Below are 115,343 nucleotides of genomic sequence, written 5' to 3'. Positions count from 1 at the left end.
TCCTCGGCATCCTGTTCGCGCTGGGCTTCTGGCTGCTGCAGCTGTTCTTCGGTCGCATGGCCGGCGCGTTGAAGTTCGATTACCGCATTGCCTATGCGTTGCCGCCGATCGTGATGCTGGCGATATCGGGATTGCTGTTCCGGCGCAAGTCGGGCTGATCATCGTTGTTGTAGAGCCGAAGGTAGCGGCAGGAGCCGCTGCCAACGTCGCTGGCGACGGCCTGAAGGGTGCCGGCCGGGACGGCAGGCATAGCCCACGCTCGGCTGCTTTGCGCGCACCGCCCGCCAACCGAGCTTCGGCTCGACTCTACACAAGCGCCGCGCAGGATCGGATTGAAAGGTGATGCGTTACCGCTTCGGCATGCGCAGCAGGCGGGTGCCGCTGGCGCGGTCGTGCCAGGTCAGCCGCTGGCGGTCAGCCCATGCCCACCAGAATCCCAGGCCGCCCAGCAGCAGCGACAGCGTGCCCACCACGAAGCGCAGCCAAAGCTGCGTGCGTCGCAGGGGCGCGCCATCACTCGATTCCAGCTTCAAGCGCCACGGCCGCATGCCCAGCGTCTGCCCACCGCGGCGCCAGCTGGCCGTGGCATACCACCCCGTGACCAGCCAGCACACCGCCCACAGCAGCCACTGCCAGGCGCTGAACGGTGCGATGTTCTCGCGCTGGGCGTGGCCGCTGAAGGTGTAGGCAAGGGTGAACAGGGTGCCGGCCAACATCCACAGCGCCAGCACCGGCAGCGCGTCGTAGACCATCGCCAGCACGCGCCACAGCAGCAATGCACGCGGGCGGGGCAGCTCGGTAGTGGCCGCAGGGGCCGTATCAATGGCGGGGCGGGACATGCGCCGAGCATACGCAATGCTGGCCGCATCCGCAGTGGCCCTCGTATCCTGCACGCATGGCCCTTGTTTCCACCCCCGCCGAACGCCGCCAGCTGGTCCAGCAACTGCCTGAACTGCGCGCCGACGACAGCATGCGCATCCAGCGCTTCCTCGATGCGATCTGGGCCGAGAACGGTCTGGCCCGCGCCACCCTCGACAGCTACCGGCGCGACCTGGAAGGGCTGGCTCGCTGGATGGATGGGCGCGATGGTGGCCTGGCCGGCATCGAGCGCCCGGGGTTGTTCGACTACCTGGCCTGGCGCACCCGTCATGGCTGGTCGCCGCGCAGCAATGCGCGGTTGCTGTCGGCGCTGCGGGCGTTCTTCGCCGATGGCGTGCGCCGTGGCGAGCGCGGCGAGGACCCCAGCGCGCTGCTGGATCCGCCCAAGCTGCCACGATTGCTGCCCAAGGCGCTGGCCGAAAGCCAGATCGACGCGCTGTTGGCAGCGCCGGATATCGACAGCCCGCTGGGCCTGCGCGACCGCGCCATGCTGGAGTTGATGTACGCCGCCGGCCTGCGCGTGAGCGAGCTGGTGCTGCTGCCGGCCACCGCGGTCAACCTGCGCCAGGGCGTGCTGCGGGTCACCGGCAAGGGCAGCAAGGAACGGCTGGTGCCGCTGGGTGAGGAATCGCAGCACTGGCTGGAGCGCTATCTACAGGCATCGCGCCCGCTGCTGGTCGGCAAGGGCAAGGTGCAGGCGCTGGCCGATGGGCAGACCCCGTTGTTTGTCGAGCCGATGCTGCATGCGCTGACCCGGCAGGCGTTCTGGCACCTGGTCAAGCGCCACGCGCAGGTGGCCGGCATCGACCCGGCGCGGATCAGCCCGCACGGCCTGCGCCACAGCTTCGCCACCCATCTGCTCAACCGCGGTGCCGACCTGCGCGCGCTGCAGATGCTGCTTGGCCACAGCTCGTTGTCGACCACCCAGATCTATACCCTGGTGGCGCGCGAGCACCTGCAGAAACTGCACGCCCGGCATCATCCGCGCGGCTGAGCCGTGTCCTGAACCCCGGCCCCGGGCGGTGCGCGGCGTCGCGGCCCGGTGCCGGTGGCTGTGTCAGAATCCGGGGTCTTCTTCTGTCGCGGACTGCTCCATGCTCCGATTTGCCATCGCCGCCGTGTTCGGTGCGCTCAGCCTGACTGCCTGCGCCCAGCCGGCCCCGCCAGCCGCCAAGGCGCCTGCCGCTGCTGCCAAGCCCGGCCCGGCCGCCAACGCGCCAGCCGACCAGGCCGTGCGCGCCGCGTTGACTGCCCTGAACCCCGGTTTCAAGGTGGACTACATCGGTGCCGCGCCGTTCCCCGGCTTCCGCGAGGTGGTCGTTTCCGGCCAGCTGCTGTACGTGTCCGACGACGGTCGCTACCTGTTCCAGTCGCAGCCTTACGACACCCGTGCCAAGGGCCCGGCCAACAGCGAAGGCCTGCTCGGCTACCGCCGCGATCTGCTGGCCAAGGCCAACCATGGCGACCGCATCGTGTTCGCCGCGCCGAATGCCAAGTACACCATCAGCGTGTTCACCGACATCGAGTGCGGCTATTGCCGCAAGCTGCACCAGGACATCGCCGAGCTCAACCGCAACGGTATCTCCGTCGAGTATCTGGCATTCCCGCGCATGGGCCTCGGCAGCAAGGACTACACCGACATGATCTCGGTCTGGTGTGCGGCCGATCGCCGCCAGGCACTGACCAACGCCAAGCGCGGTGGCAACGTGCCGGCAAAGAACTGCACCAACCCGGTGGCGATGCAGTACGCACTGGGCCAGCAGCTGGGCGTGAACGGCACGCCGGCGATCTTCGCGCCGGACGGCACCCAGCTGGGGGGCTACCTGCCGCCGGCGCAGCTGCGCGCGGCGCTGGAAAAACTGTCGGCCAAGCGCTGATCGGCGCCGACCTTTTCCTGTAGAGCCGGGGATGCGTGTCGCATCCCCGGCTTTTTTCTTACTTCAGGCCATCACTGACCGCCTTGGTCAGCGTGCCCTGCGCATCATCACCACTGAACTCCCAGACGAACGCGCCGCCCAGGCCCTGGGTCTTCACGTAACCCATCTTGCGGGTGATGTTGGCCGGGGTGTCGAAGCTCCACAGCGTGCTGCCGTTGTAGATCCAGGTGGCACCGGCGGTGTTGTCGGTGTAGCCCGGCCACGCCAGGTTCTTCAGCACCTTCCAGTCCTCGATGCCGGCTTCATACGTGCCCGGGGCAGCGCCGGTCGCGGTCTGGTACAGGCCGTTGTTGGCGTTGGCCACACCGGTCCAGCCACGCCCGTAGTAGCCGATGCCCAGGTTGAGCTTGGCGGCAGGCACGCCACGGCTGATGAAGGCCTCGATGGCGTCGTTGCTGTTGTACAGCTTCTGGTCGCCGGTGGACGGATCATTCGGCGAATCAAACAGCGCCGACTGGTGATTGGTCTTCGCATCCCACGCGCCGTGGAAGTCGTAGGTCATCACGTTGATGTAGTCCAGGTACGGGTGGTACGCGGCCGGGTCGGTGACGCGGATCTTGTCGATGCCGGCACCCACCGCCACCGTCAGCAGCAGGCCCGGACGCACTGCATCGAGCTGGCGGCGGAACTCGGCCATCAGCGCGGTGAAGTTGGCGTTGTCTTCCGGCTTGCCGCATTCGATGCCGCACGCAACCGGGTATTCCCAGTCGATGTCGATGCCGTCGAACACGCCCAGCGCGGCACCGGCACCACCGGCACCGTCGGTTACCGGTAGGTTGCCCTTGATGTAGGCATCGATGCACGAGGCGACGAAGGCCTGGCGGTTTTCCGGGCGCGCCGCGCTGGAGAAGCCGCGCGACCAGGTCCAGCCACCCAGCGAGATCAGCACCTTCATGCCGGGGTACTTGGCCTTGAGCTGCTTGAGCTGGTTCCAGTTGCCGCGCAGCGGCTGGTCCCAGGTATCGGCGCTGCCGCTGACACTCTCGGCGGCACTGAAGGCCTTGGTGTAGTCGGCGAAGGCATCACCACCGGCACCGCTGTTCGGATCCGATGGCTGTGTGACGCCCACTTCGCAGCGGTTGTTGCGCACGTTGCCGAAGGCGTAGTTGATGTGGGTCAGGCGCGCGGCCGAACCGCTGCTGTCGATGTTCTTGACCCGGTAGTTGCGGCCGTAGATGCCCCACTGGGTGAAGTAGCCGATGACCCGCTTGCCGTTGGTGCCGCCGTCGCCGGCCAGCGTGGTGGCGCTGATCTCGGTGCCCTGCGCGGACGCGTTGCCGGCGTTGTCGCGGGCACGCACACGGTAGCGGTAAGTGGTCGATGCAGTCAGGCCGCCATCGACGTAGCTGGCACTGGATGGTGAACCGACCAGGCTGCCATTGCGGTACACGTCATAGCCGGCCACGCCGCTGCCCCCGGTGTTGTCGGTGGACGGGCTCCAGCTGAGCGCGATGCTGTTGGCGGTACGCGTGCCGACCGCCAGTCCGCCCGGCACGCTCGGTGCGGTGGTATCGCCACCGGCGGCGTTGACGGTGATGGTGATGGTCGCGGTGCTGCTGGTGGCGTTGTTGTTGTCGGTGGCTACCGCGCGCAGGGTGTGGCTGCCGGCGCTGGCATTGGTCCAGCTGGCCGCATACGGCGCACTGGTGGCCACGCCCAGCGTGCTGCCATCGCGGAAGAACTCGACCTTGGCGACGCTGCCGTCCGGATCACTGGCGGTGGCGGTCACGTTGACCGTGCTGCCGGCGCTGAAGGTGGCGCCGTTGGCCGGCGAGGTCAGGCTGACCACCGGCGGCTGGTTGGCGCCGCCGCCATCACAGGCGCCGAGGTTGGTGTAGTAGGGCGCACCGGCCGGATGGTCCGGCGGTGCGTTCCAGATGTCCTGGTTCGCCCGATAGAGGACACCTCCTTTCTGCAGGGTATCGCCGGCCCGGTAGATCTTGGCCTGGTCCCACTGGGCCACGCCGGCACAGCTGGCGGCCTGCGCCAGGCCGGGCAGGGCAGCGGCACCGGCGGCCACGGCAAGCAGCCAGGCCAGGCGGCGGGGACGACAGCTTCGGGTCGCACGTTCGGCACTGCGCACAATCGGGTCGTACATGGGTAAGTCTCCGATCAAAGGGCGCGCGGGCCCCGATGGCGCCGCGCGTGACGCAGGTCCGGGCGTCGCCCGGGAAGGCGACGGGTGGGGCCGGACGGAGGTACCTGGGAGGCCGGGGAGAGAGTCCGGCGCCAGGTGGGGACAACGTTGTCATCAATCGCGTGGTCAATCCGTGAGCAAGCGCATGGTTCCGGGATCCGGATGGAGAGCGGCGCTGCGCGCGGTCGGCGGCCATCGGCGGAGCCCCTCGTGGCTGGTCGGGCGCGAATTCATGGGTTTGGCCGGGTGGGTGGGGTCAGGCGGGGACGCCGTGAACCCGTCCCTGGGGGCTTGGCCGCGGCATCCATGCCGCGGACACCCCGCCTGCCCCCACCCACCCGGCCTCTGACAGGTTCCTGCGCAGTCAGCCACGAAAGGCAGAACAAAAAATCAAAAGCAGAAGCCGGTCGCTGCGCTCTTAAATGCCTGACTTCCGACGTTCCCTTATTGCCGGCCAGCGGCCGGCACTACCGGGGAGCATCCACGCATGGCGTGGATCTACTGCAGATCGCGGAAATCTGTCGAAGGCGGGGGGGGGGGGCCGGTGGCCGGGGTGTCCGCGGCATGGATGCCGCGGCCAAGCCCCCAGGGGCGGGTTTACGGCGTCCCCCGCCACCGGACCCACCCCGCCATCCCACGGGAACCCCGCTTTTGCTTTGGCCGTTGCTGTTGCTGTTGCCCTGGCCTCGGCGGGTGCCGGGCGCCGCCCGGCCAAAGCCCTTCCCCCGCTTCCGGTACAATGTCGGGCCCGTTTCCCAACTACGGTTCCCCGGACATGATGGTCCTCGAGGGCGCGCCCGCCCTGTCGCCGTTCCGCCGCGAACGTCTTGAATCCCGCCTGCAGTCCATCGCTCCCTCCCTGCGCATCAGCGGTGCCTGGCACGTCTACTTCGTGCAGCCCGAAGGCAGCGCCGCTCCCGACCTCGCCACCCTGTGCCGCATCCTCGAAGCTGCGCCGCAGGCAGAAGCCGTGGCCGACGGCGCGGTCAGCCGCATCGTGGTGCCGCGCCTGGGTACGCTGTCGCCGTGGTCGAGCAAGGCCACCGAACTGGTGCGCGGTGCCGGCCAGCCGGTAAGCCGGGTCGAGCGGGGCCTGCGCATCGACGTGCAGGGCTGGCCGGCCGATGCCGACGTGCAGCAGGCGCTGGTCAAGGCACTGCACGACCCGATGACGCAGTCAGTGCTGGAGACCGTGAAGCAGGGCCAGGCGCTGTTCTCGGCGCCCGCCCGCGGCGAACTGGAACGCGTGCCGGTGGACCAGCTGGAGGCCGCCAACGAGCGCCTCGGACTGGCCATGGCCCAGGACGAGATCGATTACCTGCGCGAACGCTTCACCGCGCTGGGCCGCTCGCCGTCGGACGTCGAACTGATGATGTTCGCGCAGGCCAATTCCGAGCACTGCCGCCACAAGATCTTCAACGCCAGCTGGACCATCGACGGCCAGGAGCAGGACCGCTCGCTGTTCCGGATGATCAAGAACACCCACCAGCAGACCCCGCAGCACACGCTCAGCGCGTACAGCGACAACGCCGCGGTGATCGAAGGCCATCCGGCGTCGCGCTACCGCCCGGATCCGGCCAGCGGCGAGTACCGTCGTGAACCGCAGGTGCCCAGCGCGTTCCAGATCAAGGTGGAGACCCACAACCACCCGACCGCCATCGCACCGTTCCCGGGCGCCTCGACCGGCGCCGGTGGTGAAATCCGCGACGAAGGCGCGACCGGCCGCGGCGGCAAGCCGAAGGCCGGCCTGACCGGTTTCTCGGTCTCGCACCTGCGCATTCCCGAGCTGCCGCAGCCGTGGGAAGCGCCGCGCGCGCTGAACCCGCGCATGGCGCCCGCGCTGGAAATCATGACCGATGGTCCGCTCGGCGGCGCCGCGTTCAACAACGAGTTCGGCCGCCCGAACCTGCTCGGCTACTTCCGCAGCTTCGAGCTGCCTGAAGGCGCCGACCTGGTGCGCGCCTACGACAAGCCGATCATGCTGGCCGGCGGCCTCGGCGCCATCGACCGTACCCAGGTCGACAAGATCCAGCTGCAGGCGGGTGATGCGGTCATCGTGCTCGGTGGCCCGGCAATGCTGATCGGCCTGGGTGGCGGTGCCGCCAGTTCGGTGGCCTCCGGCGAAAGCGCCGAGGACCTGGATTTCGCCAGCGTGCAGCGCGACAACCCGGAAATGGAGCGCCGCTGCCAGGAGGTCATCGACCGCTGCGTGGCGATGGGCAGCAACAACCCGATCAAGTTCTTCCACGACGTCGGTGCCGGTGGCCTGTCCAATGCCATCCCCGAGCTGCTGCACGACTCCAAGGTCGGTGGCGTGATCGATCTGGGCAAGGTGCCCACCGATGATCCGTCGCTGTCGCCGATGCAGCTGTGGTGCAACGAATCGCAGGAACGCTACGTGCTCGGCGTCGCCCAGGAGCGCCTGACCGAGTTCGCCGCGCTGTGCGCCCGCGAGCGCTGCCCGTTCGCTGCGGTCGGCGTGGCCACCGCCGAGGAACACCTGGTGGTGGCCTATGGCGCCGTGCCGGGCCACACCCCGGCCGATGCGCCGATCGACCTGCCGATGGACGTGCTGTTCGGCAAGCCGCCGAAGATGCACCGCGATACCGCACACCCGCCGGCACCGCGCTGGCCGGCGCTGAAGACCGCGGGCCTGGACCTGCAGGAAGCGGGCCTGCGCGTGCTTGCGCACCCGACGGTGGCCTCGAAGAACTTCCTGGTCACCATCGGTGACCGCAGCGTCGGTGGTCTGACCGCACGCGAACAGATGGTCGGCCCGTGGCAGCTGCCGGTGGCCGATGTGGCCATCACCGTGGCCGACTTCGACGGCGTGGCCGGCGAGGCGATGTCGATCGGCGAGCGCACCCCGCTGGCCCTGCTCGATGCGGCGGCTTCGGCACGCATGGCCGTGGGCGAAGCGTTGACCAACCTGTGCGCGGCCCCGGTCGATGCGCTGGATGAGATCAAACTGTCGGCGAACTGGATGGCCGCGGCCGGCCACCCCGGCGAAGACGCGCTGCTGTACGACGCGGTGAAGGCCGTGGGCATGGAACTGTGCCCGCAGCTGGACATCAGCATTCCGGTGGGCAAGGACTCGCTGTCGATGCAGGCGCAGTGGCACGACCAGGGCCAAGCGCACAAGAGCGTGTCGCCGGTGTCGCTGGTGATCTCTGCGTTCGCACCGGTCGCCGATGTGCGCCAGCAGCTGACCCCGCTGCTCGACCGCGACGTGGAAAGCGAGCTGTGGCTGATTGGCCTTGGCGCCGGCAAGCAGCGCCTGGGCGGTTCCATCCTGGCCCAGGTGCATGCCGACCACGGTGACCTGCCGGCGTTCGCCGGCGCTGCCCCGGATCTGGACGACCCGCAGCGCCTGCGTGGCTTCTTCGAGCTGATCCGCGATGCGCGCCAGGCCGGCCTGCTGCTGGCTTACCACGACCGCAGCGACGGCGGTGCCTTCGCCGCGCTGTGCGAAATGGCCTTCACGTCGCGCCTGGGGCTGGACATCACCCTCGATGCCTGGGGCGACGATCCATTCCGCAGCCTGTTCAACGAAGAGCTGGGCGCGGTGGTGCAGATCGCACGCGAAGACCGCGCAGCGTTCGCCGACCTGGTCGAGCGCCATGCGCTGACCGAGTGCGCGCAGCGCATCGCCAAGCCGACCACCGCACCGGTGGTGCGCGTGTCGCTGGCTGGCGAGAACCTGGCTGAATGGCGCTGGGAGTCGCTGTTCGACGCATGGTGGTCGGTCACCCACGCGATGCAGAAGCGCCGCGACAACCCGGTCAACGCCGACGCCGAGCGTGAGATCGCCCGTGCCTTCAACGCACCGGGCCTGAAGCCCAAGCTCAGCTTCGACATCAATGAAGACGTGGCCGCCCCGTTCATCAGCACCGGTGCGCGTCCGCGCGTGGCCGTGCTGCGCGAGCAGGGCGTCAACGGCCAGATCGAAATGGCGAACATCTTCGAACGTGCCGGCTTCCGGCCCTTCGATGTGCACATGAGCGACCTGATCGAAGGCCGCGTCGCCCTGCAGGACTTCACCGGCCTGGTCGCCTGCGGCGGCTTCAGTTACGGCGACGTGCTTGGCGCTGGCCGTGGCTGGGCCACCTCGATCCTGGAGCGCAGCGCGCTGCGTGATGCCTTCGCCGCGTTCTTCGCGCGCGAGGACAGCTTCGCCCTGGGCGTGTGCAACGGCTGCCAGATGATGAGCCAGCTGAAGGACATCATTCCCGGTGCCGAACACTGGCCGCAGTTCCGCCGCAATGCCAGCGAGCAGTTCGAAGCCCGTACCGCGCTGCTGGAAGTGGTGGAGTCTCCGTCGATCCTGCTGCGTGGCATGGCCGGTTCGCGCCTGCAGGTGGCAGTGGCGCATGGCGAAGGCCAGGCGGTGTTCGACAACGCGGTCGACCAGGCCGCGGCCCGTGTTTCGCTGCGCTACATCGATGGCCACGGCAACGTCGCCAGCCAGTACCCGCTGAATCCGAACGGTTCGCCGGACGGCATCACCGGCCTGACCAGCAGCGACGGCCGCGTGACCATCATGATGCCGCACCCGGAACGCACCCCGCGCGCGCTCAACATGAGCTGGGCCCCGGCCGAGTGGCAGGGTGATTCGCCGTGGATGCGCATGTTCCGCAACGCGCGGGTGTGGTGCGGCTGATCGCACCACACCGCGCAGGCTTCAATGCCGTTGCGTATGGAAAAACCCGCCGTTGATCGGCGGGTTTTTTCTTTGCGCGTGTGAAAATCCTGATGTACCCGCGAGTTACATGGATTTTCAGGCGACAGGGTTGCGTCACGCGTCGCTAACAAAATCCTTTCATAAACAGGGAAAAGAGTGAACTGCTTCACGGCAATAGGATTTGTCGTGTCAAAGTCTTGACGATCTGCAAAGTTGCCGTTAACACTTGAACCCCGTTTCAGAATCATTCATTTCGCAGTAACCGGTTGGCGCACGCGCTCGGTTTTCTGTCGCTGCGCGCCGTTCGGCAATACCCCGCAGTAAATCACGCGAATAAACGCCCCCAGGGGACGTTGGGCCGGAAAGCCCAGCGGTGGCGTTGCTTTGCCCAAAACCAGTCCAATCAGGAGCCGTACCGATGAATCGGATTTATCGCAAGGTCTGGAACAAAGCATTGGGTCAGTTGGTGGTGGCCTCGGAACTGGCTTCCTCCGACAGCAGCAGCGGTGGGGTCGTCGACCAGCGCCGCGGTGCGACACAGGCCACGCCCGCACTGCTGGCGGTGGCACTGGGCCTGGTATTGGGATTGGGCATGAGTGGCTCTGCCACCGCACAGTCGGTGCAGATCGGCGGTAGCGCCACCTGCGTGGCATTCAGCGGCAAGCTGCTCGAAAAGTGCCTGATCGAAGGCTCGGCCACGGCCAAGGGCAGCAATGCGGTGGCGATCGGCAGCAACAGCAGTGCCAGTGCGGCCAACAGCGTGGCGCTGGGCGCCGGCTCCAAGGCCACGCGTGCCAACACCGTCTCCGTCGGCGATGCCGGCAAGGAACGGCAGGTCACCAATGTCGCCGCAGGCACGCAGGCGACCGACGCAGTGAACAAGGCGCAACTGGACGCGCAGGCGCGCGCCACGCAGGCCGCGCTGGCCGACGTGGCCGCCGACGGCAACCGGTACTTCAAGGCCGACGGCGCAGGCGATGACAGCGACGCGGCGAAGATCGAGGGCGAGGGCGCACTGGCCGCCGGTGCCGGTGCGCAGTCGCTGGCCAACGCCACCACTGCCATCGGTACCCAGGCCATTGCTGCAGGCATCGGCGCCAGCGCATTCGGCCAGGGCGCGCTGGCGATCGGCGATGCCAGCGTGGTGGTCGGGCAAAGCGCAGCAGCGTTCGGCCTTGGCGATACCGCCGTCGGTGCCAGCGCCTACGCCGCCAGCGAAAACGGTGCAGCAACGGCACTGGGTGCACTGTCCGAAGCCACCGCCGATGGCGCGACCGCCGTCGGTGGCGGTGCCGTAGCGATGGGCCCCGGCAGTACCGCATTGGGCCGCGGCGCCACGGCTGCCAACGAAGCCTCGATTGCAGTAGGTGCGTTCAGCACGGCCGTCGGTGAATACAGCACCGCGCTGGGCTCCAATTCGGCCGCGGTCGCTACCGGCAGCGTGGCGTTGGGCGCCGGTTCGCTGGCTGACCGTGTCGATACCGTGTCCGTCGGTGCCGCCGGATATGGCCTGACCCGCCAGATCACCAGCGTTGCCGCCGGCACCGAAGATACCGATGCGGTCAACGTTGGCCAGTTGAAGGATGTTGCCGCAGTGGCCGATGCCACCGCCAAGCGCTTCCAGGCCATCGGCAGCAGCAACAGCGATGCCGGTGCGCTGGCTGAAGGTGACGACGCGCTGGCCGCAGGCGAGGCCGCCAATGCCATCGGCACTGGCACCACGGCGGTCGGTGCCGGTGCCACTGCCGTTGCGCAGAACGCGACTGCGGTGGGCAACAACGCGCTGGCCTCGGGCCAGAACAGCGCAGCATTCGGCAACAACGCGCAGGCCAACGGACCGGGCAGCGTGGCCGTCGGTGGCGCTGCGGTGGATGCCAACGGCAACCCGCTGATCACCAGTGGTGGCGTGCCGGTGGTCACCGGCGCCACCAGTGCCGGCGTGGGTGGCACGGCCGTCGGCGCCAGTGCCGATGCCAGCGGTTTTGCCGCGTCGTCCTATGGCGTGGGGGCCTATGCGTCCGGCGCGCAGGCGTCGGCGTTCGGTGCGGTCTCCAATGCCATCGGTGATTACTCCACGGCATTGGGTACGCAGAGCAATGCCACGGGCACCAGCAGCGTCGCCATTGGTGGCCCGGCCGACCTGATTCCCGGCCTGGGCTTCTTCGTACAGACACAGGCCAGTGGTGAAGCCGCGACCGCGGTGGGTGCCGGCGCCATCGCCAGCGGCGACCGTGCCGTGGCCAACGGCAGCCTCAGCGAAGCCTCCGGCGCCGAAGCCACCGCGGTGGGCTACTTCGCCTATGCGCCGGGCGAGAACGCCAGCGCGCTTGGCGCGCAGACCTGGGCCAGTGGTGCGCAGAGCACCGCAGTGGGCTACTACGCTACGGCACGCGGCGCCAACAGCGTCGCGCTGGGCGCGAACTCCGAAGCGGTGCGTGCCAACAGCGTGGCCGTCGGCAGTGCCGGCAACGAGCGGCAGATCACCAGCGTTGCAGCCGGCAGTGAAGCCACCGATGCGGTGAACAAGGCGCAGCTGGATGCGGTGGCCAGCACTGCCGACAGCACCGCGCGCTTCTTCCAGGCACAGCCTGAAGCTGGCAGTGATGCCGGTGCGCTGGCGGAAGGCGAGGGTGCCATCGCGGCCGGTTCGTCGAGCAATGCGATCGGTGCCGGCGCGGTTGCACATGGCGCGGCCGCGTCGGCCATCGGCGATGACAGCGTGGCGGTGGGCCGCAACAGCACGGCCACCGGCAATGGCGGTGTCGCCATCGGTGGCCTGGGCCAGGCCTACGACGAGTTCAACCAACCCATCATCGGTGCAGATGGCAAGGCGCAGCAGGTGGGTACCACGGCCGTGGCCGATGCCACGGCGGTCGGCAGCGCTGCGCAGGCCAGCGGTGCAGCCAGCAGCGCCTTCGGCAATGCGGCCAAGGCCAGTGGTGACAACAGCTTCGCCGCCGGCGGCAAGTCGCGCGCCACCGGCGCGTATGCGGTGGCGGTGGGTGACAGTGCGTTTGCCAGCAGCGATGACAGTACCGCGGTGGGCGGCTACAGCTGGGCCACCGCCAGCGGCGCCAGCGCCTTTGGTTCCGGTGCGTGGGCGACCGCCACCAATGCCTCGGCGTTCGGCAACGCGGCGTGGGCCAGCGGCGCTGGCGCCACGTCGATCGGTTACAACAGCTGGGCCAACGGAACCAGCGCCACCGCAGTCGGCCGTGGTGCCTTCGGCTATGGCGACAACAGCGTGGCGCTGGGCTTCCAGGCGCTGGGCAACAGCATCAACAGCATCGCCATCGGCACCAACACGGTGGCCGGCGGCGAAAGTGCGATCGCGCTGGGTGCGGGCAGCAATGCCAGTGCCAGCAACGCCGTTGCACTCGGCGCAGGCTCGGTCGCCAACCGCGCACGCACGGTGTCGGTGGGCAGCAGTGGCAACGAGCGCCAGGTCACCAACGTCGCCGCCGGTACCCAGGCCACCGATGCGGTGAACAAGGCACAGCTGGACGCGGTGGCAAGCACCGCCACAACCACCAGCCGCTTCTTCCAGGCCAGCGGTAACGGCCACGATGTGGCGGGTGCGCTGGTGGAGGGCGACAACGCGCTGGCCGCAGGTGATGCGGCCAACGCCATCGGCAATGGCGCCACCGCGCTCGGCAGCGGTGCCAATGCGCTGGCCGGCAACGCGCAGGCGATCGGCTTCAACGCGCTGGCGACCGCCGTCAATGCCAGTGCCGTAGGCGCCAATGCACAGGCCACCGGCGAATACGCCACCGCGCAGGGTGCGGAAAGCGAAGCCAGCGGTGAGCAGAGTGCGGCGTTCGGCGCGGCCAGCATCGCCAGCGGCGCGGGCAGCACCGCCAGCGGTGCCTTGTCCGAAGCCTCCGGCGAAGAAGCCGTAGCCGTGGGCTACTTCAGCAACGCCAGTGGTAGTGGTGCCACCGCGGTCGGCAGCGAGAGTGTGGCCAGCGGCACGGCCGCGGCAGCATTCGGTATCGGTGCCGAAGCCACCGGTGGTTACAGCACCGCCATCGGCGGCTACGCACAGGCTTCGGCCTTCAATGCCACCGCCTTTGGCAACTTCGCCAACGCCTCGGGTTCCAACAGCGTGGCGCTGGGCGGTGATTCGCAAGCGTCCGGCGCCTACAGCACCGCCACCGGCCAGGGCAGCCTGGCCACCGGCACCAACAGCGTCGCCGTCGGCGGCTCGCTGTTCGGCGTGCTGGCTACCGAAGCCTCGGGCAACTACTCCACGGCGGTGGGCGGTGGCGCCTGGTCGGGGGGCATCAACAGCACCGCGCTGGGCAATGCGGCGGAATCGCGCGCGGCCAACAGCGTGGCGCTCGGTGCGGATTCGATTGCGGACCGCGACAACACCGTATCGGTGGGCGGCGGCGGCAACACCCGCCAGATCACCAACGTGGCCGATGGCACGCAGGGCAACGATGCGGTCAACAAGAACCAGCTCGATGCCGTAGCCGCCGCTGCGGAAAAGACCAGCAGGCAGTTCCAGGCCAGTGGCAATGCCGATGGTGAAACCGGCGCGCTGGTGGAGGGTGACAATGCGCTGGCAGCAGGTGATGCGGCCAACGCGATCGGCAACGGTGCCACTGCGCTCGGCAGTGGTGCCAATGCGCTGGCCGCCAACGCCACCGCCGTCGGCATCGATGCGCTGGCGACCGGCACCAACGCGGCGGCACTGGGCAACACCGCACAGGCCACCGGCGAGGACAGCCTGGCCCTGGGCAGCGGCGCCAGCGCCAGCGAAGTGGGGACAAGCGCGGCGGGCGCGCGTGCACAGGCAAGCGGTGTCTACAGCACCGCCAACGGTACCGAATCCAACGCCAGTGGCGCACAGTCCCTTGCCAGCGGCTTCCGCAGCGCGGCCTCCGCCGATGGCACCACAGCGGTGGGTGGCTATGCCGAAGCGACCGGTCGCCTTGGCACCGCACTCGGCTACGGCTCGGCTGCCAGCGGTGCCAACACCACGGCGGTGGGCTTCGGGGCCGCGGCGGCGGGCACCGGCGCGGTTGCGGTGGGTCAGTCGAGTGAAGCCAGCGGTGCGGAAAGCGTGGCGATCGGCGGCAGCACCTTCTTCGGCCTGATTCCGTCGCGCGCCAGTGGCACCGGTGCGGCAGCATTCGGTGCCGGTGCATGGGCCACCGAGGATTACGCTACCGCCATCGGCTGGAATGCCTGGTCGGCAGGCACCAACGCCACGGCGCTCGGTGCCAATGCCACCGCCAATGGCAGCAACAGCGTTGCGCTCGGTGCCGGTTCCAAGGCTGACCGCGACAACACGGTGGCCGTTGGCAAGGCCGGCAGCGAACGCCAGGTCACCCACGTTGCAGCCGGTACCGAAGCCACCGATGCGGTGAACAAGGGCCAGCTCGACGCCGTTGCCAGTGTCGCCGACAAGACCAGCCGGCAGTTCCAGGCCAGGGGCAATGCCGATGGCGAGGCCGGTGCACTGATCGATGGTGAAAATGCGCTGGCGGCCGGCAATGCGGCCAATGCGATTGGCAACGGCGCGACCGCGCTGGGCAGCGGCGCCAACGCCATGGCCACCAACGCCACGGCGGTTGGCTTCGATGCACTGGCCACCGGCAACAACGCTGCCGCACTGGGCAATGCTGCGCAGGCCAGTGGTGTCGACAGCGTTGCGCTGGGCAGCGGCGCCAGCGCCAGTGAAACCGGCGCCAGCGCCACTGGCGCCGGAGCCCAGGCCAAGGGCCCCTACAGCACGGCCAACGGTGCGCAGGCCACGGCTACCGGCACGCAGTCGCAGGCCAATGGTTTCCGCGCCAGTGCCTCGGCCGATGGCGCTTCGGCGCTGGGCAGCTATGCCGAAGCCAGCGGCCGCCTGGGTACTGCGGTCGGTTACGGCAGCAAGGCCACCGGTTTGAATGCCACGGCGGTGGGTGTCAGTGCCAACGCTTCGGCTGCCGGCAGTGTCGCACTGGGTGGAGGCTCGGTGGCCGATCGTGCCAATACCGTGTCCGTCGGCAGTGCCGTCAACAACCGGCAGGTCACCAATGTCGCCAACGGTACCGAAATCAATGACGCAGTGAATCGCGGGCAGCTGGACGCCGTTGCGTTCACCGCCAACACCACCAACCGATATTTCCGCGCCAATGGCACGGGAACCGCGAACGCCATCGGTACCGATTCGGTAGCGATGGGCTCGGTGGCCAATGCGGCGGGCGCACGCAGCATCGCGCTGGGTGCCAATGCCACGGTGTCTGCCTCCGGCGCACTGGCCGTTGGCGCCGGTGCGGGTGCGGCCGGCGTCAACTCGGTTGCAATCGGTGCTGGAGCGCGTGCGCTGGATGCCAATGTTGTGTCGGTGGGCAGTGGCAACCCCACCGATGGCCCGGCCACCCGCCGCATCGTCAACGTGGCTGATGGCCGCATCGCTGCCGGCAGCAGTGACGCGGTGACCGGTTCCCAGCTCAATGTCACCAACCAGCGCGTGGGCGCGGTGGAAACCCGCGTCGGTGATTTCGATTCGCGCATCGCCACGGTGGAGACCACGGCGGCCAGTGCGGTCGGCTACGACGACGCCAGTCGTGACCGCCTGACCCTGTCCGGCTTCCAGGGCACCACCATCGACAATGTCGGTGCCGGCAGCATCGCCGCTGGCAGCCGCCAGGCGATCAATGGCGGCCAGCTGTTCCAGTCGCTCAGCGATGCCGCCAGCTTCCTCGGCGGCGGTGCCAGCGTCGGCATGCAGGGCGTATTCGTGGCACCGAACTATGTGATCCAGGGCGCCACCTACAGCAACGTCGGCGATGCATTGGGTGCGCTGGACCGCAAGGTCAGTGAGATTGACCGCCGTACTGCAGGTGGCACGCGTGCAGGTGCTGCCAGCCTGCGCGCAATGAGTGCCTCCCTGGATGAAAGCGCACTGGCCAGCGTTGCCGAAGCACCGGCGGCGGCCGATGCAGCACCGGCCAGCAGCGCACGCGTGCAGGGCACGCCGACCGCTGCGGCGGCGGGCGCGGGCATCCCGGTGGGCACCCCGGCATCGGGCCTCAACGCGGTCGCCATGGGCGACGGCGCAGTGGCCAGCGGCGCCTCGTCCACCGCCATCGGCCAGGGTGCCAATGCCACCGCTGCGAACGCGGTGGCGCTGGGCCAGGGCTCGGTCGCTGATCGTGCCAACACGGTCTCGGTGGGCAGCGAAGGCAACGAACGCCAGGTCACCAACGTGGCAGCCGGTACCACCGCCACCGATGCGGTCAACAAGGGCCAGCTCGATCGTGGCATGGCTACCGCCAACAGCTACACCGACAGCCGCGTCCAGGCCGTCGCCGACAGCTTCGATGTGTTCAAGGGCGAGATCGACGGACGCCTGCGCCACATGGATCGCCGCATCGACCGCCAGGGCGCGATGAGCGCGGCGATGCTCAACATGGCCACCAGTGCTGCCGGCATCCGTACCCAGAACCGGGTCGGCGTCGGCATCGGCTTCCAGGGCGGTGAATCGGCACTGTCGCTGGGTTACCAGCGCGCGATCAGCGATCGCGCCACGGTGACGTTCGGCGGCGCCTTCAGCAGCGACGACAGCTCGGTCGGCGTCGGTGCCGGCTTCGGCTGGTAAGCCACTCCATCGCGCCGGCGGCCACCCACGCCGGCGCAGCACCTGCAACGAGGGCCTGGGGGGAGGTCACGGCAATCCCGGCTGGGCCGGCCGGGAGTCGTCAAGGAATGATGGCCGCAGTGTTGGTTCGATCCATGACCCAGAAGAGGAATTCGACGTGATCAAGAAGCAGAACCTTCGCATCAATGTGTTGGCAGCCGCCGTGCTGTCGCTGACCGGTGTTGGCCTGGCACAGGCCGCCGACCTGAAAGCAAATGCGCCGTTGTCCGGCCCGAAGACGCAGCAGGTTGATGGCATCATCGTGAAGTACCGCGCTGGCAGCGCCGCAGCTGCCGATGCGAACGCCAAGCTGGCCGTGGTCAACTCGGCCATCGCCCGCGCCGTGCCGGCAGGTACCAACGCGGCTGCGCGCAGTGCCGCGCTGCGCCCGCAGGTGGCCCGCAAGCTGGGCATCGGTGCCGATCTGATCCGCCTGCAGGGAGGGATCGCGCGCGCCGAACTGGACAAGGTGCTGGGCGAACTGAAGGCTGACCCGACCGTCGAATATGCGGTGGCCGACGCCATCATGTATCCGATCGATGCCGCGTCGTCGCCGCGTGCGGACGCCGTCGCGAAGTCCGATGCGTCGCCCAGCTTCGTGCCCAACGATCCGTACTACCAGAGCCACAACTGGCACTTCCACAACCCGGTCGGTGGCGTGAACGCACCGGCCGCATGGGACGTCTCGCAGGGCGAGGGCATCGTGGTGGCCGTGCTCGATACCGGCATCCTGCCCGAGCACCCGGATTTCGCCGCCGGCACCCTGCTGGAGGGCTACGACTTCATCAGCCAGGCCAGCCGCTCGCGTCGTGCCGCCGATGGCCGCGTGCCGGGTGCACTCGACTACGGTGACTGGATGCCCACCGCCAATGCCTGCTACGACGGTTCGCCGGTACGCGACAGCAGCTGGCACGGTACCCATGTGACCGGCACCATCGCCGAGGCCACCAACAACGGCCTGCATACCGCCGGCCTGGCCTACAAGGCCAAGGTGTTGCCGGTGCGCGTGCTCGGCTACTGCGGTGGCACCCTGTCGGACATCACCGACGCCATCACCTGGGCCTCGGGCGGGACCGTGGCCGGCATCCCTGCCAACCAGAATCCGGCCGAGATCATCAACATGAGCCTGGGCGGCTCCGGCAGCTGCGATCCGGCCTACCAGGCGGCCATCACCGGTGCCACCAACCGCGGTACCCTGGTGGTGGTGGCAGCCGGCAACGACTCGATGAATGTCGCCAACGCCCGCCCGGCCAACTGCGATGGCGTGGTCTCGGTCGGCGCGACCGGCATCACCGGCGCCATGGCCTACTACTCCAACTTCGGTACCCGCATCGATCTGTCCGGCCCGGGCGGTGGCGTCACCGACGGCAATCCGAACGGCTATGTCTGGCAGGCGGTGTCCAGCAGCAAGACGTCGCCGCCGGCAGCCGGTTCCACCGAGGGTTACACCCTTGGCGGCAAGGCCGGCACGTCGATGGCGGCACCGCATGTGGCTGCCGTCGCCGCGCTGGTGCAGAGCGCGTTGATCGCCGCCAACCGCGACCCGCTCGCACCGGCGGGCATGCGTACCCTGCTGAAGGAAACGGCGCGTCCGTTCCCGGTCAGCATTCCGTCCGCCACCCCGATCGGTACCGGCATCGTCGATGCCAAGGCCGCGCTGGACAAGGCCCTGGAAGAGCCGTGCACCGAGAACTGCGGGCCGGTGGCCAAGCCGCTGACCAACAAGGTGGCCATCGGCGGGTTGAGTGGTGCCGCCGGCAGCAGCGTGCTTTACAGCTTCGAAGCCGCGGCAGGCAAGCAGCTCAGCGTCATCACCTATGGTGGCACCGGCAACGTGTCGGTCTACCTGGCCAAGGGCCGCGAGCCGAGTGCCACCGACAACGATGCGCGCTCGACCCGTCCGGGCACCTCGGAAACGGTGCGGGTGACGGCACCGACTGCCGGCACCTACTACATCAAGGTGGTGGGCGAGGCGGCTTACAGCGGTGTGAGCATTCTCGCCACGCAGTAAGCGCGCAATGCGGTAGTTGAATGGCCGAAGCCCGTCACCCGCATGTGACGGGCTTCGTCTTTTTACGAAAGCGGGCGGCGGGGCGACGGAAATCACGACGTAACTGCTAAAGTCGAGCCGATTGACAGGAGAGTCACGTGAACGCCCTTGCTGCAACCGCTGCCGACGACGCCGAAGGCCGCATCCTGGATGCGTTGTTGGCGCGTGGCCGCCTCAAGGAGAGCGATCTTGCACGGGCACGGCCGCTGCACGCGGAGGCCGGCGGCAGCCTGCTTGGCCTGCTGGTGCGGCTGGGGCTGGTGTCCGAACGTGACCAGGCGCAGGCCAGCGCCGAGGTGCTGGGCCTGCCGCTGCTGGATGGCAAGCAGCTGCCGGATTCACCGCCCCAGGGTCTGGCCGAGGGCCTGCCGCTGTCCCTGCGTTTCCTCAAACAGTTCCATGTATGCCCGCTGGCGCTGGATGAACAGGGTGTACGGCTGTGGCTGGCCGATGCCCACGATCCCTATCCGCAGCAGGCTGTGCAGCTGGCACTTGGCGTACCGGTGACCCCGGTGCTGGGCATGCGTGCGGAGATCGATGATCTGGTCGAGCGCTGGTTCGGCCAGGGCCGCAGCGCGATGGGCGCGATTGTTGAAACCGCAGACGGCGAGGGCGGCGCGGTCGACGATATCGAGCACCTGCGCGACCTGGCCTCGGAAGCGCCGGTGATCCGCCTGGTCAACCTGGTGATCCAGCGTGCGGTGGAACTGCGCGCTTCGGACATCCATGTCGAACCGTTCGAGAGCCGGTTGAAGGTGCGTTACCGTGTCGATGGCGTACTGGTGGAGGGCGAAAGCCCGCCGGCCAACCTCACCGCAGCGGTGATCAGCCGCATCAAGATCATGGCCCGCCTCAACATCGCCGAGCGCCGCCTGCCGCAGGACGGCCGCATCATGCTGCGCGTGCAGGGCAAGGAGCTGGACCTGCGCGTAAGCACGGTGCCGACCGCGCACGGCGAAAGCGTGGTGATGCGCCTGCTCGACCGCGAAACGGTGGTGTTCGATTTCCATCGTCTCGGCTTTACCGATGCGTTCCTGCCGCAGTTCCGCAAAGTGCTGGAACAACCGCACGGCATCCTGCTGGTCACAGGCCCGACCGGTTCGGGCAAGACCACCACGCTGTACACCGCGCTGAGCCGGCTCAACACCGCCGACGTCAAGATCATCACGGTGGAAGATCCGGTCGAGTACCAGATCGAGGGCATCAACCAGATCCAGGCCAAGCCGCAGATCGGCCTGGACTTCGCCAACGCACTGCGCAGCATCGTGCGCCAGGACCCGGACATCATCATGATCGGCGAAATGCGCGACCTGGAAACCGCGCGCATCGCGATCCAGTCGGCGCTGACCGGCCACCTGGTGCTGTCCACCCTGCACACCAACAATGCGGCCGGCGGCATCACCCGCCTGCTCGACATGGGCGTGGAGGACTATCTCCTCACGTCCACCATCAACGGCATCCTGGCCCAGCGCCTGGTGCGTCGGCTGGAGCCGACCCACGCCGAGCGCTATGAAGCCTCGCCGGAGGAGATCGAGCGTTTCGAGCTGCGCCGCCTGCAGCCGGAAGGGCCGATCCATCTATACCGCCCGAAGCCTTCGGCACTGGCGCCGACTGGTTACCTGGGCCGCACCACCATCATGGAATTCCTGGTGATGAACGACGCGCTGCGGCGTGCGGTGATGCGCCGCGATGGCATGGGCGAGATCGAACGCATCGCCCGTGAAGCCGGCATGCGCACCATGTACGAGGATGGCCTGGCCAAAGCACTCAGCGGCCAGACCACCATCGAGGAAGTGCTGCGCGTGACCGAGGAAAGCTGATGCGCGCAGGACGCCGGGGCTGACATGCCGAACTACCGCTACAAAGCGCTCAATTCGCACGGCGAGATATTCGACGGGCAGATGGAAGCCGCCAGCGAGGCCGAACTGGTCGCGCGCCTGCAGGATCAGGGCCATCTGCCGATGGAGACCCAGCTGGCAGATGGCGGCGTGGTCGGCGGCAGCAGCTGGCGCACGCTGCTGCGCCAGCGCCCGTTGCAGGGCGCGGCGCTGCTGCAGTTCACCCAGCAGCTGGCGACCCTGCTTGGTGCGGGCCAGCCGCTGGACCGTGCACTGTCGATCCTGCTCGGGCTTCCGGAAGACGAACGCTCGCGGCGTGCGATCACCGACATCCGCGACGTGGTGCGCGGCGGTGCGCCGCTGTCGACCGCGCTGGAGCGCCAGCACGGCCTGTTCTCGCGCCTGTACGTGAACATGGTGCGTGCCGGCGAGGCGGGTGGCAGCCTGCACGAGACCCTGCAGCGGCTGGCCGACTACCTCGAACGCAGCCGCGCGCTGCAGGGCAAGGTGATCAACGCACTGGTCTATCCGGCCATCCTGCTGGTGGTGGTGGGCGGTGCGCTGCTGTTCCTGCTCGGTTACGTGGTGCCACAGTTCGCGCAGATGTACGAAAGCCTGGACGTGGCGCTGCCGTGGTTCACCAATGCGGTGCTGCAGCTGGGCCTGTTCGTGCGCGACTGGTGGGTGCTGCTGCTGGTAGTGCCCGCACTGCTGGCATTGTTCTTCGAACGCAAGGTACGGCAACCGGCGTTCCGGCTGGCGCTGGATGGATGGCTGCTGCAGCGTCGCGGCATCGGCCGCCTGCTGGGCGAACTGGAAACCGCGCGGCTGGCGCGCACGCTGGGCACCCTGCTGCGCAATGGCGTGCCGCTGCTCGGGGCGCTGGGCATCGCACGCAACGTGCTGGGCAACCGCGCGCTGGCCGCTGATGTGGAAGCGGCCGCCGACGAAGTGAAGAACGGTGCCGGCCTGTCGCTGGCACTGTCGCGCGGCAAGCGTTTCCCGCGCCTGGCCCTGCAGATGATCCAGGTCGGCGAGGAATCCGGTGCCCTCGATACCATGCTGCTGAAAGCTGCCGACACGTTTGAACAGGACAGCGCCCGTCGCATCGACCGCCTGTTGGCCGCGATGGTGCCGGCGATCACCCTGGTGCTGGCCTCGGTGGTCGGTGCGGTGATCGTCGCCGTGCTGGTGCCGTTGTACGACCTGACCAATGCCATCGGCTGATGATGGCTCCCTACGCAACCCCGACACTCCGCAACTGAAAGGACCGACCATGATTGCTTCCCGTCGACCGATCCGCCTTTCCTTCACTGCCGCGCGCAACCAGTCGGGCATGAGCCTGCTGGAGATCATCATCGTCATCGTGCTGATCGGCGCGGTGCTGACCCTGGTCGCCAGCCGCGTGCTGGGCGGTGCCGATCGTGGCAAGGCGAACATCGCCAAGGCCCAGGTGCAGACCGTTGCCTCCAAGGTCGACAACTACCAGATCGATACCGGCAAGCTGCCTGGCTCGCTCAACGATCTGGTGACCGCACCGGCAGGTGTCGGCGGCTGGCTGGGCCCGTACGCCAAGCCGGCCGACCTGAATGACCCGTGGGGCCACGCGCTGGAGTACCGCGCGCCGGGCGAAGGCCAGCCGTATGAACTGATCAGCCTGGGCAAGGACGGCAAGGCCGGCGGCAGCAGCGTCGACGCTGACATCCGCTACCAGCCGTAACCGGGCATGACGCATTTCCTGCCGCGCCGGCTGCCTCGCCCGCGCCTGCACGGCAGGCGCGCAGCGGGCCTGTCGCTGCTGGAAATGCTGCTGGTGATCGCGCTGATCGCCGCGATCGGCCTGATCACCGCTGCGGGTCTGTCGCGCGGCTTTGCCGGCATGCAGCTGCGCAGCGCCGGCAAGGACATCGCCAACCAGCTGCGCATGGTGCGCGCCCAGGCCATCGCGCGCGGTGAGCCGCAGCGCTTCGTGATCGAACCGGCGCGTCGCCGTTGGCAGGGGGCCAACCAGCGGCAGGGCGATGTGCCGACGCAGCTGCAGGTGCAGTTCGAAGGTGCCGCGCAGCTGGCCACCGCGCCGGGGCAGGGCGTGATCGAGTTCCATCCCGATGGTGGCTCCAGTGGTGGCCGCATCCGCCTGCAACGTGAGGGCGCCGAATGGCGCATCGATGTCGGCTGGCTGACCGGCGAGGTCCGCTCCGGCCCGTGGCAGGCGCCATGAAGCGGCAGGCGCGTGGTTTCACGTTGCTGGAAGTGATCATCGCCTTCGCCTTGCTGGGCCTGGCGCTGACGCTGCTGCTGGGCAGCCTGTCAGGTGGCGCGAAACAGGTCCGGGAGGCCGAGCTGCGCACGCGTGCGGTGCTGCATGCGCAGTCATTGCTGGCCGAAGCCGGTGTCGCCGCGCCATTGCAGGTGGGCAGCCAGCAGGGCGACTGGGAACAGGGCCGATACCATTGGGAGCTGCAGGTACAGCCATGGGTCGAGCCGCGTGCCGCCAACGCGGTACAGGCACAGGCGCAATCGCCGGGGGCTCCCTGGCTGGCCGAGCTGCAGCTTCAGGTGCGCTGGGGCGAAGGCGAACGCGAACAACTGCGCTGGCGCAGCCTGCGCCTGCTGCCGCCGGACCTGGAGAGCGCGCGATGAAGCGACGCGCCGCAGGATTTACCCTGGTGGAAGTGATGTTGGCCACGGTGCTGTTGGCCGGTGGCCTGGCGTTGGCCTTTGCCAGCGTGCGCTCGGCGATGGCGGTGAGCCAGCGTGGCGAGCAGATTGCCGCCGAGAGCGAACGCATGCGTGCGGTCGAGGCTCTGCTGCGGCGGCAGCTGGCCGGTGCGCTGCGCACGCCGCTGGAAGTGCCCGATCCCACCCGCGAACCGATCTTCTTCCAGGGCGAAGAGCAACGCATGCTGTTCGCGGCCGATCTACCGGGCTATCTGGGCCGTGGCGGTGCCTACCTGCACGCACTGCAGGTGGATGGCCGCAGCGGCCAGCAACGCCTCCTGCTCGACCTGGTGCTGCTGCAGGAGGGCGAGCGCATCGCCGAAACTCCGCCGCGCCCACCGGAGGTGCTGGTGGAGAACCTCAAGTCGGTGCAACTACGCTATCGCGGCATCGATGCCAGCACCGGGCAGGTGACTGATTGGACGCCGCGCTGGGATGACACCCGGCGCCTGCCGATGCTGGTGGAGATCCAGATCGTGCCCGCCAAGGGCGCTCCCTGGCCTGCACTGGTGGTCGCTCCGCGCGCGGGCGGCAGTGGAGGAGCGCGATGAGCCGGGCGCACGGCGCGGCGCTGGTACTGGTCCTGTGGCTGATCGCCCTGATGACGGCGCTGGTGGGCGCGTTCGCGTTGAGCGCGCGGGTCGAGCACCTGCAGCAGCGGGTGCTGGATGATGATGCGCGAGGCCAGGAGCGTGCACGGGCGGGACTTGAGTACGCGCTGACGCGCCTGTCCGCCGATCCGCAGCGGGCGCCCTGGCGCGCCGATGGCCGTGTCTATCGCTGGCAGTTCGATGACGCCAGCATCGAGATCAAGGTGCTGGACGAGAACGGCAAGATCAACCTGAACCTGGCCGACGTGGCTCTGCTGAGCGCCTTCCTCAAGGCGCTGGGTGAAGACGAAGCGCAGGCCCGCCAGCTGGCCGGCGCGATCGTCGACTGGCGCGACGAGGACAGCCTGCTGCAGCCCGGCGGCGGTGCCGAAGCGCCCGACTATGCCGCGGCAGGCCTGCCCTATGGCCCCCGCAACAAGCGTTTCGAGACGCTGGGCGAGCTGCAGCGGGTACTCGGCATGCGCGGCCCGCTGTACCAGACCATGCTGCCGCACCTGACCCTGTACAGCCGCCAGGCGCGCCCGGATCCCCAGTTTGCCAGCGCGCCGGTGCTGACCGCACTGGGCCTGGATGCGGATACCGTGCTGGCGCAGCGCGCACAGCAGGAGCGTGACGCAGATACCGCTGGCGGTGCGACAACGCTTGCCAGCAGCAGCGGCACCTATAGTATCGAGTCTCGTGCAACCGACGGCAGTGGACGCCGGTCGGTGTTGCAGGCAGTGGTACGCAATGGCTCGGGCGGGGTTCCCGGGCGGTCCTACACAGTGCTTCGCTGGGAGCAGGGAATGACAGCAAGATGACGGCATGGCAGGACAGTGTGCGGCAGGTACAGGGCCGGATCGGCCCTGGCGCCGGCCGTTTCCTGCGCTGGTGGCGGCAATCGCTGCTGGCCTGGGTGCCGGCACGTTGGCAGTGGGCACTGGGCTGGGCACAGGCGCGCCTGCTGCTGCAGCGCGAAGGCGACCACCTTCAGGTCTGGCGTGAGGCGGGGGAGCGCCGCGAACCGGTCGTACGGCTGCCGTGGCCGCTGTCCCCGGCCGAACTGGATCGCGTGCTGGAAGCCCGCCTGCGCAGCTTGCCGCGGGTGTGGCTGCTGCCGGCAAGCGATGTGCTGCGCCGGCAGCTGCGCCTGCCGGCGGCGGCGGCGGACCGTCTGCGTGCGGTGGTCGGTTTCGAGATCGACCGGCAGACGCCTTTCGAATCCAGCCAGGTCAGCTATGACGTGCGTGAACGTGGCGCGGCGGGCGAGGGCCAGCTGCAGGTCGAACTGGTGGCCTGGCCGTTGCGGCAGCTCGAGGCCTGGCGCAGCAACGTGGGCCAATGGGCCGATGCACTGTCCGGTGTCGATGCCATTGATGCGCAGGGCAACATTCTGCAGGTGAACCTGCTGCCGCCCGCGCAGCGTCAGCTGCAGGCCGACCCGATGCGGCGCTGGAACCTTCTGCTGGCCGTGGCCGCGGTGGTGATGCTGGTGCTGTCTGGCCTGCAGGTGCTGGACAATCGCCGCGCGGCAGCCGACGAACTGCGTGCCCAGGTGGAGCGCAGCGCGCGCAGTGCGCGTGGCGTGGCCAGCGAACGTGCCCAGCTGCAGGCGCTGATCGACGGTGCCGCGTTCCTTGAAAAGCAGCGCGGCCAGCGCGCGGGTACGGTGGAGATCTGGAACGAACTGACCCGGCGCCTGCCGGAGGGAACGTACCTGGAAAAACTGGCCATCGAGAACAACAACCTGCAGCTGATCGGCCTGAGCCGCGAGGCCTCGCAGCTGGTGCAGCTGCTGCAGGATGCGCCGCAGTGGCGCAAGGTCAACCTGACCGGCGTACTGCAGGCCGATGGCGCCGCCAGTGGCCGCGACCGCTTCACCATGACCGCTGAACTGCAGCCGTTGCCGGCGGCAGCCCCGAACCGGGAGGCGGCCGATGCCGATGCCAAGCGCACGCCGTGACCGCTGGCTGGCACTGGCACTGTTGCTGGCAGTGCTGGGCCTGGCCTACCTGCTGCTGGTGCACCCCTGGTTCACCCAGCCGCTGCGCGAAATCGATGCTGATGTCGCCGCCCTGCGCGAGCGCGAGCAGCGCGTGCAGGCGCAGCTGCAGCAGCAGCCGCAGATCGAACAGCGCCTGCGTGCCACCCGCGAGGCACTGCAGCAGCGGCCGGGCTTCCTGCGCGAGGCCACCGCCGAGGCTGCAGCCGCTGCGCTCGGCGCGAAGCTGCAGGATGCGGTGGCGATGGCCAGCCCGGGCAACCGCAGCTGCACCATCAGCAACCGCACGCCGCTCACCGACAACCGCCGCGACGCCGAGTTCGTGCGCGTCGCCATGCAGGTGCGCCTGCGCTGTGGCGTGGCCGAACTGGCCACGGTGCTGCACAGCCTGGAGACCGGCAGCCCGCGCCTGTTCGTCGACAACCTCAACCTGATCGCGCAGCGCTTCCAGCAGTCGCCGAATGAATCCGGGCTTGGCCTGGATGTGTCATTCGAACTGGCCGGTTACCTGCTGCCCGGTGCAGCAGCCGATGGCAGTGCGCCGACGCCTGCCGCCGAACCGGTGTCCGCGCCGCAGCCGCCTTCAGCGCCACCCGCCCCCGCACCGGCGGCGCCGGTCGAGGGACAGGAGGTCGCTGATGAAACTTGAGCAGATCAGCCTGCGCACCGGTTTCCTGCTGGCCCTGGCCGGTTGGGCTGCGGCGGTCTGGCTGGCCACCGGCTTCGGTCTGGGTAGCCAGTTGCCAGGTGCGGATGGCGATGCCGATGCGGTGCCTTCGCTGCCGGTGCTGCCGCCGTTGGCCGCAGAACGCATGCCCAGCGCCGACAGCTACAGCGCGATCGGCGAGCGACCGCTTTTCGCCGAGGACCGCAGGCCGAAGCCCTACCTGCTCGGTGGCAGCGAGCCGGCCGCCAGCGCCGCGCTGCGCCTGACCGGCGTGCTGTTGACCGGCGACTTCGGCATGGCCACCTTCACCACCGAACAGAACCGTTCGCTGCGGCTGCGCCTCAACGGCGAAGCGGTGGACGGTTGGCAACTTGTGGGGCTTGCGCCGCGCCAGGCCACGGTGATCGGCCCAAGCGGCAGCCAGGTGCTGGAACTGGCCGTGTTCAATGGCCAGGGCGGCGAGCCGCCCACCGTACTGCGGGGTGCCAATGGCGCGCCGCCGGCGGGTGCGGTCGTTGTGCCACCGCCGGCGGGTGCACCGCCGATGCCATCCCCACCTCCGGCTGCTGCAACCGCAACCGCAACCGCAACCGCGCAGCCGCAGCCCGCCAGCAGCGTGCCATCAGCCGCCGCCGCGGCACCTCCTGCCAACACCAATGGCCCCAGCGAAGCGCAGATGCAGGCCATCCGCGAACGCATCCAGGCCCGTCGCCGCCAGCTGCAGCAACAACAGCAGCAACAACCGTCGCCGCCCCCGGGCGATGGCACCAACCGATAGAGTGAATGCATGAGCCTGCGTTTTCTTCCCTGGTCCTTTGCCCTCGCGCTGCTGGTCGGCTGCAGCACCGTGTCCGCGCCGCATGTGCAGCGCAAGGGCAATCTGTCGCCCACTGCCGAGGCCGGCCAGGCAGCTGATGTCGCAGCAGATGCTGCCCGTGACGCCCAGGGCGCTCCGCAGGCGGTGATCCGCCGTGGCACCGGCACCATGATCAACCGCGAAGCAGCACGTGCACCGGCACCGGCGCTGCATGGCGCCAGCACCGGTGAAGCAACCTTCAATTTCGAAGGCGAGTCGGTGCACGCGGTAGTCAAGGCCATCCTGGGTGACATGCTGGGCCAGAACTACGTGATCGCACCGGGCGTGCAGGGCACGGTCACCCTGGCCACGCCCAAGCCGGTGTCGCCAGCGCAGGCGTTGAACCTGCTGGAGATGGTGCTGGGCTGGAACAATGCCCGCATGGTCTACAGCGGTGGCCGCTACAACATCGTCGCTGCCGACCAGGCGCTGGCCGGTACGGTTGCGCCGAGCACGGCGCCTGCAGCCAGTGCGCGTGGCTTCGAGGTACGGGTGATCCCGCTGCAGTTCATCTCCGCCACCGAGATGAAGAAGGTGCTGGAGCCGTATGCGCGGCCCAATGCCATCGTCAACGTCGACAGCGGCCGCAACGTGATCACCCTCGGTGGCACCCGCGCCGAGCTGGAAAACTACATGCGCACCGTCGAGATCTTCGACGTTGACTGGCTCTCGGGCATGTCGGTGGGCGTGTTCCCGATCCAGTCGGGCAAGGCCGAGCAGGTCGCTGCCGATCTGGAGAAGGTGTTCGGCGAGGAGAGCAAGACCCCCAGCGCCGGCATGTTCCGTTTCCTGCCGCTGGAAAACGCCAACGCCGTGCTGGTGATCACCCCGCAGGTGCGTTACCTGGACCAGATCCAGCAGTGGCTGGACCGTATCGATACCGCCGGTGGCAGCGCCCGTCTGTTCTCCTACGAGCTGCGCTACATCAAGGCGCGCGACCTGGCCGAGCGGCTGAGTGAAGCCTTCGCCAGCAGCGGCAACCGCGGCGGCTCCAGCCCGGCATCGCTGGCACCCGGCGCGATTCCATCGCAGCTGGGCAGCGACGGCGAGCGCGGCATGGACAGCAACAACAGCAGCAGTTTCGGTTCGACCCCGGGCAGCGGTTCCAGCGGTGCCGGCAACGGCAGCATGAACCTGCCGCAGCGCCAGTCCGGCAACGTCAGCGTCAGCCTGGAAGTGGAAGGCGATCGCGTGGGCGTCTCGGCGGTGGAGGAGACCAATACCCTGCTGGTGCGTTCGAGCCCGCAGGCCTGGCGCTCGATCCGCGAGGTGATCGAGAAGCTGGACGTGATGCCGCTGCAGGTGCACATCGAAGCCCAGGTGGCCGAGGTGTCGCTGGATGGTGACCTGAAGTACGGCGTGAACTGGTTCTTCGACAATGCCGTGGCCGGGCGTGCCCTGACGGGAGCATTGGGCGGCGTGACCCTGCCGGCAGCAGCGGGTGGCTCTTGGAGCAGCTTCGCCGGTGCCGCAACCGGGGGCGAAGGCCTGGGCTGGGCATTCACCGGCCACAATGGTGCGGCGGTGGTGAGCGCGCTGGACAAGGTCACCGATGTACGCCTGCTGCAGACCCCCTCGGTGTTCGTGCGCAACAACGCCGAGGCCACGCTCAACGTGGGCGACAAGGTGCCGATCAACACCACCACGGTCAACACCGGTATCGGCACCGGCACCTACAGTTCGGTGCAGTACATCGACACCGGCGTGATCCTGAAGGTGCGCCCGCGCGTAACCCGCGATGGCACGGTGTTCCTCGATATCGTGCAGGAAGTGAGCAGCGCCTCGAACGTGCCCGACAACTGCAATCCGACCGAGCGCAACTGCAACCCGCGGATTTCCACCAAGAAGCTGTCGACCGAAGCGGCGGTGCAGAGCGGCGACACCATCATGCTGGCCGGCCTGATCACCGATTCGGCCACCGATGGCAGCAGCGGCATTCCCGGCCTGAGCCGGATTCCGGTGGTCGGCGCGCTGTTCGGGCAGAAGAGCCGCACCAGCCGCCGTTCGGAGGTGATCGTGCTGCTGACCCCGAGCATCGTGCGCAACGGGCAGGAAGCGCGGAATCTGACCGATGAGTACAGCCAGCGCTTCCGCGCGATGGAGCCGCTGAACCAGCCGCGCGCAAAGAAGTAAGGGGTTTGCGGCCGGGCTGCGCCCGGCACCCGCAGAGGCCGGAGCCGGAGCCAGAGCCGGAGCAACGGCAACAGCGGGTTTACTGAGGGGTGGCGGGGCGGTGTGGGTTGGCAGGACACGCCGTAAACCCGTCTCTGGGGGCTCGATGGCGCCATCCATGGCGCCAACGGTCCTGCCAACCCACACCGCCCCACCGTCTGACAGATCCCCGCGGCTGTTGGTAGGTGTCGACCTTGGTCGACACGATCCACGCCATGCGTGGATGACTCTCCATCGAAATCGAATATTTCGAAATCTGTGAGATCTGAGCCGAGCATGGCTCGGCTCTACAGAAGAGCAGGCAGATCGCGGAAAACTGTCGAAGGCGGGGTGGGTCCGGTTGCGGGGGCGTGAGCCGCATGGATGCGGCGACCGAGCTTACATGGGTGAGGGCGCTTTGCTTGCGAAGCACTGCTTCGCAAGCGCCCGAACGCACAGCCGCCAGCGGCTGGGCCGGGCCCCGGAAGGGGGACTTGCAGCGTCCCCCGCAACCGGACCCACCCCGCCATCCCACGGATAGCCGGCTTCTGCTGTTGCTTCGGCTTCGGCTCTGGCCTGAAGCGGGTGCCGGGTGCAACCCGGCCGATACCCTCCCGGTGCTAGGCTGTGGCTACCGACAACCACGGAGGCGGGATGGGGGCGATCGTGTTGTTGCCGCTGTGCGTGGACGATGCCGCGCTCGACCGCTGCCTGGCCGCACTGGATGCCGGCACCGCGCCGGGCACCGCGGTCTGGTTGGCCGACGATGCGCAGACCGGGCCGCGCGCGCAGGCGGTCGTGGAACATTGGTTGGCGCATACGCCACTGCAGGCCGAGTACACCCGCCGCGCGCGGCCGCTGGGCGAGGTGGCCCACCTGGACGAGATGTTGCGCGCCTGCGATGGCATGGACGTGGCGGTGCTGGCACCGGACAGCGTGCCCGCGCCGGGCTGGCTGCAGCAGCTGCAGGACACCTTCGCCCGCGATGCCGCCATCGCCACCGCAACTCCGTGGTGCAATGCCGGCGAGACCGCTGCGTGGCCACGGCTGGGCGAAATCAATCCCGAACCCCATGATCCGGCCCTGCTGGCGCATACCTGTGCCACATTGCCAACCCTGCACCCCGAGCTGCCGTCCGCAGTCACCCATGCGGTGCTGGTGCGGGGCAACGCGCGTCGACGTGCCGGGGGCCTGGACGTGGACAGCTACGCCGGCTGGAACGCGGCGCTGGTGGACCTGAGCCTGCGCATGGCCGGCCTGGGATGGCGCAACGTGCTGTGCGAGACCGCCTTCGTCAGCCGGGCGGGGGAGGCGGTCAGCCGTGACGGCGATCTTGAAGCGCTGGCCGCGCGCTGGCCGGGCTGGGTGCCTCGGTTGGCGGACTTCCTGATGCACGACCCGCTGCACGGGCTGCGTGCCGACCTGCAGCAGCGCATGCGGCAGGCGATAATGCCGAAGGAACAGGGCGACCTGTTCGTTCCTTCCGCGCCGGAGCCACCCGTTTGAATGTTGCCATCGCCGCCATCGTCGTCACCTACCAGAGCGGCAGCACCATCGATGCCTGTCTCTCGCGCCTGCGCCAGGCGCGGGACGTGGCCGAAATCCGGGTGATCGACAACGGCTCGATGGATGGCACGCTGGATATCGTGCAGCGCCATGCCAGCCACGACCCGCGCGTGCGTTTTGTCGGCAATCCGGACAATCCCGGCTTTGCCGCCGCAAACAATCAGGGGGTGGCCGATTCGCACAGCCCGTGGCTGGCCTTCATCAACCCGGACCTGATGGTTGAGCCCGATACTCTGGCCGAGCTGCGCAGTCGTGCCGAACGGTTGGGGGATTGCCTGCTGGGTGTCGAACAGCTGGACGAGCATGGCCATGCCGACGAGGCCGTGCGCCGTCGTGATCCGGATTTCCTGTTGATGCTGCGTTCGCCCGGCAAAGGCTCGAAGCTGTCGGTCCCGCGCGATCCGCAGCAGGCGCTGCAGCGGGTGCCGGCGTTGTCTGGCGCGCTGCTGCTGATGCCGCGTGCGCTGTTCGACCGCATCGGTGGCTGGGACGCCGGCTATCGCCTGCACGCCGAAGACCTGGACTTGTGCCGGCGCGCACGTGAGGCTGGCGCGGTGGTGGCGATCGCCAACGACCTGCAGGTCACCCATGTGCGCGGTGTCTCCAGCCGCTCACGGCCGTTCTTCGTTGAATGGCACAAACACAAGGGCCTGTGGCGCTATTTCCAGAAGTTCGAAGCGAAGCAGCGTTCGCTGCCGGTGCGGGTGGCGGTGTGGGGCGCGATCTGGGCCCACGCTGTGATGCTGGTGCCGCGCCTGTTGCGCCGGTCCCTGTAGAGCCGAGCCCGCGCTCGGCTGCATGGATAGGGGCATCCATGCAGGGTGTGGATCCACGGGCGGCGCCCCCGGTTCACCCGTCCAGGCGCATAATCCGCCCCATGCCTATCATCCAGTCCCTGCTCGACACCGACCTGTACAAGTTCACCATGATGCAGGCGGTGCTCCACCAGCACCCCGGCGCGCAGGTGCAGTACCGGTTCAAGTGCCGCACCCCCGGCATCGACCTGGCCCGTTACATCGACCAGATCGACGAAGAGATCAACCACCTGTGCAGCCTGCGCTTCAGTGACGCGGAACTGGACTACATGCGTGGACTGCGCTTCGTGAAGCCGGACTTCGCTGATTTCCTCGGTCTGTTCCACCTGGACCGCAAGTACATCCAGTTGCGTGCCTCGAAAACCGTGCCGGGCGAGATCGAACTCGACATCACCGGCCCGTGGCTGCACACCATCCTGTTCGAAGTGCCGCTGCTGGCGATCATCAACGAAGTCTGGTTCCGCAACACCACCACGCCTGACTTCGCCGAAGGCGAGCGCCGCCTGCAGGCCAAGGCGGCACTGCTGCGCGATACCCCCGGTTTCGAACAGTGCCGCATTGCCGACTACGGCAGCCGCCGGCGTTACTCGCGCGACTGGCATGCGCGCCTGCTGCCGCTGCTGCGCGATGCGCTGGGCCCGCAGTTGGTGGGCACCAGCAACGTGCACTTCGCCCGCCTCTACGGCATGACCCCGCACGGCACGATGGCGCACGAGTACCTGCAGGCGTTCCAGGCGCTGGGCCCTCGGCTGCGCGATTCGCAGGTGGCGGCACTGGAATCGTGGGCGCGCGAGTACCGTGGCGACCTGGGGATCGCGCTGTCCGACGTGGTCGGCCTGGACGCGTTCCTGCGCGACTTCGACATGTACTTCTGCAAGCTGTTCGACGGCGTCCGCCATGACTCCGGCGATCCGTTCGACTGGGGCGACCGCATGCTGGCGCACTTCCAGCAGCGCCGGGTCGACCCGCGCAGCAAGGTCCTGGTCTTCAGCGACGGCCTGGACATCGCCAAGGTCATGCGCCTGTACGACTACTTCCGTGGCCGCTGCCAGGTCGCGTTCGGCGTCGGCACCCACCTGACCAATGATCTGGGTCCGACGCCGCTCAACATCGTCATCAAGATGGTCCGCTGCAACGGCCAGCCGGTGGCCAAGCTCAGCGATTCGCCGGGCAAGAGCATGTGCGACGACCCCGGTTACCTGGCTTACCTGCGCCAGGTCTTCGAGCTGCCGCAGCCGGCGTAATCGCGCCGGCCTTCAGGGCTGCTTACAGGTAGTCGACAACGACCAGGTAGGCGCCCTGCAACGGCTGCTGCTTCGAGGCCTGCACGCTGTAGCGCTCGGAGAAGGCGATATCGCCGGCGCGCATCGCGCTGGCCGACACCGACAGCTTCTGCCCCTGGCGCTTGCCATCGCGCAGCGTTGCGGCCTGGCCATCGGCCAGCGCCGTCACAGCCACCGTCGAGCCCTTGGCCGACGGCGGGCAGGCCGCCAGGCTCAGCTCGCCCTGGGACAGATTGGTCGTGCAGCCCGGTTCGACAATGCGGCCGCTGAAGCGGATGCTGCCGCTGCTGGCCTGGGCCACGGCACTGATGGACATCAGGGCCACGCACAGCAGAAGGGAGGTTCTCATGACACGTTCTCTGGTTCGGTGTGTCCTAGTTAGCGACAGCTTCGATCAGCCTTTAATAGGACAATTCCGAATCTGCTAGGCCCATCACCAAGAAAGAGTGATGGGCATCAAAGAAGTCGATTTCCACCTGAAAAAGGCCTGTTTCCATGCATGCCGAACGCGCCACCCGAAGCGTCATCCAAGGTCGTTTCCAACCTCATCCAGCGACCGTCACCTTCCCGCACCTCCAAGGTCATCATTGCGGCTATCACGTCACATTTGCAGCGTCAATGAATTGACGTTCAGAAAAATAATGAGACTTTCATCACACTTGTGCATATACTTGCGTCACGGATTCAGGGGAGCGTATGTCCGAATCCGGCCACAGGTGAGACGCAAGGATGGGTCTTGTTCGCCCGGCAGTGCTCCTTGCTTCCTCCTCTACTTCCATCTCTTCAGTAGGGTTAGGTAAAAGCGAATGCACAAGATCAACCTCATTGCCGCTCTGATGCTGGCCGCCGCTCCGCTGGCCGCCAACGCCGCCGACGGCACCATCACCTTCACCGGCAAGGTGACCGACAAGACCTGCACCATCTCGACCCCGGGCGGCAAGGACTTCGCCGTCAACCTGCCGACCGTGTCCAAGAACACGCTGGCCGCCGCCGGCAACGTCGCAGGCCGTACCCCGTTCGCGATCAACCTCACCAAGTGCAGCGCCGGCAACGTCGCTACCTACTTCGAGCCGGGTTCGACCGTTGACTTCAACACCGGCCGCCTGCTGAACCAGGCCTCGGCCAACGCTGCCACCAACGTGCAGCTGCAGCTGCTGGGCTCGAACAACCAAGTCCTGCCGATCAAGGCTGCAGGCGCTGGCCAGGCCCAGACCAACTCGCAGTGGGTCACCGTCGGCACCGACGGCTCGGCCGACCTGAACTACTACGCCGAGTACTACGCCACTGCCGCCGCCACCCCGGGCGACGTCACCAGCAGCGTCAAGTACACGATCATCTACAACTGATCGCAGCCGTACCCGCATTGGCCGGCGTACGCGCCGGCCAGTGCCTCGCGGCCTCTGGCCCCATACCTCGAGCGTAGTACTTCCGATGAAAGCATTCTTTCCCCGGGCGCTGCTGCTGGCAGCGTTCGCGCTGCCCTTCTGCCAGGACGCACTGGCCGGCGTGGTGGTCAATGGCACGCGGGTGATCTATCCGGCGCAGGCACGCGAAGTCACCGTGCAGGTCGACAACGTTGGCGAATCGCCCGCCCTGGTCCAGGCCTGGATCGACAGTGGCGACGCCAACCAGACCGCCGATACCAGCGACGCCCCGTTCGTACTGACGCCGCCGATCGCGCGCGTCGAACCGGGCCGCAGCCAGGCGCTGCGCCTGATCTTCTCCGGTGCGCAGCTGCCGACCGACCGCGAGTCGGTGTTCTGGCTCAACGTGCTGGACGTGCCGCCGTCGCCGGACAACGCCGACAGTGGCGACCAGAACTACCTGCAGGTCGCGTTCCGTTCGCGCCTGAAGCTTTTCTACCGGCCGCAGGGGCTGAAGGGCGTCGCCAACGACGCACCGGCAGCACTGCACTGGACGCTCGCCGGCGATCGCCTGCGGGTGGAAAACCCGAGTCCCTTCCACGTCACCCTGGCTGAAGTGCACGCCGTGACCGGCGGCACCGAAAAGGCCGTCGAGGACAAGGGCGCAATGGTTGCACCGAAGCAGAGCCTGGAGTTTGCCGCACCGGCGGGCACCAGCCAGGTCCGCTTCATCACCATCAACGACTACGGCGGCCGGGTGGAACACACGATCCGCCTCGGCAGCACCGGGGGCTGAACGCGCCGCGCTGGCCCACGGCCCGCGCATCCCGCCACCGCCGCCGTGCGGCGAACTGAAGGAATGTCAGTGTGATCGGAAACAGATTGACATTGTCGATCCATCAGGCGCTTTGCCTGCTGGTTGCTGGCGTGGCCTGTCCAGGATGGGCGCTGGCCGCCCCGGCCAATCTCGGCGAACAGGCGCTGATGGCGCAGAGTGGTGCGGCCACCGCGCGTGCACCGGAGTCGGCGCAGTTCAACTCCAGCTTCCTGTCTGGCCAGGCCAAGCAGGTCGACCTGGCGGCCTTCAGCAACGGCAACCCGATGGTGGCTGGCAACTACCGTGTCGACGTCTACGTCAACGGTGCCTGGCAGGGACGCCGCGATCTGCAGTTCAAGGCCGATGCGCAGGGCCGTGTCGACGCCTGCCTGCCGCTGCCGATGCTGGAGGAAATGGGCGTGGACAGCGAGGCCGTGCTGTTGCAGCAGGACCCGTCCGTGCCGACCGACACGACCAGCTGCGTACCGGTGCAGCAGCGCATGGCCAATGCCTACGGCATCTATGACAGCGGCAACCTGCGCTACGACCTCAGTATCCCGCAGGTGTTTCTGCGCCGCGAGGCGCGCGGCTACGTCAATCCGTCGCTGTGGGACCGCGGCATCAATGCCGGCTTCGTCGGCTACAGCTTCAATGCCATCGACAGCGACAGCCGCGTCGAAGGCGGCCAGCGCAACCGCAGTGCTTACCTGGGCCTCAACGCCGGCCTCAACCTGGGCGGCTGGCAGTTCCGCCACGACTCGAACCTGACCTGGTCCGAGGGCGATGGTCGCCACTGGCAGAGCATCGCGACCTACGCCCAGCGCGGCATCCCGCAGGTGCGCGGCATGCTCACCATCGGTGAGGCCTACACCACCGGCGAACTGTTCGATTCGATCGGCTACCGCGGTGCCAGCCTGGCCAGCGATGACCGCATGCTGCCCGATTCGCTGCGCGGTTACGCGCCGGTCGTGCGCGGCATCGCCGAGACCAACGCGCGTATCGAAGTGCGCCAGAACCAGCAGCTGATCTACTCCTCGACCGTATCGCCGGGCAGCTTCGTCATCGACGACCTGTACCCGACCGGTTACGGCGGCGACCTGGAAGTGAGCGTGATCGAGGCCGATGGCCGTCGCCGCGAGTTCAAGGTGCCGTTCGGTTCGGTGCCGCAGATGCTGCGCGAAGGCGTATCACGCTATTCGCTGACCGCCGGCCAGGTGCGCAACAAGCTGCTGGCCGATGAGCCGTGGCTGGTGCAGGGCACCTACCAGCGTGGTATCGGCAACCAGCTGACCCTGTACGGCGGCAGCGCACTGAGCGACGGCTACCTGTCGCTGCTGTACGGCGTTGGCCTGTCCACGCCGGTCGGCGCGTTCGCCGCCGACGTCACCCATGCGCGTACCTCGTTCGATCACTACGGCAACCACACCGGTGCCAGCGTGCGCCTGAGCTACAGCAACATGATCGGCGAGACCGGGACCAACCTGACCCTGGCCGCCTACCGCTATTCGACTGAAGGCTTCTACAGCCTGCAGGACGCACTGTACGGTCGTGATTCGGACAAGCGTGGCATCGATCCGACCACCCGCGGCCGCCAGCGCAGCCAGTTCCAGGTGACGCTGAACCAGCCGCTGGGTCGTCGCGGCGGCGCGCTGTACCTGACCGGTTCGGTGCGCGACTTCTACGATCGCTCCGGCACCTCCAAGCAGTACCAGGTCGGCTACAACAACGCCTGGCGCTCAGTGAATTATGGCTTCTCTGCGCTGCGTACCGAAGAGGGCGTTCTGGGCCGTTCCGATACCCAGTACCTGCTGTCGATGAGCGTGCCGCTGGGCCGTGGTACCCACCCGGTATCGTTCAGCGCCGACCTCGGCGTGCGCGATCGCGGTGGCTACGACAACAGCCGCGTCGGCATCACCGGTTCGGCCGGCGTCGACAACAACTTCAGCTATGGCGCCGCCCTGTCCGACTCGCGCGAAGGCGGCACCACCGCAGTCGGCAACGTCGAATACCGCAGCCGCTATTCGGCATTGAACGCCACCTACAGCCACTCGCGTGATTTCCGCCAGGCCTCGGCCGGTGCCAACGGCAGCGTGGTCGTGCATCCGGGCGGCTTCACCTTCACCCCGCAGCGTGGCGACACCATGGTGCTGGTGGAAGCTCCGGGCGCACGCGATGCCATCGTCAGCAACGCCCCTGGCCTGCGCGTCGATGGCCGCGGCTACGCCGTGGTGCCGTACGTGTCGCCATACCGCCTCAACACCGTCACCCTCGACCCGCAGGGCATGGCCCACGACGTCGAACTGGAGAGCACCAGCCAGGCGATCGCGCCGTTCGCCGGTGCCATCAGCTACCTGCGCTTCGATACCCGCAAGGGCAATGCGCTGCTGATCCAGGTACGCAACCCTGATGGCCGCAGCATACCGTTCGGAGCACAGGTCAAGGACGAGCAGGGCCAGCCGGTGGGCATGGTCAGTCAGGGCGGCCGCCTGTATGTGCGCAGCGAGCAGACCCAGGGCCGCCTGCTGGTGGAGTGGGGCGCGGGCGCCGATCAGCGCTGCACCGTCGATTACCAGGTTCCGGCGGGCGCCGATGCGTCCAGGACCGGCTTCATCCCGCTGGAGGCAGCATGCCGATGATCTCTTCCCGTGGCCGCAAGGCGCTGAGTGCGGTGGCCATATTGGCTGGTATTGCCGTGGCCAGCCCGGCGTTGGCGACCTGCTACATCACCCAACAGGGCTTTGTCGCGCAGGACGTGCAGATGGACATGGGGCAGATCGTAATCCTGCCTAGCCTGCCCGTCGGTGGTGTGATCAAGGAGCTGATCGTGCCTATCAACCAGCGCGACAGCATCGGTTACTGCGATCGCTGGGGCGGTAGTGCCAATGGCCGTTTCGTCAACGCCGCGCAGCAGAACGCGGTCCCGGGTTTCAGCAACGTCTATGCCACCGATGTAGCCGGGGTGGGCATTCGTGTCTATCGTGATTCGGGCACCATCCAGACTTACTACCCACATACCCTGCAGTTGGGGGGCAGCCGGACGTTGACCCTCAACGGTGGCCGCTTCCGGGTGGAGCTGATCAAGACCGCCGCGCAGACGGGCTCGGGCATCATCGCGCCTAACGGCCGCTTCACCACCTATTATCTCGACGGCGACGGCCCTGGCCGTCCGGAACTGACCTCGACCTTCAAGGGCTCGGGCACCACCGTGGTCAGCCCGACCTGCGAAGTGCAGGCCGGCAGCCGCAATATCGCCGTCGATTTCGGCAGCGTGCCCAATACCACTTTTACTGGTGTCGGTTCCAAGGCCGTCGACCGCGATTTCGAGATCCGCCTGAACTGCCAGGGCAGCAACGTGGCCGCATACCAGAGCAAGATCGGCATCCGCCTGGACGCCGACCAGGACAGCTCGAACATGCCCGGCGTGCTGAAGCTGAGCGCAGCCACCAACAGCGCTACCCGCATCGGCATCCAGATGGTCCAGCGCGACGGCAGCAGCGAGCGCGAAGTGCGCTTCGGCCAGACCATCAGTGTCGGCACCACCACCGCCGGTACCAGTGTCATGAGCCTGCCGCTGCGTGCGCGCTACGTGCAGACCCAGGCCGGAACCGTCGGCGCCGGCACTGCCAACGGGCAGGCAACGTTCACGATCCAGTACGAGTAACACGCGTTTCCCCACTGCTGAGTTTCGAGCCGCACGTCGCCAGTTCCACCGGCGGCGTTGACTGCGTCTTGATCCCGCAAACGTGAAGATCAGAGCTATTATTGCCGTACAGAAACATGAATGTGATGTACGTCATGGAAATGACCTCTTTTTCACCGCAGCGCCTCCGCTGCCGGGCGTTCCGTCCGGTTGAGGGGCAATGAAAGGATCCGGCGTGCCAGCGACCCACCTTGCCATTGCCGGATTGCCCACCGAATTCGTCGAAATGCGCAGCGGGGGCCTGTACTGGGTGGTCGCCGCCGGCAGCGCACCGACGGATCTGCTCGGTGCCGGTGTGCTGGCCACGGCCGACGCACTGGACGAGGCCGTGCTGGTCACGCTGGGGCGGGGGGCCGAATCGATGCTGGCGCTGCTGCCGGCCGACCAGGGGCCGGCCCGCCTGCGGCTGTTCCAACGCTCGCACCATGGCATGCAGCAGGCGCTGCGCGGGCTGACCGGCGATCTGCCGCGCACCGCGTCGGCGCGCACCCGGCTCAGCATGGTGCAGTTCCCGGTGGCGGCGCTGGACGGCTGGGACGATGCCCGGCTGGCGCGCTGGTGCCAGCAGCTGCAGGACTGGGCCGTGCAGGCGCAGCAGGTGCTGCTGTTGCTGTGCCATGGCGAAGTGGCGACGCTTGCGCCACGGCTGCTGCCGTTGAACCGCAGCTGTGCCGGCGTGGCCCAGCTGCATCCGCATCGCGGCGCCCTGCAGTTGCTGCTGCACTACTGGTCCAACAGCCATGGTGTGGTGGCGCAGCGATCATTCGGCATCGAGCAGGAGAACCGTGGGCTGCGCCATCTGGCCGAGGCCGATGCCGCCGAGACGGCGATCGGTTTGGCCAGCGGCGGTGACCGCGATGTCTACCTGGCCCAGACCGAAGTACTGGAAGGTGCGCCGCCGTTGTCGGCGGCCTGGCGCCTGTATGACGGTTGGGGCGGGTTGCTGCCGGCCGCGCTGCAGGCGCGCGAGGCCACCGTGGTGCTGGCCATCGACGAGAATGCAAAGGTGGATGCACTGGCCCGCCTGCTGCACCGCCTGCGCCGCGAACGTGGCAACGCATTGAAACTGGTGGTGCGCGAGCTGCAGCCCTGCCTGCGCTACGCCGATGAGCGGCTGCTGATGCAGTGCGGCTGCAGCCTGGTGGTGCCAGCCGACACGCCTTTGCCGCGCCTGTTGACCCTGCTGGAAACCGTGCAGCGCCAACGTTGGCAGGGTCAGCTGGCTGAAGATCCGGAGCCGTTGATCCGTGCGCATCGGCCACCATCGGTCAGTGGCCTGGTCAACGCCGCACGCTTCCGCCAGATCGCTGGCGAACGCATCGACCAGGACGGCAGCGCGGTGGAAAGCGCCGTGCTGGCGCTGCAGCCGGTGGCCGGGCTGCGCGCGGAGCAGACCCTGCAGCAGCTGCGCATCCGCCGCCAGGGCGACCTGGCCTGTGTCTACCGCGGGCAGGTACGCCTGTTCCTGTTTGGTTGCCGGCGTGACGCGGTCGAGCAGGCCCTGGGCAATCTGTTCCGTCTGCCCTGGCGCGAACTGTTCGACGGCTACCAGCGTCTGGCCGAATACGACATTGCAGCGATGAACGCCCGCAGCAGCGATCCGGAGGCCGAGGTACTGCCTGAAGCCCCCGCGGTTCTGCCGGCAGTGGCCCCGGCGCTGGAGGCACCTGTTTTCACCGCCCCGAAGCCGCTGCGACTGGGAGATCGCGCATGACCACCGACCAGCAACTCTGGACCCTGATCGTCGCTTGCGCGCTGGTGATGATTCCCTTCGGTGCCATGCTTGGCACCCTGTGGCGCGGGCTGCGCCGCCGTGTCGCGCGCTGGCTGCCGCCCCGCCATCTGCGCCGCGCCGGTGTACGCCAGCGTGCGCCGCGGAGGGCTGCATGAGTCCGCAGATGGCACCCGCATCTCCCTTCGCCTGGGCCGACCTGCGTGGCTGGAACCTGTACTTCCTGTCCAAGGTGGTACTGGCCTGGATGGGCGCGCTGGATCTGAAGATCCTGCCCAACCTGCTGTTCCTGGGCGCGCTGCTGATTCCGCTGCGCTGGCGCTGGGCACGCATCGCGCGCACCGTCGTCGCGGTACCGGTGGGCGTCGCGCTGTACTACCAGGACACCTGGTGGCCACCGTTCCGGCGCCTGCTGGTGCAGCCGGGCGTGCTGGACTTCTCGGCCGACTATTGGCTTGAACTGGCCCAGCGCTTCATCAACTGGCAGATGGTGGCGGTGCTGGTGATGCTGGTGCTGGCCTACATGCTGCTCAAGCCGTGGCTGCGCATCACTACCCTGAGCGTGCTGGGCATGCTTGGCCTGGCCGTGATGGCGATACCGATGCCGGCGGGCTGGAACTGGGGGCAGGGTACCGCCACCGCGGCCACCGCGGCCACCGCCAGCACCGGAGGCACCTCAGGTGGCGGCCTGCCGCCGGCCAACAACGAGACGCTCAATGCATGGCTGGCCAGCTTCTACCAGCAGCAGGCCAGCCTCAAGACCAGCTTCCCCGCACCGGGCAGCGGCGCGCCGTTCGACGTCATCATCCTCAACATCTGCTCGCTGGCATGGAGCGATCTGGATGAAGTGGGGCTGCGCCAGAACAACCTGCTCGACCACATGGACGTGGTGTTCGACGACTTCAACTCGGCAACCGCCTACAGCGGCCCAGCAGCGATCCGCCTGCTGCGCGCCAGTTGTGGCCAGACCTCGCACACCGCGCTGTTCGATCCGGTGCCGGCCGAGTGCCAGCTGTTCTCGAACCTGCAGCATCTGGGCTTCCAGAGCGAGCTGGCGATGAACCATGACGGCCACTTCGACGATTTCATCGGCGAACTGCACCAGTACGGTGGGCTGCAGGCGCAGCCGATGGACATCAGCGCGTTTCCTAAAGCGCTGGTGGCGTTCGACAAGTCACCGCTGCGCCGCGATGGTGATGTGCTGATGGCGTGGTGGAAACAGCGGCTGGCCGGGACCAGCCAGCAGGTGGCGCTGTTCTACAACACGATCTCGCTGCACGATGGCAACCGCATCGTCGGCGCCGATGGCCGTTCGAATGCCGCCGACTACAAGGCACGTGCGGAAATGGTGCTGGGTGACATGGCCGGTTTCGTCGATGCGGTGGAGAAGAGTGGCCGCCGCGCGATGATCGTGGTGGTGCCTGAGCATGGCGCGGCCCTGCATGGCGACCGCATGCAGATTCCGGGCATGCGTGAGATTCCCAGTCCATCGATCACTCACGTGCCGGTGGGCGTGAAGCTGATCGGCATGGGCGCGCCGGCGGCCGGCGGCCCACGTCATGTGCCCGAACCGAGCAGCTACCTGGCGGTGTCCGAGCTGGTGTCGCGTGTGTACGCGCTCAATGCCCAGTCGCCGCCGAGCGAGCGTAACTGGGACAGCCTGCTGAAGGGGCTGCCGCAGACACCGTCGGTATCGGAGAACGAAGGCGCCAAGGTCATCGAGTACGCCGGCAAGCCCTGGCTGCAGCTGCAGGGCAGCCAGACCTGGAGCCCCTACCCGGAGGAGGCGCGCTGATGCCTGCCGACATTCTTGCCGTGCCGGTCACATTGTCCGTGGAAGAGGATGACATCGACCTGCTGCGCCGCAGTCTGGACATGCCAGGGTTGCCCTACGTGGACTTCTCGGCCCAGCAGGAACGTGCACGGGCGCTGGCGCGCTGGCCGTTGCTGGCCGAACTGGAGCCACGCCGATGAGCACCGTGTTGTCGCTGCAGGGCATCCATGGCGGAACCGGCGTCACTACGGTGCTTGCCGCGTTGGGCCAGGGCCTGCACGCCCAGGGCCAGCGTGTGCTGCTGGTCGAATGCAGCCCGGACCAGATGCTCGGCCTGCACCTGGGCCTGCCGGCCGATGTCGACAACGGCTGGGCGCGCGCGCAGCTGGACGGCACGGATTGGCGCGATGCCGCCTATGCCATCGCAGCGGGGCTGGCGGTGCTGCCCTACGGTCGTGTCGATGCCGGGGCCGCGATGCGCATCGAACAGCAGCTGCAGCAGGCGCCGGCCACCTGGGCCGAACGCATTCCGCTGCTGGAGACCCAGTTCGACTGGATCCTGTTCGACCTGCCGCAGCGCCTGCCGGCGCACGCTGCGGCCATCAACCAGCACGCGCGCTGCACGCTGCCGCTGCGCCTGGCCTGTGTCGATCCGGTCAGCCATGTGTTCCTGCAATGCCAGCCGGATGACACCCGCCTGCTGCTGGCCAACCGCTATGACCCGGTCATTCCGGTGCAGCGCGATCTGATGCAGCTGTGGCTGCACGCGCACGGGGCGCGGCTGGTGCCGCAGCCGCTGCACGAGGATGCGCGGGTGCCGTCCGCATTGGCCAGCAAGCAGCCACTGGGCCGCTATGCGACCGATTCGCTGGCTGCTGCCGATGTGGATGGCTTGGTGCTGTGGTGCCTGGCGGAGGCCACACGGCGCCAGGCCGCGGCGAGAGGACGCTGATGGGTGCCCGCGTCTATTACCTGGACTGGGGACGCCTGCGTGAGCGGGTGCATGCGTCCTGGCCGACGCGGGCAATGCTGTGGCTGCTGCAATGCGTGGGCTGGGCGTTCCTGCGCCTGGAAGGGCCGGCATGGCAGGCGCAGGCGCCGCGCCTGCGCTACGCCTTCCCGCAGATACAGGGCGACCGTCGCTGGCGCCCAGGTGATCCCCTGCGATTGCTGATCCAGGCCATGTGGCTATCGGTGGTGCGGTTGGTACCGCAGCCCTCGCTGAGGCGGCAACGGTTGGCCCAGGCCCGGCGCGAACGCATTGCCGAACTGCGTGGTGCGGCCGGTCGTGGCCGCCTGCGCTATCTGCGCGCGATGCGCGATGCGCCCAGTGAATTCTGGAACAGCCGCGTGGCGGCCTGGTTCGGCCGTAAGATGGGCAGCCTGTCGCCACGTTCGCGGCACCTGCTGACCCTGCTGGTCGGGTTGGCCACGCTGGGGCTGGCGGCGCTGTGCATCACCCAGCCGTTCACCTATCTCGCACAGTTCGTGTTCGTTGCACTGCTGTGGGCCATCGCGCTGCTGGTGCGGCGCATGCAGGGGCGCTATGCGACGCTGGTGCTAGTCGTGCTGTCGATCACCGTGTCCTGCCGTTACCTATGGTGGCGCTATACCGCCACGCTGAACTGGAACAGCACCTTCGACCTGGTCTGTGGCGTGGTGCTGCTGGCGGCGGAAACCTATTCCTGGCTGGTGCTGATGCTGGGCTACGTGCAGGTGGCGTGGCCGCTGCGCCGCCGCCCGGCGCCGTTGCCGGCCGACATCCGCCAGTGGCCGACGGTGGATGTGCTGATTCCCACCTACAACGAAGACCTGGCGCTGGTGCGGCACACCGTGTACGCAGCGATGGGCCTGGACTGGCCGGCCGACAAGCTGCGCATCCACATCCTCGATGATGGAAAGCGCGAAGAATTCCGCGCATTCGCTGAGCGCGCCGGGGTCAACCACGTCACCCGCGCCGATAACCGCCATGCCAAGGCCGGCAATCTCAACCACGCCCTGACCCTGATCGATGGCGAGCTGGTGGCCATCTTCGACAGCGACCACCTGCCGGTGCGTTCGTTCCTGCAGATCACCTGCGGCTGGTTCCTGCGCGACCCGAAACTGGCGCTGGTGCAGACCCCGCACCACTTCTTCTCGGCCGATCCGTTCGAACGCAACCTGCAGGTGTTCCGCAGCGACCCCAACGAAGGCGAGCTGTTCTACGGCCTGGTGCAGGACGGCAACGATCTGTGGAACGCGGCGTTTTTCTGCGGCTCCTGCGCGGTACTGCGGCGCGAGGCCATCGATGCCATCGGCGGGTTTGCCACCGAGACCGTCACCGAGGATGCGCACACCGCGCTGCGCCTGCACCGCAAGGGCTGGAACTCGGCCTACCTGCGCATTCCGCAGGCAGCCGGCCTGGCCACCGACAGCCTCGGCGCACACGTCAACCAGCGCATCCGCTGGGCGCGCGGCATGGTGCAGATCTTCCGCATCGACAACCCGCTGCTGGGCAAGGGCCTGAGCCTGTTCCAGCGCTTCTGCTATGCCAACGCGATGCTGCATTTCCTGGCCGGCATTCCGCGCCTGGTGTTCCTCACCGCGCCGCTGGCGTTCCTGCTGCTGCACGTCTACATCATCTACGCACCGGCACTGGCCATCCTGCTGTTCGTGGTGCCGCACATGGCCCACGCCAGCCTTACCAACGCGCGAATCCAGGGCAAGTACCGGCGGCCGTTCTGGGGTGAGGTGTACGAGACCGTGCTGGCCTGGTACATCGCACGGCCCACTACCGTGGCGCTGTTCAGCCCGGGCCGTGGCAAGTTCAACGTCACCGACAAGGGTGGTACCCAGGCCGGTGATCGCTTCGACTGGCGCGTGGCGCAGCCCTACCTGGTGCTGGCGCTGCTGAACGTGCTAGGCCTGTGCTTTGCCGTATGGCGCTTCATGCATGGGCCGCTCGACGAACGCGGCACGGTGGTCGTCAGTTCGCTGTGGGTACTGTACAACCTGCTGATCATCGGTGGTGCGCTGGCGGTGGCCGCTGAAGTGCAGCAGGTGCGGCGCACGCATCGCGTCACCACCCACCTGCCGATGGCGCTGCAGGTACCCGATGGCCGCCGCCTGCGCGGCGTGCTTCAGGATTACTCCAACGATGGCGTGGGCGTCGAGCTCGGCGAAGACGCACAACTGGCCGAAGGCCAGCGCGTGCAGGTGCTGCTGGGGCGCGGCCGCCGCGAGTTCGCGTTCCTGGCGCGCGTGCAGCGCACGGTCGGCCAGCGACTGGGCTTGCTGCTGCTGTTCGAGGACGAACGCCAGCGCGTCGAGTTCGCCCAGTGCACCTTCGCCCGCGCCGATGCCTGGCTCGACTGGCACGCCGGTTACCAACCCAAGAGCCTGCCGCGTAGCCTGTGGAGCGTGCTGGTCCTGGGCTGGCGTGGCTATCGGCGGATGGGTGATTTCGCACCGTTCGACCTTGACCGCCCGGCACACTGGAATCGTCGCCTGCTGCGATGGCTGGCCAGTTTTGCTCCGCAACGTCCGCTTCCTTCCCACCCGGCTGACCCAGCCGCTGATCCAGGGCTTCGTCCATGACCCTTCCGTCCTCTCTGCGTTGGCTGCTGCTGCCCCTGCTGGCCCTGCCCGTGGCGTCAGGCAACAGCGCGCCTGCCCCGGCACTGGCCACTCCTCCCACCACGGCGCCTGCCGCGCCACCGATGCCGAGCGTGCCGGCCGCACCCGCTACCACGCCTGCCGCCGGTACCGAGCCCGCGCTGGCGCAGACCTGGGCGGGCAGCGCCTGGCCCTGGCAGCGGCAGAACACCTTCGCGCAGCTGGGGCGTCGCCAGGACACGCTGCTGTCGGGGGTGCGCAATGCCACCACCTTCGAGTTCCAGGTGCGCCGTGACCGCCTGGTCCGCGATGCGGAACTGGATCTGAGCTTCACGCCTTCACCATCGCTGCTCCCGACCCTGTCGCACCTGCGGGTCTACCTCAACGACGCGATGATGGGCGTGGTGCCGATCAGCAACGACCAGCTCGGCCGCCCAGTGCAGGCCAAGCTGCCGCTGGACGCACGCCTGATCGCCGATTTCAACCAGGTCCGCCTGGAGTTCGTCGGTCACTACACCGACATCTGCGAAGAGCCGACGCACAGCTCGCTGTGGGTCAACCTGTCCAGCAACAGCACGCTGCGCCTGGGTGGCCAGCCACTGGCGATGCAGGACGACCTGGCCAACTTCCCGCTGCCGTTCTTCGACCCGCGCGATACCGCACGCCTGGAACTGCCGGTGGTGTTTGCCGCCGCACCGAGCCTGGCGCAGCAGCGCGCGGCGGCGGTGATGTCCTCGTACTTCGGCAGCCTGTCCGGCTGGTGGCGCCAGGCGCGTTTTCCGGTCAGCTTCGGTGCGCTGCCGGACAAGGGTCACGCGGTAGTGCTGGCGGTCAACGGCAGGTTCCCGCCGGTGATCGCCAACCATGCCCCAGTGAAGGGCCCGATGATCGAACTGATGTCGCTGCCGGAGGATCCGCAGCGCAAGCTGCTGCTGGTGCTGGGCCGCAACGATGAGGATCTGCAGAAGGCGGTGGCCGCGATGGCGGCCGGCAACGTGCTGTTCCGCGGCCGTCAGGTCAGCGTCGACGAGATCAAGCCGCTGGCCCCGCGCAAGCCGTACGACGCACCGAACTGGGTGCGTACCGACCGCGCCGTGCGCCTGGCCGAACTACTCGACTATCCGCAGCAGCTGCACGCCAACGGCGTGTCGCCGCAGCCGATCACGGTCAACCTCAACCTGCCGCCGGACCTGTTCATCTGGCGCAACCAGGGCATTCCGCTGAACCTGCGCTACCGCTACACGCCGCCGTTCGGCAGCGATGAGTCGCGGCTGGGCGTTGCAATCAACGACCAGTTCATCTCCAGCTTCCCGCTGGTGCGTCGCAACGGCAAGCAGGGCCTGGAGGAAATCCGCCTGCCGGTGCTGGCCGGCGATGCCGGTGCCGATGACGGGCGCCTGTTGATTCCGGCGCTCAAGCTGGGCGACCGCAACCAGCTGCGCTTTGATTTCAACTTCGCCAGCGTGATGGGAAGTGCACAGCGCGATCATTGCCAGACCGTGCTGCCGCCCAACCTGCAGGCAGCCATCGAGGAAGACTCCACCATCGACTTCTCCGGGTTCCATCACTACATGGGCCTGCCGGACCTGTCCGCGTTCGCACTCAGCGGTTTCCCCTTCACCCGCATGGCCGATCTGTCCGAGACGGTCGTGCTGGTGCCGCCCGGCGCCAGCGAAGCACAGGTCAGCCTGCTGTTGAACCTGATCGGTGGGCTGGGCGTGCAGAGCGGCTACCCGGCCTATGGCCTGCGCCTGTCCGATGACTGGAAGCAGGCCAGCGCGCTGGATGCGGACCTGCTGATGCTGGGCGCCCTGCCTGCCGAACTGCGCGGCAGCCAGCAGCTGTCGCTGCTGATCGACGACCAGCGCACGCGTCTGCTCAACGGCCAGTCGCCGTCGCCGCAGCAGGCGATGGAACAGGCGCGCCGTGGCAGCCGCGATGGCGACCCGGCGGTGACCGAAGTGGCAGTGAGCGCGCAGGCGCCGTTCGCCGCGATCATCGGCTTGCAGTCGCCGAGGCATGCGCAGCGCAGCATCGTTTCGCTGGCCGCCAGCAACGCCGCCGACTACGGCCTGCTCGACGATGCGCTCAGTGATACCGGCAAGCGCGAAGCCATCGCCGGTTCGGTGGCGATCCTGCGTACCTCGGGCATCCACAGCCAGTTCGTCGGCGATCACTACTACGTCGGCGCGCTGCCGTGGTGGCTGCTGCTGTGGTACCACCTGGCCGACCACCCGGCACTGCTGGCGGTGCTGGCCACGCTGGTGGTGCTGATGGTGGCCTTCCTGTTGTGGCGCACGCTGCGCTGGGTTGCGGCCAAGCGCCTGGACCCGGGGCATTGATGGCACGCACTCGGCATCCGCTGGTCACCGTATCCGGCCTGGTCCTGTTGGGACTGGCCGGTGCCGGGCCCTGCGCGGCGCAGACCTTGTCCGATACACCGGGCGGAACCATCGCCGAGCAGCGCCAGTGGTTGCTGCAGCAGGTGCGCATCGGTGAGGCCACCGGTCGCCAGAGCCTGATCGAAGACGCGCTGGCGCGGCTGCGCATGCTGGCACCGGATGATCGCGGCACGCTGGTGGCGATCCTGGAAGTGCAGTTGTCGCAGCAGAAGCTGCAGGATGCCGAGGCGACCCTGAAGCGCCTGCGCGAGATCGGCGCGGGTACCCGTGAACTGGCCGCCGGCGAACGCCTCTGGCAGGCCTACCGTGGTGACCTGCAGCAGGACCTGCAGCAGGCGCGTCTGTTCGCTGCCGGTGGTCGCAGCGCCGAAGCGCTGGCTATCTACCGGCGCCTGTTCAACGATGACCCGCCCGGCCTGCAGCTGGGCCTGGAGTACTGGCGCCTGCGCGGCGCCCAGGCGGATGGGCGTACACAGGCGATCCGTGCGCTGAGCGAACTGGACCGCAGCTATCCGGGCAATGTGCCGTTGCTGCAGGCGCTGTCGCAGATGCTGTTCGCGGCCGGCCGCGATGCCGAGGCGCTGGCCGTGCTGCAGCGCATGGGGCGCAATCCGGAAGCGCGCGGCATGGCGGCGGACGCCGAGTGGGCCTACCTGAAGGATCAGCCGGCCGATGACCGCAGCGTACGCAGGCTGCAGGACTTCATCACCCGCAACCCGACGTTCGCCGACATCGCGTTGGTGCGCGACCGCTACACCGACCAGCACAAGCGGGTCAGCGACCCGGCGTGGCGCGCCGGTCTGCGTGGCCAGCAGTTGCTCGATGCAGGCCGCAATGAAGAGGCCGAGCGCGCCTTCCTGCGGGCCCTGCGCGATTATCCTCGCGAGCCCGACCTGCTGGGGGGGCTGGGCATGGCGCTGATGCGCCAGGGCCGCCGCGAGCAGGCCATCAACTATTTCCAGCGTGCGGTGCAGGCCACCCCGGCCGGTGACAGCAACGACAAGTGGCGTGACCTGATCGCCAGCACCCGCTACTGGCTGCAGCTGGACCAGGCCGACGCGGCGCTGGCGGCCGGCCGGCTGGACGAAGCCGAGCGCCTGTATGCGCAGGCGCGCCGCCAGCAGCCCCGCGACGTCAATGCTGCACTGGGCCTGGTCGACGTGGCCGTGGCCCGTGGTGATGACGCCGCGGCCGAACGCCAGTTGCAGGTTGCCCGGCGGATGGCGCCCAACGATGCCAACGTGATCCGCAAGCTGGTGCAGCTGTACGGTCGCACCGATCCTCAGCGGCTGGAAGCCTTCATCAACGCATTGCCCGCTGCCCAGCGCAGGTTGTATGCCGAAGACCTGCGCCAGCTGCAGATCAGTCGCTTGCGTGAGCGTCGCGAGCAGGCACTGGCTGCCGGGGATGCAGGCACTGCGATCACGCTGGGACAGCAGCTGCGCGGCGAACTGCCGGGCGATGCATGGCTGGCCTATGCGCTGGGCAACGAGCTGCGCGCCGCCGGCCGGCAGGACGAAGCCGACGCGGTGGTGGCCGACGTGGCCACGCACAACGCCAGTGCCGAAGCGCGCTACGCGCAGGCGCTCTATCTGTCGGGATCCGATCGGCTGCCGCAGGCGCTGGCGGTGCTCGATGCGCTGCCGCAGGCGCAGTGGGACGATGACATCCGCGCGCTGTCGGCGCGCCTGCAGCGGCAGCAGCTGGTCGATCATCTGTGGGATCTGCGTGCGCAGGGCAGGGAGGCCGAAGCCATCGCGCTGCTGCAGCAGCAACCGCCCAGCACCGACAACGATCTGCTGATGGCCGAATGGGCGCGCCTGCGCGGCGACCACGCGCAGGCGCTGCACTACTACCAGCGCGTGCTTGCTGCACAGCCGGACAACGTGGATGCGCAGCTGGGCCAGGTACAGGCCTGGATTGGCACCGGCGATCTGGCCAGCGCGCGCCGCCAGATGCACGACGCACCGCCAACAGTGGACGATGCCGAGATCGGCCAGCAGCGCCAGCTCGCCACGATCTGGACCGACCTGCGCGAGGACACGAAGGCGTTGGCGATCCTGCGCGCGTTGCTGGCGCGCAAGACCGGGCCCGACGCACAGTCCTGGCGTGATGCTGCACGGCTGGTGCGCCGCGATGATCCACAGCAGGCGCTGGACATGTATGCGCATGCGATGGCCGACAACGGCCTGTTGGCCCCCAGCCAGGCCGCGCCACGCGACAATCGCGCGCTGACCCTGGCCAGCCGCGAGACGGCCGGCGATGACTGGTTGCGGCGCAGCCTGCGCAGCGACGTGGAGACCCTGTACCAGCAGGAGAATCCCACCCTGACGGTGATGCAGGACACCGGGCGCCGTAGCGACGGAACCCCGGGTATTTCGCGGCTGTCGCGCGATACCCGCATCGCGCATCTCGACGCGCCGTTCGCCGGTGGCCTGGGCTGGGCGCGCATCGAGCAGGTGAGCTTCGATGCCGGCCGCTTCCAGACCGACGGGAACGGGGCCTACGACGAGGATTTCGGTAGCTGCGACCTGGATCTGCTGCAGGCTGACAACAGCCGCCTGCGCGCACCGGGTTGCACCCGTTTCGTGCACCAGCGGCGCACCTCCGGCGCCGGCTTCGCCGTGGGCTGGCGCACCTTGGATGACCGCTGGAACTTCGATATCGGCCACACCCCGTCCAACTACGTGGTCGGCAACTGGCTTGGCGGTGTCACCTTCAATGGTGACCTCGGGCGCTTCGGCTGGGGCGCCACGGTGTCGCGGCGGCCAATGACCAATTCGCTGCTGTCGCAGGCCGGTGCGGTTGATCCGCGCAGTGGCATCAGCTGGGGCGGCGTCACCGCCAACGGCGTGACCTTCAGCCTCGGCTACGACCAGGGTGGCCGCGATGGCGTGTGGTCGAACTGGAGCTGGCATCGGCTGACCGGCCACAACGTGGTCGACAATACCCGTGCACGCGCGATGGTGGGCTGGTACCACAAGCTGATCCAGCGCCCCGACATGCGGCTGGATGTGGGCACCACCGCGATGTACTGGCGCTACCAGAAGGACCTGGGCGGTTACTCGCTGGGCCAGGGCGGCTACTACAGCCCGCAGCGCTATGCGTCGCTGAGCCTGCCGGTCAGCTTCGCCTGGCGCAACGACGTGTGGTCGGTGCGCCTGGATGGCTCGGTAAGTGTGTCCAGTGCGCGTACCTCGTCGATCAGCCGTTTCCCCGACCAGGCATTGATCGAGCGCGTGATCGCACAGCTCGAGCCGCAGTATGGCCCCCTGCAGCTGGACGAGGCCGGCCTGTACACCGGCGACAGCAGCAGCACCGGCACCGGCTACCGCTTGTATGGTGCGGTCGAGCGCCGCCTGGGCGACCACTTCGTGCTGGGTGCCGCCGGCACTCTGCAGCGCAGCCGCGATTTCTCGCCGAATTCGTTCCAGCTCTACCTGCGCTATACCTTCAAACCGTGGCAGGGAAACCTACCATTGCCCGTATCGCCACTGGTGCCGTATGGCGAATTCCGCTGACCTGCGGCGACGTCGCCTGCTGCAGGCGGCCGCCACGCTACCGCTGCTTGGCTGGTGCAGCGCGCAGGCCGCGCCCGCACCGCGCTGGCCGGCGTGGCAGGTACTGCTCGACAGCAGCCTGAGCCGCGACGGACGCATGATCGATCGCAGCCAGGACGATCAGCGCAGCACGTCCGAAGGCCAGTCCTATGCCTTGTTCTTCGCCCTGGTCAACAACGACCAGGCGCTGTTCGACCGCATCCTGGGCTGGACCCAGGACAACCTCGCCGCTGGTGACATGGGCAAGCGCCTGCCCGCCTGGCTGTGGGGACGCGATGATGCCGGAGCGTGGCGGGTACTGGATGACAACCCGGCCTCGGACTCCGATCTCTGGCTGGCCTATGCGCTGCTGGAAGGCGCGCGGCTGTGGCGCCGTCCCGCGCTGAACGCCATCGCCGAGGGCATGCTCGCCCAGGTGCGGGCACGCGAGATCGTGGACCTGCCCGGGCTCGGCCCGATGCTGTTGCCGGGCCCACAGGGATTCGTCGAAGGGGAGGCCACGCGGGTCAACCCCAGTTATCTGCCACTGCCGCTGCTGCGCCGCTTTGCAGTGGAGGATCGCGGCGGGCCGTGGCAGGCACTGGCGCGCAACAGCGTGCAGCTGTTGCAGCAGAGCAGCCCGCACGGGTTCGCACCGGACTGGGCGGCGTGGAAAGGCGATCGCTTCGTCGTCGATCCGGTGCGCGGTGCGGTCGGCGGCTACGATGCGATCCGCTGCTACACCTGGGCAGGCATGACCGCGCCGCGCGATCCGTTGTTCCGCACGCAGCTGGCGGCCCTGTCCGGGCCGCTGCAGCGCCTGCGCAGTGGTGCGCCGATGTGGGAAAAGATCGACACCCGCAGTGGCCAGGGGCAGGGCGAAGGCAACTACGGATTCCGTGCGGCCCTGCTACCGTATCTGATCGCGCAGGGCGACACGGAGCACGCGCAGTCGCTGCGGGCCAGCCTGCCCAGTGCCGAACAGCAGCGTGCTGATGCACCGGCCTATTACTCGCAGATGCTGGCCCTGTTCGGCTTGGGCTGGGCTGAAGGACGCTGGCGTTTCGCCGCCGACGGCCGCCTGCAGCCGCGCTGGTAGCTGCAGTGCTGCGGGGTCGGATCCCATTGCATCGCAATGGGCTCTGGCCCCACACAACGGTCATTCCAGCGCGTAGCGCAGGGTGAACAGCACCGCCACCAGCCACACCGCCGGATGCACTTCGCGCCAGCGCCCGGTGCCGGCCTTCAGCGCGGCATAGGCGATGAAGCCAAACGCCAGGCCGTTGGCAATCGAGTAGGTGAACGGCATCGCCAGCGCACACAGCGCCGCCGGCACCGATTCGGTCAGGTCGCTCCAGTCTACTTCCACCAGTTCGCGCAGCATCAGGCCGGCGACGAACAGCAGCGCGGGCGCGGTGGCATAGCTGGGCACCATTGCCGCCAGCGGCGAGAACAGCAGCGCCGCCAGGAACAGTGCCGACACCACCAGCGCGGTCAGGCCGGTACGGCCGCCTACCTGCACGCCCGAGGCGCTTTCAGCGAAGGCGGTGGTGCTGCTGGTGCCCAGCATCGAACCCGCCACGATGGCGGTGCTGTCGGCCAGCAGCGCGCGGCCGAAACGCTTCTGCGCGCCCGGCAGCTTCAGCAGGCCGGCACGGCCGACCACGCCGTACAGCGTGCCGGTGGCATCGAACACCTCCACCAGCACGAACACCAGCACCACCTGCAGAAGTACTGCGATGGGTGCGCCGCCGTCATGGTGCAGCAGGCCCGGCAGGTCCAGCTGCAGGAAGGTGGGTGCAAGGCTCGGCGGCAGCGAGACCAGGCCCTGGTACTGCACGTCGCCCAATGCCCAGCCAGCGCCGGTCACGGCCAGGATGCCGATCAGGATCGCACCGCGGATGCGCCGCGCTTCCAGCACCGCGATCAGCAGGAAGCCGGCCAGTGCCAGCAGCGGCGGCGCCGTGTTCAACGGGCCCAGCGCCACCAGTGTGTCTTCATTGCCGACGATCACGCCGGACTTCTGCAGCGCGATGATCGCCAGGAACAGGCCGATGCCGGCCACGATGGCCGAGCGCAGCGATGAGGGAATACCCGATACCAGCCACGCGCGTACTCCGGTCAGCGACAGCACCAGGAACACCAGGCCTGAGATGAACACCGCACCCAGTGCCTGCTGCCACGGCAGGCCGGCGGCGCCGACCACGGTGAAGGCGAAGAACGCGTTCAGGCCCATGCCGGGCGCCATGCCGACCGGGAAGTTGGCGGCCAGCGCCATCACTGCCGAACCCAGTGCGGCGGCCAGGCAGGTGGCCACGAACACTGCACCCGCATCCATGCCGGTGGTGCCGAGGATTTCGGGGTTCACGAAGACGATGTAGGACATCGTCAGGAAGGTGGTGACACCGGCCAGCAGCTCGGTACGCACGGTGGTGCCGTGCTGCTGCAGCTGGAACAGGCGCTCGAACAGGGACATGGAGATTCTCGCGACAATAAGGTGTCACGACCAACGGTCGTGACCTACCCGAATGCAGAACGGCCGCGCAGAGCGCGGCCGTTCTTCCTTTCTTATTTCAGCGCCTTGAAGCGCAGGCGCTTCGGCGCGGCGTCGTCGCCCATGCGGCGGCGCTTGTCTTCTTCGTACTCGCGGTAGTTGCCCTGGAAGAACTCCACGTGCGAGTCGCCTTCGAACGCCAGGATGTGGGTCGCGATGCGATCCAGGAACCAGCGGTCATGCGAAATGACGAAGGTGTTGCCCGGGAACTCCAGCAGCGCATCTTCCAGCGCACGCAGGGTTTCGATGTCCAGGTCGTTGGACGGTTCGTCGAGCAGCAGCACGTTGCCACCCTGCAGCAGGGTCTTGGCCATGTGCAGGCGGCCACGCTCACCACCGGACAGCGAACCGACCATCTTCTGCTGGTCCTGGCCCTTGAAGTTGAAGCGGCCGATGTAGGCGCGCGACTGGATCTCGATGCCGTTGATGTTGAGGATGTCCAGGCCGCCGGCGATTTCCTGGAAGACGTTGTGGTTGCCTTCCAGCGCGTCGCGGCTCTGGTCCACGTAGGACAGCTTCACGGTCGGGCCGACCACGATCTCGCCGGTATCCGGCTTTTCCTGGCCGGTGATCATCTTGAACAGGGTCGACTTACCGGCACCGTTCGGGCCGATGATGCCGACGATGGCGCCGGCCGGCACCAGGAAGCTCAGGTTGTCGAACAGCAGGCGGTCGCCGAACTTCTTGGAGACGTTCTTGAACTCCATCACCGCATTGCCCAGGCGCTCGCCCGGCGGGATGAAGATTTCGTTGGTCTCGTTGCGCTTCTGGTAATCGACCGACTGCAGCTCTTCCAGGCGGGCCAGACGGGCCTTGCCCTTGGTGCGGCCGCCCTTGGCGTTCTGGCGCGACCACTCCAGTTCCTTCTGGATCGCCTTCTGGCGGGCCTTTTCCTGATTGTCTTCCTGCTTCAGGCGCTCGTCCTTCTGGGTCAGCCAGTCGGTGTAGTTGCCCTTCCACGGAATGCCGCGGCCGCGGTCCAGTTCCAGGATCCACTCGGCGGCGTTGTCCAGGAAGTAGCGATCGTGGGTGACGGCCACCACGGTGCCGGTGTAGCGCGCCAGGAACTGTTCCAGCCATTCCACCGACTCGGCGTCGAGGTGGTTGGTCGGTTCGTCGAGCAGCAGCATGTCCGGCTTCTGCAGCAGCAGGCGGCACAGGGCCACGCGGCGCTTTTCACCACCTGACAGCTTGCCGACGATGGCATCCCACGGCGGCAGGCGCAGCGCGTCGGCGGCCACGTCCAGCTGGTTTTCCAGCGTGTGTGCGTCGCCAGCGGCCAGGATCGCCTCCAGGCGCTCCTGTTCCTTGGCCAGCGCGTCGAAGTCGGCGCCTTCCTCGGCGTAGGCGGCGTACACCGCTTCCAGCGCGGCCTGGGCCTGCAGCACTTCGCCCACGCCTTCCTCGACCGCTTCACGCACGGTCTTGGTCGGGTCCAGTTCCGGTTCCTGCGCCAGGTAACCGACCTTGATGCCCGGCTGCGGGCGGGCCTCGCCCTCGAAATCGGTGTCCACGCCGGCCATGATCTTCAGCACGGTGGACTTGCCGGCGCCGTTCAGGCCCAGCAGGCCGATCTTCGCGCCCGGGAAGAAGGACAGCGAGATGTCCTTGATGATCTGCCGCTTGGGCGGAACCACCTTGGACACGCGGTTCATGGTGTAGATGTATTGCGAGGACATGCGGTCTCCGTAGGCGCGGCCCTGCGCCCGACCCGTCACGGGTAGATCCCGTTGCGGCAGCGGGCACAGACTGAAATGGAATACCGCCAATTATAGCCGGAACCGGTTCCGGGCCGCTCCCGGGAGGCGCCGCCGGGCTGGCTATCGCCTGAATACCCGGTCACAGTCCTGCAGCGGGAAGCGTTTCCAGCCGGAAACGGTTCAGATCGGTTGCGCAATATGGGCTCACCACCCACCAAGCAGAGGTCTGACATGCGCATCAATCGAGTAATGGCCAGTGCCGTGGCCTCTGTGCTGGCACTGGGCGCCGTGGCCCCGGCATTCGCCGACAACGACCATCGCCGCGACCACGATCGCCGCGAGTGGCGCGAGGATCGCCGTGAGTGGCGCCAGGACCGCCGCGACTGGGAGCGCGACCGCCGCGAGGCCCGTCGCGACTGGGAACGCGACCGCCGCGACTGGCATCGCGACCATGACCGCTACTACCGCCCGGCACCGCCGCGCGTGGTCTATCGTCCGGCCTACGGCCCGGGCTATGGCTGGAAGGTCGGCCACCGCTATCGCGACTACTACCGCGGCCCGATCTACGTGGTGAACGACTACCCGCGCTACAACCTGCGTCGCCCGCCCTACGGGCACCAGTGGATCCGCGATGACCGCGGCAACATGCTGCTGGTAGCCATCGCTACCGGTGTGATCGCCCAGTACGTGCTCAGCAGCCGCTGAGGGTCGCGGCCGGGGTCGGATCCCTTTCCAACGGAAAGAGCACTGACCCCACAACATCCCTCGAAACCATACGGGGCCGGATTCCTTCGGGGATGCCGGCCCCGTCTGTTTCGGCCCCAGCGGGCCGGCGCGGGGCTACAATCAGGGGCTGAGCCGTACCCCTTTTCCCTGCCTGCTGGAGTACCCGATGTTCCCGCGTGACGTCCGCATCGAATCCTACGATCCCGAACTGGCCAAGGCCATCGCCGCTGAAACCCAGCGCCAGGAAGACCACGTCGAGCTGATCGCCAGCGAGAACTACACCAGCCCGGCGGTGATGGAAGCCCAGGGCAGCCAGCTGACCAACAAGTACGCCGAAGGCTACCCGGGCAAGCGCTACTACGGTGGCTGCGAGTACGTGGACATCGCCGAGCAGCTGGCGATCGACCGCCTGAAGCAGCTGTTCGGCGCCGACTACGCCAACGTGCAGCCGCACAGCGGCTCGCAGGCCAACCAGGCCGTGTACTTCGCCCTGCTGCAGCCGGGTGACACCATCCTCGGCATGAGCCTGGCCCACGGCGGCCACCTCACCCACGGCGCCAAGGTGAATGCTTCCGGCAAGCTGTTCAACGCCGTGCAGTACGGCGTGAACGATCAGGGCCTGATCGATTACGACGAAGTCGAGCGCCTGGCCCTGGAGCACAAGCCGAAGATGGTCGTGGCCGGCTTCTCGGCCTACTCGCAGGTGATCGACTGGGCGCGCTTCCGCGCCATCGCCGACAAGGTCGGTGCCTACCTGTTCGTCGACATGGCCCACGTTGCCGGCCTGGTTGCCGCTGGCGTCTACCCGAGCCCGCTGGAACACGCCCACGTGGTCACCTCGACCACCCACAAGACCCTGCGCGGCCCGCGCGGCGGCATCATCGTCGCCAAGGGCGCCGACGAAGACCTGGTCAAGAAGCTGCAGTCGATCGTGTTCCCGGGCATCCAGGGCGGTCCGCTGATGCACGTCATCGCCGGCAAGGCCGTGGCCTTCAAGGAAGCGCTGGAACCGGGCTTCAAGGCCTACCAGCAGCAGGTGGTGAAGAACGCCCAGGCGATGGCCAATACGCTGATCGAGCGTGGCTACAAGATCGTCTCCGGCGGCACCCAGAACCACCTGATGCTGGTCGACATGATCGGCAAGGACGTGTCCGGCAAGGACGCGGAAGCGGCGCTGGGCAAGGCCCACATCACCGTCAACAAGAACTCGGTGCCGAACGACCCGCGTTCGCCGTTCGTGACCTCGGGCCTGCGCCTGGGCACCCCGGCGGTGACCACCCGTGGCTACGTCGAACAGGACTGCGTGGACCTGGCCAACTGGATCGCCGACGTGCTCGACGCGCCGAACGATGACGCCGTCATTGCCCGCGTGCGCGATGCCGTCAGCGCGCAGTGCCGCAAGTACCCGGTCTACGGCTGATCAGGGCCGGGGTCAGAGCCCTTTCCTGGCGGAAAGGGATCCGACCCCGCCTTCCGGATCGACGCAGGGGTCGGATCCCTTCCCGCAGGGAAGGGCTCTGACCCCGTCATCAGGAATCCCGCGCATGGATGAGCGCCGCCTCAAGTACCTGTACATCGCACTGGCGGCGCTGTTCGGCCTGCCCAGCCTGTTCTTCGGCGGTGCCGGCGCCTGCATCGCCGTGGTCATGGGCGTGATCGGGCTCGTCTCGCTGGACGCGGACAAACTGTGGTTTGCCGCCGGCATGCTCGCGTGGGGATCCTGCGCGATCACCGGCCTGGTGGCCTGGGTCGCACTGAGCATCGTCTGGCTGCGCGATGGTGCACGCGGGCTGCACATGGCATCACGCCGCTGGTGGCTGCTGCTGGGCCTGGGCGTGCTGGCAGGCCTGCCCTTGCTGGCGATGGCGCTGTATTACTTCGCCGAGCTGGGTTCGTCCGTGCTCAGCGGGCTGTTCGCCGGGCCGTCCCTGTTGGTGCCCACCGGTACGTTGATCCTCCTGCGGCTGCGTGCTGACGCCCTGGGCGAGCCATCCGGCCCGGCGCGATCAGAGGAGTAGGCCCGCGTGGATGAGCGCCGCCTCAAGTACCTGTACACCGCGCTGGCGGTGCTGTCTGGCCTGCCCAGCCTGGTGGTGGGCGGTGCCGCAGCGACGATGCTGCTGCTGACGGGGCTGGGCCAGTTCGGTCATGGCACGCTGGTCTCGGTGACGGTGATGCCGCTGTGGGGCCTGGCCGGCATTGCCGGCTGCCTGGCCTGGTTGTGGCTCAGCGCGGGTTTTCTGATGCAGGGGCGTGCCGGGCTGCACGTGCACCGCCTCTGGTGGTGGATGCTGCTGGCAGGCGGTCTCGCCGCCTTGCCCCCGCTGGGGCTGGCGCTGTGGTGGGGCATCGCCGTGCATGTCGAAGGCATCGGCTTGTTGCTGTTAAGTCCGTCGATGCTGGTGCCGGCTGCGATGCTGCTGTGGATCAAACGCCGCGGATGGACGTGGCCCATGGAAGGAGATCGAACGCATGGATGAGCGTCTGCACAAACGCTGGATGGCGATCGCCGGCCTGCTGGTGGGCCTGCCCGCCGTGGCGGCAGGCGGCACGGGTGCCGTGCTGGGGTTGATGGTCGTATGGGACGGCAAGTATCTGACGGGCGACGAGCACAGGCTGTTGCTGCTGTGGTCGTCGGCCGGAATCATCGGCCTGCTGTCGTGGTTGTGGCTGAGCGGCCTGTTCCTGTGGCGAGGTGTCACCGGCCTGCGCCACTCCCCGGTTGTCGCCTGGGTAGGGCTGGGGGTGGGTGCCCTGGCCGCACTGGGCGTCGTTGCGGCCACGCTGTACTTCACCTTCAAGCATGGGGAGATCTCGACATTGGCCTTCCTCGGCTTTGGCCCACCGCTGCTGGTGATGGCAGGGCATCTGGTGTGGCTGCGTTGGGCGCGCGCGGCCTCGGCGCCGCCGGCACCCGCTTGAACGCGCAGCGCTGACCGCGCAGAAGGCTTGGTTCGACCGAAATGCAGGCACTTCCGCGCAGACAGCATTTGCTGCCGGGCCCCTTCTCAGGTACCTTTGCGACGCTGCCATGACCGTGGCAATAGGTACTTCCCTGAGCCAGGCGTTCCATGCATTGCCCCTTCTGCCAACATGCCGATACCCGGGTCATCGACTCGCGCGTCTCTGAAGACGGCGCGACGATCCGCCGTCGGCGTGAATGCGAAGCCTGCGGCGAGCGCTTCAGCACCATGGAAACAGTCGAGCTGAAGCTGCCGGCCATCGTCAAGAGCGATGGCACCCGCGAAGCGTTCGACCAGCGCAAGGTCCGCGCTGGCTTCGACCGCGCGCTGCAGAAGCGTGCGGTGGCCGAAGACAAGATCGAAGCGGCAGTACGCGCTGTGGTCCACCAGCTGCGCATCAGCGGCGAGCGCGAAGTGCCCTCGATCAAGGTCGGCGAGTTCGTCATGAACGAACTGCGCAAGCTCGACCATGTCGGCTATGTGCGCTTCGCTTCGGTCTACCGCAGCTTCGAGGACGTGGCCGATTTCCGCGAGGAGATCGAGAAGCTTGAACGCGACCTGCCGTCCAGTACCGAACAGCTGCAGCTGCTGGGCGATGTCATCGCCCTGACCAAGAAGAAGAAGGGCTGACCACCTCTGCCCTGGTGGGTGCCAACCTTGGTGGGCACTGATGGCATGGATCTCCTTCGCTCTGGTGGGCGCCAACCTCAGTTGGCACTGGTGGCATGGATTTCCTTCGCTCTGGTGGGTGCCAACCTTGGTTGGCACTGATGGCGTGGATCTCCTTTGCTCTGGTGGGTGCCAACCTTGGTTGGCACTGATGGCATGGATCTCCTTTGCTCTGGTGGGTGCCAACCTTGGTTGGCACCGATGGCGTGGATCCACACCGGCGGCGTTACCATGGCCGCATGACCACCCCGTTCTCCGTCCTCGACCACCTGCACATGGCCAACGCGTTGCGCCTGGCCGAGCGCGCTGCCTATACCACCCGCCCGAACCCGATGGTCGGCTGCGTGATCGCCCATGGCGAACGCGTGGTCGGGCAGGGCTGGCACCAGCGCGCCGGTGGACCGCACGCCGAAGTGTTCGCGTTGCGCGAGGCCGGTAGCGAGGCGCGCGGTGCCACCGCCTACGTCACTCTGGAGCCCTGTGCCCACTACGGGCGCACACCGCCGTGTGCACTGGCGCTGATCGAAGCGGGCGTGTCGCGCGTGGTTGCCGCAATGCGCGATCCGTTCCCGAAGGTCGATGGCGGTGGCTTTGATCTGCTGCGCAATGCCGGCATCGAGGTCGCCGAAGGACTGATGGCGACGCAGGCACGTGAGCTCAACAAAGGCTTCCTGTCACGCGTGGAGCGCAATCGGCCGTGGTTGCGGGTGAAGCTGGCCGCGAGCCTTGATGGGCGTACCGCGATGGCCGACGGCAGCTCCAAGTGGATCACCGGTCCAGCCGCACGCGAAGACGTGCAGCACTGGCGTGCGCGTGCTGGTGCAATCCTGACCGGCGCCGACACCGTGCTGGCCGACGACCCGATGCTGACCGTGCGCCTGGCCGATACCGAAGTGATGCCACCGTTGCGCGTGGTACTCGATTCGCGCCTGCGTTCGCTCGAGTGCGGCCGCGTGCGCGAGGGCGGGGCACCGACGCTGTACATGCACGATGCGGCGGTGAGTGCGCCGGATGCGGCTGACGCAGAATTTGCCAGCGTGCCCAGCGCAGAAGGCCGGTTGGATCTGGGCGCGGTGCTGGCGCTGCTGGCCGAACGCGGCATCAACGAAGTGCATACCGAAGCCGGCGCGACGCTGGCCGGTGCCTTGCTGCGCGGCGGCTGGGTGGACGAGCTGCTGCTGTACCAGGCCCCCACACTGCTGGGCGACGGCGGACGCCCGTTGCTGACCGGCCTCGGCATCGATGCCATGGACCAGCAACGCCGCCTGCGGGTGGTTGACCAGCGCCAGGTCGGCGAGGACATCCGGCTGCTGCTGCGGCCGTGAGGGAATGGAGGTATCTCCGGCGTCGTCAGGTGCCCTTGTCCTCGTCCTCGTCTTCATAGGCGGGGCACTGTTCTTTCACTGCTGCTTCCACAGCACGTGCAGGTCGCGGCAGTAGGCACTGAGCGCTTCCCCCGCCAGCTCTGTCGACTTCGACCGTAGTCTGCGGCGGCTGATGCCGTCGTCGTACTCGTCCGGCAGGACCGTCGGTGCACATCGATCGTGGTACTGCAGGAACGCGCGGCAGTCGTCGTTCTCGCTCAGCTGTGCATCAATGTCCCTGTCACGTAGCTGGTTCGACTCGAAGGCAACCGATGGGCGGATGATGAAGGTCTTGGGCCTGTACGCTTCGGCCTGCCCACACACCATCAGCGCCAGCAGCATGACAGTAGTCGACGTCGTACGATGTTTCATGCGGTTGCCCCGGTGGAAGAGGGCAACAGCATTGACCATGCAGGCCGCGCAAGGCCATGCAACGGTTCTGAAAGTGCAGTCGCCCTTGTCGTCGGCGACGATGAGCCGAGCGTGGGCTCGGCTCTATACGTGGCTTACGCGCACTCGTCGGTCCACATCATTTCGGCGATCGGGCGCAGCGACTTGCACTCCTGCGTCATCTCGTCGGCCGACTTCACCTGGGCCTTGGCCTTCAGTTCCTCGGCCATCGCGTCCACGCCGCCGATCTGGTCCGGTGCGATCTTCGCCACGCAGCTGCGGTGCTGCTGCAGCAACAGGTCGCAACCCGGAACGCCGGTCACCTTCGGCGCGTTGGCCGCCTGCGCGTCCTGCATCCAGTCCTCGAACGGTGCCAGCGCACCGGCCACGATGCCCACCAGATCATCGAAGTTGCCGCTGTACCAGTAGCCATTGTCCTTGGCCGGATACAGGGCGAAGGTGCCGCTGGCCGGAACGCGCGCGCCACTCTGCAGTGCCTGGGTATAGGCATCGGTGAACTGCTTGCGCGCGGCCGGGCTGGCATCGTCGGCCAGGCTGGCGGCGAACAGCGGGCGGACCTTGCCCAGGTCGGGCACCTGGCAGCTGTAGCTGATCCGCGCCAGCTTCTGGTCTTCAACGTATTCGTTGTCTTCGATCACGCTCTTGGTCGCGCGGCACTTCGAATCGCGCAGCGCCTTGGCATACAGCGCTTCGGTGCCCGCAGCGTCGACCTTGGCGCCGGTGCTGGCCAGTACCGTCTGCCAGGGTTCGGCCAAGGCCTTGGCCAGCGCACCCGGGTTCGGGGTCACGGCGTCCTGGCCCTCGAACGCCGGCTTCAGTGCGTCGTTGAGCGTGCGCGTGGCGGCCGCGTCGTCTTCCAGCAGCACGCGTGCATACAGGTCGAAGGCCTGCTCGGGCGTCAGTTGGGCCGGTGCTGCGCTGGCAATCAGCGGGGCGCACAGCAGCACGCTGGCCAGAAGGGTTCGGGTGGGGGTCTTCATGACGGTGTTTTCCTGTTCCAGACGCGCGCAAGCCTAGCGCATCTGCCCACACTTTCGATGGCGCGATGCAACCAGGTGACGGTGTGCAGCGGACAAAAAACGGGCCCCTTGCGGGGCCCGTTCGATCGCACGACGAGGAGCGATCGTTGGATCAGAAGCTGGCGCGCACGCCAACCGAGTACTGGGTGACGTCGCGGTAGCCGGAGATTTCGCCCACCAGACCCCAGGTCTTGGTGAAGTTGATCTGGCCGCCGACGGTGCCGACCCAGGTGCCCTTGTAGTTGTTGCCGCCGTCCATGTAACCGGCCTTGGCCCAGGCTTCGGTCATGCGCGACGGCTTGCCGCGGATGCCCATGGTGACGCGGCCCAGGTTGGTGTGGTCCTTGCCGTGGTAACGCACGCCGTCATAGCGCAGGGTCGATTCGGCGTTCTGGCGAACCCAGGCGGCATCTGCGGTGAAGTCCACGCGGTCGGTCCATGGCATGTGGTAGCCGATGCCGAGCTCCGGCTGGTTCAGTTCCAGTTTCAGCGAATCCTCGCCGTAGTGGCGGGTCTTGCTGGTACGCGACCATCCGCCGAACACGTAGACCTGTTCAGCCAGCGCGACCGAACCACGCAGGTAGCCGCCGTCGACCTTCGGGTCGTCCAGTGCGTTGTCGTCAACCTTGACCTGCGTCCAACCGCCTTCGACGTAGGTGTAGCTAAGGGCGTCGGCCGAGGCCGAGAACGGGGCGGCGGCCAGCAGGGCGGCCACGATCAGGATCTTGCGCATGGGAATTCCTGTGAATTTCAGTCCATTGGCGGGCCTGCCGTCGCGGCTGCCCGTGGCGACATCATGTCGTCCAGGGCGGAATTTTAATGAAAGTTTTACAAATTGCGAGCGACGGCCGTCACAGCTGCGGCATCCGACCCCGTTCAGCCTGGGCTGTTACACTGGTCACGCCGGTTCGCCGGTATACAAAATACAAACGTCTTCAGGGCGGGGTGCAATTCCCCACCGGCGGTAGGTGCGCAAGCACGAGCCCGCGAGCGCCCCGGCCCACGGCCGGGGGTCAGCAGATCCGGTCCAATGCCGGAGCCGACGGTCATAGTCCGGATGAAAGAAGACGGTGCCACAGGGCTCATGCCCTGCGTGCGCCTGTTTGCCTTGCGGCGTTTTTCGCTCACTTTTCGCGGAGAACGTTACTTGTTTACTGGAATCATCGAAGGCGTCGGCCGTCTGGCCGCACGCGAATCCATCGGCGGCGATGTCCGCTTCACCTTCAGTGTCGGGAATCTGCCGTTCGACAACGTGCAGATGGGCGAGAGCATTGCCATCAACGGCGTCTGTCTCACTGTCATCGCATTCGACGCCAGCAGCTTCCAGGCCGATGCCTCCACCGAGACCCTGGGCCTGACCACGCTGGGCCAGCTGGGCGAAGGGGCAGTCATCAACCTGGAGCGCGCCATGCGGCCAACCGACCGCCTCGGCGGCCATCTGGTCAGCGGCCACGTCGACGGCCTCGGCCAGGTGCTGTCCATCCACGAAGACGCGCGTGCCCAGCGTTGGCGTTTCGCCGCGCCGGCCTCGCTGCGCCGCTACATCGCCAAGAAGGGCTCGATCTGCGTGGATGGCGTCAGTCTCACCGTCAACGAAGTGGACGATGAAGGCTTCGAAGTCGCCCTCATTCCGCACACCGTGGCCAACACCGCGTTTTCCGCTACCGGCGTGGGCAGCGCGGTGAACCTGGAAATCGATCTGGTCGCTCGGTATGTCGAGCGGTTGTTGGGTGAAGGAGCCCGCGCATGAACTTCGCACCCATCCCCGAAATCCTGGAAGACATCCGCCTGGGCCGCATGGTGGTCATCGTCGATGACGAAGACCGCGAGAACGAAGGCGACCTGATCATGGCCGCCGAGCTGGTGAAGGCCAGCGACATCAATTTCATGGTCACCCACGGCCGTGGCCTGGTGTGCCTGCCGCTCACCCGCACGCGCGCGGCCGATCTGGGCCTGGCGCCGATGGTGCAGGCCAATACCGCCCAGTTCCAGACCAACTTCACGGTCAGCATCGAGGCTGCCGAGGGCGTTACCACCGGCATCTCGGCGCATGACCGCGCGCACACCATCCGCACCGCGGTGAAGCCCAATGCCAAGCCATCGGACCTGCACCAGCCGGGCCACATCTTCCCGCTGATCGCCCAGCCGGGCGGCGTGCTGACCCGCGCCGGCCACACCGAAGCCGGCGTCGACCTGGCCATGCTGGCCGGGCTGGAGCCGGCCGGTGTGCTGGTGGAGATCCTGAACCCGGATGGCAGCATGGCGCGCCGCCCGGAGCTGGAAATGTTCGCCCGCGAGCACGGGCTGAAGATGGGCTCCATCGCCGATCTGATCGCCTACCGCCTGGCCACCGAAAAGACCGTTGAACGCGTGGACGAGCGCGAGATCGACACCGAGTTCGGCCCGTTCAAGCTGGTGACCTACCGCGACCGCATCGCCCACGACATGCATTTCGCGCTGGTGCGCGGGACCCCGGATGCGGACACCCCGACCTTGGTACGCGTGCAGGTGGAAAATCCGCTGGCTGACCTGCTGCATTGGCGCCGTGACGACTTTGGCGTGGCCGCCACCGATGCCCTGCGTGCGATCGATGCCGAAGGCAGTGGCGTGATGGTGGTGCTGTCGGCCCCGCGCGACGGCGAAGCCCTGCTGGCCCGCCTGCGCCAGCAGCCGGCGCCGGTGGTGCCGGGCAAGGACAAGGATGTGGGCCAGTGGCGCCGCAATGGTGCCGGCGCGCAGATCCTGTCCGACCTGGGCCTGGGCAAGCTGCGCGTGCTGGGCACCCCCCGCCGCCAGATCGGCCTGGCCGGGTACGGCCTGGAAGTGGTGGAGACGGTGACCCTGTAATGGGTAGTGCCGGCCGCTGGCCGGCAACCGCATCCCCGGGCTTGCCGGCCAGCGGCCGGCACTACCGGTGGGTGCCGACCCCTGCCATCGGTGGATGCCGACCGTTGGTCGGCACGCCCTTGCGCGCCCGCCAGCCACGGCCGGGGTCCATCCACGCTAGAATTACCCCCTTATCGAGTCCCCCAAGCCGCATATGAGCCACTTCGAAGGCGATCTTCGCACTCCCGAATCGGCGCGCTTCGCCATCCTGGCCAGCCGCTGGAATGCCCGCATCACCGACACGCTGGTCGCTGGCGCCCGCCAGAGCCTGGCCGGCAACGGCATCACCGAAGCCAACATCGACGTGATCCGCGTGCCGGGTGCTTGGGAGCTGCCGCTGGTGGCCGCGCGCCTGGCCGCTGCCCACGAACACGCCGCCATCCTCACCCTGGGCTGCGTGATCCGTGGCGATACCCGTCATTACGAGCACGTGGCCGACCGCTGCGCTGAAGGCTTGATGCGCGTGCAGCTGGATTTCGGCGTGCCGGTGCTGAACGGCGTGCTGGCGGTGGAACGCGTTGAAGACGCCGAGGCCCGCGCAGGCGGCAGCCACGGCAACAAGGGCGAGGAAGTCGCACTCGCCGCATTGGAAATGGTCAATCTTCTGGAGCAGCTGCCATGAACAAGAACACCCAGGGCAAGCCCTCCGGTAAACCCGTCCGCCGCGATGGCGTCGATCCGGTGCTGCGCTCGCGCGCACGCCGTCGCGCGGTGCAGGCCATCTACGCCTGGCAGATCTCCGGCGGCAACGCGCAGTCGCTGATTGCCCAGTTCGCCCACGAGCAGGCCCGCGAAATCGCCGACCTGGCGTACTTCGAAGCGCTGGTGCATGGCGTGCTCGACAACCGTCGCGACATCGACGAAGCGCTCGGCCCGTACCTGGACCGTGGCATCGAGGAAGTGGACGCGATCGAACGCGCGGTGCTGCGCTTGGCCGTCTACGAGCTTCGCTACCGCCTGGACGTGCCGTACCGCGTGGTGATCAACGAGGCCATCGAATCGGCCAAGCGCTTCGGTTCCGAACATGGCCATACCTACGTCAACGGCGTGCTGGATCGTGCCGCCGTGGAATGGCGCAAGGTCGAATCGGGTCACTGACCCACCTGTGGTAGTGCCGGCCGCTGGCCGGCAGCTGCAGGGATCCTGAGGTTGCCGGCCAGCGGCCGGCACTACCGCCCACCGCGCCCTGCGCGGCACGTACAACAGCGGGAACGCCCCATGTCCCTGGCCGAATTCGCCCTCATCGACCGCATCCGCGCCCGCACCCTCGAGCGCGACGACATCCTGCTCGGCATCGGTGACGACGCCGCGCTGCTGCAGCCGCGTGCCAACGAGCAACTGGTGGTCACCGCCGATACGCTCAATAGCGGCGTGCACTTCCCGGTGGAAACCCCGGCCTTCGACATCGGCTGGAAGACCCTGGCGGTCAATCTGTCAGACCTCGCCGCGATGGGCGCGCGCCCGGCGTGGTGCACGCTGGCGCTGTCGCTGCCGGAAGCGTCTGAAGACTGGATCGAGGCTTTTGCCGATGGCTTCTTCGCCCTGGCCGACCAGCACGACATCGCGCTGATCGGTGGTGACACCACGCGCGGCCCGCTCTCGCTGTCGGTCACCGCGATGGGCCAGGTCGGGCGTGGCCAGGCGCTGCGCCGCGACCGCGCGCGGGTGGGTGATGACATCTGGGTGAGCGGCACGCTGGGCGATGCCGCCGGTGCGCTGCGGCTGTGGCAGCAGGGTGCGCTGAGCGTAACCACCGCCACGCTGCTGGCCGACTACGAAAGCCTGCGCCTGCGACTGCTGCGGCCGACGCCGCGCGTCACCCTCGGCCTGCGCCTGCGGGCCTTCGCGCACGCGGCGGTGGATGTATCCGACGGCCTGCTGGCCGACCTCGGTCATATCGCCACACGCAGCAACGTGGCCGCGCATGTGGATGCCGATTCGCTGCCGATCTCGCACGCACTGCGTGAACTGCTCGGTCGTGAGGCCGCACGCGACTGCGCACTGCGCGGGGGCGACGACTACGAGCTGTGCTTCACCGCCGCCGCCGACCAGCGCGACGCGCTGCACTACCTGGCCGAATCGCTGGACGTGCCGCTCACCCGCATCGGCCGTATTGCCGAAGGGCAGGGCGTACACGTGGACGGCGAAGCCGCCGACGGCGGCTACCAGCACTTCGCGTAGCAGCAGCGGTACTGCCCTGCTGGGTCAACCTTCGGGGTGGGGTCAGATCCCTTTGCGCCGCAAAGGGATCTGACCCCAAGTGAAGCACATCGATGTTGCTCTGGTAGGTGCCAACCTTGGTTGGCACAGAGGTGTCAGCAGCCGGTGGCAACGCCGTGCCGACCAAGGTCGACACCTACCAACGCGGGCTGGTTACACGTGTGGAACCGGCGCACCGAAGCGGTTGCCACCCGGCGTGCCGGGCAGCAGCAGAAACACCAGCAGCACCAGGCTGACGAACGGCACGAACCCCAGCAACAACCACCAGCCCGAACGATCGGTATCGTGCAGGCGGCGGATGGTGGCCGCGATGGACGGCAACACGAATGCCAGCCACATCACTACGCCCAGGCCGGTGACGACCAGCGCCAGGCGCTGCGAACCGCTGTAGCCGGCATAGAAGCTCAGCAGATACAGCGGGATCGAAATGATCATGATGAACAACTGGAACCACCAGAATTCGCTGCGGCCTGCGCGGCCAGTGAACTGCGCATAGCGGGTGAGCGGAACCATCATCTTGTGCATCGAAACACTCCCTGAAAAGAAGTGCGCACCATTGGTGCTCCTGTGATGATGAGCCATCGGAATCGTTGCAATTGCGCGCAGCGTGCAACTGAACTGAGCGCTCACCCGCACTTCTCTTCGTCGGATGCTCACGCCGCCCGCAGCTGCACATCCACGTACTCGGCCAGCCCACGGCAGGCCAGCAGCAGCCCTTCGCGCGCGCCGTCATCCATGTGCTGGTCGATATCCCCGTCCACGCGGACGCGTTCGGTGGCGTGCAGCAGTTCCAGCAGGAAACTCAGCCCCGCATTGGCGCGGTCGATGCGCGCCAGGGCCAGGCGCTGCCCGGGCGTGCGGTTGTTGCCGGGCCATGGTTGGCCATCGGCGGCGTCGCCCTGGCGGATGTGCTGCAGGCAGGCCTGCAGGGTAATGGCCCCGGCACTGTTACCGCTCTGCAGCGCGACGAAGGTGTCTTCCAGCGTGCGGGCCAGGTCATCGGGCAGGCGCGTGGCGGCCTCGCCCAAGGTGGCGAACAGGTGCGGGTAGGGGGAATCGGTCATGGCGGCGTCCCTGTGCAAGCAGTAAGGGGCCACCCTGCTTAACAGCGAGGGTGGCGGACGGTGCGTGGTTCCAATACCGGAGGTCGATGTAGAAGCGCCGGCGGGCACGAGGCCCCCACGCACCGCCCGCCATGTAAGCGCGGACAGAATGCCTGCCGACGCCACCCAACAAGGAAAGAGCGGCGCCGGCAGGCAAGCGTAACCAACACATCAACCTAACGGGATTGGAAGCCCGTGCCACCCGTTGTCGGTGGCGCTAGATGATTTGCATGCAGTGCCACGTATGCCAATGAGAAAGATTGGAAATTCGAAAACGTTGCAGACGTGCGGCGCGCCGTCAGTGTGGTGATTACGACATTCCCGCAGGGGCGAACTGGGACCGGAGCTGAACCATGTCCCGCCCTGTCGCGATCGTCCATTGAATGACTGCGCAAACGGTGGCGATGCTGCCGGATCGCTCGCTGCCGGTCACCCGCATGTCTGCTCCCGAACGTTCCCACAACGTTGCCATCGATGGCCTGCGTGCATTGGCGGTGCTGGCCGTCATCCTGTTTCACACCAACGCAGCCTGGTTACCGGGTGGCTTCACCGGTGTGGACCTGTTTTTCGTGATCTCCGGCTTTGTGATCAGCCAGTCGTTGGCCACACGCGTCCATGCGTCACTGGGCGCGATGCTGCTCGACTTCTACCGGCGCCGCGTGCTGCGCCTGTTGCCGGCGCTGCTGGTCATGCTGGTGGCCACCTTCATACTGTCTGCGCTGTTCATTCCCCGTGCGTGGCGCAATGAACAGTTCGACCAGACCGGCTGGGCCGCGCTGGTCGGCTTCAGCAACATCGTGCTGGCTGGCCAGCAGGACGATTACTTCTCACCCGGCGCCGAACTCAACCCGTTCCTGCACACGTGGACGCTGGGCGTGGAGGAGCAGTTCTACCTGGTCTTCCCGCTGCTGTTCTTCGTCTGGCTGCGCGGGCGTGAGCGCTGGCCGTGGTCGCGTTGGCTGTTGCCGGGGCTCACCGTGCTGTCGCTGGCGTGGGCGGGCTGGCAGGCGCAGACGGCACCAGCGGCAGCGTTCTATCTGCTGCCGGCGCGGTTCTGGGAGCTGGCTGCGGGCGCGCTGCTGTACCAGTGGATGCGTACTCGTACGCCGGGCCAGAACGGTGGTGCGGTTGCAGCGGCCGGCCTGACGCTGCTGGCCGCAGGCGTGGTGATCGCCCCGCAGCTGGCGATGCCGGTGCCGGGTGTGCTGGCCACCGTGGCCGGTACCCTGCTGCTGTTGGCAAGCGTGTCGGCGCCGGGGACATCGCGCCTCGCCCGCGCGCTGGGCTGCGCACCGCTGGCCTACCTGGGCCGGTTGTCCTATTCGCTGTACCTGTGGCATTGGCCGCTGCTGGTGCTGCTGCGCTGGACCTACGGCCTGCACGGTGCCGCGCTGTGGCTGTACCCGGTGTTGCTGCTGGCGGTATCAGCTGCGTCGTATCACTTCATCGAGCGTCCGCTGCGCAGTGCGGCGCCGCTGCTGCGCCTGGCACCGGCCAAGGTGCTGGCGATGGCGTTGCCGGTGGTGGCGCTGTGTGGTGCGGGTGCCTGGGCCACCGTGGAGTACCACGAGCAGGTCTCGCTGAGCGTTACCCGTGACGGCTATGCATGGCAGGCGCGTCGCTACCCCGCGTGGCGCCCATTGGAGCCGGTGAGTGCGCCGGCGCTTGAAGGACGGCGCCTGTTCGTGTCCGGCGATTCGCACGCGGCGGCGTATCGCACCATGACCAGCATGGTCGCGCGCCAGACCGGCATGGAGGTGCGCCAGCAGGATCGCGGCGGCTGCAGCTTCGTCAATCTGCTGCGGGCCAGTCCAGCCGATTGCCAGGAGTTCATTGAGCACACGCTGTCGACCATCGAGCGCGAGGCACGCCCGGGTGACATCGTGCTGCTGGCGGCCTTGCGCATGCCGGAGCTGCGCGGATTCGACTGGCGGCGGCAGGATGCACAGGAAATCTATCGTCAACTGCTGGCCGAGCGCACGCCCGCGCATGCACAAGCTGCACGCGATGAAGCCGATCGAGTGCTGGGGCGTTTGCAGAAGCTGGGTGTGCACGTGGTTGTGGATGCGCCGCTGCCGTTGTTCAAGGCCGGTGCGTACCGCTGTTCGGACTGGTTCAACCGCCGCAACCCGGCCTGTGCCGGTGGCCTGAGCATGCCGCGCGCCGACCTGGAAAGGCTGCGCGCGCCGCAGATGGCGTTGCTGTCCGAACTGGCGGTGCGCTATCCATCGCTGACGGTGTGGGATCCGCTGCCGCTGCTGTGCGGGCCAACGACCTGTTCGGCGGTGAAAGACGGGGAGCCGCTGTTCTTCGACAACGATCACCTGAGCGGGCATGGCAACCGCGTGCTGTTGCCCAGCTTCCGGCAGACCCTGATCGATATTGCAGGCGACACGCCGGTGTAGAGCCGAGCCCACGCTCGGCTTGCGCGCGGTGCGGGCTTCATCGCGATGTGGCCGAAGCGGGGCCGAGCATGGCTCGGCTCCACAGGAGTGTGAGGGTGAACGACACGTGGTTGTAGAGCCGAGCCCACGCTCGGCTCGCGCGCGCAGCGCGGGCTTCATCGCGATCTGGTCGAAGAGCCGCCGAGCATGGGCTCGGCTCTACAGGAGTGCGAAGGAATGTGCGCGGTCTATGCCGGCGGCAGCACCTTGCCCGGGTTGAGGATGCCGTCCGGGTCCAGTGCGGCCTTGATCGCGCGCATCGCCGTCAGCGTTTCCGGGGTGAAAGCCTGTGCCATGAAATCGCGCTTGGCCAGGCCAATGCCATGTTCGCCGGACAATGTGCCACCCAATGCCAGGGTCAGCTCGAAGATCTTTGGCAACGCGGCATGCGCGCGCGTGTTTTCGTCGGCATCCTCCGGGTGGTAGAGGATGTTGACGTGCAGGTTGCCGTTGCCGGCATGGCCGAAGGTGACGATGGTGAGTCTGTAGTCACGCGCCAGTGCCTGCACGCCGGCTACCAGCTCCGGAATGCGCGACACCGGGACCACAACGTCTTCATTGATCTTGCCCGGCGCAACGCTGCGCAGCGCGGGCGACAGCGCCTTGCGTGCGGCCCACAGCTGGTCGCGCGCGCGGCCCTCCATCGCCACGTCCAGCTCGATCATGCCGTCGCCTTCGGCGGCACTGGCCAGTGCCTGCAGCAGATAAGGCAGGGTGTCGTGGTCACCATCGGCCTCGACCAGCAGCATCGCGCCTGCCTCCGGCACATCGGCACCATTCAGCCGCAGCAGCTCCAGGCTGCGCGCGTCCATGAATTCCAGGCGGGTGGGTACCACCGGCTGCGACATCAACCGCGACACGCCGGCCGCAGCAGCATCGGCATCGCGGTACAGCACGCGCAGGCCGGCCTGGCTGACCGGCAGCGGGGTCAGTTTCAGCGTGGCTTCCACGATCAGTGCCAGCGTGCCTTCGCTGCCCACCAGCAGATGGGTGAGGTCGTAGCCGGTGGCGTCCTTGGTGTAGGCACCACCGCAGCGGATCACCTCACCGGTGCCGGTCACCGCCACCAGGCCCAGTACGTTGTCGCGGCTGGTGCCGTACTTTACCGCGCGCGGGCCGCCCGCATTGCAGGCCAGGTTGCCGCCGACGCTGCAGATCTCCGCACTGGACGGGTCCGGTGCCCAGAAGAGGCCGTGCGGGGCCAGTGCCTGCTGCAGGGCGCCATTGAGCACGCCCGGTTGCACCACCGCGCAGCGATCGCCGGCGCGGATCTCGACGATGCGGTCCATGCGGGTGAACGACAGCACGATGCTGCCGGGCAGCGGCACGGCTGCGCCGGTGGTGCCAGTGCCGGCGCCACGTGCGACCAGAACCACGCCATACGCGCGGCAGGCACGCACCAACGCCTGCACCTGTTCGATGCTGGCGGGCAGCGCGACGGCAGCGGGGCGCTGGTGGCGCCACGAGTTGTCTTGCGCGTTCGCCTCCAGCGCGTTGTCATCCATGCGCCAGCCATCGGCACCCAGCAGGGCGGACAGTTCGGCAACCAGGGCTGCAGGCAGGGCAGGACTCATGACGGATCTCGTGGGGCAGCAGGAGCGGGTTGGATCAGTTTCCAGGTGACAACGGCGCCAGCCAGTGGCAGCCACACCCAGCGCAGTTCCGACAGCAGGGTGGCCAGGCCGCGCGCGCTGAAGAACTGTGGGGCGAACGGTGAAACGCGGATCGGTCGCCACGGCGCGAAGAAGCGTTGTTCGCTCCAGGGCCAGGCGAGGGCCACGCCGAGGCCGCCCGAGGTCATCGCATCCAGCAGCGGGTGGCTGGCAGCGCAGATGAAGACGAACACTGCCGCCTGCACGGTAGATGCCACCGTTGGCCGCGCCCAGGTAGGTGCCAACCTTGGTTGGCACGAAACCGCCGACCAAGGTCGGCGACTACCGGGCCTGTGTGGTGCCGACCAAGATCGGCGGTTACCAAAGAACGCCGGCACCGCGGCCAATGCCGCCAGCATGCCGGCAAACAGCAGCGAATGGCTGGCGCCGCGATGGCCGAACGCATCGGCGTAGGGAATGTGCAGCGCGAAGGCCAGTACATCGGCATCGGGCAGCATCGCTGCAATCACGCCGGCCGCCAGCAGGTGCGGCGGGATGCGGCCGCGATCAGCGGCGCACCACAGCGCCAGCGGCACGGCAGCATGGGTGATGATCGAAGGCATCAGTCACACACCGTGGTCGTGCCGGCCTGGCTGCGCGCTGGCAGGTGCCAACCTTGGTTGGCACAGAAGCGCCGACCAGGGTCGGCCTCTACCAGAGCGGACGGTACCCATCAGCAATCATCCAGCCGGAACGCATCACGCAGCCACCGCAGCTGCGGCGGCTCGCCGGTGGCGTCGACCACATCAAAACGGCAGGGTGCATCGGCCAGCGCCGGGTTGTCCTGCAGGTACAGCTGCGCGGCGTGCGCCAGGCGTCGGCACTTGCGCACATCCACCGAAGCGGCACCGCCACCGAAATCCGATCGCGCGCGATAGCGCACTTCCACGAACACCACGGTGCCGGCATCGTCCATCACAAGGTCCAGTTCACCGCCGCGATAGCGCACGTTGCGCGCACGCGGCTGCAGTCCCGCCTGTTGCAGATGCTGCTCGGCGGCGGCTTCCACCGCCGAGCCCCGTTGGCTGCGCTCAGCGACCACCGGCGATCGGCATCGGCCGGCCGCCATTGAAGGTGGACCAGGCCGGCTGGCGCAGGATGTTGCCGTTGCTGTCCAGGAACAGGGTGCCGGTGGCACCGTCCAGGCCGCCTTCGTTGGACAGCTTGTCCAGATAGGCAGTGATCTTCCAGGCATCGGCGCCGAAAGCGAACAGGCGGCCGGCTGCACCGCGTGCGCTGGGCAGGGTGCTGGCGACCTGGCTGGCCGACGGCAGGCCCGACACGCTGCGCACGTTCCAGGCTTCGTTCGGGTAGACGATGCCGTCCAGCGCCACGTCTTCTTCCACCTTGCCGCTGCCGATGGTCAGTTGCGAGGTGCCGACGCGGGTGGCGCCGCCGGCACCGGCCAGCGCCAGCTGCGGTGCCAGCAGGCGCGCCTGCGGCGCACGCACGGCGAGGAACACGGCATCGACCTGGCCGGCATTGCGCACCTGCGCACCGACATCGCCGACTGCATCGCTGACGCCGATGGTGGCCACCACCTGGCCGCCACGCTGGGCGAAGCGCTGGGCGAAGGCGGCGGCGGCACGGCGGCCGGTATCGTCGGCGCTGTTGATCACCAGCGCCTTGCCGCGCTCGCGACCACGCAGGTATTCAGCGGCGACGATGCCGTCATCTTCCGGTGCCAGCGAGAAACCGGCGCTGCCGGCCGGCGGCGCATCCTTGCCACGGTTCAGCGCCAGCACCGGCACCTGCAGCTGCTTACGGCCGTACACCGCATCCACTTCGTCGCGGCCCAGCGGGCCGACCACGAAGTCGGCACCGGAGGCCACGGCCTTGTCATAGGCGGCGAGGGCACCGGCCGGGGTACCGGCGGTGTCGATGAAGTTGATGTCCGGGCGGCGGCGGGTCTCGCCGTAGTACGCGGCCAGCAGGCCATCGCGCACCGGCTGCGCGGCGGTGGCCAGGCGGCCGCTGAGCGGCAGCAGCACGGCCAGCTTGGCCGGCGGGCGGTAACCGTCGCTCATCGCCGGCGGGCGCTTGCTGGTGTCGAACTGGGTGGCGCCATCGCGGTCGAACGGTCGCGGCAGCGGCAGGCCGCGTGCGATCAGTGCGCGGCCGGCGAAGTTGTACAGCGGGTCGTTGGCCGGCAGGGCGGCGGCACGACTGCGCAGGGTGGCGTCGTCGAGGGTACCGAGCAGGCCGGCGATGGCGGCCTGGTTCTCGCTGCGCGCACTGCCGGTCAGGCTGGCATGGGCGCGGGCACGTTCGGTGGCGGCGCCGAAGGCATCGCCGGTGCCCTGCAGCGCAGTGGCGCGGGCCAGATACCAGCGCGTCCGCAGTGCCGGCAGCACGTTGTCGCCGTGGTCCTTCAGCAGGGCCAGGGCCTGCCCCGGCTGCTTGTCGGCCAGCGCCAGCTCGGCACCGGTCAACTGGTAGCGCTGCAGGCTGGCGCCGGTCAGCTGGCGGGCGGTGAGCTGACCCAGCAGGCTGCGCGCGCGGGCGCTGTCGCCGGCCAGGTGCCAGGCCCAGGCCGCATCGGCCAGGGCATTGGTGCGGGCTCCGCCGCGCAGGGTGGCAGCAAGGCCTTCCAACTGCAGTGCGGCGTCGCGCGGCTTGCCCTGGTCGATCAGCGCCAGCGCCTGGCTCTGGGCCGGCGATTCGGGCGCGCTGGTCAAGCTGGTGGTGGCACAGCCGGCCAGCAGCATCAACGACAGCGACAGGGCGGAGATCCGTGCGGCGGGCTTGTTCATGATCGGGTCCATGCGATGAGGGCAGCGGCCTTGGCCGGGTACACGCTACGATTCTACCCTTGCCCCGTGAGTACCGCTGAAATGAGTGTGCCAACCCTGTACGTCGTCGCCACCCCGATCGGCAACCTGGCCGATCTGAGCCCGCGCGCGCAGGAGGTGCTGCGCTCGGTGGCGGCCATCTGTGCCGAAGACACCCGCCGCAGTGGCCAGCTGCTTTCCCATTTCGGCATCCAGCAGCCATTGGTGGCCCTGCACGAACACAATGAAGAGGCCCTGGCCCAGCGCTTGGTGTCGCGCCTGCAAGCCGGCGAATCGCTGGCGCTGGTCAGCGATGCTGGCACCCCGCTGGTCAGTGACCCCGGTTTCCGTCTGGTGCGTGCCGCGCGTGCGGCGGGCATCAAGGTCAGCCCGATTCCCGGCGCCTGTGCCGCCATCGCCGCGCTGAGCGTGGCCGGCCTGCCCAGTGACCGCTTCAGCTTCGAGGGTTTCCTGCCGGCCAAGGCCAGCGGCCGCCGCGACCGCCTGCAGGCGCTGGCCGGTGAAGTACGCACGATGGTGTTCTACGAATCCTCGCATCGCATCGCCGAGTCGCTGGCGGACATGGCGGCGATCTTCGGCGGCGAACGCCCTGCGGTGCTGGCGCGTGAGCTGACCAAGCTGTTCGAGACCGTGCTCGATGGCGACCTGGCCGGACTGCTGGCGAAGGTGGAAGCTGACGAAAACCAGCGCAAGGGCGAGTTCGTGGTGATGGTGCAGGGCGCTGGCGACGATGAAGAAGCGCAGCTGGCGCATGGCCGCCGCGTCTACGCCAAGCTGAGCGAGCATCTGCCGCCGTCGACTGCGGCGAAGCTGGCGGCAGAGTTGACCGGTGCACCGCGCAAGGCGTTGTACGGCAGTTGATGGATCGTGCGGACCAAGGTCCGCACCCACCAGAGCGGAATCCGCACCCACCAGAGCAGCGGAATCGGTAGATCCACGCCATGCGTGGATGGATGAACCGGATGCCGCGATCAGCACGGCAGGAAGGGCGCGCGTAGGCTAGAATGTGCGCTGGCGGAGCCGGCCAGACAGTCGCGTCATCCCTTCGGGGGTGCCGAGGAAAGTCCGGGCTCCATAGGGCAAGGTGCCAGGTAACGCCTGGGCGGCGCAAGCCGACGGAAAGTGCAACAGAAAGATACCGCCTACGTCTTCTTCGGAAGGCCGGTAAGGGTGAAATGGTGCGGTAAGAGCGCACCGCGAGTCTGGCAACAGACCGGCACGGCAAACCCCACCTGGAGCAAGACCAAATAGGGATCCTTTGGCGCGGCCCGCGTTGGATCCGGGTAGGTTGCTTGAGCGTTGCGGTGACGTAACGCCTAGAGGAATGACTGTCCACGACAGAACCCGGCTTATCGGCCGGCTCCGCCTCTTTCTTCTACATGCGTGCTTCCATATGCGTGAACCGCGCATCGGTAGTGCCGGCCGCTGGCCGGCAGCTTCACGCTGCCAGCAGCGGCGGACAGAATACCGGCCAGCGGCCGTCACTACCTCGACGTCGCGCGGTCTTCAACCCGGCGTACGGTACTGCCCGGCGGAGATGAACTGCTCGAACCGTTCACACCACACCACCACGGTGGTGTAGTCGTCCACGTCCACGTTCGCAGGCACCTCCACCAGGAAGCGGTTGAACGTCTTCACCTCGCCGATGCGCTGGGCCTGCGCCTTGATCTTCAGGAAATCGGCCTTGTTGTCGACAAAGTCGCGGACCAGGTAGACCTTGTAGTCCGGCCCCGGGCCCATCTTGCCGTCGAACGCGACCTGGCGGGCGCTGACGCTGACGTTGCCTTCGGCCCAGTGCACCGCGTCGCTGCCCTTGAGGTCGCGACGGAAGGTGGTGTGGTAGCGGGCGTCGCCCATCGCCGCCTGCACCTTCGCGACCGGCGGGTCATCGGGAGCGATCAGGATCGGCAGCAGGTAGATGCCCAGGCCGAAGCCCAGGCCGAGGGTGAGCAGGTGGGTGGCGAGCAGGATGAGGGTACGGCGCATGGGGCCTCCATGTGGATGTGGATCGCGCGGCATGGCGCCGGGCATGAGCACCTTGGGAGGTTGCGGGCGGCATTTATAGACACAGTGCGAGACGCAAAAGGGGCACAGTGGGATGACCTCAGCGGCGCAGGCCCTGTGGCGCGGGCGAGAAGGCGCTGCGCCGGGAAGCTGAATGACGCCGTTGGCAGTCCTGGAGCAGGTAGTGCCGGCCGCTGGCCGGCAGCTGCGTGGCCTGCCCGAAGATCCGGAGGTTGCCGGCCAGCGGCCGGCATTACCCGGTCAGAAAATGACGTGGCTCTGTCCGTTGGCTGCGCCCTGCGGGCCAAAGCGGCGCTCGTGGATCTCGCCGTGGCCCTCGGCGTCGATCAGCAGCACGGTGCTGGCGCGGGTGCCGTAATCGTCGCCACGGATGAACGCCGGGCTCAGCCAGCGCTCGCGTTCCAGGCCGATGCCGGTGTCGGGCAGGTCGCTGTCGGCGGGGCGATGTTCGTCGGCCAGCGCGGCCCAGAGCGGGGCCAGATCCTCATCGCCGGCCTGCAGCCACGCAGACAGCGCGTCCATCAGCCGTCGGGTCTTCGGCCAGGGCGCGTCCAGCGCGCCGTTGGACATGCCATGCACGCCCGGGCCCAGGCTCTGGCGCTCGGCGGGGTGGTTGCCGAGGTACTCCAGGCTGTCGCCATCGGCCAGCAGCAGGTTGAAGGGCGCATACGCGCCCGCCACGGTGGCCAGCCGGTCGATATGCACGGCGGCGGGGTCGCGGCCGCGCAGGAAGTCGGCCACCAGTGCACCCCGGGACGGGCCGGTCTGTGCGGCCAGCGGATCACGGACATTGGTGACCACGGCCATGCGGCCGCCGGCGCCGACGCCGGCCCAGCCACCGCCGGAGCGCAGGTCGCGCCCTCCGATGACGGAGGTCTCATCCTGCCAGGGGGCCAGCGCCGCGGTCGGGCGGGCGTGGAACTCATCACGGTTGCCGGTCATCACCAGCCGCCAGCGCGGGTGGTGCATCCAGCCAAGAGCGAGCAGGCACATGGCCTCATTGTGCATCGTTTGCGCAGTCCGGCGGCGTTTCCGGCCGGTTCCGGATGAATGCGCGGGCGATGTTTCACGCCTTGTCCACAGCCCTGAACTTCCGTTCAATCTCAAAAATTGAGACGGATCAGCAACTTGTGGATAAGCCTTGAACAATTCTCTAAAGGTTGGTGCAAGCCATTGATGTGGCTGGCGATTTCCCCGCTGAAAAGTTGTTGACAACCCCTCGGCCGCTGCTAAGGTGGGCATCAGAGGGAAATCCGGGTGTTTTGTGGGTTTTCGTGGTTCAATGTTTCACCGGGCGAAGGATAGGTGCACGCGTCGTGTTCCAGGGCGAGACGGCCATCACAGTTGACGATAAAGGGCGCATGGCGGTTCCCACCGCTTACCGCGACCTCGTCGCGCGCGCCAGCAACAACCGTCTCGTGCTGACCTATAACCCGTTCGAAGCCGGCTGCCTGTGGCTGTATGCAGAGTCGGAATGGGAGCGGGTCCGCGACGACGTCATGTCCAAGCCCAACACCCAGCGCGTCGTGCGCCTGTTGCAGCAGAAGCTGGTCGGCTCGGCCGCCCATCTGGAACTGGACGGCAACGGTCGCATCAGCATCCCCGCCAGCCACCGCGGTGCGGTGGGCATTGAGAAGAGGGCGGTATTGCTCGGTATGGGCGACAAGTTCGAATTGTGGAGCGAGCAGGCGCATCGGGCCCTGATCCAGCAGACGTTGTCTGACGAGGATCTGGGTGATGGGTTGCTCGACCTGAAGTTGTGAGCCGGGGTGCCCGGATGCGCCCAGAAGCGCAGACCGGTCACCTTCCGGTGTCGCAGTCGCCGGCGGTGCACCTGCCGGTCCTGTACACCCAGGTCCTTGAAGGCCTGAGGGTGATCGAAAACGGACGTTATCTGGATGGCACGTTCGGTCGTGGCGGTCATGCACGTGGCGTGCTCACCCAGCTCGGTCCCGAGGGGCGCCTGCTGGTCATGGACAAGGATCCGGAAGCCATCGCCGTTGCCGAGCGCGATTTCGCGCCGGACCCGCGCGTGTCCATCTTCCGTGGCAGCTTCGCCCAGCTGCTGCAGTGGGATGCGACGGCCGAAGGCCTGGACGGCGTGCTGTTCGACCTGGGCGTGTCGTCGCCGCAGCTGGACGTGGCCGAACGTGGCTTCAGCTTCGGCAAGGACGGCCCGCTGGACATGCGCATGGACCCGGACAGCGGTGAAAGCGCCGCGCAGTGGATCAACCGCGTGGAAGAGCGCGAAATTGCCGACGTGCTGTGGACCTATGGCGAAGAACGCCAGAGCCGCCGCATCGCCCGTGCCATCGTGGCCCGCCGTGAGAAGCAGCCCTTCTCCCGCACCGCCGAACTGGCCGAGCTGATCGCCTCGGTGATGCCGCGTGGGAAAGACAAGATCCACCCGGCCACGCGCAGCTTCCAGGCCATCCGCATCCACATCAACCGCGAGCTGGCCGATCTGGAAGCGGGGCTGGATGCGGCGGTGGAACGGCTCAAGCCCGGTGGCCGGCTGGCGGTGATCAGCTTCCATTCGCTGGAAGACCGCATCGTCAAGCAGTACATGAACCGCCTGGCCAAGGCGCCGCCGGCCAACCGCCGCCTGCCTGAGGCGGTGGCGTTCGTGCCGACGCTGGACCTGATCGGCGGTGCCATCAAGGCTACCGACGAGGAACTGGCCGCCAACCCGCGTGCGCGCAGCGCCGTGCTGCGCGTGGCGCAGAAGCGGGAGGCCGACGCATGAGCCGGCTGCTGCTGATCATCCTGCTGGCATCCACCGTGGCCTCGGCGATCGGCGTCGTGTTCGTGCGTCACCGTCATCGGCAGACGTTCATCGAACTGTCGCGCGCCGAGCGCAAGCGCGATGACATCAACCTGGAATTCGGCCGCCTGCAGCTGGAGCAGGCGACCCTGGCCGAAGCCAACCGTGTTGATCGCATCGCCCGCGAGAAGCTCGGCATGAAGTTCCCCGAGGCCGCCGACATCGTGGTGGTGCGCCCATGAGCAAGGCCGGCCGCAACCGCCCGCGCAATGCCTTCAACCTGCGCCAGCGCCTGCGCTGGGTCGCGCTGGCGCTCGGCCTGTGCTCGGTGTCGCTGGTCGGCCGCGCGGCCTACGTGCAGATCATCAACAGCGACTTCTACCAGCGCCAGGGCGAGGCCCGCTACCTGCGCGAGCTGCCGATCAAGACCTCGCGCGGCATGATCACCGACCGCAACGGCGAGCCGCTGGCGGTGTCCACCCCGGTCGCCTCGATCTGGGTCAATCCGCAGGACCTGCTGCGTTCGCCCGAGCGCATCCCGGAGCTGGCCCAGGCGGTCGGCATGTCGGTGGATGAGCTGAGCAGCCGCCTGTCGCAGAAGTCGGACAAGGAATTCATGTACCTGCGCCGCCGGATCAATCCGGACGAGGCAGAGAAGGTGGTCGCGCTGAAGATTCCGGGCGTGGCCGCGCAACGCGAGTTCCGCCGCTTCTACCCGCAGGGTGAAGCGATGGCGCACGTGCTGGGCTTCACCAACATCGACGACCGCGGCCAGGAAGGCCTGGAGCTGGCGTTCGACGAATGGTTGCGCGGCAAGGCCGGTGCGAAGCGGGTGATCCGCAACCGCAAGGGCGAGACCGTCGAGAGCGATCTGCTGCGCGCCGCTGAGCCGGGCAAGGACCTGACCCTCAGCATCGACCGCCGCATCCAGTACCTGGCGTTCAAGGAACTGCGCAACGCGCTGGTGGCCAACAAGGCAGCGGGCGGTTCGATGGTGATCATGGACGTGACCACCGGCGAGATCCTGGCCATGGTCAACCTGCCGACCTACAACCCGAATTCGCTGACCGGCGCGCTGCCCGATGCGCGCCGCAACCGTGCGGTGACCGATCTGGTCGAGCCGGGTTCGACGATGAAGCCGTTGACCATCGCTACCGCGCTGCAGGCCGGTGCGGTGACCAAGGACACCATCATCGATACCAATCCGGGTTACATGACCCTGGGCCGCTTCACCATCCGTGACGTGCCGCGCAACAACGGCGTGCTGAACGTGACCGGCGTGATCACCCGCAGTTCGAACGTGGGTGCGGCCAAGGTCGCGGCGAAGATGCCGGACCAGGTGTTCTACGACGGCGTGCGCCGCTTTGGTTATGGCTCGGTACCGCACAGCGGTTTCCCCGGTGAATCCGGCGGCGTGGTGCTGCGCCCGGCGCGCTGGTCGGGTACCACCAAGACCACGATGTCCTACGGCTACGGCCTGAACGTGACGCCGCTGCAGATCGCTACCGCCTATTCGGCACTGGCCAACGGCGGTCGTCTGATCGCGCCGACCTTCGTCAAGGGCCAGCGCAATGAAGGCCAGCAGATCATCGACGAAAACGTCGCCAGGCAGGTGGTGGCGATGATGGAAACCGTGGTCACCCAGGGCGGCGCCAAGCAGGCGGCGGTGCTCGGCTATCGCGTGGCCGGCAAGACCGGTACTGCGCGCAAGGCCGGCCCGGGTGGTTACGAGCGTGGCCATTACAACGCGCTGTTCGCTGGCGTGGTACCGGCCACCAACCCGCGCTTCGCCACCGTCATCGTCATCAACGATCCGCAGGCCGGCAAGTTCTACGGCGGCCTGGTGTCGGCGCCGGTCTACCACAACGTGATGGAAGGCACACTGCGCCTGATGGACGTGCCACTGGACGACCTGCAGTCGTGGCTGGCCGCACAGCAGTCCGGCAAGGTCGGCCACTCGGCCTCGATCCTGCCTGCGCCGCCGGCCGAGACCGCGCTGCCGGTGGATGCCGCCGCTGAATTCGATGCTGCGCTGCCGAGCGCGCACGCCCAGACGCCGCCCGCTACGGGAGGCACGCAATGAGTCCTTCGATGTTGCTTTCGCAGTTGCTTCCGGATGTTGCCCTTGCAGGGCACGACCCCGTTCTGACCGGCCTGGTGCTGGACAGCCGCGCCGTGCGTCCCGGCAATGCCTTCGTCGCCATCGCCGGTTTCGGCGCGCATGGCCTGGGCTTCGTCGAGCAGGCCCGCGCCGCCGGTGCCAGCGTCATCCTGTTTGAACCGCCGGCGCCCGCCGAACTGCCGGCACCGGCCGATGCGATCGCCGTGCCGGGCCTGCGCGCACGCATGGGTGCGATGGCCGACCAGTTCCATGGCGCGCCGTCGCGGGCGATGGCGATGGTCGGTGTCACCGGCACCAACGGCAAGACCTCCACCGTGCAGCTGCTGGCCCAGGCCTGGCACCTGCTCGGTACGCCCAGTGGCAGTATCGGCACGCTGGGCGCCGGACTTTATGGTGCGGTCGAGCCGACCGGCTTCACCACGCCGCTGGTGCTGCAGATGCATGCGCTGCTGGCGCAGCTGCGCGACGCCGGTGCGCGCGCGGTGGCGATGGAAGTCAGCTCGCATGCGCTGGACCAGGGTCGCGTGGATGCCGTGCACTACGACGTGGCGGTGTTCACCAATCTCACCCGCGACCATCTGGACTACCACGGCGATATGGCCAGCTACGGCGCGGCCAAGGCGCGGCTGTTCCACCGTCCGGGCCTGAAGGCCGCGGTGATCAATCTGGACGACGCGTTCGGCCGCCAGCTGTTCGCCGGCCTGCCGGCGGGCGTGCAGCCGATCGGCCTGAGCTCGCGCGGTGCCACCGACGCCAGCGTGCGCGCCGAGGCGCTGCAGCTGGATGGCCGTGGCATTGCCTTCGAACTGGTCATCGACGGCCAGCGCGCGGCGGTGCAGTCGCCGCTGCTGGGCCGCTTCAACGTGGACAACCTGCTGGCCGTGGCCGGCACCCTGCACGCGCAGGGCCAGCCGCTGCCGCGCATCGCCGAAGTACTGTCGGCGCTGCAGCCGATCCGTGGCCGCATGAACCGCCTGGGCGGCGAAGGTGGCCTGCCGACCGTGGTGGTCGACTACGCACACACCCCGGACGCGCTGGAACAGGCGCTGGACAGCCTGCATGGCCACCTGCAGGGCACGCTGTTCTGCGTGTTCGGCTGCGGCGGCGAGCGTGATACCGGCAAGCGCCCGCAAATGGCGGCCATTGCCGAGCGTCTGGCCAACCAGGTCATCGTCACCGACGACAACCCGCGTGGCGAGGATGGCGACGTGATCGTGGCCGACATCCTGGCCGGCTTCACCGATGCCTCCGCCGTGACCGTGCAGCGCAGCCGCGCGCGTGCGATCGGCCTGGCGGTGAAGCGTGCCGGTGCCGGTGACATCATCCTGATCGCTGGCAAGGGCCACGAGCCGTACCAGGAAGTGAATGGCGTGCGCCATGACTTCGACGACACCGAAGTGGCCGCCGCTGCACTGGCGGCCAAGGCCGGTGTACTAGAGGCGCAGGCCGGGGAGGGCACCGCATGAAGCGCACCCTGCTTTCGCTGATCGCACACTGGGCCGGCGGCGAGATCCACGGCGACGACGTGGCCATCGATGCGGTCAGCAATGACACCCGCAGCCTCGGCCCGGGCAGCCTGTATGTGGCGCTGCGCGGCGAGCGTTTCGACGGCCATGACTTTGCCGCCGACGCGCAGGCGCGCGGTGCCAGTGCGCTGCTGGTCGAGCGCCTGCTGCCGATCGAACTGCCACAGGTGCTGGTGGCCGACAGCGAACTGGCACTGGCGAAGATCGCCACCGGCATGCAGCGCGTCCGCGGCACCGAGGTGTTCGCGATCACCGGCAGCAACGGCAAGACCAGCGTGAAGAGCCTGCTGCTGTCGATCCTGCAGCAGGTGGCGCAGCACGCCCACAAGGTGGTCTACGCCAACCCGGGCAACCGCAACAACGAGATCGGCCTGCCGCTGGCGGTGATCGAAGCGCCGGAAGATGCCGACTACGCCGTCTACGAGATGGGCGCCGGCAAGCCGGGCGATATCGCCTACCTGACCGACATCGCCCGCCCGCGCTATGCGCTGGTCAACAACATTGCCCCGGCGCACCTGGAACGCATGGGCAGCCTGCTCGGCGTGGCGGTGACCAAGGGCGCGATCTATGCAGCGCTGCCGGCCGATGGCGTGGCGTTGATCAATGTGGACGATGCCTACGGCCGCTGGTTCGAACAGCATTTCGTCGGCACCCCGCCGCGTTGCCGCGTGCTGCGCTACGGCCTGGAACATACCGCCGAGGTGACCGCGCGCGACATCCGCGCCGGCGCGCAGGGCAGCCAGTTCACCCTGGTCGCACCGAGCGGCGAAGCCCGCGTGGTGCTCGGCCTGCCCGGTCGCCACAACGTCAGCAATGCGCTGGCCGCCGCCAGCCTGGCGCTGGCCGCCGGTGTCGACCTGGCGCTGATCGCGACCGGCCTGGCCGAAGCGCAGCCGGTGCCGGGCCGCCAGATTGCCCATCAGCTGCGCAATGGCGCGGTGCTGGTGGACGACAGCTACAACGCCAACCCCGGTTCGCTGGCTGCGGCCATCGACGCCCTGGCCGCCGCGCCGGAAGAGGGCTGGCTGGTGCTGGGCGACATGCGCGAGCTGGGTCCGGACAGCGAGGCGCTGCATGCGCAGGCCGGCATCCGTGCACGCGCCGCCGGCCTGAAGCGGTTGTATGCACTGGGTCCGCTCAGTGCCGCCGCTGCGGCCGCCTTCGGTGAAGGCGGACGCCATTTCGATACCCATGGTGCGCTGTCACAGGCGCTGCAGGACGAGTTGCACGCTGGTGTGCGCTGCCTGGTCAAGGGTTCCCGTGGCAGTGCCATGGACCTGATCGTCAAAGCGCTGCTGGCGCAAGGAGAGGAATCCCCGCATGTTGTATGAACTGGCTCGATGGTTGCAGCAGTTGGAGAGCCTGTTCGGGCTGTTCAACTACCAGACGTTCCGCGCCATCCTTGCCGCGCTGACGGCCCTGTTCCTGTCGCTGTGGCTTGGCCCGGCGATGATCCGCAAGCTTGCCCAGTTCAAGGGCGGCCAGCCGATCCGCAAGGACGGTCCGCAGACCCATTTCTCCAAGGCCGGCACGCCGACCATGGGCGGTTCGCTGATCCTGCTCACCGTCACCCTGTCGGTACTGATGTGGGCCGACCTGCGCAACCGCTACGTGTGGCTGGTGCTGGCGGTGATGCTGTGCTTCGGCGCCATCGGCTGGTATGACGACTGGATCAAGATCGTCCGCCGTGACCCGAACGGCCTGAAGTCGCGCTGGAAGTACCTGCTGCAGTCGATCTTCGGCCTGGCCGCGGGCCTGTTCCTGTTCTATACGGCCGACGTGCCGGCGGCGCTGACGTTCTACATCCCGATGTTCAAGTCGGTGGCGTTGCCGCTGGCCGGCATTGGCTTCGTGGCGATCGCCTACTTCTGGATCGTCGGTTTCTCCAACGCGGTGAACCTGACCGACGGCCTGGACGGCCTGGCGATCATGCCAACCGTTCTGGTGGCCTGCGCGCTGGGCGTGTTCGCGTATGCCTCGGGCAACGTGGTATTCGCCAACTACCTGCAGATTCCGCAGATTCCAGGCGCCGGCGAGCTGGTCATCATCTGCGCGGCCATCGCCGGTGCGGGCCTCGGCTTCCTGTGGTTCAACACCTATCCGGCCATGGTCTTCATGGGCGACATCGGCGCGCTGGCGCTGGGCGCGGTGCTGGGCACGATCGCGGTGATCACCCGCCAGGAACTGGTGCTGGTGATCATGGGCGGCGTGTTCGTCATCGAAACACTGTCGGTGATGATCCAGGTGGCCTCGTTCAAGCTGACCGGCAAGCGCGTGTTCCGCATGGCGCCGATCCACCACCATTTCGAACTGAAGGGCTGGCCCGAGCCGCGCGTGATCGTGCGCTTCTGGATCATCTCCGTCGTGCTCGTGCTGATCGGCCTGGCCACGTTGAAGGTGCGCTGAGATGAACGACCTGTCCCGCCAGGCAACACGCCTTGAAGCCATCGAAGGCAGCTACGACAAGTGGCTGCTGGGCGCGATCATCGCGCTCACCGGCGTGGGCGTGGTGATGGTGGCGTCCAGCTCGATCGCCTTGATGAGCAGTCCGTTCTACTACCTCAACCGCCACCTGATCTTCCTGGCGGTGGGTATCGTGCTGGCGGTCATCGCCGCCCGCACTGAACTGAAGTCCATCGAGCAGTACAACCAGATGCTGCTGCTGGGCTGCTTCGTGCTGCTGCTGGCGGTGTTCGCACCGGGCCTGGGCAGCACCGTCAACGGTGCGCGCCGCTGGATCAACCTGGGCATCTCCAAGTTCCAGACGGTCGAAGCAGTGAAAGTGCTCTACATCGTCTGGCTGTCCAGCTACCTGGTGCGTTTCCGCGACGAGGTCAACGCGACCTGGCCGGCGATGCTCAAGCCGCTGGGCGTGGCCGGGGCGCTGGTGGTGCTGCTGCTGCTGCAGCCGGACTTCGGCTCGTCCACCCTGCTGCTGGCGATCACCGCCGGCATGCTGGTGCTGGGCGGGGTGAACATGCCGCGCATGTCGATGCCGGTGATCATCGGCCTGGTCGGCATGAGCGCACTGGCGATCATCGAGCCGTACCGCATGCGCCGCATCACGTCCTTCCTGGACCCATGGGCCGACCAGCAGGGCGACGGCTACCAGCTGTCCAACGCGCTGATGGCGGTGGGCCGTGGCGAGTGGACCGGCGTCGGCCTGGGCAACTCGGTGCAGAAGCTGTACTACCTGCCCGAAGCGCATACCGACTTCATTTTCTCGGTCACTGCCGAGGAATTCGGCTTCCTGGGCACCTGCGTGATCGTGGCCCTGTACGCGCTGCTGGTCGGCCGGACCTTCTGGCTGGGCATGCGCTGCGTGGAGATGAAGCGGCACTTCTCCGGCTACATCGCCTTCGGCATCGGCCTGTGGATCAGCATGCAGACCTTCGTTTCGATCGGCGTGAACCTGGGCATCCTGCCGACCAAGGGCCTGACCCTGCCGCTGATCTCTTCCGGCGGCTCGTCGGTGCTGATGACCTGCGTGGCGATGGGCCTGCTGCTGCGCGTGTCCTATGAACTCAAGCGCGCCGAGCGCCGCCAGGCCGTGCGCATCGGCGGCAGCGAAGACGCCGCTGCCGAGCCGAGCGACGAGCCGGCCGCGCCGGTGGCCGCCAGCGTACCGATGAGCTCCGAGCCGGTGGCTGCCGCTGCAGCGAACGCTGCGCGTGGCACCAGCCGCCTGCAGTCGCGCATCGAACCGACCTTCGGGAGGCTGTCATGAGCACAGCCACCGACAACGTGCGCCCGGTGATGATCCTGGCCGGTGGTACCGGCGGTCACATCTTCCCCGGCCTGGCCGTGGCCCGCGTGCTGCGCGCGCGCGGCGTGCCGGTCACCTGGATGGGCGCCGACGGTGCGATGGAAACCCGTCTGGTGCCGCAGCACGACATTCCGATCGACACGCTGGCCATCACCGGCCTGCGCGGCAAGGGCAAGCTGGCCCTGCTGGGCGCGCCGTGGCGGCTGATGCGCGCGCTGCGCGCGGCCGGCATGATCATCCGCAAGCGCCAGCCGCGTGCGGTGGTGGCCTTCGGTGGATTCGCCTCCGGTCCCGGCGGCATGGCCACGCGCCTGCATGGCCTGCCGCTGATCGTGCATGAGCAGAACCGCGCACCGGGCCTGACCAATCGCATCCTGTCGCGCTATGCACGCCGTCTGCTGACCGGCTTCCCGGGCACCTTCGCCAAGGGCGAGGAGTTTGTCGGCAACCCGGTGCGTGCGGAGATCGCCGCCATCGCACCGCCGGAAAAGCGCTTCGCCGACCGCCAGGGTCCGCTGCGCGTGCTGGTGGTGGGCGGCAGCCAGGGTGCACGCGCGCTCAATACCGGCGTGCCGCAGGCCATCGCTGCGCTGGGCGCCACAGTGCCGGTGCAGGTGCGTCACCAGAGCGGCGAGAAGATGCATGCCGAAGCGGTCGAGGCGTATGCCAAGGCTGGTGTGCAGGCGGAGATCACCCCGTTCATCGCCGACATGGCCGAGGCATTTGCCTGGGCCGATCTGGTCGTATGCCGCTCCGGTGCGTCCACGCTGGCCGAGCTGTGCGCGGTCGGTGTCGGCAGTGTGCTGGTGCCATTCCCCGCTGCCGTCGACGATCACCAGACCCGCAATGCGGAGTACCTGGTCGAGCGCGGCGCGGCGGTTTTGCTGAAGCAGGACGGAACGCTGGCCGAAGGCATTGCCTCACTGCTGCGCGATCTGTCCGAAAATCCCGCCCGCCGCATGCAGATGGCGCAAGCCGCGCGTGCCTTGGCCAAGGTCGATGCCGCCGAGCGCATCGCCGATATCATTCTTGAGGAAGCTGTATGAAGAAGGCATGCCAGCGCGCCTGCCCTGCGCGAGGCCGCGCATGATCCGCCGCCTGCACGACACCAACGACCTGGTGCGCGCATTCCCGCGCGTGCATTTCGTCGGCATCGGCGGCACCGGCATGAGCGGTATCGCCGAAGTGATGCTGACGCTGGGCTATGAAGTGTCCGGTTCGGACAACGCCGACAACGTGGCGACCCGCCGCCTGGCCAGCCTGGGTGCGCGCATCATGCGTGGCCACTCGGCGGCCAACGTGCTGGGCACCGACTGCGTGGTGGTCTCCAGCGCCATCCGCGAAGACAACCCGGAACTGATGGAAGCGCGCAGCCAGCGCATTCCGATCATGCCGCGCGCAGCGATGCTGGCCGAACTGATGCGTTTCCGCCGTGGCATCGCCGTGGCCGGCACCCATGGCAAGACCACCACCACCAGCCTCACCGCTGCGGTGCTGAGCGAAGGTGGCCTGGACCCGACGTTCGTGATTGGTGGCCAGCTGCTGGCCGCCGGCGCCAACGCCAAGCTGGGTGGTGGCCAGTGGCTGGTGGCCGAGGCCGACGAAAGCGATGGCAGCTTCCTGCGCCTGAATCCGTTGATGTCGATCATCACCAACATCGATGCCGATCATCTGGAGAACTACGGCAACGACTTTGCCCGCGTGCAGGCGGCGTTTGCCGAGTTCCTGCAGCGCCTGCCGTTCTATGGCCTGGCGGTGCTGTGCATCGACGACCCGGAGGTGGCTGCGCTGGCCGCCAGGACCCCGCGCCACGTGATGAGCTACGGCATGAGCCCGCAGGCCGACGTGCGCGCCGAGAACGTGGTGCAGGATGGGTCGCGCATGCGCTTCACCCTGCGCCTGCCGCAGGGCACCAGCCAGGAAGTGGTACTGGCACTGCCAGGCAGGCACAACGTGCTCAACGCGCTGGCCGCCGCCGCAGTGGGCTGGCAGCTGGGCGTGGCCCCGGACGCCATCGCGCGTGCGCTGGAAGGCTTCGCCGGTGTCGGCCGTCGCTTCAACGATCTGGGCGAAGTGACCACCGCCAGTGGTGCCAAGGTTCGCATCATCGATGACTACGGTCATCACCCGAGCGAGCTGGAAGCCGTGTTCGCCGCCGCCCGTGGTGGCTGGGCCGACAAGCGCCTGGTGGTGGCCTTCCAGCCGCACCGCTACAGCCGAACCCGCGACCAGTTCGACAAGTTCGCCGCGGTGCTGTCAAGCGTCGATGCGCTGGTGCTGAGCGAGGTCTACCCGGCTGGCGAGGAACCGATTGCCGGTGCCGACTCGCATGCGCTGGCCCGCGCCATCCGCGCGCGCGGCCGCAGCGAACCGGTGGTGGTTGGCAAGGCCGCCGAGCTGGCCAGCGTGCTGCCGGACGTGCTGCAGGACGGTGACTTGCTGCTGATGATGGGGGCGGGCGACATCGGCGCCGTGGCTACCCACATCGCGGTGGAAGGCTTCAAGGGGGAGGGCGAGGCGTGAGCGCGCTGACCTTCCCGCCGCTGCGCGTGACCGACCCGGCTGTATTCGGTCGCGTCGCCGTGCTGCTCGGTGGCACTTCCAGCGAACGCGAGGTGTCGCTGGATTCCGGCCGCAACGTACTGGAAGCACTGCAGTCGCGCGGTGTCGATGCGTTCGCGGTGGATGGCATTCCGGCGCTGGCCAAGGCGCTGGCTGCCGGCGGCATCGACCGTGTGTTCAACATCCTGCACGGCCACAACGGTGGTGGTGAGGACGGCATCGTGCAGGGCCTGATGGACGCCTTCGGCGTGCCGTACACCGGCTCGGACGTGCTGGGCTCTGCGCTGAGCATGGACAAGATCCGTACCAAGCAGGTGTGGTTGTCGCTGGGCTTGCCGACCCCGCAATACCGCAAGGTCGACGCATCGAACGTGCATGCACTGGCGGCCGAGCTGGGCCTGCCGGTGGTGGTGAAGCCGGCCAACGAAGGCTCCAGCGTGGGCATCAGCCGGGTCACCGACGACGCCGGCCTGGATGAGGCCGTGGCCCTGGCTGCGCGCTACGACGGCCAGCTGCTGATGGAGCAGATGGTGGTCGGCGACGAACTGACCGTGGCCATTCTCGGCGACGTCGCGCTGCCGTCGATCCGCATCGTGCCCAAGGGCCAGTGGTACGACTACAACGCCAAGTACATCGCCGAGGACACCCAGTACCTGTGCCCGGGCCTGGACGGTGGCGACGAAGAGGAAATCCGCCGCATCGCGCTGGCCGCGTTCCGCGCCGCCGGTTGCCGTGGTTGGGGCCGCGTGGACATGATGCGCGACCGCAGCAGCGGCCGCTTCTTCCTGCTGGAAGTGAACACCGCGCCGGGCATGACCAGCCATTCGCTGGTGCCCAAGGCCGCAGGCCAGGCCGGCATCAGCTTCGAAGAGCTGGTGTGGCGCGTGCTGGAACAGACCCTGGAGGCCTCGCACGCATGAACGCGGTGCTGCGCATCTTCGTCTGGCTGTTGGCGCTGTCGGTGGTTGCACTGCCGGTGGTGGCCGTGGTCAATGGCTGGGTCGGCGCCGAGCGCTGGCCGCTGGCGAAGCTGCGCGTGCATGGTGAGTTCAAGCGGGTGCCGGCCGAACAGCTGCAGCAGGTGCTGTTGCCGTATGCGCGCGCCGGCTTCTTTGCGGTCAAGCTGCAGGACGCGCAGGACGCGCTGGAACAGCTGCCGTGGGTGGAAAGCGCGCAGGTGCGCAAGCAGTGGCCGGACGTGCTGGAGGTGACTCTGGTCGAGCACAAGCCGTTCGCGCGCTGGGGCAGTGACCGCCTGGTTTCCGAGCAGGGCAAGTTGTTCCCCACGCCGAAGAAGCTGGCCGACCTGGCGCTGCCCGAACTGGATGGCCCGGACAGCCAGACAGCGGAAGTGATGAAGCTGTACAGCGACTCGCGTGCATTGTTCGCACCGGCCGGCGTCGACGTGCGCCGGGTGACGATGGATGCACGCGGCAGCTGGTCGCTGGTGCTGAGCAACGGCACCGAAGTGGTGGTGGGCCGTGACGACGCGCGCTCGCGCATGCAGCGCTTCGTCAAGGTGCTGCCGCAGCTGAACCGTCAGGACGCGCCGATCGAGCGCGCCGACCTCCGTTACACCAATGGTTTCACGCTGAGCTGGGGTACCCCGGCCACGCCGGCGAAAACGCCGGCGACCCCGGCCAGAAGCACGCAGGAAAGGACATGAATCGCAAGGGTGACAAATCGCTGATCGTTGGCCTGGACATCGGCACCTCCAAGGTGGTGGCGCTGGTGGGCGAGTATTCGCCGGGCAACCCGATCGAAGTGATCGGCATCGGCTCGCACGAGTCGCGCGGTTTGAAGCGCGGCGTGGTGGTGGACATCGAATCGACCGTGCAGTCGATCCAGCGCGCGGTGGAAGAAGCCGAGCTGATGGCCGGCTGCGAGATCCGCTCGGTGTACGCCTCGATCTCCGGCAACCACGTGCAGTGCAAGAACTCGCCGGGCATCGTGCCGATCCGCGACGGGGAAGTGACCTGGGGCGACCTGGATCGCGTGCTCGATGCGGCCAAGGCGGTGGCCATTCCGGCCGACCAGAAGATCCTGCACGCGATCCCGCGCGAGTACGTGCTGGACGATTCGCAGGAAGGCATCCGCAACCCGGTCGGCATGACCGGCGTGCGCCTGGAGGTGCATGGGCACCTGGTGGTGTGCGCGCAGTCGGCCGCGGCCAACATCAGCAAGTGCGTGCAGCGCTGCGGCCTTCAGGTGGATGACCTGGTGCTGTCCTCGCTGGCCTCCAGCGTTGCGGTGCTGACCGCCGACGAACGCGAGCTGGGCGTGGTGCTGGTCGACATGGGCGCCGGCACCACCGACATCGCGGTGTTCGTGCAGGGCGCGATCTGCCACACAGCTTCGCTGCCGATCGCCGGCGACCACGTCACCAATGACATCGCGCACATGCTGCGCACGCCCACCCCGGAAGCCGAGCAGATCAAGGTGCGCTACGCCTGCGCCCTGGCCCAGCTGGCCACCGCCGAGGAAAGCATCCAGGTGCCGTCGGTGGGCGACCGTCCGCCGCGCCGCATGCCGCGCCATTCGCTGGCGCAGGCGGTGCAGGGCCGTTACGAGGAAATCTTCGAGATGGTGCAGGCCGAACTGCGCCGCTCCGGCTTCGAGGAACTGGTGCGCGCCGGCATGGTGCTGACCGGTGGTGCCTCGAAGATGGAAGGCGTGGTCGAGCTGGCCGAGGAAATGCTGCAGATGCCGGTGCGCGTGGGCATCCCGCAGCACGTCACCGGCCTGGGCGAAGTGGTGGGCAACCCGGTGCATGCCACCGGCGTGGGCCTGTTGCTGATGGGCAGCCAGATCGAGCACCCGCGGCGGCCGTCGCTGCCGACCGGGCGTGCAGGAAGCATGTTCAAGAAACTCAAGACCTGGTTCCGCGGCGAGTTCTGACGCGGAACCCGTAACACCGGGGTCACCCCGGCGCAGCACCTGCAGTACCCGCATCACAACGCAGCAACGCAATACACAACCCACACAGCCGCAACGGCAACATGACACGCGAAGGCAGGAGGCCCGACCGTCCATGCCACCGACAAGCGGATACAACGAGGACACGGACATGGCGCATTTTGAACTGATCGAAAAGATGGCACCCAATGCGGTGATCAAGGTGGTTGGCGTGGGCGGCGGCGGCGGCAATGCCGTGGCGCACATGGTCAACTCGGCGGTGGACGGCGTGGAATTCATCACTGCCAACACCGACTCCCAGGCCATCAAGAATTGCGGTGCCAAGCTGCAGCTGCAGCTGGGTACCAACGTGACCAAGGGCCTGGGCGCAGGCGCGAACCCGGAAGTCGGCCGCCAGGCCGCGCTGGAAGACCGTGAGCGCATCATGGACGCCCTGCAGGGCGCGGACATGGTGTTCATCACCGCCGGCATGGGCGGCGGCACCGGCACCGGCGCTGCACCGGTGGTGGCGCAGCTGGCCAAGGAGATGGGCATCCTGACCGTGGCCGTGGTCACCAAGCCGTTCCCGTTCGAAGGCCGTCGCCGCATGCAGGTGGCGCTGAAGGGCATCGAGGAACTGAGCCAGCACTGCGACTCGCTGATCACCATCCCGAACGAGAAGCTGATCACCGTGCTGGGCCGCAACGCGACCATGATCCAGGCATTCCGCGCCGCCAACGACGTGCTGCAGGGCGCCGTGCAGGGCATCGCCGACCTGATCGTGCGTCCGGGCCTGATCAACGTCGACTTCGCCGACGTGCGCACCGTCATGTCCGAAATGGGCCTGGCGATGATGGGTACCGGCACCGCCCGTGGCGATGACCGCGCCCAGGCCGCTGCCGAATCGGCCATCCAGAACCCGCTGCTGGACGACGTGAACCTGGCCGGTGCCAACGGCATCCTGGTCAACATCACCGCCGGTGCGGACTTCACCATGGCCGAGTTCGACGAGATCGGCCGCACCATCGACGGCTTCGCTTCGGAAGACGCCACCGTGGTGGTCGGCACCGTGCTCGACCCGGACATGCAGGACGAAGTGCGCGTGACCGTGGTTGCCACCGGCCTGAACCGCGTGTCGGCCAGCAAGGCCCAGCGTCCGGGCGAGCGCGCGCCGATCAAGCTGGTCCGCAACGCCACCACCGGCCAGCCGGAGTTTGGCGACTTCGACAACGGCGGCGACGCCGTGTCCAAGGCCGTCGGCGGCATGGGCCTGGGCCTGCGTCGCGCCAGCAGCGATACCGCGGCGGCTTCGGCCCCGTCGGCGCCGTCCTCTTCGGCCCCGGCCGCGGCAGAACTGCCGAACGACTACCTGGACATCCCGGCGTTCCTGCGCCGCCAGGCGGACTGAGCGGGCCGGCCCGGGGTTGTCCTCCCCGGGTTGCGCCACCATGTCCTGAAAACGCGGGCGCCGGGCCAGGATGGGCCCGGCCGCCCTGCTTCATGTGCGTCCCATTGGCGCGCCGGTGTGTCCTGCCTGCCTTTCAGCCGGGGTAGGGGACCGTGCGTGTTAATCTAATGTGTCACTTCCGGTCCATCCCCCATGATCCAGCAACGCACCCTCAAGAACACGATCCGCGCCACCGGCGTTGGCCTGCACAGCGGCGACAAGGTCTACATGACCCTGCGCCCGGCACCGGTCAACCATGGCATCGTGTTCCGCCGCGTGGACCTGGACCCGGTGGTGGAAGTGCCGGCCAAGGCCGAGCTGGTCACCGAAGTGACCCTGTGCACCGGCCTGACCTGCAACGACGCCAAGATCCAGACCGTCGAACACCTGATGTCGGCGCTGGCCGGCTTGGGCGTGGACAACATCATTGTCGAACTGTCCTCGGCCGAGCTGCCGATCATGGACGGTTCGGCCGGCCCGTTCGTGTTCCTGCTGCAGTCGGCGGGCATCGTGGAACAGGATGCGCCCAAGCGCTTCATCCGCGTGCTGAAGACCGTGGAAGTGACCGAAGGCGACAAGGTGGCCCGCTTCAGCCCGTACGAGGGCTACAAGCTGGGCTTCACCATCCAGTTCGACCACCCGATGATTCCGGCCAAGCAGTCGCGCCAGGAAATCGAGTTCTCGACGCTGGCCTACACCAAGGAAATCTCCCGCGCGCGCACCTTCGGCTTCATGCGCGACCTGGAATACATGCGCGAGCGCAATCTGGGCCTTGGCGGTTCGATGGACAACGCCATCGTGCTGGACGAGTTCCGCGTGCTCAACGAAGACGGCCTGCGCTACGCCGACGAATTCGTGCGCCACAAGATCCTCGATGCGATCGGCGACCTCTACCTGGCCGGTGGCCAGGTGCTGGGTGCCTACGAAGGCTTCAAGTCCGGTCACGCCCTCAACAACAAGCTGGTGCGGGCGCTGATGGCCGACGCCACTGCCTGGGAATGGGTCAGTTTCGACTCGCCGGCGACGCCGGATCCGGTCGAATATGCCACTCCGGCCTACGCCTGATTTATGTAGGTTGTTGAATTAAAAGGCAAAAACGCCGCCTTTCAGGGCGGCGTTGTCGTTTCAGGCGTGGTCGGCGCATTCAGCATGCTTGACACGCGTCAAGGCTGGTTCGAGGTCACGGTTTTGTGAACCTGTTGGATCGGAAGCCTGATTTAACGCAGTTTTAACAACAATCTAACGACAGGCCCCCGGATGGCAGCTAGGATGCGATCCGGCCCCCGAAATGTTTCACGCCGTGGTGACACGCGCGACGGGGAGCGGAGCCGGATGCTCCGTTGTCGTCAGGACCGCTTCTTCGGCTTCGAAGGAACGTCCTGCAGGCAAGCCAAGGCGTCGCGTAGCCCTTTGTGCGTGGCGGCTGAAACTGCGTGGGGTCCATTCCGGTTGTCGAGCGCTGGGGAGCGCGTGGGAGTGGGAGACGCAGTCTTGATGGTCACCCTGGTGGCCTTCAGCCCGATGGAACGGGCCGCGTCGAGCAACTGGGCTTCGGCAAGCCGCAACTTGGCATGCCAGACCGGGGACTCGACGAGAAAAACGAGGTGTTCCCCGTCCACATTGGCCAGCCGGCAACGGCTGCGCAGAGGTGGCGGCAACTGGGGGCGCAACTGACGGTCCAGCGCGTCGAGCCACAAGGCACGCCGCAGCGGGTTCCCGCTTTTGTCCGCCATCACCGCATCCAGCGCCGGCTTCGGCACTGACGCGGGGCGAACGCTGGATTTCGGCTCAGACATGAAAACTCACTGATGGCATTCAAAAAGATCGTAATCAAAACGCGTGAAGGACAGGCCAAGTCGTCGCCGATCGCGCGTTTGCGGTTCTATTTCGAGGACCGCCCCCGCGCCCTGCTGGGCAGCGTGCTCGGGGTAGGCTGCATTATCGGCCTTGCTGGCGGCATTGGCGCCAGCGCGCTGAATGATTCCCGGCTGCAGGCCAAGGTCGAGCGCCAGGATGCGGAACTGGCCAAGGTCAAGCGCGATGCGCAGACCCAGGTCAACGCGCTGGCGGCACGCCTCGGCGAGCTGCAGGCGCAGGCTACCCGCCTGAACGCCCTTGGCGAACGGCTGACCCAGATGGGCAAGCTGGAAGATGGCGAATTCGACTTCAACGAGACCCCTGGCCTCGGTGATGGCGATGCCGGCGGCCCGACCAGCGACATCCCGGTCAAGGACGTCAACGCCGACTTACAGGTGCTGGAGCAGCGTTTCGCTGCTTCAGGCCGCCAGTTGTCGGTGATGGAATCGCTGATGTTCGACCACCAGCTGCAGCAGAACGCCGTGCCGTCGCGCATGCCGATCCGCAACAGCTACGTGACCTCCGGCTTCGGCACCCGTGCCGACCCGTTCGGCCGCGGTGCCGCGACCCACAAGGGCATGGACTTCCACGCCAAGGTCGGCGACCCGGTGATGGCCGTGGCCGAAGGCGTGGTCAGCTTCGCCGGCGTGAAGGGCGGTTACGGCAACGTGGTCGACGTCGACCACGGTAATGGCTACGTCACCCGCTACGCGCACAATTCGCGCCTGGTGGTGAAGGCCGGTGACCTGGTCCGTGCCGGGCAGGAAGTGGCCAAGGCCGGTTCCACCGGTCGTTCGACCGGCGCCCACGTGCACTTCGAGGTGTGGGAGAACGGCAACGTGGTCAACCCGCGCAAGTTCCTCGGCGACGGCGGCAACACGCCGGTCGGCCGCGTCAGCCGCGGCTGATGCCCGGGGCGGATCCCTTCCGCGCCGCGGGAGGGCTCTGACCCGATGCGGTTGATCTGGTAGTGCCGGCCGCTGGCCGGCAACCTCATGATCTTCGGCAGCATCGCGGATCACCGGGCAGCGGCCGGCACTACCCCTCGGGGTTGAAACCTCAGCCGCCCGTCCCAAGCTACAATGAGTGTTGCCATCGACAGGGCGCCAGGCGCCCTGTTTCGTTTGCGGCGGACGGATCCCAAGGGGGAGGCCGGGCGTCGTGTCCATCCAACCCGGTTCCTTCAATGATCAACAGCCTGCTTACCCGCGTATTTGGCAGTCGTAACGAACGACAGCTGCGCCAGCTCAACCGCATCGTCGCCAAGATCAATGCGCTGGAGCCGGAGATCGAGAAGCTTTCCGACGAGCAGCTTCAGGCCAAGACGCCGGAGTTCAAGCAGCGCATCGCTGACGGTGAAGCCCTGGACAAGGTGCTGCCGGAAGCCTTCGCGGTCTGCCGCGAAGCCGGCCGCCGCGTGCTGGGCATGCGCCACTACGACGTGCAGCTGATCGGCGGCATGGTGCTTCACCTGGGCAAGATCGCAGAAATGCGCACCGGTGAAGGCAAGACCCTGGTGGCGACCCTGCCGGTGTATCTCAACGCGCTGGAAGGCAAGGGCGTGCACGTGGTCACCGTGAACGACTACCTGGCCCGCCGCGACGCCGCGCAGATGGGCAAGCTGTACAACTGGCTGGGCCTGAGCGTGGGCGTGGTCTACCCGGGCATGCCGCACAGCGACAAGCGCGAAGCCTATGCTGCGGACATCACCTACGGCACCAACAACGAATTCGGCTTCGACTACCTGCGCGACAACATGGCGCTGTCCAAGGCCGACCGCTACCAGCGCGGCCTGCACTACGCCATCGTCGACGAAGTCGACTCCATCCTGATCGACGAGGCGCGTACCCCGCTGATCATCTCCGGCCCGGCCGACGATTCCCCGGAGCTGTACATCCGTGTCAACCGCGTCGTGCCGCACCTGATCAAGCAGGAAGCGGAAGACGGCGAGGGCGACTTCTGGGTCGACGAGAAGGGCAAGCAGGTGCACCTGTCCGAAGCGGGCATGGAGCACGCCGAGCAGCTGCTGGTTGAAGCCGGCATCCTCAACGGCGAAACCGAAGGCCTGTACGCGGCGCAGAACCTGACCGTGGTCCACCATCTCAACGCCGCCCTGCGCGCGCACGCGATCTACCAGCGTGACGTTGACTACATCGTGCGCGACGGCGAAGTGGTCATCGTCGACGAGTTCACCGGCCGTACCCTGGCCGGCCGCCGCTGGTCCGATGGCCTGCACCAGGCGGTGGAAGCGAAGGAAGGCGTGCCGGTACAGCGCGAGAACCAGACGCTGGCGAGCATCACCTTCCAGAACCTGTTCCGCATGTACAAGAAGCTGTCCGGCATGACCGGCACGGCCGATACCGAAGCCTTCGAGTTCCAGAGCATCTACGGCCTGGAAGTGGTGGTGATCCCGACCAACCGCCCGACCATCCGCAAGGACAGCCCGGACCAGGTGTTCCTCAACCGCAAGGGCAAGTTCAATGCGGTGCTGGCCGACATCGAAGAGTGCGCCAAGCGCGGCCAGCCGGTGCTGGTCGGTACCACCTCGATTGAAACTTCGGAAATGCTGTCCGAGCACCTGAGCAAGGCCGGTGTGAAGCACGAAGTGCTCAATGCCAAGCAGCACGACCGCGAAGCGACCATCGTCGCCAACGCCGGCCGTCCGGGCGCGGTGACCATCGCCACCAACATGGCCGGCCGTGGTACCGACATCGTGCTGGGCGGTTCGTTGGAAGCAGAGCTCCACGCGCTGGGCGAGGACGCGACCGACGAGCAGAAGGCCGCGGTCAAGGCCGACTGGCAGAAGCGCCACGAGGCAGTGAAGGCGGCGGGCGGCCTGCACATCGTCGGCACCGAGCGCCATGAGTCGCGCCGTATCGACAACCAGTTGCGTGGCCGTTCGGGCCGCCAGGGTGACCCGGGTTCGTCCCGCTTCTACCTGTCGCTGGAAGACAACCTGATGCGCATCTTCGCCTCCGACTGGGTGCAGAAGGCCATGCGCATGATGGGCATGAAGGAAGACGACGTCATCGAAGACCGCCTGGTCAGCCGCCAGATCGAGAAGGCGCAGCGCAAGGTCGAGGCCCACAACTTCGACATCCGCAAGAACCTGCTGGACTTCGACGACGTCAACAACGACCAGCGCAAGGTGATCTACGCCCAGCGCGACGAACTGCTGGACGCCGAGTCGGTGAAGGATAACGTCGACGGCATCCGCGACGATGTGATCTTCGACGTGGTGGCCCGCTTCGTGCCGCCGAACTCGATCGACGAGCAGTGGGACCTGCGTGGCCTGGAAGCGACCCTGGAGTCGGACTTCGGCCTGCAGATGTCGCTGACTGACCTGGTCAAGGAGCACGAGGAGCTGGATGCCGAGGCGATTGCCGCCAAGGTGCAGGAACGCGTCAACCAGCACTTCGCCGAGAAGGAAGCCGGCGTGGGCGAAGAGACCATGCGCGCACTGGAGAAGCACGTGATGCTGACCGTGCTGGACCAGAGCTGGAAGGAGCACCTGGCGCGCATGGATTACCTGCGCCAGGGCATCTACCTGCGTGGTTACGCGCAGAAGCAGCCCAAGCAGGAATACAAGAAGGAAGCCTTCGAGCTGTTCTCGGACATGCTGGAGAACGTCAAGCGCGAAGTGGTGACCCTGCTGTCGCGCGTGCGTATCCGCAGCGACGAGGAAGTGCAGGCGCTGGAAGCGGCCGAACGCCAGCAGGCCGAAGCCCGCCTGAGCCAGTCGCAGTTCCAGCACCAGGACGTGGGCGGCTACAGCGCCGACGAGGAAGCCGCGCAGGTGCAGGCTGCCCAGCAGGGCGTGGCGCAGATGCAGCGCGACGAGCCGAAGATCGGCCGCAACGATCCGTGCCCGTGCGGCAGTGGCAAGAAGTACAAGCACTGCCACGGCCAGCTGAGCTGATGCCGAAGAGCCCCGCGAAAGCGGGGCTTTTCGTTTGTGGCAGGGGAGTCGCAGCGGATCCGTGATTGCGCCGGCCGCCCTGTTCTGGGCATGCTTCCCCCCATGCCTTCCCCCACCCGATCGATCCATGTCGTGGCCGCCGTCATCACCGACGCCCGTGGCCGCGTGCTGCTCAACCGCCGTACCGAGAACCGCGACATGGCCGGCCTGTGGGAGTTTCCCGGCGGCAAACGCGAATCCGGCGAGACCTCCGAACAGGCGCTGGTGCGCGAGCTGCGCGAGGAACTGGGCATCGAGGCCGATGTCGGCGAGTGGCTGATGGATGTGCCGCAGCGCTATCCGGACAAGCACCTGACCCTGGAGGTGCGCCACGTGCGCAGCTGGAAGGGGACACCGCGTGGGCGGGAGGGCCAGGCAATCACCTGGGTGGCGCCGGACAAGCTGGGCCGCTATTCGATGCCACCGGCCGATCTGCCGGTGGTGGCCGCGCTGCGCCAGCCCAACAGCTACCTGATCACCCCGGCGCCGGCCGATGATGAGGGCGGCGTGCAGCATTGGCATGAACAGCTGCAGCGCGTGGTGGCCGCGGGCCAGCAGCGCATCCAGCTGCGGTTGCCGACGGCGCATCCGCAGCGGCAGGCGATGGTCGAACAGGCCGTGCGCGCGCATCGTCGCAGCGGGGTGCAGTGGCTGCTCAATCGCGATATCGAACTGGCGCGTGCGTTGGGCGTGGGCGTACACCTGGGCAGCGAGCAGTTGCAGGAACTGTCGCAGCGTCCACTTCCCGAAGGCCAGCTGGTGGCCGCATCCTGCCACGACCTGCAGCAGCTGCAGGCCGCACAGCAGCTGGGCTGCGACTTCGCCGTGCTGGGCCCGGTGCAGGCCACGGCCAGCCATCCGGACGCGGTGCCGCTGGGCTGGGACGCGTTCGCCGAGCTGCGCGCGCAGGTGTCACTGCCGATCTATGCGCTGGGCGGCATGGGCCGCGGTCACGTCGCCGAAGCGCGTCGCCATGGCGGGCAGGGCATCGCCGCCATTCGCGGGCTGTGGCCAGAGTGAGCCGGCATGCGGGGTCAGATCCCTGCGCAGCAGGGCTCTGACCCCTCCCGATCACAGCGTGATCCAGAAACAACCATATTGCCGCCGCAACCCCAGCACCGTCGAAGCGCGCGCCACGCTGCCCGGCAACGTCTGCTCCAGGCGCAGGCCGACCGGATGGCGCACGGCCGGCGGCTCAGGGTCGGACCCCTGCGCAGCAGGGCTCTGACCTTCATCCTGCGATAGCGGCAGCGCCTGCGAGGGATACACCGGCACCACGTCCACCAACGGCCGCCGCGCCAACGATTCCAGTTGGCCGAGGATGCGCTGCGCGCCCGCGTCGGACACCGAGCCCCACAGGTACAGTGAAGACAGCCGATTGACGTCGTTGCTGAGGATGCCGTTGCGCAATGCGTCCACGAGCTCGCTCAGCCGGCGCGGGCAGCGTGCACCCAGCGTGTCGCGCGCTGCGGTATTGCCGGCCGGGGAGGGCGGCGGCAGCCGTGACCGTGCACCCACGCTGTCGCAGGGCCGGTCGGTATACACGCTCTGGCCCTGCGCATCGGTGCAGCGGTTCAGGCGCGTGGACTGTGCGTGGGCGACGCTCGACAGCACGCATAGCGGCAGCAGCAACAGCAGGAAGGAAAGCCGGATCATCCTCGCAGGGTAGCGCCGATCCGGTCCGCATGGCGTGCTTTCAGCCCTGCAGCAGCTTCAGCACCGACGTGGTCGGCTTGGCCAGGTTCAAGGTGTAGAAGTGCAGGCCGGGCGCGCCGCTTTCGATCAGGCGCTGGCACAGCCGGGCCACCACTTCCGTGCCGAATGCACGTACCGACTCGGCGTCATCGCCGTAGGCCTGCATCTTGCGGCCGATCCAGCGGGGTATTTCCGCGCCGCACTGCTCGGAGAAGCGGCGCAGCTGGCTGAAGTTGGCGATCGGCATGATGCCGGGCGTGATCGGCACCTGCACGCCGAGCCGGCGCACTTCATCGACGAAGTGGAAGTAGGCATCCGGGTTGAAGAAGTACTGGGTGATCGCCGCATCGGCACCGGCATCGATCTTGGCCTTGAAGTGCTTCAGGTCAGCCAGCGCATCGGTCGCCTGCGGATGCGTTTCCGGATACGCGCCCACTTCGATGTGGAACGCATCGCCGTGCTCGGTGCGGATGAAGTCGATCAGCTCGGCGGCGTAGCGCATGTCGCCGGGGAAGCCCATGCCCGAGGGAAGGTCACCGCGCAGCGCGACCAGACGACGGCAGCCGATGGCGCGGTACAGCTTGAGCAGTTCGCGGATCTCCTGGCGGGTGCCGCCCACGCACGACAGGTGCGGCGCGGCATCGAAGCCATGGTGCTGGTTGAGGTGGCGCACGGTCTCGGAGGTGTAGCTCAGGGTCGAGCCACCGGCGCCGAAGGTACACGACACGTATTCGGGGGCGTAGTCCTTCAGCTTGGCCGCGGCACGGTCCAGCTGGCTGCGCTGTTCGTCGGTCTTGGGCGGATAGAACTCGAAGCTGATGGCGGTCATGGCGCGGATGGCGGCGGTCGGTGTGAAGCATTATATCTCTTCATCAAGATGGATGCTTGAAGATTGCGTGAGAGCCCGCCGTCCCCGGCCCGCGACCGTTCGCCCCGCCGTGCGGCCGCTGCTCCGAAATCGCAACCGGGGTGCCTCCGCCAGGCCCACGCTGCTCCCATCCCGGCACCACCCACCCAATGAAGGAGCAGACGATGAAGATCTTCCTGGCACTCTGGTACGCAATGAAGGCCCTGGCCCGGCTGGCGATGATCGGCATGGCGATGGCCGTGCTCGGTTCCGGCTCGGCGCATGCGGCGGCCGCCACCGGCACCGGCAAGGTGCAGGTCGAGGTGGTCGGCAAGGGCCGTCCGCTGCTGATGATCCCCGGCCTGAACAGCAGCGCCGAGGTCTGGCGCGAGACCTGCCTGGCGCTGAAGGACGTGCAGTGCCATCTGGTGCAGCTGCCGGGCTTTGCCGGCGCTGCGCCAGCCGACCCGCGCCCGGCCGAATTCCTGCCGGCCATGCGCGGGCAGCTGCTTGCCTACCTGCATGACCAACAGCTGGGCCCGGTGGTGGTGATCGGCCACAGTCTTGGCGGCCTGCTGGGGCTGCAGGTGGCGCAGGCCGAGCCGAAGGCAGTCAGTGCGCTGGTGGTGGTCGACGCATTGCCGTTCCTGCCGGCGGCGCGTGACCCGAACGCCACCGCAGACAGCGTGCGGCCAATGGCTGACCAGCTGCGCAAGGGCATGCTCGCCGCCGATGCCGCGCAGTGGCAGGCGCAGCTGAAGGCCGCCCTGCCGGGCATGACCCGCGATCCGCAGCGGCAGGCCGAGCTGGGGCGCTGGGGCGAAGCCAGCGACCGCCAGACCACCGCTGACGCCATGCATGCGGTGATGGCCACCGACCTGCGTGACAGCATCGCCTCGATCACCGCACCGACGCTGGTGCTGGGCAGCTGGGCCGGCTACCAGCCGATGGGCGGCACCGAGGACAGCACGCGCGCGGTGTTCCAGGCGCAGTACGCGAAACTGCAGGGCGTGCAGATCGCGATGAGCGCGCAGGGTTTCCACTTCCTGATGTGGGATGATCCGCGCTGGCTGCGCGGTCAGGTGCAGGCCTTCCTCGACCACCACCACTGAGTTTCAACACGCCTCGGAATGGACATGCCGGATTCCTCCTCGACGGTACGCTTCTGGCTGCTCAATGCGCTGGTGTGGGCGCTCTATGGTGTTGCCGGAATCGGCCTGCGCCAGGCCTATTTCAGCGATGCCGGAAGCGCAGGCGTGTTGATCACGCTGGGACTGGCGTTGGCCCTGTTCGGGTGCAGCGGTGCCATCCGCGCGCTGGCGCTGCGTGCCGACTGGTGGGCGCGCGGCACGGCCGGGCTGTTGCTGCGGCTGGCGCTGTCGGTGGCATTGGGCGCGGCAGTGGCGCAGCTGCTGGTGAACATCGCGCTGTACTCAGCGCTGGCCTGGAACTGGGTGAGCCTGGGGCGGCAGACGGCCGACTTCAGCCCCAAGGCGCTGCTGCTCTACTGGTACACCACTGCGGTGATGCTGGCCCTGTGGGCAGCGCTCTGGGCAGGCCTGCACAGCCTGCGCCGGATACGCAGTGCGGAACTGGCGCGCCTGCGTGCCGAGGCCGAGCGCAGCGCGCTGGAGCGCGATGCACTGCGTGCACGGCTCAACCCGCATTTCATGTTCAATGCGCTGAACAACCTGCGCGCGCTGATCCTGGAAGACCCGGAGCGTGCGCGCGACATGGTCACCCGCCTGTCGCGCACGCTGCGCCAGGCGCTGGCACACAACCGCAGCGAGCAGGTCACCCTGGCCGAGGAACTGGTGGTCGTGGACGACTACCTGGCCATCGAGGCAGTCCACTTCGAACAGCGCCTGCAGGTAAGCCAGCACATTGATGCCGATGCCCTGCAGGCACAGCTGCCGGCGATGGCGCTGCAGCTGCTGGTGGAGAATGCGATCAAGCATGGCATCGCCAGCCGCCCGGGCGGCGGTGAGGTGCAGATCCGTGCCACGCTGGACAATGACGTGCTGCGCCTGCAGGTGGACAATCCGCTGGGCAGCGCCAACGAGCCCACCCATGGCCATGGCGTTGGCCTTGCCTACCTGCGTGCGCAGCTCGGCACGCAGGGTCGTTTCACCCTGCAGCCGGTCGGCGACCGCATGCAGGCCCTGCTGGAGATTCCGCAATGAGTGGCGTGCTGCGTGTGTTGATCGTTGATGATGCACGGCTGGCGCGCCAGGAGCTGCGCACGCTGTTGTCGGCGCTGCCGTGGGTGCAGTGCGTGGGCGAGGCCGACGATGTGCCCGCTGCACGCGAGGCGATCGCCACACTGGCCCCGGACCTGGTGCTGCTGGATGTGCAGATGCCCTCCGGCAGCGGCTTCGATGTGCTGGATGGGCTGGAGGCGGTGCCGGCGGTGGTCTTCGTTACTGCCTACGACACCTATGCGGTGCGCGCCTTCCAGGCCAATGCGCTGGACTATCTGGTGAAGCCGGTCGAGGCGCCGCGCTTGCTGGAAGCGTTGCAGCGGGCGCGCCGGCGCGAGGTGGTGGCGGGCGAAACGCCGGAGCCGCGCAGCACGCTGGGCGCGCAGGACCAGGTGTTCGTGCGCGAGGGCGAACGCTGCTGGTTCGTCGCGGTCTCGGAGATCCGTCGGCTGGTGGTGGATGGCAACTACACACGGCTATGGTTCCGCGACCAGAACGCCCTGCTGACCCGCAGCCTGAGCGCGCTGGAAGCACGCCTGCCGCCGGAGTTGTTCTTCCGCGCCAACCGCAACACGCTGGTCAACCTGCGCCGCATCCGAGGCGTGACGCCCAGCATTGCAGATGGCTACGATCTGGCGCTGGACGACGGCAGCGAGGTGGAGGTATCGCGGCGGCAGGCACGTGAACTGCGCGAGCGGATGGCGTTGTAGCTGCCGCTACAGCTCGGCACTGACCGGGCTGGTGATGAATCCCCACAGCAGGCGTGCCATCACTGCGGGCGAGCGTGCCTGCCTGCGTGCATAAGTCTGTAGCGCATCCAGCCGCGGGCGGTCATAGAGGTGGCCGGCCAGCAGCACGGCATGCACGCGGCGGGCATTGGCGATGTCGTGCAGCGGGTTGCCATCAAGCAGCACCAGGTCTGCGGCTTTGCCGACCTCGACGCTTCCATGCGATCCCTGCCGTTGCAGATGACGTGCGGCCTGCAGCGTAGCTGCGCGCAGCACGTCGGCCTGGCTCAGGCCGGCCTGTCGCAGCCACTGCAGTTCATCGTGGTAGCGGAAGCCGCCCAATCCGGTGTCGGTGCCGACCAGCACGGTGACGCCGGCACGATGGGCCGCACCGGTGAGAGCCAGGCCATGCTCGAAGTAGGTCTTCAGTGCGTCTTGGCCGCGTCGGCCGGGATAGCGCGCTGCGGTGGCCTGCAGGTCATCACGCCACGCCCAGCGTGAAAGCGGGTCCAGATAGGCCAGGCGCGGATCGTCGACGAAGGCGGGGTCGCTTGCGCGTGCATCTTCTTCGCGGGTGACATGGGTCGGTACGAACGCGGCACCGCTGGCCTGCATCAAAGCGAACGCCTTGTTGCAGAGCGTGGGCTGATAGCTGGCAACCATGCGTTCGGCCAGTACGATCGGGTCTTCGCCGTCGAGCGCGCCACCGCGCCATGCCGCCGCGTTGTCGAAGCAGTGGCGCACGAACAGATGGGCGTGCTCGAAGCTGCGCTGGCCCGCCTGCACCGCGTCGTCCAGAGGCACCGCCTTGGGCAGGTGGCCGACCAACGGACGGCGCAGCTGCTGCGCCTCGGTGGCCAGCCGCTGATAGGTGTCCGCACGCAGCCGGTTGTAGACCTTCAACGCGTCGACCCCGCGCGCGCTGTACGTCCGTGCACGCGCAGCGGCGGCCTCCGGCGTGAGTGACGGATCTTCGAAGTAGAAACTGGCGATCTGTACGAAGCGCGGTGCAACCTGCTGCCCGGCAATGGCCTGTGCGGTCCAGCGGCGCTTGTCGGCCACGCAGGCGATCAGCGGATCGGTGGTCTGCGGGCAGTCCATCATGTCGCGGGTGCCGGTGATGCCGTTGGCCAGCATCAGCGGGAACTGCAGCTGCGGCGACAATTGCAGTGCATGGGTGTGCATGTCCCAGAAACCGGGCAGCAGCCAGCGGCCGCCGGCGTCGAGCACGGGAAGCCGCGCGTCCTGCGGATCTTCCCCAATGGCAGTGATGGTGCCGTGGCGCACTGTCACGGTGGTGGGTTCGCTGACCTGGCCGCGCGCCACGTCCACCACCCGCGCGTTGACGATCACGCGGCTGTTGCCCGGCTCGGGCAACGGCGGAGCCGACAGCGGCCAGAGCAGAGCGGCGGCGAACAGCAATGGCGGCGCCAGCAGGAGGATGACCAGTACGATCGGCCACTGCCGACGGTGGGCGGAACGGGGCAATGCGCATGCTGCATCCATGAGCCGGCGATCCTTGTAGTGGGTCGCCCGCAGGGTGCTGCAAGCGGGACGCTGGCGCCAGTGACCATCGGCATCCGGCCCTGTCTGCCTCCGGGGCGGTTACCCTGTGCAGCAGAACTCCTGATCACACCCGCGCCATGTCCATCGTCCTCACCGATTTCGCCCGTCCCCGCCTGTTCCCGCGCGTGCCGCGTGGCAACACCATCCAGGACTGCACTGCCGAGCAGTTCGAGGCACATCTCAATGCGCATGCGCCACTGAAGGTACTCGACGGCTACGCCCCGTTCTGCAAGCTGTTCGTCTACGAGAACTGGACCAGCACGCGCTGCCTGACCGTACCGATCACCGAGGCCAACCGCCACCTGCTGCGCAGTGGTTACGAAGCGCGCAACCGTGAGGAACTACCGGTGCTGGTGCGCTGGTTCGAGGGCGTGGAATCACCGCGTGCGAACTACTTGGTGGTGATCCTGTACAGCGCCGGGCAGCTGGCCAGGGAAGGCTCGCCGATCGAGGCCGACTGGGGCATCGTCGGCTGCATCTACACCGCCGAACCGGAAGAGGTACCGATGGCACCGATCACGATGATGCGCAATGCGCTGGGCGTGGACGAGGGCGGATCCGGCGTGCCGCTGGACCGCGAAGCCTACCGGCGTTCCGTCGAGTTCTGGGAGAACAACGCGAACTGGCGGCCGTGAGCAACATTTGTCATCCACGCATCGCGTGAATGTGCGGACCACAGTAGAGCCACGCCATGCGTGGCCGCTTGGCCTTCAGGCAGCTTTCCATTCCCACCACGGGTAATGGTACTCGCGGTCGATGGCCTGCCAATGCTGGCCGCATTGCGTGCAGGCGACGGTGTGGCAGTCGCCCCAGCAGCCCTCAGCCTCTTCCACCGAGAGCAGCTGCATCTGTCCTTGTTCAATCAGGCGACGGGGATCGAAGAACGGGTAGCCGGGGTTGAGCGCGCACAGGCAACCCTCGCGTGCACGCCAGTAACGCAGCCGACGCAGGGCGGCCTTCAGATACGCCTGGTTGCTGATCAGCATGCCGCCAAGCGCGATGCCCTGGCAGCGTTGTTCGATCAGATCCACATGTGCGCTCAACGCGTCCAACGATGAGGCACTGAACAGTCGTGCGACAACGCGGGCGGCATCGGTGATGCGCGTTGCGTCGCGCGACAACAGGTCCTGCAGCAGCACATCGGCCTGTGCATCGTCGAGCCGGGGAATCGGCGCTGCAGACCACGGCCAGCGCATCAGCGTGACTTGCCGATGGCAGCGTAGTGGCCGGCGGTGAGGCGCAGCAGGTCGGTGGGTGCCAGTTCCACTTCCAGGCCACGGCGACCGGCGCTGACATGCAGCCTGGGCAGCGCTTCGGCACTGGCGTCCAAGAAGGTGCGCAGGCGCTTCTTCTGCCCGAGCGGGCTGATGCCACCCACCAGGTAACCGGTTGCGCGCTGCGCGGCGTCAGCAGCAGCCATCTCGCACTTCTTGCAGCCGGCGGCTTCGGCCAGTGCCTTCAGGTCCAGCTGGCCGGCCACCGGCACGATCGCCACCAGCAGTTCGTGTGCCTCGGTGCTGGCCAGCAGGGTCTTGAACACCTGGGCCGGATCGAGGCCGAGCTTGTCGACAGCTTCGCCGCCATAGGATTCGGCGTGGGCGTCATGCACGTAGCTGCGCACGGTGTGGGCGATCTTCTCGCGCTTGAGCAGGTTGATGGCCGGGGTCATGTAGGCATGGTAGCGCGCGCTGGGCGCGTTGCCTTGACCGAGCCTACTGCCGGAGAGCATCCACGCATGGCGTGGATCTACCGTGGGGACTGGATGCGGGGTGTACGGCCACACGCAAACGCAGAACGGACGCCCGAAGGCGCCCGTTCCGTGTGTTGCATGCACCGGTGGTGCCGGCCGCTGGCCGGCACCCCGCAGGCATCAGTAGCGGTAGTGGTCCGGCTTGAACGGGCCTTCCACCGGCACGCCGATGTAGTCGGCCTGTTCCTGGCTCAGGGTGGTCAGCTTCACGCCGATCTTTTCCAGGTGCAGGCGGGCCACTTCCTCGTCCAGCTTCTTCGGCAGCAGGTAGACCTTCTTCTCGTAGCTGTCCTTGTTCGCCCACAGGTCGATCTGTGCCAGGGTCTGGTTGGCGAAGCTGTTGGACATCACGAAGCTCGGGTGGCCGGTGGCGCAGCCCAGGTTCACCAGGCGGCCTTCGGCCAGCAGGAAGATCGCGTTGCCGTTCGGGAAGATGTACTTGTCCACCTGCGGCTTGATGTTGACGTGCTTGATGCCGGCGAACGACACCAGCGCATCGACCTGGATCTCGTTGTCGAAGTGGCCGATGTTGCAGACGATGGCCTGGTCCTTCATCGCGCTCAGGTGCTCGATGCGGATGATGTCCTTGTTGCCGGTGGTGGTGACGTACAGGTCGGCACGGCCCAGGGTCGATTCGATGGTGTTGACTTCATAGCCTTCCATCGCCGCCTGCAGGGCGCAGATCGGGTCGATCTCGGTGACGATCACGCGCGCGCCGTAGGCACGCAGCGAGGCCGCGCAGCCCTTGCCGACGTCGCCGTAACCGCAGACCACGGCCACCTTGCCGGCCAGCATCACGTCCATCGCGCGCTTCAGGCCGTCGGCCAGCGACTCGCGGCAGCCGTACAGGTTGTCGAACTTGCTCTTGGTGACCGAGTCGTTGACGTTGATCGCCGGGATCAGCAGGGTGCCGGCCTGGGCCAGCTGGTACAGGCGGTGCACGCCGGTGGTGGTCTCTTCGGAGACGCCCTTCCAGTCCTTGACCACGCGGCCCCAGTAACCCGGGCGTTCCTTGGCGACGCGCTTGAGCAGGTTCTTGATGACCTGTTCTTCGTGCGAGGACGAGGCGGTGTTGACCCAGTCACTGCCGTTTTCCAGCTCGTAGCCCTTGTGGATCAGCAGGGTCACGTCACCGCCGTCGTCCACCACCAGCTCCGGGCCGGTCAGGGTGCCATCGGCCAGGGTGAAGGTCAGCGCGTCCAGGGTGCAGTCCCAGTACTCTTCCAGGGTCTCGCCCTTCCAGGCAAACACCGGGGTGCCGGTGGCCGCAATGGCGGCAGCGGCGTGGTCCTGGGTCGAGAAGATGTTGCACGAGGCCCAGCGCACGTCGGCGCCGATGTCCTTCAGGGTCTCGATCAGCACCGCGGTCTGGATGGTCATGTGCAGCGAGCCGGTCACGCGCACGCCCTTCAGCGGCAGCTCGGCCTGGTACTTGCGGCGGATCGACATCAGGCCCGGCATTTCGTGCTCGGCGATGTCCAGTTCCTTGCGGCCCCAGTCGGCCAGCGTGATATCGCGGATCTTGTAGTCACCTTCGGTGGAGAAGGTCTTGGCAACAGCGTTCATTCGTGTGCTCCGGTTGTGGACGAGCGGATGCTCGCATCTAGCCGGGCGCCGTTGTTACAAAGCCACCTTACCGAGCCTGGCCGGGCCTCGTGGGATCCGGTCGCAGCGCCCCTCGGCAGGGGAGAACCCCCATTATATAGCGGCCCCGGCGTGACATCCGGATGACCCAACCATCGGCAGATGGGGCCGCGTGCATGGCCTGTTAAGGTCGGTTTTTTCACGCATCACACAGGTGGAACGATGAGCATGCACGCGCGCCGTACTCGGCGCTGGACCGGCCTGGTCCTGTCGATGGGACTGCTGGCGGCGGCCCCGCTGGCCTGGGCCGCAGCGCCGCAGCCGGTGGCCGCACAGGCCCAGGGCGTCAACGGCTACGAACTGCCGTCGGCCGCGCTGCAGGCGGTGGTGGACGCGCCGCGTGCACCCTCGTTGTACCTGTCGCCGCGCCGCGACGTGGCCGCGATGATGCAGATGCCGTCGCTGCCTTCGATCCAGGTGGTGGCGCAGCCGGAACTGAAGCTGGCCGGCCTGCGCATCAACCCGCGCACGTTCTCCGACAGCCGCTTCAGCTTCGGCGAGAAGCTGTGGCTGATGAACGTGGCCGACGGCAAGGAGCGGCAGATCAGCGGCCTGCCTGCCAAGCTGTCGATCGCCAGTGTGACGTGGTCGCCGGACCAGAAGTGGCTGGCCTTCAACCAGGTCGACGCCGGCAGTGGCGCCAATGAACTGTGGCTGGTGGACGTGGCCGGCGGCAGTGCCCGCCGCCTGGTTGCCGGCCTGAACACGGTGATCGGCAGCGGCTACCAGTGGCTGCCGGACAGCCGCGGCCTGGTGGTGTTCACCCGCCCGGCCAACCTCGGTGCGGCCCCGGCCGCCGACGGCATTCCGACCGGCCCGGCCGTGCAGCAGACCAGCCAGGGCGGCGGCGTGGTGTCGATCCGTACCTACCAGGACCTGCTGAAGAACGAGGCCGACGCGCGCCAGTTCGATTATTACGCGACCACCCAGCCGATGGAAGTCAGCCTGGATGGCAGTACCCGCGCGATCGGCGCGGCCGGCATCTTCATGGGCTTCTCGGTATCGCCCGATGGCCGCTTCGTGCTGCGCCAGCCGGTGCAGCGCCCGTATTCATACGTGGTGCCGGTGGACAGCTTCCCGCGCCGCATTGAAGTGATCGACCGTGCCAGCGGCAAGCTGGTGCACACGGTGGCCGTGCGTCCGCTGGTGGAAGGTCTGCCGACCGGCAACGACGCCGAAGTGACCGGCGTGCGCGACATCCGCTGGCGTGGTGATGCCGACGCTACCCTGGTCTGGGCCGAAGCGCAGGACGGCGGCGACCCGAACAGGGACGCCAAGGTGCGCGATGCGGTGCTGATGCAGGCCGCGCCGTTCGACAAACCGCCGGTCACCCTGGCCCAGCTTGGCAGCCGCCTGGCCGGCATCAGCTGGGGACGCGGTGACCTGGCCCTGCTGACCGAATCGTGGTGGAAGACCCGCAGGACCAAGACCTGGTTGATCGCCCCGGACAACGCCGGTGCCGAGCCGCGCCTGCTGTGGGACCGCGATGCGCAGGACCGCTATTCCGATCCGGGCCGACCGCTGTTGTCCAGCGACGACCGCGGGCGCTCGCTGCTGCAGACCAGCGCCGATGGCAACAGCCTGTATCTGGCCGGTGCCGGTGCATCGCCGGAAGGCGATCGTCCGTTCGTGGACCGCTTCGACATCGCCACGGGCAAGGCAACCCGCCTGTTCCACTCGCAGGCGCCGAGCTATTCGCTGCCGGTGGCATTGCTGGATAACCAGGGCAGCTCGCTGCTGCTGAGCCGCGAGAGCCCGGACGAGCCGGCCAACTTCTACGTGCAGTCGCTGGCCGATGCCGGTGCTGCGCCGCGTGCGCTGACCCACTTCGCCCATCCGCTGCCGCAGCTGAAGGGCGTGCAGAAGGAGCAGATCCGCTACAAACGCAAGGACGGCGTCGACCTGACCGCGACCCTGCTGCTGCCGCCGGGCTATGACCCGAAGCGCGACGGCCCGCGCCCGCTGCTGATGTGGGCCTACCCGGGTGAGTTCAAGAGCGCAGCCGCAGCCAGCCAGGTGACCGATTCGCCGTACCGCTTCAACGCGGTCAGCTACTGGGGCCCGCAGGCGTTCCTGGCCAAGGGCTACGTGGTGCTGGCCAGCCCGTCGATGCCGATCATCGGCAAGGGTGACAAGGAGCCGAACGACACCTACATCGAACAGCTGGTGGCCAACGCGCAGGCAGCGGTGGATGAAGTGGTGCGCCGTGGCGTGACCGATCGCGATCACATCGCCATTGGTGGCCATTCCTACGGTGCGTTCATGACCGCCAACCTGCTGGCGCATACGCGCCTGTTCAAGGCGGGTATCGCGCGCAGCGGCGCCTACAACCGCACACTCACGCCGTTCGGCTTCCAGGCCGAGGAGCGCAACTACTGGCAGGCGCAGGACGTCTACCAGAAGATGGCGCCGTTCAACTACGCCGACAGGATCAAGGACCCGATCCTCTTCATCCACGGCGTGGACGACAACAACTCCGGCACCTTCCCGATCCAGAGCGAGCGCATGTTTGCTGCGGTGAAGGGCCTGGGTGGCACCGCGCGGCTGGTGATGCTGCCGAACGAATCGCACGCCTACCGCGCACGCGAATCGATCATGACCATGCTGGCCGAGAGCGAGCGCTGGCTGGAGCAGACCATCGGCCCGGCCGAGCAGGGCAAGGCGAAGAAGAAGCGCTGACCGGGCCTGGTAGTGCCGGCCGCTGGCCGGCAACCTCATGGAGACATGCAACCTGAGGTTGCCGGCCAGCGGCC

The 115,343-nt window shown here is 67.6% G+C and carries 92 protein-coding genes, 1 other RNA gene, 1 pseudogene and 2 riboswitches (1 of these 96 running past the window's edge); of the genes and pseudogenes, 71 read left to right on the top strand and 23 right to left on the bottom strand.

The window, feature by feature from the left end; all coding sequences use genetic code 11:
- Positions 1-158 carry the end of an LPS export ABC transporter permease LptG gene (gene lptG / locus H4O10_RS08510; protein WP_033834372.1) on the top strand. It extends 949 nt beyond the left edge of the window, so the window shows 158 of its 1,107 coding nt (coding positions 950-1,107); the start codon falls outside the window, past its left edge; its stop codon occupies positions 156-158.
- Positions 159-347: 189 nt separating this feature from the next.
- Here the strand turns inward: lptG and H4O10_RS08505 are convergent, their stop codons facing one another.
- Positions 348-839, bottom strand: coding sequence for an RDD family protein (locus tag H4O10_RS08505; RefSeq protein WP_033834373.1), 492 nt, complete (start codon positions 837-839; stop codon positions 348-350).
- A 56-nt stretch (positions 840-895) separates the two neighbouring features.
- On the opposite strand from H4O10_RS08505, the gene xerD reads away from it, so the two are divergent.
- Both xerD and H4O10_RS08495 read left to right on the top strand, forming a co-directional pair.
- A complete protein-coding gene (gene xerD, locus H4O10_RS08500) occupies positions 896-1,873 on the top strand; it encodes a site-specific tyrosine recombinase XerD (protein ID WP_049453430.1) in 978 nt (325 codons plus the stop codon).
- 100 nt (positions 1,874-1,973) lie between these two features.
- Positions 1,974-2,756 (top strand): DsbC family protein, encoded by a 783-nt coding sequence (locus tag H4O10_RS08495; protein ID WP_005408019.1) that lies wholly within the window; start codon positions 1,974-1,976, stop codon positions 2,754-2,756.
- A 58-nt stretch (positions 2,757-2,814) separates the two neighbouring features.
- On the opposite strand, the gene H4O10_RS08490 is transcribed toward H4O10_RS08495, so the two are convergent.
- Entirely contained in the window at positions 2,815-4,914 is a 2,100-nt protein-coding gene (locus tag H4O10_RS08490; RefSeq protein WP_049453428.1) for a glycosyl hydrolase family 18 protein, read from the bottom strand.
- A gap of 814 nt (positions 4,915-5,728) precedes the next feature.
- Between H4O10_RS08490 and purL the strand changes: the two genes are divergently transcribed.
- From purL to pncB, 17 genes are all read left to right on the top strand, one after another.
- Positions 5,729-9,613 carry a phosphoribosylformylglycinamidine synthase gene (gene purL / locus H4O10_RS08485; RefSeq protein ID WP_176425408.1) on the top strand — a complete coding sequence of 1,295 codons (3,885 nt, stop codon included), beginning with the start codon at positions 5,729-5,731 and terminating at the stop codon, positions 9,611-9,613.
- 439 nt (positions 9,614-10,052) lie between these two features.
- Positions 10,053-17,234: an ESPR-type extended signal peptide-containing protein gene (locus tag H4O10_RS08480; protein ID WP_088470301.1), complete on the top strand. Its 7,182-nt coding sequence runs from the start codon at positions 10,053-10,055 to the stop codon at positions 17,232-17,234.
- 157 nt (positions 17,235-17,391) lie between these two features.
- The gene (locus H4O10_RS08475; protein WP_005408023.1) at positions 17,392-19,284 is read left to right on the top strand and encodes a S8 family serine peptidase; all 1,893 of its coding nucleotides are present in this window, start codon (positions 17,392-17,394) and stop codon (positions 19,282-19,284) included.
- 137 nt (positions 19,285-19,421) lie between these two features.
- Positions 19,422-21,143 (top strand): type II secretion system ATPase GspE, encoded by a 1,722-nt coding sequence (gspE, locus tag H4O10_RS08470; RefSeq protein ID WP_049452130.1) that lies wholly within the window; start codon positions 19,422-19,424, stop codon positions 21,141-21,143.
- Between the two features lie 24 nt (positions 21,144-21,167).
- On the top strand, positions 21,168-22,388 hold the full coding sequence (locus H4O10_RS08465) for a type II secretion system F family protein (protein ID WP_005408025.1): 1,221 nt from the start codon (positions 21,168-21,170) through the stop codon (positions 22,386-22,388).
- 49 nt (positions 22,389-22,437) lie between these two features.
- Complete coding sequence (gene gspG / locus H4O10_RS08460; protein WP_004142831.1) at positions 22,438-22,881, top strand: type II secretion system major pseudopilin GspG; 444 nt, start codon at positions 22,438-22,440, stop codon at positions 22,879-22,881.
- A 6-nt stretch (positions 22,882-22,887) separates the two neighbouring features.
- Complete coding sequence (locus tag H4O10_RS08455; RefSeq protein ID WP_005412202.1) at positions 22,888-23,382, top strand: GspH/FimT family pseudopilin; 495 nt, start codon at positions 22,888-22,890, stop codon at positions 23,380-23,382.
- Complete coding sequence (locus tag H4O10_RS08450) at positions 23,379-23,804, top strand: prepilin-type N-terminal cleavage/methylation domain-containing protein (RefSeq protein WP_005408027.1); 426 nt, start codon at positions 23,379-23,381, stop codon at positions 23,802-23,804. Before H4O10_RS08455 ends, H4O10_RS08450 begins: the two co-directional genes overlap by 4 nt.
- A complete protein-coding gene (locus H4O10_RS08445; protein WP_005412204.1) occupies positions 23,801-24,433 on the top strand; it encodes a type II secretion system protein J in 633 nt (210 codons plus the stop codon). The genes H4O10_RS08450 and H4O10_RS08445 overlap by 4 nt, the downstream gene beginning before the upstream one ends.
- Entirely contained in the window at positions 24,430-25,293 is an 864-nt protein-coding gene (locus tag H4O10_RS08440) for a general secretion pathway protein GspK (RefSeq protein ID WP_049452131.1), read from the top strand. Before H4O10_RS08445 ends, H4O10_RS08440 begins: the two co-directional genes overlap by 4 nt.
- Positions 25,290-26,435 (top strand): PilN domain-containing protein, encoded by a 1,146-nt coding sequence (locus tag H4O10_RS08435; protein ID WP_012479115.1) that lies wholly within the window; start codon positions 25,290-25,292, stop codon positions 26,433-26,435. The genes H4O10_RS08440 and H4O10_RS08435 overlap by 4 nt, the downstream gene beginning before the upstream one ends.
- Complete coding sequence (gene gspM / locus H4O10_RS08430) at positions 26,416-27,123, top strand: type II secretion system protein GspM (protein ID WP_005412207.1); 708 nt, start codon at positions 26,416-26,418, stop codon at positions 27,121-27,123. Before H4O10_RS08435 ends, gspM begins: the two co-directional genes overlap by 20 nt.
- Positions 27,113-27,919: a hypothetical protein gene (locus tag H4O10_RS08425; protein WP_049452132.1), complete on the top strand. Its 807-nt coding sequence runs from the start codon at positions 27,113-27,115 to the stop codon at positions 27,917-27,919. The genes gspM and H4O10_RS08425 overlap by 11 nt, the downstream gene beginning before the upstream one ends.
- Before the next feature lie 9 nt (positions 27,920-27,928).
- Positions 27,929-30,130 (top strand): type II secretion system secretin GspD, encoded by a 2,202-nt coding sequence (gene gspD, locus H4O10_RS08420; RefSeq protein WP_033834384.1) that lies wholly within the window; start codon positions 27,929-27,931, stop codon positions 30,128-30,130.
- 672 nt (positions 30,131-30,802) lie between these two features.
- Positions 30,803-31,654 (top strand): glycosyltransferase, encoded by an 852-nt coding sequence (locus tag H4O10_RS08415; protein WP_005412209.1) that lies wholly within the window; start codon positions 30,803-30,805, stop codon positions 31,652-31,654.
- Positions 31,651-32,490 carry a glycosyltransferase family 2 protein gene (locus H4O10_RS08410; protein WP_033834856.1) on the top strand — a complete coding sequence of 280 codons (840 nt, stop codon included), beginning with the start codon at positions 31,651-31,653 and terminating at the stop codon, positions 32,488-32,490. The genes H4O10_RS08415 and H4O10_RS08410 overlap by 4 nt, the downstream gene beginning before the upstream one ends.
- Before the next feature lie 101 nt (positions 32,491-32,591).
- The gene (gene pncB, locus H4O10_RS08405; protein WP_033834855.1) at positions 32,592-33,773 is read left to right on the top strand and encodes a nicotinate phosphoribosyltransferase; all 1,182 of its coding nucleotides are present in this window, start codon (positions 32,592-32,594) and stop codon (positions 33,771-33,773) included.
- A 22-nt stretch (positions 33,774-33,795) separates the two neighbouring features.
- On the opposite strand, the gene H4O10_RS08400 is transcribed toward pncB, so the two are convergent.
- Positions 33,796-34,161 (bottom strand): hypothetical protein, encoded by a 366-nt coding sequence (locus tag H4O10_RS08400; RefSeq protein WP_033834854.1) that lies wholly within the window; start codon positions 34,159-34,161, stop codon positions 33,796-33,798.
- 457 nt (positions 34,162-34,618) lie between these two features.
- On the opposite strand from H4O10_RS08400, the gene H4O10_RS08395 reads away from it, so the two are divergent.
- The 13 genes from H4O10_RS08395 to bcsZ all read left to right on the top strand — a co-directional run bounded on the left by H4O10_RS08395 (position 34,619) and on the right by bcsZ (position 53,833).
- Positions 34,619-35,158, top strand: a complete 540-nt coding sequence (locus H4O10_RS08395) for a fimbrial protein (protein ID WP_033834853.1) — start codon at positions 34,619-34,621, stop codon at positions 35,156-35,158.
- Between the two features lie 85 nt (positions 35,159-35,243).
- The gene (locus H4O10_RS08390; RefSeq protein WP_049452069.1) at positions 35,244-35,972 is read left to right on the top strand and encodes a fimbria/pilus periplasmic chaperone; all 729 of its coding nucleotides are present in this window, start codon (positions 35,244-35,246) and stop codon (positions 35,970-35,972) included.
- A gap of 92 nt (positions 35,973-36,064) precedes the next feature.
- Positions 36,065-38,629, top strand: coding sequence for a fimbria/pilus outer membrane usher protein (locus H4O10_RS08385; RefSeq protein WP_049452070.1), 2,565 nt, complete (start codon positions 36,065-36,067; stop codon positions 38,627-38,629).
- The gene (locus H4O10_RS08380; RefSeq protein WP_049452071.1) at positions 38,620-39,654 is read left to right on the top strand and encodes a fimbrial protein; all 1,035 of its coding nucleotides are present in this window, start codon (positions 38,620-38,622) and stop codon (positions 39,652-39,654) included. Before H4O10_RS08385 ends, H4O10_RS08380 begins: the two co-directional genes overlap by 10 nt.
- Before the next feature lie 214 nt (positions 39,655-39,868).
- Positions 39,869-41,407, top strand: a complete 1,539-nt coding sequence (locus H4O10_RS08375) for a BcsE family c-di-GMP-binding protein (protein ID WP_049452072.1) — start codon at positions 39,869-39,871, stop codon at positions 41,405-41,407.
- Positions 41,404-41,583 (top strand): cellulose biosynthesis protein BcsF, encoded by a 180-nt coding sequence (gene bcsF / locus H4O10_RS08370; RefSeq protein ID WP_033836073.1) that lies wholly within the window; start codon positions 41,404-41,406, stop codon positions 41,581-41,583. The genes H4O10_RS08375 and bcsF overlap by 4 nt, the downstream gene beginning before the upstream one ends.
- A complete protein-coding gene (bcsG, locus tag H4O10_RS08365) occupies positions 41,580-43,220 on the top strand; it encodes a cellulose biosynthesis protein BcsG (RefSeq protein WP_231522717.1) in 1,641 nt (546 codons plus the stop codon). Before bcsF ends, bcsG begins: the two co-directional genes overlap by 4 nt.
- Complete coding sequence (gene bcsR / locus H4O10_RS08360) at positions 43,220-43,399, top strand: cellulose biosynthesis protein BcsR (protein WP_049402398.1); 180 nt, start codon at positions 43,220-43,222, stop codon at positions 43,397-43,399. The genes bcsG and bcsR overlap by 1 nt, the downstream gene beginning before the upstream one ends.
- On the top strand, positions 43,396-44,151 hold the full coding sequence (bcsQ, locus tag H4O10_RS08355; RefSeq protein WP_180845693.1) for a cellulose biosynthesis protein BcsQ: 756 nt from the start codon (positions 43,396-43,398) through the stop codon (positions 44,149-44,151). Before bcsR ends, bcsQ begins: the two co-directional genes overlap by 4 nt.
- Entirely contained in the window at positions 44,151-46,775 is a 2,625-nt protein-coding gene (gene bcsA, locus H4O10_RS08350; protein WP_182681002.1) for a UDP-forming cellulose synthase catalytic subunit, read from the top strand. Before bcsQ ends, bcsA begins: the two co-directional genes overlap by 1 nt.
- On the top strand, positions 46,772-49,135 hold the full coding sequence (gene bcsB / locus H4O10_RS08345) for a cellulose biosynthesis cyclic di-GMP-binding regulatory protein BcsB (protein WP_080353393.1): 2,364 nt from the start codon (positions 46,772-46,774) through the stop codon (positions 49,133-49,135). Before bcsA ends, bcsB begins: the two co-directional genes overlap by 4 nt.
- Complete coding sequence (gene bcsC / locus H4O10_RS08340) at positions 49,135-52,716, top strand: cellulose synthase complex outer membrane protein BcsC (RefSeq protein WP_049452074.1); 3,582 nt, start codon at positions 49,135-49,137, stop codon at positions 52,714-52,716. The genes bcsB and bcsC overlap by 1 nt, the downstream gene beginning before the upstream one ends.
- Entirely contained in the window at positions 52,700-53,833 is a 1,134-nt protein-coding gene (bcsZ, locus tag H4O10_RS08335) for a cellulose synthase complex periplasmic endoglucanase BcsZ (protein ID WP_049430322.1), read from the top strand. The genes bcsC and bcsZ overlap by 17 nt, the downstream gene beginning before the upstream one ends.
- Positions 53,834-53,893: 60 nt before the next feature.
- On the opposite strand, the gene H4O10_RS08330 is transcribed toward bcsZ, so the two are convergent.
- Complete coding sequence (locus H4O10_RS08330) at positions 53,894-55,210, bottom strand: NCS2 family permease (protein ID WP_005408048.1); 1,317 nt, start codon at positions 55,208-55,210, stop codon at positions 53,894-53,896.
- A 92-nt stretch (positions 55,211-55,302) separates the two neighbouring features.
- A complete protein-coding gene (ettA, locus tag H4O10_RS08325; RefSeq protein ID WP_005408049.1) occupies positions 55,303-56,967 on the bottom strand; it encodes an energy-dependent translational throttle protein EttA in 1,665 nt (554 codons plus the stop codon).
- Positions 56,968-57,219: 252 nt separating this feature from the next.
- Here ettA and H4O10_RS08320 point away from each other — a divergent pair, with 252 nt between their 5' ends.
- The 7 genes from H4O10_RS08320 (at position 57,220) to ribD (ending at position 62,671) form a co-directional block, all read left to right on the top strand.
- Complete coding sequence (locus H4O10_RS08320; RefSeq protein WP_033834700.1) at positions 57,220-57,693, top strand: RcnB family protein; 474 nt, start codon at positions 57,220-57,222, stop codon at positions 57,691-57,693.
- A gap of 187 nt (positions 57,694-57,880) precedes the next feature.
- A complete protein-coding gene (gene glyA, locus H4O10_RS08315; RefSeq protein ID WP_005408051.1) occupies positions 57,881-59,134 on the top strand; it encodes a serine hydroxymethyltransferase in 1,254 nt (417 codons plus the stop codon).
- 124 nt (positions 59,135-59,258) lie between these two features.
- Entirely contained in the window at positions 59,259-59,732 is a 474-nt protein-coding gene (locus H4O10_RS08310) for a hypothetical protein (protein WP_049452075.1), read from the top strand.
- 6 nt (positions 59,733-59,738) lie between these two features.
- Positions 59,739-60,194 carry a hypothetical protein gene (locus H4O10_RS08305; protein ID WP_049452076.1) on the top strand — a complete coding sequence of 152 codons (456 nt, stop codon included), beginning with the start codon at positions 59,739-59,741 and terminating at the stop codon, positions 60,192-60,194.
- Positions 60,187-60,636, top strand: coding sequence for a hypothetical protein (locus tag H4O10_RS08300; RefSeq protein WP_049430325.1), 450 nt, complete (start codon positions 60,187-60,189; stop codon positions 60,634-60,636). The genes H4O10_RS08305 and H4O10_RS08300 overlap by 8 nt, the downstream gene beginning before the upstream one ends.
- Before the next feature lie 149 nt (positions 60,637-60,785).
- Entirely contained in the window at positions 60,786-61,307 is a 522-nt protein-coding gene (gene nrdR / locus H4O10_RS08295; RefSeq protein ID WP_004143350.1) for a transcriptional regulator NrdR, read from the top strand.
- A gap of 278 nt (positions 61,308-61,585) precedes the next feature.
- On the top strand, positions 61,586-62,671 hold the full coding sequence (gene ribD / locus H4O10_RS08290; RefSeq protein WP_049452079.1) for a bifunctional diaminohydroxyphosphoribosylaminopyrimidine deaminase/5-amino-6-(5-phosphoribosylamino)uracil reductase RibD: 1,086 nt from the start codon (positions 61,586-61,588) through the stop codon (positions 62,669-62,671).
- Between the two features lie 75 nt (positions 62,672-62,746).
- On the opposite strand, the gene H4O10_RS08285 is transcribed toward ribD, so the two are convergent.
- The 3 genes from H4O10_RS08285 to H4O10_RS08275 form a co-directional block, all read right to left on the bottom strand.
- A complete protein-coding gene (locus H4O10_RS08285) occupies positions 62,747-63,082 on the bottom strand; it encodes a hypothetical protein (RefSeq protein ID WP_239667776.1) in 336 nt (111 codons plus the stop codon).
- A 134-nt stretch (positions 63,083-63,216) separates the two neighbouring features.
- The gene (locus H4O10_RS08280) at positions 63,217-64,101 is read right to left on the bottom strand and encodes a hypothetical protein (protein ID WP_049452077.1); all 885 of its coding nucleotides are present in this window, start codon (positions 64,099-64,101) and stop codon (positions 63,217-63,219) included.
- 151 nt (positions 64,102-64,252) lie between these two features.
- Entirely contained in the window at positions 64,253-64,873 is a 621-nt protein-coding gene (locus tag H4O10_RS08275; RefSeq protein WP_033834706.1) for a hypothetical protein, read from the bottom strand.
- Between the two features lie 194 nt (positions 64,874-65,067).
- Positions 65,068-65,213, top strand: a riboswitch (FMN riboswitch).
- A gap of 74 nt (positions 65,214-65,287) precedes the next feature.
- Between H4O10_RS08275 and H4O10_RS08270 the strand changes: the two genes are divergently transcribed.
- The 5 genes from H4O10_RS08270 to thiL all read left to right on the top strand — a co-directional run bounded on the left by H4O10_RS08270 (position 65,288) and on the right by thiL (position 69,207).
- Positions 65,288-65,890, top strand: coding sequence for a riboflavin synthase (locus H4O10_RS08270; protein WP_033834707.1), 603 nt, complete (start codon positions 65,288-65,290; stop codon positions 65,888-65,890).
- Positions 65,887-66,987, top strand: a complete 1,101-nt coding sequence (gene ribB / locus H4O10_RS08265; RefSeq protein ID WP_033834708.1) for a 3,4-dihydroxy-2-butanone-4-phosphate synthase — start codon at positions 65,887-65,889, stop codon at positions 66,985-66,987. The genes H4O10_RS08270 and ribB overlap by 4 nt, the downstream gene beginning before the upstream one ends.
- A gap of 193 nt (positions 66,988-67,180) precedes the next feature.
- Positions 67,181-67,648, top strand: a complete 468-nt coding sequence (ribH, locus tag H4O10_RS08260) for a 6,7-dimethyl-8-ribityllumazine synthase (RefSeq protein ID WP_005408061.1) — start codon at positions 67,181-67,183, stop codon at positions 67,646-67,648.
- Complete coding sequence (gene nusB / locus H4O10_RS08255; RefSeq protein ID WP_049454876.1) at positions 67,645-68,124, top strand: transcription antitermination factor NusB; 480 nt, start codon at positions 67,645-67,647, stop codon at positions 68,122-68,124. Before ribH ends, nusB begins: the two co-directional genes overlap by 4 nt.
- 120 nt (positions 68,125-68,244) lie before the next feature.
- Complete coding sequence (gene thiL, locus H4O10_RS08250) at positions 68,245-69,207, top strand: thiamine-phosphate kinase (RefSeq protein ID WP_065426826.1); 963 nt, start codon at positions 68,245-68,247, stop codon at positions 69,205-69,207.
- A 192-nt stretch (positions 69,208-69,399) separates the two neighbouring features.
- On the opposite strand, the gene H4O10_RS08245 is transcribed toward thiL, so the two are convergent.
- Positions 69,400-69,771: a DUF805 domain-containing protein gene (locus H4O10_RS08245; protein WP_033834709.1), complete on the bottom strand. Its 372-nt coding sequence runs from the start codon at positions 69,769-69,771 to the stop codon at positions 69,400-69,402.
- Between the two features lie 128 nt (positions 69,772-69,899).
- Positions 69,900-70,310, bottom strand: a complete 411-nt coding sequence (locus H4O10_RS08240; RefSeq protein ID WP_033834710.1) for a hypothetical protein — start codon at positions 70,308-70,310, stop codon at positions 69,900-69,902.
- 422 nt (positions 70,311-70,732) lie between these two features.
- Between H4O10_RS08240 and H4O10_RS08235 the strand changes: the two genes are divergently transcribed.
- Positions 70,733-72,754 (top strand): acyltransferase family protein, encoded by a 2,022-nt coding sequence (locus tag H4O10_RS08235; protein WP_049454875.1) that lies wholly within the window; start codon positions 70,733-70,735, stop codon positions 72,752-72,754.
- A gap of 227 nt (positions 72,755-72,981) precedes the next feature.
- On the opposite strand, the gene H4O10_RS08230 is transcribed toward H4O10_RS08235, so the two are convergent.
- The 4 genes from H4O10_RS08230 to H4O10_RS08215 all read right to left on the bottom strand — a co-directional run bounded on the left by H4O10_RS08230 (position 72,982) and on the right by H4O10_RS08215 (position 77,198).
- Positions 72,982-74,367, bottom strand: coding sequence for an FAD-linked oxidase C-terminal domain-containing protein (locus tag H4O10_RS08230; protein WP_049454873.1), 1,386 nt, complete (start codon positions 74,365-74,367; stop codon positions 72,982-72,984).
- The gene (locus H4O10_RS08225; RefSeq protein WP_049402372.1) at positions 74,364-75,008 is read right to left on the bottom strand and encodes a metal-dependent hydrolase; all 645 of its coding nucleotides are present in this window, start codon (positions 75,006-75,008) and stop codon (positions 74,364-74,366) included. Before H4O10_RS08225 ends, H4O10_RS08230 begins: the two co-directional genes overlap by 4 nt.
- Before the next feature lie 110 nt (positions 75,009-75,118).
- Positions 75,119-75,487, bottom strand: coding sequence for a YraN family protein (locus H4O10_RS08220; RefSeq protein WP_174842129.1), 369 nt, complete (start codon positions 75,485-75,487; stop codon positions 75,119-75,121).
- Positions 75,477-77,198, bottom strand: a complete 1,722-nt coding sequence (locus tag H4O10_RS08215; RefSeq protein ID WP_049454881.1) for a penicillin-binding protein activator — start codon at positions 77,196-77,198, stop codon at positions 75,477-75,479. Before H4O10_RS08215 ends, H4O10_RS08220 begins: the two co-directional genes overlap by 11 nt.
- An 81-nt stretch (positions 77,199-77,279) precedes the next feature.
- Here H4O10_RS08215 and rsmI point away from each other — a divergent pair, with 81 nt between their 5' ends.
- Positions 77,280-78,098, top strand: a complete 819-nt coding sequence (gene rsmI / locus H4O10_RS08210; protein WP_005412235.1) for a 16S rRNA (cytidine(1402)-2'-O)-methyltransferase — start codon at positions 77,280-77,282, stop codon at positions 78,096-78,098.
- A gap of 155 nt (positions 78,099-78,253) precedes the next feature.
- An RNA gene (gene rnpB, locus H4O10_RS08205) (RNase P RNA component class A) lies at positions 78,254-78,605 on the top strand.
- A 138-nt stretch (positions 78,606-78,743) separates the two neighbouring features.
- Here the strand turns inward: rnpB and H4O10_RS08200 are convergent.
- Together H4O10_RS08200 and H4O10_RS08195 are read right to left on the bottom strand one after the other, a co-directional pair.
- Positions 78,744-79,223, bottom strand: coding sequence for a DM13 domain-containing protein (locus H4O10_RS08200; RefSeq protein ID WP_005412238.1), 480 nt, complete (start codon positions 79,221-79,223; stop codon positions 78,744-78,746).
- Between the two features lie 279 nt (positions 79,224-79,502).
- Positions 79,503-80,255 (bottom strand): NRDE family protein, encoded by a 753-nt coding sequence (locus H4O10_RS08195; RefSeq protein WP_033834460.1) that lies wholly within the window; start codon positions 80,253-80,255, stop codon positions 79,503-79,505.
- Positions 80,256-80,578: 323 nt separating this feature from the next.
- On the opposite strand from H4O10_RS08195, the gene mraZ reads away from it, so the two are divergent.
- The 15 genes and pseudogenes from mraZ to lpxC all read left to right on the top strand — a co-directional run bounded on the left by mraZ (position 80,579) and on the right by lpxC (position 97,409).
- Positions 80,579-81,025 carry a division/cell wall cluster transcriptional repressor MraZ gene (mraZ, locus tag H4O10_RS08190; protein ID WP_019661065.1) on the top strand — a complete coding sequence of 149 codons (447 nt, stop codon included), beginning with the start codon at positions 80,579-80,581 and terminating at the stop codon, positions 81,023-81,025.
- Between the two features lie 14 nt (positions 81,026-81,039).
- The gene (rsmH, locus tag H4O10_RS08185) at positions 81,040-82,008 is read left to right on the top strand and encodes a 16S rRNA (cytosine(1402)-N(4))-methyltransferase RsmH (RefSeq protein ID WP_012479154.1); all 969 of its coding nucleotides are present in this window, start codon (positions 81,040-81,042) and stop codon (positions 82,006-82,008) included.
- Positions 82,005-82,268, top strand: a complete 264-nt coding sequence (gene ftsL, locus H4O10_RS08180) for a cell division protein FtsL (RefSeq protein ID WP_005412242.1) — start codon at positions 82,005-82,007, stop codon at positions 82,266-82,268. The genes rsmH and ftsL overlap by 4 nt, the downstream gene beginning before the upstream one ends.
- Positions 82,265-84,109 (top strand): penicillin-binding transpeptidase domain-containing protein, encoded by a 1,845-nt coding sequence (locus H4O10_RS08175; RefSeq protein ID WP_033834432.1) that lies wholly within the window; start codon positions 82,265-82,267, stop codon positions 84,107-84,109. The genes ftsL and H4O10_RS08175 overlap by 4 nt, the downstream gene beginning before the upstream one ends.
- Positions 84,106-85,614 (top strand): UDP-N-acetylmuramoyl-L-alanyl-D-glutamate--2,6-diaminopimelate ligase, encoded by a 1,509-nt coding sequence (locus H4O10_RS08170; RefSeq protein WP_033834433.1) that lies wholly within the window; start codon positions 84,106-84,108, stop codon positions 85,612-85,614. The genes H4O10_RS08175 and H4O10_RS08170 overlap by 4 nt, the downstream gene beginning before the upstream one ends.
- Complete coding sequence (gene murF, locus H4O10_RS08165) at positions 85,611-87,005, top strand: UDP-N-acetylmuramoyl-tripeptide--D-alanyl-D-alanine ligase (protein ID WP_049454869.1); 1,395 nt, start codon at positions 85,611-85,613, stop codon at positions 87,003-87,005. The genes H4O10_RS08170 and murF overlap by 4 nt, the downstream gene beginning before the upstream one ends.
- On the top strand, positions 86,995-88,080 hold the full coding sequence (mraY, locus tag H4O10_RS08160; protein ID WP_033834434.1) for a phospho-N-acetylmuramoyl-pentapeptide-transferase: 1,086 nt from the start codon (positions 86,995-86,997) through the stop codon (positions 88,078-88,080). The genes murF and mraY overlap by 11 nt, the downstream gene beginning before the upstream one ends.
- 1 nt (position 88,081) lies before the next feature.
- Positions 88,082-89,401 (top strand): putative lipid II flippase FtsW, encoded by a 1,320-nt coding sequence (gene ftsW / locus H4O10_RS08155; RefSeq protein WP_049433197.1) that lies wholly within the window; start codon positions 88,082-88,084, stop codon positions 89,399-89,401.
- Positions 89,398-90,486 carry an undecaprenyldiphospho-muramoylpentapeptide beta-N-acetylglucosaminyltransferase gene (gene murG, locus H4O10_RS08150; RefSeq protein WP_049454868.1) on the top strand — a complete coding sequence of 363 codons (1,089 nt, stop codon included), beginning with the start codon at positions 89,398-89,400 and terminating at the stop codon, positions 90,484-90,486. Before ftsW ends, murG begins: the two co-directional genes overlap by 4 nt.
- 40 nt (positions 90,487-90,526) lie before the next feature.
- Positions 90,527-91,963, top strand: a complete 1,437-nt coding sequence (gene murC / locus H4O10_RS08145) for a UDP-N-acetylmuramate--L-alanine ligase (RefSeq protein WP_049402366.1) — start codon at positions 90,527-90,529, stop codon at positions 91,961-91,963.
- Positions 91,960-92,922, top strand: coding sequence for a D-alanine--D-alanine ligase (locus tag H4O10_RS08140; RefSeq protein WP_049454867.1), 963 nt, complete (start codon positions 91,960-91,962; stop codon positions 92,920-92,922). Before murC ends, H4O10_RS08140 begins: the two co-directional genes overlap by 4 nt.
- Positions 92,919-93,593: pseudogene (locus H4O10_RS08135) on the top strand (cell division protein FtsQ/DivIB); the annotation flags it as partial. The gene H4O10_RS08140 and the pseudogene H4O10_RS08135, both read left to right, overlap by 4 nt.
- A 71-nt stretch (positions 93,594-93,664) precedes the next feature.
- Positions 93,665-94,900, top strand: a complete 1,236-nt coding sequence (ftsA, locus tag H4O10_RS08130; protein ID WP_180845729.1) for a cell division protein FtsA — start codon at positions 93,665-93,667, stop codon at positions 94,898-94,900.
- Between the two features lie 169 nt (positions 94,901-95,069).
- Positions 95,070-96,305 carry a cell division protein FtsZ gene (ftsZ, locus tag H4O10_RS08125; RefSeq protein ID WP_005408084.1) on the top strand — a complete coding sequence of 412 codons (1,236 nt, stop codon included), beginning with the start codon at positions 95,070-95,072 and terminating at the stop codon, positions 96,303-96,305.
- Between the two features lie 192 nt (positions 96,306-96,497).
- The gene (gene lpxC, locus H4O10_RS08120; RefSeq protein WP_005408085.1) at positions 96,498-97,409 is read left to right on the top strand and encodes a UDP-3-O-acyl-N-acetylglucosamine deacetylase; all 912 of its coding nucleotides are present in this window, start codon (positions 96,498-96,500) and stop codon (positions 97,407-97,409) included.
- 281 nt (positions 97,410-97,690) lie between these two features.
- Here lpxC and H4O10_RS08115 read toward each other — a convergent pair whose 3' ends face one another.
- Positions 97,691-98,140: a DUF721 domain-containing protein gene (locus tag H4O10_RS08115; protein ID WP_005408086.1), complete on the bottom strand. Its 450-nt coding sequence runs from the start codon at positions 98,138-98,140 to the stop codon at positions 97,691-97,693.
- A 12-nt stretch (positions 98,141-98,152) separates the two neighbouring features.
- On the opposite strand from H4O10_RS08115, the gene H4O10_RS08110 reads away from it, so the two are divergent.
- The 3 genes from H4O10_RS08110 (at position 98,153) to H4O10_RS08100 (ending at position 103,179) form a co-directional block, all read left to right on the top strand.
- A complete protein-coding gene (locus H4O10_RS08110; RefSeq protein WP_033834438.1) occupies positions 98,153-99,109 on the top strand; it encodes a M23 family metallopeptidase in 957 nt (318 codons plus the stop codon).
- 278 nt (positions 99,110-99,387) lie between these two features.
- Positions 99,388-102,120, top strand: coding sequence for a preprotein translocase subunit SecA (gene secA, locus H4O10_RS08105; protein WP_049454865.1), 2,733 nt, complete (start codon positions 99,388-99,390; stop codon positions 102,118-102,120).
- A gap of 102 nt (positions 102,121-102,222) precedes the next feature.
- A complete protein-coding gene (locus tag H4O10_RS08100; RefSeq protein WP_033834440.1) occupies positions 102,223-103,179 on the top strand; it encodes a Nudix family hydrolase in 957 nt (318 codons plus the stop codon).
- Positions 103,180-103,230: 51 nt separating this feature from the next.
- Here H4O10_RS08100 and H4O10_RS08095 read toward each other — a convergent pair whose 3' ends face one another.
- Complete coding sequence (locus H4O10_RS08095) at positions 103,231-103,815, bottom strand: DUF4124 domain-containing protein (RefSeq protein ID WP_033834441.1); 585 nt, start codon at positions 103,813-103,815, stop codon at positions 103,231-103,233.
- A gap of 40 nt (positions 103,816-103,855) precedes the next feature.
- Positions 103,856-104,683 (bottom strand): methylenetetrahydrofolate reductase [NAD(P)H], encoded by an 828-nt coding sequence (metF, locus tag H4O10_RS08090; RefSeq protein WP_180845727.1) that lies wholly within the window; start codon positions 104,681-104,683, stop codon positions 103,856-103,858.
- A 203-nt stretch (positions 104,684-104,886) separates the two neighbouring features.
- On the opposite strand from metF, the gene H4O10_RS08085 reads away from it, so the two are divergent.
- The 3 genes from H4O10_RS08085 to H4O10_RS08075 are packed head-to-tail and all read left to right on the top strand — an operon-like array spanning position 104,887 to position 107,612.
- Positions 104,887-105,813 (top strand): alpha/beta hydrolase, encoded by a 927-nt coding sequence (locus H4O10_RS08085; RefSeq protein WP_033834443.1) that lies wholly within the window; start codon positions 104,887-104,889, stop codon positions 105,811-105,813.
- Between the two features lie 24 nt (positions 105,814-105,837).
- Positions 105,838-106,884, top strand: a complete 1,047-nt coding sequence (locus H4O10_RS08080; protein ID WP_049454880.1) for a histidine kinase — start codon at positions 105,838-105,840, stop codon at positions 106,882-106,884.
- Positions 106,881-107,612, top strand: a complete 732-nt coding sequence (locus H4O10_RS08075) for a LytTR family DNA-binding domain-containing protein (protein WP_033834444.1) — start codon at positions 106,881-106,883, stop codon at positions 107,610-107,612. The genes H4O10_RS08080 and H4O10_RS08075 overlap by 4 nt, the downstream gene beginning before the upstream one ends.
- A gap of 6 nt (positions 107,613-107,618) precedes the next feature.
- Here the strand turns inward: H4O10_RS08075 and H4O10_RS08070 are convergent, their stop codons facing one another.
- Complete coding sequence (locus tag H4O10_RS08070; RefSeq protein WP_049454862.1) at positions 107,619-109,136, bottom strand: amidohydrolase family protein; 1,518 nt, start codon at positions 109,134-109,136, stop codon at positions 107,619-107,621.
- 137 nt (positions 109,137-109,273) lie between these two features.
- Here H4O10_RS08070 and H4O10_RS08065 point away from each other — a divergent pair, with 137 nt between their 5' ends.
- The gene (locus tag H4O10_RS08065) at positions 109,274-109,831 is read left to right on the top strand and encodes a DUF3228 family protein (protein WP_033834446.1); all 558 of its coding nucleotides are present in this window, start codon (positions 109,274-109,276) and stop codon (positions 109,829-109,831) included.
- 75 nt (positions 109,832-109,906) lie between these two features.
- Here H4O10_RS08065 and H4O10_RS08060 read toward each other — a convergent pair whose 3' ends face one another.
- From H4O10_RS08060 to ahcY, 3 genes are all read right to left on the bottom strand, one after another.
- Positions 109,907-110,392: a hypothetical protein gene (locus H4O10_RS08060; RefSeq protein ID WP_033834447.1), complete on the bottom strand. Its 486-nt coding sequence runs from the start codon at positions 110,390-110,392 to the stop codon at positions 109,907-109,909.
- Positions 110,392-110,865, bottom strand: coding sequence for a Cys-tRNA(Pro) deacylase (ybaK, locus tag H4O10_RS08055; RefSeq protein WP_033834448.1), 474 nt, complete (start codon positions 110,863-110,865; stop codon positions 110,392-110,394). The genes H4O10_RS08060 and ybaK overlap by 1 nt, the downstream gene beginning before the upstream one ends.
- Before the next feature lie 201 nt (positions 110,866-111,066).
- On the bottom strand, positions 111,067-112,512 hold the full coding sequence (gene ahcY, locus H4O10_RS08050) for an adenosylhomocysteinase (protein ID WP_004154241.1): 1,446 nt from the start codon (positions 112,510-112,512) through the stop codon (positions 111,067-111,069).
- Between the two features lie 36 nt (positions 112,513-112,548).
- A riboswitch (S-adenosyl-L-homocysteine riboswitch) is annotated at positions 112,549-112,632 on the bottom strand.
- Between the two features lie 120 nt (positions 112,633-112,752).
- Here ahcY and H4O10_RS08045 point away from each other — a divergent pair.
- Positions 112,753-115,269 carry a prolyl oligopeptidase family serine peptidase gene (locus H4O10_RS08045; RefSeq protein WP_180845726.1) on the top strand — a complete coding sequence of 839 codons (2,517 nt, stop codon included), beginning with the start codon at positions 112,753-112,755 and terminating at the stop codon, positions 115,267-115,269.
- Positions 115,270-115,343 lie beyond the last annotated feature (74 nt).

Source organism: Stenotrophomonas sp. I18B00994 (assembly GCF_014145825.1).
Taxonomy (GTDB): domain Bacteria; phylum Pseudomonadota; class Gammaproteobacteria; order Xanthomonadales; family Xanthomonadaceae; genus Stenotrophomonas; species Stenotrophomonas maltophilia.
The sequence above is the reverse complement of the archived record's forward strand: the minus strand, read 5'-3'. Positions and strand labels throughout refer to the sequence as shown.

What these genes read in the sequence shown, in the direction of transcription:
- murF (WP_049454869.1), top strand. Translation starts at nt 85,611, where the DNA reads ATGAAGCGCACCCTGCTTTCGCTGATCGCACACTGGGCCGGCGGCGAG.
- H4O10_RS08495 (WP_005408019.1), top strand. Translation starts at nt 1,974, where the DNA reads ATGCTCCGATTTGCCATCGCCGCCGTGTTCGGTGCGCTCAGCCTGACT.
- H4O10_RS08490 (WP_049453428.1), bottom strand. Translation starts at nt 4,914, where the DNA reads ATGTACGACCCGATTGTGCGCAGTGCCGAACGTGCGACCCGAAGCTGT.
- ribD (WP_049452079.1), top strand. Translation starts at nt 61,586, where the DNA reads ATGACCACCCCGTTCTCCGTCCTCGACCACCTGCACATGGCCAACGCG.
- bcsB (WP_080353393.1), top strand. Translation starts at nt 46,772, where the DNA reads ATGACCCTTCCGTCCTCTCTGCGTTGGCTGCTGCTGCCCCTGCTGGCC.
- H4O10_RS08320 (WP_033834700.1), top strand. Translation starts at nt 57,220, where the DNA reads ATGCGCATCAATCGAGTAATGGCCAGTGCCGTGGCCTCTGTGCTGGCA.
- pncB (WP_033834855.1), top strand. Translation starts at nt 32,592, where the DNA reads ATGCCTATCATCCAGTCCCTGCTCGACACCGACCTGTACAAGTTCACC.
- H4O10_RS08480 (WP_088470301.1), top strand. Translation starts at nt 10,053, where the DNA reads ATGAATCGGATTTATCGCAAGGTCTGGAACAAAGCATTGGGTCAGTTG.
- H4O10_RS08330 (WP_005408048.1), bottom strand. Translation starts at nt 55,210, where the DNA reads ATGTCCCTGTTCGAGCGCCTGTTCCAGCTGCAGCAGCACGGCACCACC.
- H4O10_RS08115 (WP_005408086.1), bottom strand. Translation starts at nt 98,140, where the DNA reads ATGTCTGAGCCGAAATCCAGCGTTCGCCCCGCGTCAGTGCCGAAGCCG.
- H4O10_RS08110 (WP_033834438.1), top strand. Translation starts at nt 98,153, where the DNA reads ATGGCATTCAAAAAGATCGTAATCAAAACGCGTGAAGGACAGGCCAAG.
- gspD (WP_033834384.1), top strand. Translation starts at nt 27,929, where the DNA reads ATGAGCCTGCGTTTTCTTCCCTGGTCCTTTGCCCTCGCGCTGCTGGTC.
- bcsZ (WP_049430322.1), top strand. Translation starts at nt 52,700, where the DNA reads ATGGCGAATTCCGCTGACCTGCGGCGACGTCGCCTGCTGCAGGCGGCC.
- thiL (WP_065426826.1), top strand. Translation starts at nt 68,245, where the DNA reads ATGTCCCTGGCCGAATTCGCCCTCATCGACCGCATCCGCGCCCGCACC.
- H4O10_RS08225 (WP_049402372.1), bottom strand. Translation starts at nt 75,008, where the DNA reads ATGCCTTCGATCATCACCCATGCTGCCGTGCCGCTGGCGCTGTGGTGC.
- bcsG (WP_231522717.1), top strand. Translation starts at nt 41,580, where the DNA reads ATGAGTCCGCAGATGGCACCCGCATCTCCCTTCGCCTGGGCCGACCTG.
- H4O10_RS08240 (WP_033834710.1), bottom strand. Translation starts at nt 70,310, where the DNA reads ATGACCGATTCCCCCTACCCGCACCTGTTCGCCACCTTGGGCGAGGCC.
- H4O10_RS08300 (WP_049430325.1), top strand. Translation starts at nt 60,187, where the DNA reads ATGGATGAGCGTCTGCACAAACGCTGGATGGCGATCGCCGGCCTGCTG.
- H4O10_RS08065 (WP_033834446.1), top strand. Translation starts at nt 109,274, where the DNA reads ATGTCCATCGTCCTCACCGATTTCGCCCGTCCCCGCCTGTTCCCGCGC.
- H4O10_RS08195 (WP_033834460.1), bottom strand. Translation starts at nt 80,255, where the DNA reads ATGTGCCTGCTCGCTCTTGGCTGGATGCACCACCCGCGCTGGCGGCTG.
- gspG (WP_004142831.1), top strand. Translation starts at nt 22,438, where the DNA reads ATGATTGCTTCCCGTCGACCGATCCGCCTTTCCTTCACTGCCGCGCGC.
- ftsZ (WP_005408084.1), top strand. Translation starts at nt 95,070, where the DNA reads ATGGCGCATTTTGAACTGATCGAAAAGATGGCACCCAATGCGGTGATC.
- murG (WP_049454868.1), top strand. Translation starts at nt 89,398, where the DNA reads ATGAGCACAGCCACCGACAACGTGCGCCCGGTGATGATCCTGGCCGGT.
- H4O10_RS08085 (WP_033834443.1), top strand. Translation starts at nt 104,887, where the DNA reads ATGAAGATCTTCCTGGCACTCTGGTACGCAATGAAGGCCCTGGCCCGG.
- ftsA (WP_180845729.1), top strand. Translation starts at nt 93,665, where the DNA reads ATGAATCGCAAGGGTGACAAATCGCTGATCGTTGGCCTGGACATCGGC.
- H4O10_RS08175 (WP_033834432.1), top strand. Translation starts at nt 82,265, where the DNA reads ATGAGCAAGGCCGGCCGCAACCGCCCGCGCAATGCCTTCAACCTGCGC.
- ahcY (WP_004154241.1), bottom strand. Translation starts at nt 112,512, where the DNA reads ATGAACGCTGTTGCCAAGACCTTCTCCACCGAAGGTGACTACAAGATC.
- ftsL (WP_005412242.1), top strand. Translation starts at nt 82,005, where the DNA reads ATGAGCCGGCTGCTGCTGATCATCCTGCTGGCATCCACCGTGGCCTCG.
- H4O10_RS08395 (WP_033834853.1), top strand. Translation starts at nt 34,619, where the DNA reads ATGCACAAGATCAACCTCATTGCCGCTCTGATGCTGGCCGCCGCTCCG.
- ybaK (WP_033834448.1), bottom strand. Translation starts at nt 110,865, where the DNA reads ATGACCCCGGCCATCAACCTGCTCAAGCGCGAGAAGATCGCCCACACC.
- ribH (WP_005408061.1), top strand. Translation starts at nt 67,181, where the DNA reads ATGAGCCACTTCGAAGGCGATCTTCGCACTCCCGAATCGGCGCGCTTC.
- H4O10_RS08075 (WP_033834444.1), top strand. Translation starts at nt 106,881, where the DNA reads ATGAGTGGCGTGCTGCGTGTGTTGATCGTTGATGATGCACGGCTGGCG.
- H4O10_RS08285 (WP_239667776.1), bottom strand. Translation starts at nt 63,082, where the DNA reads ATGAAACATCGTACGACGTCGACTACTGTCATGCTGCTGGCGCTGATG.
- H4O10_RS08215 (WP_049454881.1), bottom strand. Translation starts at nt 77,198, where the DNA reads ATGAACAAGCCCGCCGCACGGATCTCCGCCCTGTCGCTGTCGTTGATG.
- rsmH (WP_012479154.1), top strand. Translation starts at nt 81,040, where the DNA reads ATGCGCCCAGAAGCGCAGACCGGTCACCTTCCGGTGTCGCAGTCGCCG.
- H4O10_RS08505 (WP_033834373.1), bottom strand. Translation starts at nt 839, where the DNA reads ATGTCCCGCCCCGCCATTGATACGGCCCCTGCGGCCACTACCGAGCTG.
- H4O10_RS08275 (WP_033834706.1), bottom strand. Translation starts at nt 64,873, where the DNA reads ATGCGCAAGATCCTGATCGTGGCCGCCCTGCTGGCCGCCGCCCCGTTC.
- H4O10_RS08045 (WP_180845726.1), top strand. Translation starts at nt 112,753, where the DNA reads ATGAGCATGCACGCGCGCCGTACTCGGCGCTGGACCGGCCTGGTCCTG.
- H4O10_RS08380 (WP_049452071.1), top strand. Translation starts at nt 38,620, where the DNA reads ATGCCGATGATCTCTTCCCGTGGCCGCAAGGCGCTGAGTGCGGTGGCC.
- ribB (WP_033834708.1), top strand. Translation starts at nt 65,887, where the DNA reads ATGAACTTCGCACCCATCCCCGAAATCCTGGAAGACATCCGCCTGGGC.
- bcsR (WP_049402398.1), top strand. Translation starts at nt 43,220, where the DNA reads ATGCCTGCCGACATTCTTGCCGTGCCGGTCACATTGTCCGTGGAAGAG.
- H4O10_RS08415 (WP_005412209.1), top strand. Translation starts at nt 30,803, where the DNA reads ATGGGGGCGATCGTGTTGTTGCCGCTGTGCGTGGACGATGCCGCGCTC.
- ftsW (WP_049433197.1), top strand. Translation starts at nt 88,082, where the DNA reads ATGAACGACCTGTCCCGCCAGGCAACACGCCTTGAAGCCATCGAAGGC.
- H4O10_RS08095 (WP_033834441.1), bottom strand. Translation starts at nt 103,815, where the DNA reads ATGATCCGGCTTTCCTTCCTGCTGTTGCTGCTGCCGCTATGCGTGCTG.
- xerD (WP_049453430.1), top strand. Translation starts at nt 896, where the DNA reads ATGGCCCTTGTTTCCACCCCCGCCGAACGCCGCCAGCTGGTCCAGCAA.
- H4O10_RS08245 (WP_033834709.1), bottom strand. Translation starts at nt 69,771, where the DNA reads ATGCACAAGATGATGGTTCCGCTCACCCGCTATGCGCAGTTCACTGGC.
- purL (WP_176425408.1), top strand. Translation starts at nt 5,729, where the DNA reads ATGATGGTCCTCGAGGGCGCGCCCGCCCTGTCGCCGTTCCGCCGCGAA.
- bcsF (WP_033836073.1), top strand. Translation starts at nt 41,404, where the DNA reads ATGACCACCGACCAGCAACTCTGGACCCTGATCGTCGCTTGCGCGCTG.
- H4O10_RS08080 (WP_049454880.1), top strand. Translation starts at nt 105,838, where the DNA reads ATGCCGGATTCCTCCTCGACGGTACGCTTCTGGCTGCTCAATGCGCTG.
- metF (WP_180845727.1), bottom strand. Translation starts at nt 104,683, where the DNA reads ATGACCGCCATCAGCTTCGAGTTCTATCCGCCCAAGACCGACGAACAG.
- H4O10_RS08450 (WP_005408027.1), top strand. Translation starts at nt 23,379, where the DNA reads ATGAAGCGGCAGGCGCGTGGTTTCACGTTGCTGGAAGTGATCATCGCC.
- H4O10_RS08235 (WP_049454875.1), top strand. Translation starts at nt 70,733, where the DNA reads ATGACTGCGCAAACGGTGGCGATGCTGCCGGATCGCTCGCTGCCGGTC.
- gspM (WP_005412207.1), top strand. Translation starts at nt 26,416, where the DNA reads ATGCCAAGCGCACGCCGTGACCGCTGGCTGGCACTGGCACTGTTGCTG.
- H4O10_RS08425 (WP_049452132.1), top strand. Translation starts at nt 27,113, where the DNA reads ATGAAACTTGAGCAGATCAGCCTGCGCACCGGTTTCCTGCTGGCCCTG.
- glyA (WP_005408051.1), top strand. Translation starts at nt 57,881, where the DNA reads ATGTTCCCGCGTGACGTCCGCATCGAATCCTACGATCCCGAACTGGCC.
- H4O10_RS08440 (WP_049452131.1), top strand. Translation starts at nt 24,430, where the DNA reads ATGAGCCGGGCGCACGGCGCGGCGCTGGTACTGGTCCTGTGGCTGATC.
- H4O10_RS08170 (WP_033834433.1), top strand. Translation starts at nt 84,106, where the DNA reads ATGAGTCCTTCGATGTTGCTTTCGCAGTTGCTTCCGGATGTTGCCCTT.
- H4O10_RS08280 (WP_049452077.1), bottom strand. Translation starts at nt 64,101, where the DNA reads ATGAAGACCCCCACCCGAACCCTTCTGGCCAGCGTGCTGCTGTGCGCC.
- H4O10_RS08435 (WP_012479115.1), top strand. Translation starts at nt 25,290, where the DNA reads ATGACGGCATGGCAGGACAGTGTGCGGCAGGTACAGGGCCGGATCGGC.
- H4O10_RS08100 (WP_033834440.1), top strand. Translation starts at nt 102,223, where the DNA reads ATGCCTTCCCCCACCCGATCGATCCATGTCGTGGCCGCCGTCATCACC.
- H4O10_RS08445 (WP_005412204.1), top strand. Translation starts at nt 23,801, where the DNA reads ATGAAGCGACGCGCCGCAGGATTTACCCTGGTGGAAGTGATGTTGGCC.
- ettA (WP_005408049.1), bottom strand. Translation starts at nt 56,967, where the DNA reads ATGTCCTCGCAATACATCTACACCATGAACCGCGTGTCCAAGGTGGTT.
- murC (WP_049402366.1), top strand. Translation starts at nt 90,527, where the DNA reads ATGATCCGCCGCCTGCACGACACCAACGACCTGGTGCGCGCATTCCCG.
- H4O10_RS08070 (WP_049454862.1), bottom strand. Translation starts at nt 109,136, where the DNA reads ATGGATGCAGCATGCGCATTGCCCCGTTCCGCCCACCGTCGGCAGTGG.
- lpxC (WP_005408085.1), top strand. Translation starts at nt 96,498, where the DNA reads ATGATCCAGCAACGCACCCTCAAGAACACGATCCGCGCCACCGGCGTT.
- mraY (WP_033834434.1), top strand. Translation starts at nt 86,995, where the DNA reads ATGTTGTATGAACTGGCTCGATGGTTGCAGCAGTTGGAGAGCCTGTTC.
- H4O10_RS08455 (WP_005412202.1), top strand. Translation starts at nt 22,888, where the DNA reads ATGACGCATTTCCTGCCGCGCCGGCTGCCTCGCCCGCGCCTGCACGGC.
- H4O10_RS08060 (WP_033834447.1), bottom strand. Translation starts at nt 110,392, where the DNA reads ATGCGCTGGCCGTGGTCTGCAGCGCCGATTCCCCGGCTCGACGATGCA.
- bcsQ (WP_180845693.1), top strand. Translation starts at nt 43,396, where the DNA reads ATGAGCACCGTGTTGTCGCTGCAGGGCATCCATGGCGGAACCGGCGTC.
- H4O10_RS08310 (WP_049452075.1), top strand. Translation starts at nt 59,259, where the DNA reads ATGGATGAGCGCCGCCTCAAGTACCTGTACATCGCACTGGCGGCGCTG.
- H4O10_RS08230 (WP_049454873.1), bottom strand. Translation starts at nt 74,367, where the DNA reads ATGAGTCCTGCCCTGCCTGCAGCCCTGGTTGCCGAACTGTCCGCCCTG.
- bcsC (WP_049452074.1), top strand. Translation starts at nt 49,135, where the DNA reads ATGGCACGCACTCGGCATCCGCTGGTCACCGTATCCGGCCTGGTCCTG.
- H4O10_RS08400 (WP_033834854.1), bottom strand. Translation starts at nt 34,161, where the DNA reads ATGAGAACCTCCCTTCTGCTGTGCGTGGCCCTGATGTCCATCAGTGCC.
- H4O10_RS08200 (WP_005412238.1), bottom strand. Translation starts at nt 79,223, where the DNA reads ATGCGCCGTACCCTCATCCTGCTCGCCACCCACCTGCTCACCCTCGGC.
- H4O10_RS08390 (WP_049452069.1), top strand. Translation starts at nt 35,244, where the DNA reads ATGAAAGCATTCTTTCCCCGGGCGCTGCTGCTGGCAGCGTTCGCGCTG.
- rsmI (WP_005412235.1), top strand. Translation starts at nt 77,280, where the DNA reads ATGAGTGTGCCAACCCTGTACGTCGTCGCCACCCCGATCGGCAACCTG.
- nusB (WP_049454876.1), top strand. Translation starts at nt 67,645, where the DNA reads ATGAACAAGAACACCCAGGGCAAGCCCTCCGGTAAACCCGTCCGCCGC.
- H4O10_RS08465 (WP_005408025.1), top strand. Translation starts at nt 21,168, where the DNA reads ATGCCGAACTACCGCTACAAAGCGCTCAATTCGCACGGCGAGATATTC.
- nrdR (WP_004143350.1), top strand. Translation starts at nt 60,786, where the DNA reads ATGCATTGCCCCTTCTGCCAACATGCCGATACCCGGGTCATCGACTCG.
- secA (WP_049454865.1), top strand. Translation starts at nt 99,388, where the DNA reads ATGATCAACAGCCTGCTTACCCGCGTATTTGGCAGTCGTAACGAACGA.
- bcsA (WP_182681002.1), top strand. Translation starts at nt 44,151, where the DNA reads ATGGGTGCCCGCGTCTATTACCTGGACTGGGGACGCCTGCGTGAGCGG.